The organism is Pseudarthrobacter sp. B4EP4b, assembly GCF_006680095.1.
Taxonomy (GTDB): Bacteria; Actinomycetota; Actinomycetes; order Actinomycetales; family Micrococcaceae; genus Arthrobacter.
In genome coordinates, this window is sequence record NZ_VHIJ01000041.1 from 115,344 (window position 1) to 196,206 (window position 80,863).

Annotated in this window: 62 protein-coding genes and 1 tRNA gene (1 of these 63 running past the window's edge); 31 read left to right on the plus strand and 32 right to left on the minus strand. The window is 66.4% G+C overall.

Going from position 1 to position 80,863, the window contains the following annotated elements; translation table 11 throughout:
* The 4 genes from FNL14_RS15970 to FNL14_RS15985 form a co-directional block, all read left to right on the plus strand.
* A protein-coding gene (locus FNL14_RS15970; protein WP_091418436.1) for a DUF3499 domain-containing protein crosses the window boundary here: on the plus strand, positions 1-60 show its end. 330 nt of this gene lie to the left of the window's left edge; 60 of the gene's 390 nt are visible here — the last part of the coding sequence; the start codon falls outside the window, past its left edge; its stop codon occupies positions 58-60.
* Between the two features lie 77 nt (positions 61-137).
* Positions 138-374, plus strand: coding sequence for a hypothetical protein (locus FNL14_RS15975; protein WP_091418435.1), 237 nt, complete (start codon positions 138-140; stop codon positions 372-374).
* A gap of 104 nt (positions 375-478) precedes the next feature.
* Positions 479-1,957: an adenosylhomocysteinase gene (ahcY, locus tag FNL14_RS15980; RefSeq protein WP_142061792.1), complete on the plus strand. Its 1,479-nt coding sequence runs from the start codon at positions 479-481 to the stop codon at positions 1,955-1,957.
* A 63-nt stretch (positions 1,958-2,020) separates the two neighbouring features.
* The gene (locus FNL14_RS15985) at positions 2,021-3,259 is read left to right on the plus strand and encodes an Ig-like domain-containing protein (RefSeq protein WP_142061795.1); all 1,239 of its coding nucleotides are present in this window, start codon (positions 2,021-2,023) and stop codon (positions 3,257-3,259) included.
* A 16-nt stretch (positions 3,260-3,275) separates the two neighbouring features.
* Here the strand turns inward: FNL14_RS15985 and FNL14_RS15990 are convergent, their stop codons facing one another.
* A complete protein-coding gene (locus tag FNL14_RS15990) occupies positions 3,276-4,076 on the minus strand; it encodes an RDD family protein (protein ID WP_142061798.1) in 801 nt (266 codons plus the stop codon).
* Between the two features lie 67 nt (positions 4,077-4,143).
* Here FNL14_RS15990 and FNL14_RS15995 point away from each other — a divergent pair, with 67 nt between their 5' ends.
* Together FNL14_RS15995 and FNL14_RS16000 are read left to right on the plus strand one after the other, a co-directional pair.
* Positions 4,144-5,136 (plus strand): stage II sporulation protein M, encoded by a 993-nt coding sequence (locus FNL14_RS15995; RefSeq protein WP_181762676.1) that lies wholly within the window; start codon positions 4,144-4,146, stop codon positions 5,134-5,136.
* A 126-nt stretch (positions 5,137-5,262) separates the two neighbouring features.
* The gene (locus FNL14_RS16000) at positions 5,263-6,468 is read left to right on the plus strand and encodes a TIGR01906 family membrane protein (protein WP_142061800.1); all 1,206 of its coding nucleotides are present in this window, start codon (positions 5,263-5,265) and stop codon (positions 6,466-6,468) included.
* Here FNL14_RS16000 and FNL14_RS16005 read toward each other — a convergent pair.
* Together FNL14_RS16005 and FNL14_RS16010 are read right to left on the minus strand one after the other, a co-directional pair.
* Positions 6,459-8,288 carry a long-chain fatty acid--CoA ligase gene (locus FNL14_RS16005; protein WP_142061803.1) on the minus strand — a complete coding sequence of 610 codons (1,830 nt, stop codon included), beginning with the start codon at positions 8,286-8,288 and terminating at the stop codon, positions 6,459-6,461. The two genes, FNL14_RS16000 and FNL14_RS16005, sit on opposite strands and share 10 nt — an antisense overlap.
* Positions 8,289-8,353: 65 nt before the next feature.
* On the minus strand, positions 8,354-10,081 hold the full coding sequence (locus tag FNL14_RS16010) for a dolichyl-phosphate-mannose--protein mannosyltransferase (RefSeq protein ID WP_142061806.1): 1,728 nt from the start codon (positions 10,079-10,081) through the stop codon (positions 8,354-8,356).
* Positions 10,082-10,126: 45 nt separating this feature from the next.
* Between FNL14_RS16010 and rsmI the strand changes: the two genes are divergently transcribed.
* Positions 10,127-11,062, plus strand: coding sequence for a 16S rRNA (cytidine(1402)-2'-O)-methyltransferase (gene rsmI, locus FNL14_RS16015; protein ID WP_142061809.1), 936 nt, complete (start codon positions 10,127-10,129; stop codon positions 11,060-11,062).
* Between the two features lie 185 nt (positions 11,063-11,247).
* On the plus strand, positions 11,248-12,747 hold the full coding sequence (locus FNL14_RS16020; protein ID WP_142061812.1) for an NAD-dependent succinate-semialdehyde dehydrogenase: 1,500 nt from the start codon (positions 11,248-11,250) through the stop codon (positions 12,745-12,747).
* 66 nt (positions 12,748-12,813) lie between these two features.
* Here FNL14_RS16020 and FNL14_RS16025 read toward each other — a convergent pair whose 3' ends face one another.
* Genes FNL14_RS16025 through FNL14_RS16035 form a run of 3 tightly spaced genes read right to left on the minus strand, consistent with a single transcriptional unit; the run spans position 12,814 to position 17,867 of the window.
* The gene (locus FNL14_RS16025; protein WP_142061815.1) at positions 12,814-15,297 is read right to left on the minus strand and encodes a DUF3488 and transglutaminase-like domain-containing protein; all 2,484 of its coding nucleotides are present in this window, start codon (positions 15,295-15,297) and stop codon (positions 12,814-12,816) included.
* Positions 15,294-16,733 carry a DUF58 domain-containing protein gene (locus FNL14_RS16030; protein WP_142061818.1) on the minus strand — a complete coding sequence of 480 codons (1,440 nt, stop codon included), beginning with the start codon at positions 16,731-16,733 and terminating at the stop codon, positions 15,294-15,296. Before FNL14_RS16030 ends, FNL14_RS16025 begins: the two co-directional genes overlap by 4 nt.
* 9 nt (positions 16,734-16,742) lie before the next feature.
* Complete coding sequence (locus tag FNL14_RS16035; protein WP_142061821.1) at positions 16,743-17,867, minus strand: MoxR family ATPase; 1,125 nt, start codon at positions 17,865-17,867, stop codon at positions 16,743-16,745.
* A gap of 164 nt (positions 17,868-18,031) precedes the next feature.
* Between FNL14_RS16035 and FNL14_RS16040 the strand changes: the two genes are divergently transcribed.
* From FNL14_RS16040 to sufU, 14 genes are all read left to right on the plus strand, one after another.
* Positions 18,032-18,937: a TatD family hydrolase gene (locus FNL14_RS16040; protein WP_142061824.1), complete on the plus strand. Its 906-nt coding sequence runs from the start codon at positions 18,032-18,034 to the stop codon at positions 18,935-18,937.
* Positions 18,938-19,218: 281 nt separating this feature from the next.
* Positions 19,219-20,400, plus strand: a complete 1,182-nt coding sequence (locus FNL14_RS16045) for a resuscitation-promoting factor (protein ID WP_142061825.1) — start codon at positions 19,219-19,221, stop codon at positions 20,398-20,400.
* 121 nt (positions 20,401-20,521) lie between these two features.
* Positions 20,522-21,394, plus strand: a complete 873-nt coding sequence (rsmA, locus tag FNL14_RS16050) for a 16S rRNA (adenine(1518)-N(6)/adenine(1519)-N(6))-dimethyltransferase RsmA (protein WP_142061828.1) — start codon at positions 20,522-20,524, stop codon at positions 21,392-21,394.
* Positions 21,391-22,353: a 4-(cytidine 5'-diphospho)-2-C-methyl-D-erythritol kinase gene (locus tag FNL14_RS16055; RefSeq protein WP_142061831.1), complete on the plus strand. Its 963-nt coding sequence runs from the start codon at positions 21,391-21,393 to the stop codon at positions 22,351-22,353. The genes rsmA and FNL14_RS16055 overlap by 4 nt, the downstream gene beginning before the upstream one ends.
* 34 nt (positions 22,354-22,387) lie before the next feature.
* Positions 22,388-24,217, plus strand: a complete 1,830-nt coding sequence (locus FNL14_RS16060; protein WP_142061834.1) for an ABC-F family ATP-binding cassette domain-containing protein — start codon at positions 22,388-22,390, stop codon at positions 24,215-24,217.
* A gap of 164 nt (positions 24,218-24,381) precedes the next feature.
* Positions 24,382-24,453, plus strand: a tRNA-Gln gene (locus FNL14_RS16065).
* 108 nt (positions 24,454-24,561) lie between these two features.
* Positions 24,562-26,040 carry a bifunctional UDP-N-acetylglucosamine diphosphorylase/glucosamine-1-phosphate N-acetyltransferase GlmU gene (gene glmU / locus FNL14_RS16070; protein ID WP_091418408.1) on the plus strand — a complete coding sequence of 493 codons (1,479 nt, stop codon included), beginning with the start codon at positions 24,562-24,564 and terminating at the stop codon, positions 26,038-26,040.
* Between the two features lie 2 nt (positions 26,041-26,042).
* Positions 26,043-27,023 (plus strand): ribose-phosphate diphosphokinase, encoded by a 981-nt coding sequence (locus FNL14_RS16075; RefSeq protein WP_091418407.1) that lies wholly within the window; start codon positions 26,043-26,045, stop codon positions 27,021-27,023.
* Positions 27,024-27,313: 290 nt separating this feature from the next.
* Positions 27,314-27,910, plus strand: a complete 597-nt coding sequence (locus tag FNL14_RS16080) for a 50S ribosomal protein L25/general stress protein Ctc (protein WP_091418405.1) — start codon at positions 27,314-27,316, stop codon at positions 27,908-27,910.
* 96 nt (positions 27,911-28,006) lie between these two features.
* Positions 28,007-28,597 (plus strand): aminoacyl-tRNA hydrolase, encoded by a 591-nt coding sequence (pth, locus tag FNL14_RS16085; RefSeq protein WP_091418404.1) that lies wholly within the window; start codon positions 28,007-28,009, stop codon positions 28,595-28,597.
* 122 nt (positions 28,598-28,719) lie between these two features.
* Positions 28,720-31,455, plus strand: a complete 2,736-nt coding sequence (locus tag FNL14_RS16090) for a LuxR family transcriptional regulator (RefSeq protein WP_142061837.1) — start codon at positions 28,720-28,722, stop codon at positions 31,453-31,455.
* A gap of 52 nt (positions 31,456-31,507) precedes the next feature.
* Positions 31,508-34,111 carry a LuxR C-terminal-related transcriptional regulator gene (locus tag FNL14_RS16095; RefSeq protein WP_370455871.1) on the plus strand — a complete coding sequence of 868 codons (2,604 nt, stop codon included), beginning with the start codon at positions 31,508-31,510 and terminating at the stop codon, positions 34,109-34,111.
* Between the two features lie 470 nt (positions 34,112-34,581).
* On the plus strand, positions 34,582-35,907 hold the full coding sequence (locus FNL14_RS16100; protein WP_142061843.1) for a cysteine desulfurase: 1,326 nt from the start codon (positions 34,582-34,584) through the stop codon (positions 35,905-35,907).
* Between the two features lie 27 nt (positions 35,908-35,934).
* Positions 35,935-36,384 (plus strand): Fe-S cluster assembly sulfur transfer protein SufU, encoded by a 450-nt coding sequence (gene sufU / locus FNL14_RS16105; protein WP_142061846.1) that lies wholly within the window; start codon positions 35,935-35,937, stop codon positions 36,382-36,384.
* A 122-nt stretch (positions 36,385-36,506) separates the two neighbouring features.
* Here sufU and FNL14_RS16110 read toward each other — a convergent pair whose 3' ends face one another.
* The 3 genes from FNL14_RS16110 to FNL14_RS16120 are packed head-to-tail and all read right to left on the minus strand — an operon-like array spanning position 36,507 to position 38,776.
* The gene (locus FNL14_RS16110; protein WP_091418395.1) at positions 36,507-36,728 is read right to left on the minus strand and encodes an SCO4848 family membrane protein; all 222 of its coding nucleotides are present in this window, start codon (positions 36,726-36,728) and stop codon (positions 36,507-36,509) included.
* A gap of 4 nt (positions 36,729-36,732) precedes the next feature.
* Entirely contained in the window at positions 36,733-37,230 is a 498-nt protein-coding gene (locus FNL14_RS16115; RefSeq protein WP_091418393.1) for a DUF2505 domain-containing protein, read from the minus strand.
* 43 nt (positions 37,231-37,273) lie between these two features.
* Positions 37,274-38,776, minus strand: a complete 1,503-nt coding sequence (locus tag FNL14_RS16120; protein ID WP_142061849.1) for an SDR family oxidoreductase — start codon at positions 38,774-38,776, stop codon at positions 37,274-37,276.
* Between the two features lie 176 nt (positions 38,777-38,952).
* Here FNL14_RS16120 and mfd point away from each other — a divergent pair, with 176 nt between their 5' ends.
* The 3 genes from mfd to FNL14_RS16135 all read left to right on the plus strand — a co-directional run bounded on the left by mfd (position 38,953) and on the right by FNL14_RS16135 (position 45,087).
* A complete protein-coding gene (gene mfd / locus FNL14_RS16125) occupies positions 38,953-42,672 on the plus strand; it encodes a transcription-repair coupling factor (protein ID WP_255470880.1) in 3,720 nt (1,239 codons plus the stop codon).
* Between the two features lie 6 nt (positions 42,673-42,678).
* Positions 42,679-43,491 (plus strand): metal-dependent hydrolase, encoded by an 813-nt coding sequence (locus tag FNL14_RS16130; protein ID WP_091418390.1) that lies wholly within the window; start codon positions 42,679-42,681, stop codon positions 43,489-43,491.
* 747 nt (positions 43,492-44,238) lie between these two features.
* A complete protein-coding gene (locus FNL14_RS16135) occupies positions 44,239-45,087 on the plus strand; it encodes a LysM peptidoglycan-binding domain-containing protein (RefSeq protein WP_181762677.1) in 849 nt (282 codons plus the stop codon).
* A 1,477-nt stretch (positions 45,088-46,564) separates the two neighbouring features.
* Here the strand turns inward: FNL14_RS16135 and FNL14_RS16140 are convergent.
* From FNL14_RS16140 to nirB, 8 genes are all read right to left on the minus strand, one after another.
* The gene (locus FNL14_RS16140; protein ID WP_091418386.1) at positions 46,565-46,738 is read right to left on the minus strand and encodes a CsbD family protein; all 174 of its coding nucleotides are present in this window, start codon (positions 46,736-46,738) and stop codon (positions 46,565-46,567) included.
* Positions 46,739-46,876: 138 nt separating this feature from the next.
* Positions 46,877-47,812: a hypothetical protein gene (locus tag FNL14_RS16145; RefSeq protein ID WP_142061855.1), complete on the minus strand. Its 936-nt coding sequence runs from the start codon at positions 47,810-47,812 to the stop codon at positions 46,877-46,879.
* Positions 47,813-48,176: 364 nt separating this feature from the next.
* Entirely contained in the window at positions 48,177-48,440 is a 264-nt protein-coding gene (locus FNL14_RS16150; RefSeq protein WP_142061858.1) for a hypothetical protein, read from the minus strand.
* 51 nt (positions 48,441-48,491) lie between these two features.
* Complete coding sequence (gene deoC, locus FNL14_RS16155; RefSeq protein ID WP_142061861.1) at positions 48,492-49,217, minus strand: deoxyribose-phosphate aldolase; 726 nt, start codon at positions 49,215-49,217, stop codon at positions 48,492-48,494.
* Between the two features lie 144 nt (positions 49,218-49,361).
* Complete coding sequence (locus FNL14_RS16160) at positions 49,362-50,237, minus strand: FAD-dependent oxidoreductase (protein ID WP_142061864.1); 876 nt, start codon at positions 50,235-50,237, stop codon at positions 49,362-49,364.
* 255 nt (positions 50,238-50,492) lie between these two features.
* Positions 50,493-51,641, minus strand: coding sequence for a uroporphyrinogen-III synthase (locus FNL14_RS16165; protein ID WP_142061867.1), 1,149 nt, complete (start codon positions 51,639-51,641; stop codon positions 50,493-50,495).
* Positions 51,642-51,655: 14 nt separating this feature from the next.
* A complete protein-coding gene (gene cobA, locus FNL14_RS16170) occupies positions 51,656-52,690 on the minus strand; it encodes a uroporphyrinogen-III C-methyltransferase (protein WP_142061870.1) in 1,035 nt (344 codons plus the stop codon).
* A gap of 2 nt (positions 52,691-52,692) precedes the next feature.
* Positions 52,693-55,335, minus strand: coding sequence for a nitrite reductase large subunit NirB (gene nirB / locus FNL14_RS16175; protein WP_142061873.1), 2,643 nt, complete (start codon positions 55,333-55,335; stop codon positions 52,693-52,695).
* A 268-nt stretch (positions 55,336-55,603) separates the two neighbouring features.
* Between nirB and nirD the strand changes: the two genes are divergently transcribed.
* Complete coding sequence (nirD, locus tag FNL14_RS16180; RefSeq protein WP_142061876.1) at positions 55,604-55,990, plus strand: nitrite reductase small subunit NirD; 387 nt, start codon at positions 55,604-55,606, stop codon at positions 55,988-55,990.
* A 73-nt stretch (positions 55,991-56,063) separates the two neighbouring features.
* Here nirD and FNL14_RS16185 read toward each other — a convergent pair whose 3' ends face one another.
* Both FNL14_RS16185 and FNL14_RS16190 read right to left on the minus strand, forming a co-directional pair.
* The gene (locus tag FNL14_RS16185) at positions 56,064-57,824 is read right to left on the minus strand and encodes a phospho-sugar mutase (protein ID WP_181762678.1); all 1,761 of its coding nucleotides are present in this window, start codon (positions 57,822-57,824) and stop codon (positions 56,064-56,066) included.
* A gap of 102 nt (positions 57,825-57,926) precedes the next feature.
* Positions 57,927-58,745, minus strand: a complete 819-nt coding sequence (locus tag FNL14_RS16190; protein WP_142061882.1) for a purine-nucleoside phosphorylase — start codon at positions 58,743-58,745, stop codon at positions 57,927-57,929.
* Between the two features lie 106 nt (positions 58,746-58,851).
* On the opposite strand from FNL14_RS16190, the gene FNL14_RS16195 reads away from it, so the two are divergent.
* Both FNL14_RS16195 and FNL14_RS16200 read left to right on the plus strand, forming a co-directional pair.
* Positions 58,852-60,267, plus strand: a complete 1,416-nt coding sequence (locus FNL14_RS16195) for an NAD(P)H-quinone dehydrogenase (RefSeq protein ID WP_091418528.1) — start codon at positions 58,852-58,854, stop codon at positions 60,265-60,267.
* 148 nt (positions 60,268-60,415) lie between these two features.
* Positions 60,416-60,601, plus strand: a complete 186-nt coding sequence (locus tag FNL14_RS16200; RefSeq protein WP_142061885.1) for a PspC domain-containing protein — start codon at positions 60,416-60,418, stop codon at positions 60,599-60,601.
* A gap of 150 nt (positions 60,602-60,751) precedes the next feature.
* Here FNL14_RS16200 and FNL14_RS16205 read toward each other — a convergent pair whose 3' ends face one another.
* Genes FNL14_RS16205 through FNL14_RS16215 form a run of 3 tightly spaced genes read right to left on the minus strand, consistent with a single transcriptional unit; the run spans position 60,752 to position 65,989 of the window.
* Positions 60,752-62,308 (minus strand): FAD-dependent oxidoreductase, encoded by a 1,557-nt coding sequence (locus tag FNL14_RS16205; RefSeq protein ID WP_142061888.1) that lies wholly within the window; start codon positions 62,306-62,308, stop codon positions 60,752-60,754.
* Positions 62,305-64,518, minus strand: coding sequence for a molybdopterin oxidoreductase family protein (locus FNL14_RS16210; RefSeq protein ID WP_142061891.1), 2,214 nt, complete (start codon positions 64,516-64,518; stop codon positions 62,305-62,307). Before FNL14_RS16210 ends, FNL14_RS16205 begins: the two co-directional genes overlap by 4 nt.
* Before the next feature lies 1 nt (position 64,519).
* The gene (locus FNL14_RS16215; RefSeq protein ID WP_142061893.1) at positions 64,520-65,989 is read right to left on the minus strand and encodes an MFS transporter; all 1,470 of its coding nucleotides are present in this window, start codon (positions 65,987-65,989) and stop codon (positions 64,520-64,522) included.
* Between the two features lie 277 nt (positions 65,990-66,266).
* Between FNL14_RS16215 and FNL14_RS16220 the strand changes: the two genes are divergently transcribed.
* Positions 66,267-67,676, plus strand: a complete 1,410-nt coding sequence (locus tag FNL14_RS16220) for an MFS transporter (RefSeq protein WP_091418352.1) — start codon at positions 66,267-66,269, stop codon at positions 67,674-67,676.
* A 139-nt stretch (positions 67,677-67,815) separates the two neighbouring features.
* On the opposite strand, the gene FNL14_RS16225 is transcribed toward FNL14_RS16220, so the two are convergent.
* The 6 genes from FNL14_RS16225 to FNL14_RS16250 form a co-directional block, all read right to left on the minus strand.
* A complete protein-coding gene (locus FNL14_RS16225; RefSeq protein ID WP_142061896.1) occupies positions 67,816-68,547 on the minus strand; it encodes a glutamine amidotransferase in 732 nt (243 codons plus the stop codon).
* A gap of 99 nt (positions 68,548-68,646) precedes the next feature.
* Positions 68,647-69,087, minus strand: a complete 441-nt coding sequence (locus FNL14_RS16230; protein ID WP_142061899.1) for a nuclear transport factor 2 family protein — start codon at positions 69,085-69,087, stop codon at positions 68,647-68,649.
* 15 nt (positions 69,088-69,102) lie between these two features.
* Positions 69,103-70,914, minus strand: a complete 1,812-nt coding sequence (locus tag FNL14_RS16235) for a biotin carboxylase N-terminal domain-containing protein (RefSeq protein WP_142061902.1) — start codon at positions 70,912-70,914, stop codon at positions 69,103-69,105.
* A gap of 129 nt (positions 70,915-71,043) precedes the next feature.
* The gene (locus FNL14_RS16240) at positions 71,044-71,691 is read right to left on the minus strand and encodes a nucleoside triphosphate pyrophosphatase (protein WP_142061905.1); all 648 of its coding nucleotides are present in this window, start codon (positions 71,689-71,691) and stop codon (positions 71,044-71,046) included.
* Positions 71,692-71,700: 9 nt separating this feature from the next.
* Positions 71,701-74,223: an MMPL family transporter gene (locus tag FNL14_RS16245; protein ID WP_142061908.1), complete on the minus strand. Its 2,523-nt coding sequence runs from the start codon at positions 74,221-74,223 to the stop codon at positions 71,701-71,703.
* A gap of 18 nt (positions 74,224-74,241) precedes the next feature.
* Complete coding sequence (locus FNL14_RS16250) at positions 74,242-74,937, minus strand: TetR/AcrR family transcriptional regulator (RefSeq protein WP_142061911.1); 696 nt, start codon at positions 74,935-74,937, stop codon at positions 74,242-74,244.
* Positions 74,938-75,111: 174 nt separating this feature from the next.
* Between FNL14_RS16250 and FNL14_RS16255 the strand changes: the two genes are divergently transcribed.
* Positions 75,112-75,669, plus strand: a complete 558-nt coding sequence (locus FNL14_RS16255; RefSeq protein ID WP_142061914.1) for a hypothetical protein — start codon at positions 75,112-75,114, stop codon at positions 75,667-75,669.
* A gap of 97 nt (positions 75,670-75,766) precedes the next feature.
* On the opposite strand, the gene FNL14_RS16260 is transcribed toward FNL14_RS16255, so the two are convergent.
* Both FNL14_RS16260 and FNL14_RS16265 read right to left on the minus strand, forming a co-directional pair.
* On the minus strand, positions 75,767-77,203 hold the full coding sequence (locus tag FNL14_RS16260) for a dicarboxylate/amino acid:cation symporter (RefSeq protein ID WP_181762679.1): 1,437 nt from the start codon (positions 77,201-77,203) through the stop codon (positions 75,767-75,769).
* A gap of 258 nt (positions 77,204-77,461) precedes the next feature.
* Positions 77,462-77,899 (minus strand): helix-turn-helix domain-containing protein, encoded by a 438-nt coding sequence (locus tag FNL14_RS16265; protein ID WP_142061920.1) that lies wholly within the window; start codon positions 77,897-77,899, stop codon positions 77,462-77,464.
* A 162-nt stretch (positions 77,900-78,061) separates the two neighbouring features.
* On the opposite strand from FNL14_RS16265, the gene FNL14_RS16270 reads away from it, so the two are divergent.
* On the plus strand, positions 78,062-78,739 hold the full coding sequence (locus tag FNL14_RS16270; protein WP_142061923.1) for an FMN-dependent NADH-azoreductase: 678 nt from the start codon (positions 78,062-78,064) through the stop codon (positions 78,737-78,739).
* Positions 78,740-78,830: 91 nt separating this feature from the next.
* Here FNL14_RS16270 and FNL14_RS16275 read toward each other — a convergent pair whose 3' ends face one another.
* Together FNL14_RS16275 and FNL14_RS16280 are read right to left on the minus strand one after the other, a co-directional pair.
* Complete coding sequence (locus FNL14_RS16275; RefSeq protein ID WP_142061926.1) at positions 78,831-80,513, minus strand: DUF885 domain-containing protein; 1,683 nt, start codon at positions 80,511-80,513, stop codon at positions 78,831-78,833.
* Between the two features lie 61 nt (positions 80,514-80,574).
* Positions 80,575-80,796, minus strand: a complete 222-nt coding sequence (locus tag FNL14_RS16280) for an acyl-CoA carboxylase subunit epsilon (protein WP_142061971.1) — start codon at positions 80,794-80,796, stop codon at positions 80,575-80,577.
* Positions 80,797-80,863: the final 67 nt, after the last annotated feature.

The window sequence follows — 80,863 nt, forward strand, 5'->3', positions numbered from 1 at the left end:
CCGGCTGGAGCAGAAGGTACCCGGCGCGGCCACCTGCGCGTCCTCCGGGAACCGTCCTGAACGCATCTGGCGGTACGCTGGAAGCTGCAATTCCGTCCGCTACCGGCGCCAGCGCGCCCGTCAGGGAGCATGTATCAATGCCAAAGATCAGTCCTGAACTGCTGTCCGTCCTGCGTTGCCCCGTGACAGGTTCGCTGTTGGTGCAGGAGGGCGAGGAGCTTGTTGCAACCGCCGGGGACGAGTCCGGCGTCAGGCCCCGGTACGCCATCGAGGACGGGATTCCGCTCCTGCTTCCGCCCGAACTGCTGGCAGCCGCCGCCTCTGCCGGTTCAGACCAGCACGACGCAACCACTGCTGCACCGCCGGCAGGGTAGCGCCCCCTCTTTCGAACCACAGGCCCACCAGGCCACCGGCACTCCGCTGCCGCAGTTCCCGGACCCAGCACCGGCCATCGCCGGACAAAGTAAAGGATTCACCCATGGCTTTTGATTACAAGGTTGCCGACATTTCACTGGCTGAAGCCGGCCGGCACCAGATCCGCCTCGCCGAGCACGAGATGCCCGGCCTGATGTCCCTGCGCGAGGAGTTCGGCCCCAGCCAGCCGCTCAAGGGCGCCCGGATCGCCGGATCCCTGCACATGACCGTGCAGACCGCCGTGCTGATCGAAACCCTGACGGCCCTCGGCGCCGAGGTGCGCTGGGCTTCGTGCAACATCTTCTCCACCCAGGATGAAGCCGCTGCCGCCGTTGTGGTGGGCAAGGGCACCGTGGAGGACCCGCAGGGCGTGCCCGTGTTTGCCTGGAAGGGCGAAACCCTCGAGGAATACTGGTGGACCGCCGAGCAGATCCTCACCTGGCCCGGCGCCGGGTCTGATCCGGAGCTCGGCCCCAACATGATCCTGGATGACGGCGGCGACGCCACCATGCTGGTGCACAAGGGTGTGGAGTTCGAGGCGGTGGGCAACGTTCCCTCCGCCGATCCCACCGATTCCGAGGAATACGGAATCTTCCTGGAAGTCCTCCGCCGCTCCCTCGCGGCTGACCCCAAAAAGTGGACCCGTACGGCCGCCACCATCAAGGGCGTCAGCGAGGAAACCACCACCGGCGTACACCGCCTCTACCAGCTGGCCGAACAGGGCAAGCTGCTGTTCCCCGCCATCAACGTCAACGACTCCGTCACGAAGAGCAAGTTCGACAACAAGTACGGGATCCGCCACTCCCTCCCGGACGGCATCAACCGGGCCACCGATGTGCTGATGGGCGGCAAGGTCGCCGTCGTCTGCGGCTACGGCGACGTCGGCAAGGGCGCCGCCGAGGCCCTGCGCGGCCAGGGCTCCCGGGTCATCGTCACCGAAATCGACCCCATCTGCGCCCTGCAGGCCGCGATGGACGGCTACCAGGTGGCCAAGCTCGAGTCCGTCCTGGCCCAGGGTGACATCTTCATCACCACCACGGGCAACAAGGACGTCATCATGGCCGAGCACATGGCGGGCATGAAAAACAAAGCAATCGTGGGCAACATCGGCCACTTCGATAATGAAATCGACATGGCCGGGCTCGCGAAGGTCCCGGGGATCAGGAAAGTGGAGATCAAGCCGCAGGTCCACGAGTGGGTGTTCGACGCCGGAACGGCAGCCGAGCGTTCCATCATCGTCCTGTCCGAAGGCCGGCTGCTGAACCTGGGCAATGCCACCGGGCACCCGTCCTTCGTCATGAGCAACTCGTTCGCCAACCAGACCATCGCCCAGATCGAGCTGTGGACCAAGAAGGACCAGCCGGAAGGCCAGCGCGAGTACGAAAACCAGGTCTACGTCCTGCCCAAGGTCCTGGACGAAAAAGTTGCACGCCTGCACCTGGACGCCCTGGGTGTGGAGCTCACCGAGCTGACCAAGGACCAGGCCGAGTACCTGGACCTCGACGTCGCCGGCCCCTACAAGCCCGAGCATTATCGTTACTAAGAAGTAAAGCGCCCGGGGGCCAACGGCACCCGGGCCGTTACTTTTTGCACCTAGGATCAAAATATGGAGCCTGAAGTCAAGCCCCGCCGTCCGGGCAGAACCAAGAAAATTCTTGTGGTGGTAGCGGTGTGCCTCCTCGCCGCTGTCGGCGGCGTGTTCTCCGCGGTGGCGCCGGGAATCGCCCGCGGTGCCATTGAATCCGAGGCAGGCTCCGCCGTCAGGACATCCCCCGGCGTCGCTCTGCCGGTCATCGCTCCCGTTAAACTGGACGCCGCGCCGGCCAACGGTGCCAAGCAGGTCAACCCTGCCGCCCCGGTGTCACTGAAGGTGGCCAACGGCACCATCGAGCGCGTCACCCTCACCAGCACTTCAGGGGAGACCGTCGAAGGCAGCATCGACGCCGAGGGCACCGGCTGGACCGCAGCCGGAGCATTGAAGTTCAACACGGACTACAGCTACACCTTCGTGGTCAAGGACAGCGCCGGACGCGAGGCAAGCACCACCCAGACCTTCAGCACCGTCTCCAGTACCCATGAAGCCGACGCCGCCATCTACCCGCTGGATGGCATGAAGGTGGGTGTGGGGCAGCCCCTGCAGATCATCTTCAGTGAACCTGTCACCAACCGTGACGCCGTGGAGAAGGCCATCACCATCTCCAGCAGTGCAGGCCAGGTGGGCGCCTTCCACTGGTACAGCGACACCATGGTCCGGTACAGGGCCGAAAACTTCTGGGCCGCAAACTCCACAGTCACCATGGACATGAAGCTCTTCGGCGTGGATCTGGGCAACGGCCAGATCGCCAACTTCAACAAGAAAGTGAACGTTGCCATTGGTGACAAGAAGGTGGCTGTGGCGGACGCTGCCGCCCATACCTTCACGCTGAGCGTCAACGACCAGGTGGTCAAGACGCTGCCGGTCAGCATGGGCGACAAGCGCTTCCCGTCTGCCCGGGGGTATGGCGTGCTGATGGAGAAGAAGCGCTATGACCACTTCCGGGCCTCGAGCATCGGATTGAAGCCGGACGACCCCGCCTATTACGGTGACGTGGACGTCGAATACACCATCCGGCTTACGCTCAGCGGGGCCTACATCCACCAGGCCCTGCCGTCCGCGTTCCCCTTCATCGGCAACACCAACGTCTCGCATGGCTGCATCGGGTTCGCTCCCGACGGCGCCGCCTGGGTCTTCGACAACATGGGCACCGGCGACGTGGTCCAGATCATCAACACCGAGGGTGACTACGCGGCCCACACGGACGGCTTCGGCGACTGGAACATCCCCTGGGGCGAATACAACAACTAGCGCCCGGCTGCAGCGGCTAACTGCTGAAGGGCAGCCGCTGCAGCCTCTCGCCCGTCTCGGCGCTCCGCCGTCGTGCCTTGCCCAGCCTTGCGAGGTCCCTGGTGCGCCGTTCGGCAACGACAGCGGCAAGGTAGTCTTCAGGGGTGGTTCCCGCGGGCGGGGGAGGGGCCACGTGGGCCGCGAGTTCGGTGGCAATTGACTCGGCCATTCCGGCCCTGGAGAACGGCGCCATGCGCCCTGCCTGCCGGATGAATTGGGATGCCCGCCGCGCGGTGGCATCCGGGAGCCTGCCGATATCCGCGGTGGCCGCCCAGGGTGTCAACCGTGGCGGAACGAACACCGGCGCGGACCGTTCCACCGGTACCCGGCTCCGGATGGCGTAGGTCCCGGCCATCAGGTCGCCCAGCCGGCGTGACCTCTCGTTAAAGAGGGCCACGGCAATGGCCAGGCCGCCGAAGGTCAAATAGATTTCGAGGAATCCGGTCAGGCCGCGGATGAGGGCGTGGCGGAAGCGGATGGCGCCGCCATCCTCCCGGACCACCCGCAGGCCCGCTGCAAGTTTGCCCAGCGAGAGCCCGCGGCTCAAGGTCTCGATGGCCACGGGAACGATCACCAGGCAAAAAACCACACCGGCAAGGACCAATGCCCGCTGGGCGGCCTCGTCCAGGTCTTCACCGGCGGCCGATATCCCCACCAGGATCAGCACGAGCAACACGATGCTCAACGCCATGTCCAGGAGCAGGCCCAGGGCACGGGCCGCGAAGGAGGCGGGACGCAATTCCAGTACCACTGCTTCGCCCGTGACGATCGAACTCATGCTGGTCCCCGTTCCCCGCATTTGATGTTGCAGACGCAAGTCTAGTGCCGGGCGCTAGGCTGATGCCGTGGATATGGACGCGTTCTCCGCCATCAATGCGGACAGGTGGTCCCGGCTGCACGAGCTCGCCTACAAGGCCAGGCTCACCGGGTCCGAGGCAGACGAACTGCTGGCCCTCTACCAGTCAACGTCCGCACATCTGTCCCTTATCCGGTCCCTGGCTCCGGAAAGCGGCCTGTCCGCGTCCCTTTCGGCGACGCTGGCGCAGGCCCGCACCCGTTTCACCGGAGCACGCTCGAACGTGATGGCGGACCTGGCGCGGTTCTTTGTGGTGGCCCTTCCTGCCGCCTTGTACCGCCTCACCTGGCTTACCCTGGCGTGCGGTGCCGTGTTCGTCCTGGTCGGTGCCGTATATGCCTTGTGGATCAGCGGGAATCCCGAGGCGCTGCGGGCAGTGGCATCCGAAGCGGCGGCGCGGCAGTACATCGAGGAAGACTTCATCAACTATTACTCGGAGAACCCTGCCGCATCCTTCGCCGGAGCAGTCTGGACCAACAACGCCTGGATCAGCGCGCAGGCCGTAGCCTTGGGGATCACCGGCGTGTGGGTGCCCATGATCCTGTTCGCCAATGCCCAAGGGGTGGGCATTGCCGCCGGCATCTTCGCCGCGGCCGGCAAGTCCGACGTTTTCTTCAGCTACATCCTGCCGCACGGGCTGATGGAGCTCACTGCCGTGTTTATCGCCTCCGCCGCCGGCCTCCGGATTTTTTGGGCCATGGTGTCCCCGGGCCCGCGCCCCCGGGGAAGGGCCGTGGCCGAGGAAGGCCGGTCATTGGTCACCGTTGCCCTGGGACTGGTTCTGGTGCTCTTCGTCTCCGGCCTGGTGGAAGGGTTCGTGACGCCCAGTGCGCTGCCGGTATGGGCAAAGATCGGCATCGGAGCCACGGTCCTGGGCGGGTACTGGCTTTACGTGGTGGTGTGTGGCCGCCCTGCGTACTTGGCGGGGGAGCGCGGTGACCTTCGCCGTGAGGATGCGGGCTATTCCGACATCACTGCCTGAATCGTTGTAATCCTGCCGGGGTGGTTCCTCGCCCAGCCCGAATTCCGGACGGTAGGCTCGTCAACAGAGAAAACGCGCCGGTGGACCCGGAACCAGGTGCGAAGACCAACGGAAGTGGACGCTGCTGTGAAAGACGAAACTCCTGCCCGCGCCCGGCGAGCCGAGCCGCAGCCGGACCCGATCCTGGACACGTCCGGGGATTCTGCCGAGCCGGCGTTTTCCTGGATGACCGGGGCCACAGACGCTGAACGCCCGGCCAGCGATGAGGCCCGTGAACCCGTCAGCGCAGAATCCGCAAGCGCTCATTCCGGCAGCACCGTTGAACCTGACGGTGTCGCTGAGGCCCACCGCGGCACCCCGCCCCGGGGCGCGGTGGATGCCCACGGTTCCACAGCTGCGGCCGGCGCGGCTGCCCCAGGTACAGGCAAGGTGGAGCAGCCGGAAAGCCGGGCAGACCGCAAAGCCGCTGAGGCCGCCGGCGAAGACCCGGAGGCCTCGTCCAGCCAGGAAAGCTCACCCGTATTCCGTGAGCAGCTGCCCACCTCGGCCCTCCAGGTCCGCCCGCCCCAGGAAGAAGTGGAGCGCCGCAATGCCCAGCGGGAGAGCGCCGCAAACGCCAAACCGGTGGCTCCCCGCGTGATGCAGGTCCTGCTCGCCATCTTCTTCCCGCTGGTTTTGCTGATCCTCGCCGTCCGCGCCGTCACCAGCCCCCTGTTCCTGTGGGTGGAATACAACCGCCCCGGATTTCCCGGCGACGGCTACGGGTTCAGCACCGACGACAGGATGACCTACGGCTCCTACGCCGTGGACTACCTCAGCAACTGGTCCGGCCCGCGCTACCTGGGGGACCTGGTGCACCGCAGCGGGGACAAGTTGTTCAAGGACGGCGAAGTCAGCCACATGGCGGACGTCAAGCTGGTGATCCTGTCCACGTTCGGTGCCGGTGTGCTGCTGGTCCTGTTCTGCCTCATCGCCATCCTGTACCTGCGCAGGCGCAGTTCCGGCGGCGTCCGGAGGGGGCTGTTCGCCGGCTCCCTCATCACGCTGGTGCTGATCCTGGGCCTGGGAACGCTGGCAGTGCTGGGATGGCAGCAGTTCTTCACCGAGTTCCACAGGATCTTCTTCGCCGAGGGCTCCTGGACGTTCAGTATGGATGACACCCTGATCCGGTTGTTCCCCGGCCAGTTCTGGATTGACGCCGGAATGGTGATCGGGGGCCTGGTAGTAGTGACAGCGCTGGTGACCCTGATCCTTAGCTGGCCCACCCGCCGGCGGCGCGGCCTGGTACCGGAGAAAACCGGGGCGGCCGGGCAGCCAGCGGATCAGTCGTAAAGCTTGCCGATTTCGGCTTCGAAATCGCGCACCACGGTGTTGCGCTTCACCTTCAGCGACGGCGTGAGGTGACCGGATTCGACCGTGAACTCCGCGTCCAGCACGGCGATTTTGCGGATGGATTCCGCTTTGGACACCAGCAGGTTCGCCTGGTCCACCGCTTCCTGCACGGCGGCCGCCACCTGTCGATCGCCGGCGGCCTCCCTGATGGACCGGGCCGGCAGGCCGCGCTCCGAGCACCAGTTCTCCAGGCCCTCGGGATCGAGGGTCACCAGGGCTGAGATAAACGGCTTCCCGTCACCCACCACCACGGCATGGCCCACCAGCTGATGTGCCCTGATTTTTTCCTCGAGGGGTCCGGGCGCCACGTTTTTTCCGCCGGCGGTGACCAGCAGGTCCTTCTTCCGCCCCGTAATGGTGAGGAATCCCTGCGGGTCCAGTTCCCCAAGATCGCCGGTACGGAAGAAACCGTCCACAAAAGCCTCAGCGTTCGCTGCCTGGTTTGCGTGGTATCCCCGGAAGACACCAATGCCCTTAACCAGGATCTCCCCGTCCTCGGCTACCCGGATGGTGGTGCCTGGAATGGGGATGCCCACTGATCCCACCCTGGTACGCGCCGGGGTGTTGGCTGTGCACGGAGCAGTGGTCTCGGTCAGCCCGTAGCCTTCCAGGACCGGGATCCCGGCGCCGCGGAAGAAATGGGCGTCCTCCGGGCTCAGCGGGCTGGCGCCGGAAACGGTGTACCCCACCTGGCCGCCCATGGCCTGGCGGAGCCGCGGGTAGAGCAGCCTGTCGAAAATTCCGTGGCGGATCCGGCACAGCAGGCCGGGCCCAATTCCCTCGCCCCGGCTCTTCAAATCCTCGGCACGGGAGTATTCAATGGCCGTGGCGGACGCCGCACCGAACAGCCGGGCTTTGCCCCCTACTGCCGCCTTGTGGGCCGCGGCAGCACGGACCTTTTCAAAGATCCGCGGAACCACCAGGAGGAAGGTGGGCCTGAAGGAGCCCAGGTCTTCCAGGAGCTGCGTTGCGCCCGGCGAGTGCGCCAACGTGGCACCTGCCGTCAGGCAGACCACCTGCACCGCCCGGGCCAGCACATGGGCCAGAGGCAGGAACATCAACGTCCGCGCCTGCTCCTGGAGCAGCAGCTCTGGAAGGAAGGCAACAATGTTCTTGGCCACGAGGGCGAAGTTGCCGTGCGTGATTTCGCAGCCCTTGGGCTTGCCCGTGGTCCCGGAGGTGTAGACCAGGGAGGCGACGTCGTCCAGCACAGCCTTGCTCCGGTGCCGTTCCAGCTCGGCGTCCGTGACGCCCGTTCCTGCAGCGGCGAGGCTTGCGAGGTTGGGGGCATCGCCGTCGAAATCCATCCGGACCACGTTGACCAGCCGGTCCCTTAGCAGGGACGAGCCGGCCAGGACACCCGCGACGAGCTCCACCTTGGCCCGGTTTTCCGCGAACACGCGCCGGACTCCGGCGTCGTGGAGGATCCATTCCACCTGGCTGGCGGAGGACGTCTCGTAAATGGGCACCGTTACTCCGCCGGCGAACCAGATGGCAAAATCCACCAGCGTCCATTCATAGGAGGTGGCCGACATCACCGCCACGGTGTCACCGGGCTCGAGTCCGCCGGCGATGAGCCCCTTGGCAAGGGCGCTGACATCCTGCAGGAACTTCTGCGCCGGAACGTCCACCCAGCCGTTAGGTCCCTTGCGCCGGTACAGGGCACGCGCAGGATTGGCGGCCTCCTGTTCCAGCAACAGGTCAGTGATGTTGCTGGCAGCGTCAAGCTCAACCAGCAGCTCCGTGCTCGCTTCTCTCACAGCAGGTCTCCGTTCCGCTGCCACGCCGCGGCAGCGGCTCCTTCGGGGTCTCCTGACATCCTGCCCTAGATCCAGGACGGCATCCACATCCGGAGCCTCCACTGCTGGTACGGGATGATCTCGGCAGCCCAGACCGGGTAGAAGAAGGCCGACAACAGGATGGCCGCCGCCACAAACACGACCACCAGGTACAGCCCGGACCGGCGGCGCCATGGCGGATCCGTGGTTTTCCCCAGGACCAGGCCCAGGCAGTAGACCAGGGCAAGCACCAGGAACGGTTCGAAGGAGACGGCGTAAAAGTAGAACATGGTCCGTTCGGGGTACATGAACCATGGCAGGTATCCGGCGGCCATGCCGGCAAGCACGGCCCCTGCCCGCCAGTCACGGCGTCCTGCCCACCAGAACAGGAGCACCACCAGAGAAATGGCGGCCGTCCACCAGATCAACGGGTTCCCCACGGACAGGATGGCGGAGGTGCACCGGTCAAAGTCGCAGCCCGGGGTGCCGCGCTCGGGCGACTCATAGAAGAACGACGTCGGCCGGCCCATCACCAGCCAGCTCCAGGCACTTGCCTCGTAGGGATGCTCCGAGCCCAGGCCCTGATGGAACTTGTACGCTTCCAGGTGGTAGTGCGCGAGGGACCGGACCGAGTCCGGCAGCCAGCCCCACTCCGCGGAAGGATTGCTTTGCGCCCAACGGCGGAAGTAGGCGTCCTCGGACCGGAACCAGCCCGTCCAGCTCAGGGCGTAGGCCACGGCAGCAACCGGAACCATGCCCAGGAATGCTGGTACACCGTCTTTGATGATGCCGCCGCTGATCCAGCCGCGGATACCCGCCACCCGGCGCGCATTGAGGTCCCAGAGCACCGTGAGGATACCGAACGCGGCCAGGAAGAACAGCCCGGACCACTTGGTCCCCACGGCGAGGCCCAGGCAGAGGCCCGCCGCAATCCGCCACCAGCGGACCCCCAGCCAGGGCCCGGCCAGGAGCTGGACTGGAGTGGGACGTCCGCCGCTGGCCTCCGTCGCCCGGGCAAGCCTGGCGGCCAGCCGCCGTCGTCCGTCATCCCGGTCCAGCAGCAGTGCGCCGAACGCCGCGAGGACCCAGAACATCAGGAAGATGTCCAGCAGCGAGGTCCGGGACATCACCAGGTGGTGACCGTCCACGGCAAGCAGGAGGCCCGCGGCGCCGGCGAGCGGAAGCGACCCGAAGAGCTTCAGCGCGATGAATGACAGGAGCAGGATGGACAGGGTTCCGGTCAAGGCTGCGGAGAAGCGCCAGCCGAAGGAACTGTCCGGGCCGAAGAGCCACATGCCGGCGGCGATCATCCATTTTCCCACCGGGGGATGGACCACGTATTCGGGCGAGTTCAGGAGCACGCCGGGGTTTCCGGCGTTGAAGGAATCGTTGGCTTTGTCCGGCCAGGCCCGTTCGTAACCGCTCATCAGGAGCGAGTAGGCGTCCTTGACGTAGTAGGTCTCGTCGAAGACGAGCTTGTGCGGTGTTTCCAGCCGGACGAACCGCAGGACCCCGCCCGTCACGGCCGTCAGGACGGGAACCAGCAGGAACCACAGGCGCAGCGACGGCGGGTAGTCGCGCCACTGCTGTCGGTGTCCCAGCAGCCGGGTCAGGAGGGATTCGGCGGTAAATGCCTCGGCCGGGCGGCTGATCCATGGCCGGGCCGGGGCGTTTCCGGGCTGGCCGCCGGCAGCTGGAGAGCTTGTGCTGGACGCCGCGGGTGTGGCGTGTCCGGCCCCGGCTGGCCGCGTCGAGGTCTGCGTCACGAGCCCCATGCTACCTTTTGCGGCTGGCAGCGCTCGCAGCAGTAGGCTGGTGGCGTGGACCCTAACCCCAGCCCCTTCCCTGATTCCGGCATTGCACCCTCCAGCCAGGCCGGTGGAGAACCCGCAGGGGATGCAGCGGTTGCGGCACCGGGCCAAGGGGCCGGGCGCATCGTGCTCGCCGCCACGCCGATCGGGAACGCCGGTGACGCCTCCGCCCGGCTGGTGGAACTGCTGGCGACGGCGGACATCGTTGCCGCTGAGGATACCCGCCGGCTGCACCGGCTCGTACAGAACCTGGGGGTCACGGTGGCAGGGCGGGTGATCAGTTACCACGAGCACAACGAGGCCGCCAAGACCGCCGAACTGCTCGACCAGGTCAGGGCTGGAAAGACGCTCGTTATGGTCACCGACGCGGGAATGCCGTCGGTATCCGATCCTGGCTTCCGGCTCGTGGAAGGTGCTGTGGCGGCCGGACTCACCGTCACCGCTGTTCCCGGGCCATCGGCAGTCCTGACGGCCCTGGCGTTGTCCGGCCTGCCTACCGACCGCTTCTGCTTCGAAGGGTTCCTGCCGCGGAAGGCCGGTGAAAGGGCCTCACGCCTGGCCGACCTGGCCGGGGAGCGGCGGACCATGGTGTTCTTCGAAGCGCCGCACCGCCTCGAAGCCATGCTGCGGGCCCTGCGGGAACGGTTCGGCCCTGAGCGGCGGGTCGCCGTCTGCCGCGAACTGACCAAAACCTATGAGGAAGTCATCCGCGGCTCCCTGGCCGAACTCCTGCAGTGGGCCGAAAGCTCTGAGGTGCGTGGCGAGATTGCGGTGGTGCTGGCAGGGGCACCCGAGCAGGCCGCCGGAACACCGGAGGACCACGTGGCTGCGGTCAACGAGCTGGTGGCGCAGGGCATCCGGCTCAAGGAAGCCGTTGCCGCTGTCGCGGAGGATGTCCGGGTGAGCAAGCGGGAGCTCTATTCAGCGGTTCTGGCTGCCCGCTAAGGCACCCCCGCTTGCCCGCGCTGAGGGCTGTGCAGGTGCACAGCCTTTCCCTCTTGAGGTAGTGCGTAAAGGCGTAGACCGGCCCGCTGCCCGGCAGTAGTCTGGCACTAATCAGCCCGTATCACAGCGGCCGTTCCGGCCACCTGCCCGCGGGCTGCAATAACCCTACTGACGAGGGAGTCATCGTGACTGTCACTGCACAGCCGGCCGTTTCCGCAGAACGCGAAAGCGCCCTTTTGGCCTCTGTTCCCACCGGCCTGCTTATCAATGGTGAGTGGCGGGCCGCCGCTTCCGGCAAGACGTTCGACGTCGAAGATCCGGCCACGGGCAAGGTGCTGCTGAGCATTGCCGACGCCGGTCCCGAAGATGGTGCCGCCGCCCTGGATGCCGCCGCTGCCGCACAGGAGTCCTGGGCGAAGGTCCCGCCCAGGGAGCGCGGCGAAATCCTGCGCCGCGCCTTTGACCTGGTCACCGAACGCGCCGAGGATTTTGCGCTGCTGATGACCATGGAAATGGGCAAGCCCCTGGCCGAAGCCAGGGGAGAAGTGACCTACGGTGCCGAGTTCCTGCGCTGGTTCTCTGAAGAAGCCGTCCGTGCCTTCGGCCGCTACTCCGTCTCCCCGGACGGCAAGTCCCGGCTGCTGGTGACCAAGAAGCCGGTGGGCCCGTGCCTGCTGATCACGCCGTGGAACTTCCCGCTGGCCATGGCCACCCGTAAGATCGCCCCGGCCGTCGCCGCCGGCTGCACCATGGTGCTGAAGTCCGCGAACCTCACGCCGCTGACCTCCCAGCTGTTCGCCGCCGTGATGATGGAAGCCGGCCTGCCCGCCGGCGTCCTGAACGTCATCCCCACCTCCACAGCCGGCGCCACCACCGGACCGCTGATCAAGGACTCCCGGCTGCGCAAGCTCTCCTTCACCGGCTCCACAGAAGTGGGCCGCCGCCTGCTCTCCGACGCCTCCGAAACCGTGCTGCGCACCTCCATGGAACTCGGCGGCAACGCCCCATTCGTCGTTTTCGAGGACGCCGACCTGGACGCCGCCGTCGCCGGCGCCATGCTCGCCAAGCTGCGGAACATGGGCGAGGCCTGCACCGCGGCCAACCGCTTCATCGTCCACGAATCCGTCGCTGCCGAATTCGCGGAGAAGTTCGCCGCGAAAATGCGCGAAATGACCACCGCCCGCGGCACCGAACCGGAGTCCAAGGTGGGCCCGCTGATCGATGCCAAAAGCCGGGACAAGGTCCACGAACTGGTGTCCGACGCCGTTGCCTCCGGCGCCACAGCGGTTGTGGGCGGCGGACCGGTGGAGGGCCCGGGCTACTTCTACCAGCCCACCATCCTCTCCGGCGTCACCGAAGGCACCCGCATCCTGTCCGAGGAGATCTTCGGCCCCGTCGCCCCGATCACCACCTTCAGCAGCGAAGACGACGCGGTACGGCTGGCCAACAACACCGAATACGGCCTGGTGGCGTACGTCTTCACAAAGGACCTGAACCGCGGCATCCGGATGGGTGAAAAACTCGAAACCGGCATGCTCGGCCTGAACGCCGGCGTCATCTCCAACGCCGCCGCGCCGTTCGGCGGCGTCAAGCAGTCCGGCCTGGGCCGCGAAGGCGGCCTCGAAGGCATCGAGGAATACCTCTACACCCAGTACATCGGCATCGCCGACCCCTACGCCGGGTAGGCTACCCGGCGGGCGAAAGCCGCTGCCTGCCCTGGCGCGCGAACCGCTGGATCCCGAGCGCCTGTATCAGGAATCTCCGGACCAGCGCGCAGACCAGGTGCGGGCGGTGGCTTTCGCCGCCTTGCCGACGGCAACCCCGGCAGCCCGGAATGGCACAGCCAGCAGCCGCCCAAACCGTCCAACAACCGACGCCGGCAGCCAGGCTGCCTGCAGCCGGCGCAGCGTGGGGGAGTTGGCCCGGAATGCTGATTCAAGAGCCGCGATGCGGGCAGCGGTGATTTCGCTGCTCCGGGACGCCTTCCGCGCAGTTTCTGGCTGGTCTGCTTCAGGCTCCCCGCCCGACGGCGGCCCGTATTTCTGGCGTTCGAATTCGGCGGTCAACGCGGCCGCTGCCTGGTGGGCGGCCTCGTCCATTCCGCCCGGTTCGCCCAGCAATTGGGAGCCGCACAGCCTGGCCGAGTACGCCCGGGGAGTCTCGCTCGGCTGGGGCGGCAGGCCGTAGTCGGTCCCCAGGTCCACCATTTCGCTCCACGCCAACGGCACGGCAGCGGCGGGATCGGCTGTCCTGAGCCGCCGTGCCCGGATGCCTGCCCGGATCAGCCGGGGGCTTGCGGCAAGCAGCGCAGCCCCCAACAGCGCTCCGATACCTGTCAGCCACGGAAGGAGTTGGCTTCCGGTGTTCGTGATGACACCCGACTCCGGGCCGGGCAGCGGAGCGGCGCTCGGCGCTGGTGCCGGAGCAGGTGTGGCTCCCGGGACTAAATCGTCACCATTGTCCAACGCGTTGGGGGCCGAAGAGGCGGAGGTCTCGGTGGCGTAGTCCGGCACCACGCCGCGGGACGGTGTGGGCTCGAACGGGACCCAGCCCAGCCCCTGGAAGTAGAGCTCCGGCCACGCGTGGGCATCCCTGGCGTCCACCTCGTATTCAGGCAGTGCACCCTGGCCGGCCACGGATACGGTTGCGCCCGTCAGCCTGCCCGGGGCGTAGCCCACTGCGATCCGGCTGGGGATCCCCTCGAGCCTGGCCATCACCGCCATGGCGGACGCGTAGTGGATGCAGTAGCCGCTCTTCTGGTTCAGGAAGTCTGCAAGGACGGAGAGCCCGTTTCCGTCATAGCCGCCCTGCACCGGGGACTGCAGCGAGTAGGTGAACTCCGCGGACCGCAGGTACTTCTGGATGGCCATCGCTTTGTCATAAGGCGTGGAACCGGAACCGGCGACCGTGTCCGCCGTGCTACGGACGATGTCCGGAATGTTTCCCGGAATCCGGGTGAAGTCATCCGCTATGCCCTGCACAGGTGCCGAAGACCTGGCCAGCAGCCCCGCTGTCACCTTCGGAACGGTGGACGTGACCAGGTACTCCTGCCGGCGTGAGGTGGTGTCGGTCCCCCTGATGCTCAAGGTGGCAGGATCCCAGGTCCACCGTCCTTCCAGGCCCCGCACGGATTCCGGTGCGTAGGGGACGGGCAGATAGGGGCTGGTGAATGTCCCGGCATCGATGGCCGTGACCAGCTGCTGCATGTCGGGCACCGCATACCCGGGGTCGATCTGGTTGCCCAGCGGGCGCCGGGAAGCGTTGCGGTCATCGGGGCCCCAGGAGTCGCCGTCGAAATTGTCCACGGTGACAGAACGCAGGTACAGCGGGGCAGGGGAGTTGGTGGCATAGGTGATGCGGCCGCTCCCGGCAGGTGTCCGCAGGCTGTTGCCCAGCGTGATCATAGGATTCAGGCCGGTGGACTGGCCCCATGGATTAATCCGCGAGCCTTGGGGGAAGGTGCCCTGGTCGAATCCCGGAATGGCCAGCGGCAGCACCAGGGTGGCGGCCACCGCCACCGCCCCGGTCAGGACTGCCCGCCGGGCCTGGCCGGGACTGCGCGCGGAATCGGCCGGTGTCCGCGCGTCCGGCACGTACCACTGGCTGCAGGCCAGGATCATCAGGTACCCGGCCACAACGGCTGCAAATGCCCAGAAGCCCACGCTTTGAGGCTTGATCATTGCCGGCACCACCAGGATGGCCAGCAGCCCCACTCCGGTGGCGGCGGGCATGCCGAGTGGTACGGCCAGTGCATCCACCAGGATGACGGCCAGGCCCAGGACCACGCAGATGACCATCACGATGCCCACGTTGGGTGCCACGGGGGCCGTTTCGGAGAGAACGGTTTCGCTGGCGCGGCGGATCAGCCGGTCAAGCTCGGACAGGCTGGCTCCGGTGGGAAGGATGCCCGCGAAACTGGAGCTGCGGAAGAACGTCAGCGTCAAGATGGCGGCCAGGGAAAGGAATCCGCCGGCGGTCACCAGCAGCGGTTGCGCCCTGACCGAACGCAAGACCGCGAGCGTGAGGCTGACCACCAGTACCGTGGTGAGAACCGGCCAGTACCAGGCCCAGCCCCGCAGCACTCCGTTCAGCGACACAGCCGCGCCTGCCACCGCGAACGCAATGGACCCTGCCATCACCCACGGATAGGCCCCTACCCGTGGGCGTCCCGGCGTTCCTGCCGGTGCCGGCTGTTGCCGGTCAGTCCCGGGCTTCCTTGCAGGTGCAATGGTCATCGGGCCACCCCGGCTCCGCGCCGGACCTCCGCCGCCGGTGGTTCCGGCACGGCAGGATCCTGGTCGAACTGGTTCCAGGCCGCCGCCACGGATACGCTGGGCGCCACGGCCGCAGCCCGCCAGCCTCCCTGCCGGAGCTTTTCAAGGGCATCCTCGAACTCCGCCGGCCGCTCCGCCACCAGGATGGCAAAGGCGTTGGTACCGTAGCCTGCGGCGGGCGCAAGGGACAGCGCCTCCAGTGCCGAGATCCTGCCCAGGACGGCAATCACCGGGCCCCGCATGCGGTGGGCGGAGAGCTTGTCCATGAGGTTGTCATCAAAAGGCGGGGGTCCTGCCCCCTCCTGGCCATGGGATTCCCTGGCGCCAAAGAAGTCCCCGCGGCCCGCCCCGCCGTGCAGGTGGTGGGGTCCGGTGAGCTGGATTGCGGCGAGGCTCTCGGCGATGGACTGGAGCCCGGAGGCTCCGGTGTACTCTTCCAGCTCGGGTTCCGGAGCGGAGGGCGAACGCAGGAAAGCAGGTTCCCCGCGCGCATCAAGGAGCCGCAGTGCGTAATTGCGTTCGGAAAGGTGGGCACTGATGGACATCGCGGCTACCACCGCCCACTCGAAGGTATCGCTGCTGATCATGGTGTGGCCGTCCTGGGCCGCGTTTCCTGCCGGGGCGGCGCCGGAGCTGCCGGAGAACGCCCCGAACCGGTGATCCAGGATGATGGTGGCCTCAGGCGTGGTGACGGATTCCTCCTGCCGCACCATCAGCTCGCCGTGGCGCGCGGTGGCAGCCCAGTGGACACGGCGCATCGGATCCCCGTGCCGGTATTCGCGGGTCATCACGTCGTCATCGCTGGGGTTGGCCCGGATCCTCGTGGCAGTAACGCCGTCGTTGCCCCGTGCCCCGGCCAACCCGGTCAACGGAAGGACGACGGCCGCAGGCGTCACGGTGAGGGTGTCGCCGTCGTCAATGGCCTGCCGGTGCAGCGACAGGCCGAACGGATCGGTGAACTCCGCTGTGACTGGCCCGATCAGGAACTGGCCGCGCTGGGCGGAGCGCAGGTGGTACTCATACCTGCTGGTGCCGCCGGTGGCGGAACGCGAAGGGAAGCGGAAGGCCGGTGACTCGCCGAACCGGGGCGGCAGCCGTTCCTCCATGGTGGCGCGGCCGGTAGCGGACCCCGTCCGGGCCACCGCAAGCCTGACCGTGGTGGGCGCGGACGTCTCTACAGGTGAGGGGTTGAATTCGCGGTACACCTGGAACCGTGGTTTCACCAGCCGGATCCCGGCGAGGGAAACCAGCGGGAGGACAAAGAGGAGCACGGCAAGGCTCAACAGGTCCCTGCGGCCCATGACCTGGGCCGCGGCAAGCGCTGCTGCCCCCGCGGCCAGCATTCCCCAGCCGCGTTGCGTGAAGAGGTGTCGGGGCAGTCGGTCCAGCAGCGCCATGAAGTCCGCCTAGTGGTTCCTGCTTAAACCTGCCACCGGAGCGTTCCGTCCGGCGGGCGCGGAAGCCCTTGCCCCGGTATCCGCCGGCTTCTGCGCCACCGGCAGCCGGGACAGGATGCCGCGCAGGACGCTGTGTGCGGTTTCCCCGGCACCTGCCGCTTTCCGGTCCAGGATGATCCGGTGTGCCAGGACAGCCTCGGAGACGTCCACAACGTCATCCGGCAGGACAAAGTCGCGGCCGTCCAGAGCCGCAGTGGCCTTCGCGGCGCGCAGCAGCTGCAGCATGGACCGGGGGCTGGCCCCGAGGCGAAGCAGCGGGCTTTCCCGGGTTGCGCGGCCCACGGACACCGTATATTCCTTGACAGCCTGCGAGACGTAGACCTGCTGGACCGTGGCGATCATGGCGGCCACCTCGGCGGTGGTCACCACCGGGGACACCTTGGCCAGCGGTGACGCCGACTGGTGGGTCTCCAGCATCTCGATCTCGGATTCCTTGTCCGGGTATCCCATGGAGATCCGGGCCATGAAGCGGTCCCGCTGTGCCTCCGGCAAGGGATAGGTGCCCTCCATTTCGATGGGATTCTGCGTTGCCACCACCATGAACGGCTCATCCAGGCGGTAGGACTTGCCGTCCACCGTCACCTGGTGCTCCTCCATGCACTCCAGCAGGGCGGACTGGGTCTTCGCTGACGCCCGGTTGATCTCGTCGCCGATGACAATGTTGGCGAAGACCGCGCCGGGCCGGAATTCGAAAAGCCGGGAGGACTGGTTGTAGATGGACACACCCGTAACGTCGGAGGGAAGCAGGTCCGGGGTGAACTGGATCCGGTTCACCGTGCAGTCGATGGTCCGGGCGAGCGTTTTTGCCAGGAGCGTCTTGCCCACCCCCGGTACATCCTCCAGCAGCAGGTGGCCCTGGGCGAGCAGCACCGTCAATGCGAGCTTCGCGGCATCCGATTTCCCGTCGATGACCGTATTGACGGTGGTCAGGATCCGGTGGCTTGCCTCGTGGAAGGACGTGGCATCCATGGCAGCTGACCGGTGGCCGTTCAGGTGGCTTACGGGCTCTGCGATTCCTGCGAGATTGCGGTTCGCAGCGCTCACATCGTTGGCAGTGCGTCGGTGGGATTCCATCGGCAACCTTTCAGCCCGGGGTTCACCTGGACGGGACAGCTGGCCCTGCCTTCGCCCGTCGGTGGGCGTCCGCATGTGTTCGTACCAGACTACTAACACAACTGCCACCACAGACAGAGAGTTCCAACAAATATGGGGCTGCACTGTCGGTTTAGGCTTGATGGATGTGCAATCCGCTGATCCCCGCCGCGTACCGTGCTCCAGCTGCCGGTGATGCGCCGGAATCCGAACGCCCCAGGCAGCGGGAGTTTCCCCCGGCTCCTGAACCCTTGCCGGTGCCCGTTATGGACAACCACACCCACCTCGACTTCCCGGACGGAGAGGCGCCGGTGGGGATCAAGGAAGCCCTTGACGCTGCTGCGGCGGTAGGCGTCCAGGGTGCCGTGCAGGTGGGCTGCGACCTGGAATCATCCCGGTTCACGGTGCAGGCGGTTGACCTGGATGAACGGCTGCTGGGGGCAGTGGCCCTCCACCCCAACGATGCGCCGCGTTATGCCGCGCGGGGCCAGCTGGAAGAGGCGCTGGCAGAGATCGAGCAACTGGCTGCCCACCCCCGGATCCGTGCCATCGGCGAAACCGGCCTTGATTTCTTCCGGACCGAGGGAGAGGGCCTGGCCCACCAGCGCTACTCCTTCCGCCGCCACATCGACATCGCCAAGCGGCTGGACCTGACATTGCAGATCCATGACCGCGACGCCCACAGCGATGTGGTGCAGGTGCTCAAGGAAGAAGGCGCCCCCGAACGGGTGGTTTTCCATTGCTTCTCAGGCGACGAGGAACTGGCGGCGATCTGCAACCGTGAAGGCTGGTGGATGTCCTTCGCCGGGACGCTGACGTTCAAGAACGCGGCGAACCTGCGGGCCGCGCTCGCCGCAGCGGACCCGGCACTCCTGCTGGTGGAAACGGACGCTCCTTTCCTGACCCCGCATCCCCACCGGGGGAGGCCCAATGCCAGCTACATGGTCCCCTATACGGTGCGGGCCATGGCGGAATTGACAAGCCGGGACCTCGCCGGGCTATGTGCCGGCATCAGCGAAAATACCGTGCGCGCTTACGGAAAGTGGGATTAAGAACACGTTGCGTGGTCGTGTTCAGGCAAATACCTGGTATGCAAATTTCTTGGCGGCTTTATAACGCTACGGTTACAGTGGAAAACTATTAGCCGGGGTCGGGGAAGGCCACCGGATAAATTCACTTCTTCCGCAGCGTGATATGCCGGGCTTGTCCCGGCTTGCCCGCAGGCAGGAGTGTGGCGGCGCGATGGTGCCCGGACTACCCCTCTTCGAGGTGGTGCCCGGGCATTTTACTGCGCTCTCCCCGTGCCCGGACGGAGCTAAAGTTACGGGCAATCGTGGTCAAGTTCTTCACAACGGCCGGCAAGTTCAGCTTTTTCAAGGTTGGAACCCAGCTGCTGGTGCTGTGCGCACTGGTGGTGGGACTCGTAGCCTTCGTGGGCAATAACAAAACCATCACGCTCAACGTTGATGGCAAGGTAACTTCCGTTCAAACCTTCGGTGGAACAGTGGGGCAGGTCGTTAAGAGCGCCAACCTCGAACTGAAGCCGGCGGACCGGGTTTCCCCCGCCATCGACGCCACCGTCCAGAACGGCACGGTCATCAACGTGAACCAGGCCAAGGAAGTCAAAGTCAGCCTCGACGGCTCCGAAAAAACGGTGAACACCACCGCCCAGGACGTTGAAGGACTGGTCACCGAACTTGGAGTCGCAAGCGCGTCGTCCGTCTCGGTTCCCAAAGACGCACAGCTTTCAGTCGCTGGATCCTTCGTTTCCATCTCCACCCCCAAGTCCGTGAGCATCGTCGCCGACGGCAAGGTCCAGGCGGCCACCACCACTGCCGCCACCGTGGGCAAGGTCCTGGAGGATGCCGGCCTGACCCTTGGAGCCAACGACCGCTCCTCCCAGCCCGCCAACGCCCACGTGGTCAACAACATGGTGATCAAGGTCTCCCGCGTGGATACCGGCCAGACCGCAGTGACCACCGAGGACGTGCCCTTCAAGACCGAAACGGTTGAAAGTGCCGAGCTGTTGAAGGGTGAAAAGGAAGTCACCCAGGCCGGTGCCGCCGGCAAGCTGGAGAAGACCTTTAAGCTGGTACTCGTTGACGGCCGCGAGGCATCCCGCACCCTCGTTACCGAATCGGTCACCGCGCAGCCCGTCACCGAGAAGATCACGGTGGGCACCAAGGCCAAGCCTGTGGCCCAGGCCGCCCCGGCCCCCGCGGCCAGTGCCAGTGCCGGTGCCAACACCGGCGCGGCGGCCCCGGCCATGATGAACGAAGCCATGTGGGACAAGATCGCCCAGTGCGAGTCCACCGGAAACTGGAGCATCAACAGCGGCAACGGCTACTACGGCGGCCTCCAGTTCGATATCCGCACCTGGATCGGCGCTGGCGGCGGCGCCTACGCTCCCAACGCCAGCCTGGCCACCAAGGCCCAGCAGATCGACATCGCCAACCGCGTCTACGCGCAGCGCGGCCTCCAGCCCTGGGGCTGCGGCTGGGCTGCCAGCAGCTGACGCACGGCACAACTGCAGCCTGCTCCACGTGGCCGGGCCCGGATCTTCCGGGCCCGGCCGCGGCACTTAACCGCGGCTTTGCCCGGCAGGCCGGGACCGGCACGCGGGATAGGATACCTAGGTGACTGAACCCATCCCCGCCGCGCCCGCACCGCTGTTTGGTGCCTCTGACATACGCCGGCTGGCGGAAGAGATCGGCATCCGCCCCACCAAGACCCTGGGCCAGAACTTTGTCATTGACGGCAACACCATCCGCAGGATCGTGGCCGCGGCCGGCGTTGGACCGGAAGAAACGGTGCTCGAAGTAGGGCCCGGCCTCGGGTCGCTGACCCTCGGCCTGCTGGACGCAGCCGCCGCCGTGGTGGCCGTGGAAATCGACCCTGTACTGGCTGCAAGGCTCCCCGAAACCGTCAAGGAATGGCGCCCTGCCGCCGTCGGAAACTTCCATCTGGTCCAGGCTGACGCCATGAAGGTCACAGAACTCCCCGTCCAGCCCACCGCGCTGGTGGCCAACCTCCCTTACAACGTGGCCGTGCCCGTTGTGCTGCACTTGCTGCAGCATTTCCCCAGCCTCCAGCACGGCCTGGTGATGGTGCAGGACGAAGTGGCTGACCGGCTGGCTGCCGTGCCGGGATCCAAAATCTACGGCGTGCCGTCCGTGAAGGCTGCCTGGTACAGCCACATGCGCAAGGCCGGAGTGATTGGAATGAACGTGTTCTGGCCGGCCCCCAAGATCCATTCCGGACTGGTGTCCTTCAACCGGCACGAACCTCCGGCCACCACCGCCACCCGGGAACAGGTCTTCGCGGTGATTGATGCCGCCTTCGCCCAGCGCCGCAAGACCCTGCGCGCCGCCCTTGCCGGTTGGGCCGGCAGCGCCCCGGAGGCTGAGCGCTGCCTGGTTGCCGCCGGCGTCGATCCCACGGCCCGTGGTGAAGTCATTGACATTTCCGCCTTCGCAAGGATCGCCGAAGCCCGTGAGGCCCGCGCGTGAACGCCCTTCCGGGACGCTTCGCGGCCAGGACCGTCAGGGCCAAGGCGCCGGGGAAGGTGAACGTCTCCCTGGGCGTCGGCCCGCTGCGGCCGGACGGCTACCATTCGGTGGCCAGCGTTTACCTCGCCGTGTCCCTGTATGAGGAAGTCGCGGCCACCAGTACCGAAACACCGGGGATCACCGTCAGCCTGAGCCCGGACAGCACACTGGACCTGGACGCCGTGGACATCCCCCTGGACGGGAACAACCTGGCCTTCAAGGCGGCGGCCATCATGGCGGACGTTTCCGAACGCCCAACGGGTGTCCACCTCGAGATCACCAAGCGCGTGCCCGTGGCAGGCGGCATGGGCGGCGGCTCAGCCGACGCCGCCGCAACCCTGCTGGCCTGCGACGCACTGTGGAACAGCGGCCTCTCGCGGGAGGAACTCGCCCATCTGGCCGCCGAGCTCGGCGCAGACGTCCCGTTCTCGCTGCTGGGCGGAACCGCCGTCGGCCTCGGGGTGGGCGACGAACTTTCCCCGGCGCTGGCCAAGGCGCAGACGGACTGGGTCCTGGTCACGGCGGACTACGGGCTCCCCACTCCGGAGGTCTACAGGACGCTGGACCGGCTGCGGGCGGCAGAGGGCATCGAAGGCGCCGAGCCCACCGGCGTTGACCCGCAGATCCTCACCGCGCTCCGCAGCGGGGACGCAGAAGCCCTCAGCCGCGTCCTGGTCAACGACCTCCAGCGGGCCGCTATCGAGTTGGCGCCCTCATTGCGCGATACGCTGGGAATCGGCGAATCACATGGTGCCGTTGCCGGGATCGTCTCCGGCTCGGGCCCCACCGTGGCGCTGTTGGCCGATGACCCCGTTGCCGCAGAGGGCCTGGCGGAGAACCTGCGGCGCTACGGCCTGACGGCCCTCGCCGTCCACGGCCCCGTTCCCGGCGCGCGAATCATCTCCGACACCGTCCTGTAAGACCTACAGTTCCAGCAGCAGAAAGCAGTTCCCTTTGGCACACCTTCTTGGCGGCGAGAACCTCACCGTCTCCTACGCCACCCGCACCGTCCTGGACGGCATCACCCTCGGGCTTGAAGAGGGTGACCGCATTGGCATGGTGGGACGGAACGGCGACGGAAAGTCCACCCTGATGCGCCTGCTGGCGCTGCGGTCCAACCCTGATTCCGGCCGCGTCACCAAACGCGGGGACGTTAACGTGGGGTACCTGGACCAAAGCGACGTGCTCGACGGCGACCTGACAGTCGGTGCCGCGATCGTGGGGGACCAGGCGGATTACGAATGGGCGCGGAACCCGCAGATCCGCGAGATCATGGGCGGGCTGGTGTCCGACGTCGACTGGCACGCCAACGTCCACGCCCTGTCCGGCGGCCAGAAGCGCCGTGTTGCACTGGCCAAGCTCCTGATTGAGGACCACGACGTCATCATGCTGGACGAGCCCACCAACCACCTGGACGTGGAAGGCGTTGCCTGGCTGTCCCGGCACCTGAAGACGCGCTGGCGGGCGAACCAAGGGGCTTTCCTGGTGGTCACCCACGACCGCTGGTTCCTGGACGAGGTCTGTAACAAAACCTGGGAAGTACACGACGGCATCGTGGATCCCTTCGAGGGCGGCTACGCGGCGTACGTCCTGGCCCGCGCCGAGCGGGACCGCGCCGCTTCGGTGATGGAAAGCAAGCGCCAGCAGCTGGTCAAGAAGGAACTCGCGTGGCTGCGCCGGGGTGCCCCGGCACGGACCGCCAAGCCGAAGTTCCGGATTGAAGCGGCGAATGCCCTGATCGCCGATGTCCCGGAGCCCAGGGACTCCACCGCACTGAGCAAGATGGCCACCGCCCGCCTCGGCAAGGACGTGCTGGACCTGGAGAACGTCTCGCTGGACTTCCTCGGCGGCAGCGAAGGGCAAAAACTCTTTGACAACATCACCCTGCGCCTCGCGCCCGGCGAGCGGCTGGGGCTGGTGGGTGTCAATGGTGCCGGCAAGACCACACTGCTGAAACTGCTCAACGGCCAGATCGAGCCGACGTCCGGCAAACTCAAGCGCGGCAAGACCGTGGTCACGGCCGTGCTGACCCAGGAGGTCAAGGAGCTCGACGACGTCTCCGACCTGCGGGTGATCGAAGTGATCGAGCGGGAGAAGCGATCCTTCAACGTGGGCGGCAAGGAGTTTTCGGCAGGCCAGCTCGTGGAGCAGCTTGGCTTCACCAACGAGAAGCAGTGGACCCCGGTCAAGGACCTCTCCGGCGGCGAGCGGCGCCGCCTCCAGCTGCTGCGGCTGCTGGTGGGGGAGCCCAACGTGCTGATGCTCGACGAGCCCACCAACGACCTTGACACGGACACCCTCGCAGCAGTGGAGGACGTCCTTGACGGCTGGCCGGGAACACTTGTTGTGGTGAGCCACGACCGGTACCTCCTGGAGCGCGTCACCGACCACCAGATGGCCCTCCTGGGCGACGGCAAGATCCGCGCCCTGCCGCGCGGCGTGGACCAGTACCTGGAACTCCGGGAAGCCACCCTGGCTGGTTCCACCATTACCGGCGGCGGCAACCCCGTCACGGGCGGGACCTCCGGTGCGGCGGCTGCAGCCCCCGCCGGGCCTTCCGAAGCACAAAAACGCGACGCCCGGAAAGCGCTGAACAGGATCGAGCGCCAGCTCAAGAAGCTGGAACAGCAGGAAAAGAAGCTCCACGACCAGATGGTGAAGAGCACGGAGCAGTCCGATTTCGACGCCCTCGCCGAACAAAACAAGGAGCTCAAGGACCTCGCCGACGAAAAGGACGCGCTCGAGCTCGAATGGCTTGAAGCCTCCGAAGTCCTGGGCCAATAGGCTGCTCAGCCCGGCATCACGGTCCACTCCGGAAGCCGCCAGTCGCCGCCGCCTGGCGACCGTTGTGGCCCCTATGGTCCGTGCCGGGCGGCCCCGTGTCGCGCGGCGGCCCGAACCCGTGGCAAAATAGGGACTTGTGCCCGGGGCTTGCGCCTTCGGCACGGTCCGCTCTGGTGTAACGGCAGCACCCCGGCCTTTGGAGCCGTGGAGTATAGGTTCGAATCCTATGGGCGGAACTGCTGTGCCAGAAGCGTTCAGTCAGCACGACAAATCGGTTGCCCCGCCGGCTGGAAGCCGGGCGGGCGCCGCAAGCGCCAGCATAACCAAGCAAGGAGAGCCCGTACGTGATCCCCGAGAACACCGGCCCGGCCGCAGTCATCGTCCTGGCGGCAGGCGCCGGTACCCGGATGAAATCGCGTACCCCCAAGATCCTGCATGAAATCGGCGGCAGGTCCATGGTGGGGCATGCGCTCCTGGCAGCACGGAGCATCAACCCCCGCCAGCTGGCCGTGGTGGTCCGCCACGAGCGCGACCTCGTGGCACGCCACCTCTCCGACCTTGATCCGGCCGCGCTGATCGTGGACCAGGACGACGTCCCCGGAACCGGCCGCGCTGTGGAGGTCGCCCTGCAGGCCCTCGACGCCGAGCAGATCCTCACGGGAACGGTCGTGGTGACCTACGGCGATGTGCCGCTTCTTTCCGGGGACCTGCTGGCCGAACTGGTGGCCACGCACGAACGCGAGGCCAACGCGGTCACGGTCCTCACCGCTGTCCTGGACGACGCCACCGGATATGGCCGGATCCTGCGCGCCGAAGACGGCACCGTCACCGGCATCCGCGAACACAAGGATGCCTCCGATGCCGAGCGCCTCATCCGCGAAGTCAACTCCGGCATCTACGCCTTCGACGCCGCCGTCCTCCGCAACGCGCTGGCCCACGTCACCACCGACAACTCGCAGGGCGAAAAGTACCTCACCGACGTGCTCGCACTGGCCCGTCAGGCAGGTGGCCGCGTGGCCGCCGTCGTCACCGCAGACCGGTGGCAGGTGGAAGGCGCGAACGACCGCGTCCAGCTCGCTGCCCTCGGCGCTGAACTGAACCGCCGCGTCGTGGAAGCCTGGATGCGGGCGGGCGTCACCGTGGTGGACCCGTCCACCACCTGGATCGATTCCTCCGTGACCCTCGAAGAGGACGTCCGGCTCCTGCCCAACACCCAGCTGCACGGTGCTACCAGCGTGGCACGGGACGCCGTCGTTGGCCCTGACACCACCCTGACCGACGTCACCGTCGGCGAAGGCGCGAAAGTGGTCCGCACCCATGGTTCCGGCGCGGTCATCGGCCCGGACGCCGCCGTCGGCCCCTTTACCTACCTGCGTCCCGGCACTGTCCTGGGCGAAAGCGGCAAGATCGGCGCGTTCTATGAGACCAAGAACGTCACCATCGGCCGCGGCTCCAAGCTGTCTCACCTTGGCTACGCCGGCGACGCCGAGATCGGCGAGGACACCAACATCGGCTGCGGCAATATCACTGCCAATTACGACGGCGAGAAGAAGCACCGCACGGTCATCGGCTCAGGCGTCCGGACCGGCTCCAATACTGTCTTTGTTGCCCCGGTCACCGTGGGGGACGGTGCCTACAGCGGCGCCGGCGCGGTGATCCGCAAGGACGTTCCGGCGGGCGCGCTGGCCCTGACGGTTGCTGCTCAGCGCAACACCGAGGGCTGGGTGCAGGCCAACCGGCCCGGCACCCGCTCCGCCGAACTGGCCCAGGCAGCCACCTCACATTCCTCAAGTACCCCGGCATCTACAGAAGAGGGCAAGTAATAATGAGCGAAATCACGGCGCGCGGCGAAAAGAAGCTGGTGCTGGCCACCGGCCGTGCCCACCCCGAGCTGGCCCGGGAGATCGCCAAGGAACTGGGCACTGAACTGCTGCCGGTGGATGCCTACGACTTCGCCAACGGTGAGATCTACGTGCGAGCAGGCGAAAGCGTCCGCGGAACTGACGCCTTCGTCATCCAGGCGCACCCCGCCCCGCTGAACAACTGGCTGATGGAACAGCTGATCATGATCGACTCGCTGAAACGGGCCTCCGCGAAGCGCATCACTGTTGTTTCACCCTTCTACCCGTACGCGCGGCAGGACAAAAAGGGCCGCGGCCGCGAACCCATCTCGGCCCGCCTGGTGGCAGACCTATACAAGACCGCGGGTGCGGACCGCATCATGAGCGTAGACCTGCACACCTCGCAGATCCAGGGATTCTTCGACGGCCCGGTGGACCACCTGATGGCCATCCCGCTGCTTGCCGATTACATCCGGACCCGGGTGAACGCGGAAAACATCACCGTGGTTTCGCCGGACACCGGGCGTGTGCGCGTCGCGGAGCAGTGGGCTGAGCGCCTGGGCGGCGCCCCGCTGGCCTTCGTGCACAAGAGCCGGGACCTGACCGTTCCCAACCAGGCCGTTTCCAAGACCGTGGTGGGCCAGATCGAAGGCCGCACCTGCGTGCTGATCGACGACATGATCGACACCGGCGGAACCATCTCCGGCGCAGTCAATGTGCTGAAGAACGCCGGAGCCAAGGACGTCATCATCGCGGCCACGCACGCAGTCTTCTCCGAGCCGGCCGCGCAGCGCCTCTCGGAGTCCGGTGCCCGTGAGGTAGTGGTCACCAACACCCTGCCGCTTTCCGCATCTCAGCGCTTCCCGCAGCTGACGGTGCTCTCGATCGCGCCGCTGATCGCCCGCGCCGTCCGTGAAGTGTTCGACGACGGCTCCGTCACCAGCCTCTTCGACGGCAAAGCCTGACCACACTGCCGGTGGTTGAGCTTGGTCGAAACCCTGGTTTCACAAGCTCAACCACCGGCGCCGGCCCGGACCCGATTCGGCCATCCGGTCCGGCGCTGGTAGACTCTTCAGCGATACCTTGGCGAGGGAGAACGCCGGTTGCCGCAGCTGCGGGAACCGGACTGCAGTCTCCGTTATCGACTGGGTCTGAATCTCCCTTCGAAGTGGGCCGCCTCCGGGCCGCCTGGCGTTGAAGGTCGCAACAGACCTCCGCCCTTGCTGAACACCGTTTAGTTTTCAAGGAGATCTCCATGTCTGAGCAGAAGCTCGCAGCAGAAGTACGCACCGAATTCGGCAAGGGCTATGCCCGCCGCGCCCGGATGAACAACCAGATCCCCGCCGTCATCTACGGCCACGGCGCAGAGCCCATCCACATCACCCTCCCGGCCAAGGCCACCACCCTGGCTGTCCGCACGGCCAACGCCCTGCTGTCCCTGGACATCAACGGTGAAGGCCACCTGGCCCTCGTGAAGGATGTCCAGCGCGACCCGATCAAGCAGATCATCGAGCACATCGACCTGCTGACCGTCCGCCAGGGCGAAAAGGTCACCGTTGACATCCCCGTCCACGTTGTTGGCGAAGTTGCCCCCGGCAACGCCTACAACCAGGAACTGACCGTCATCTCGCTCGAGGCTGAGGCAACCCACCTGCCCACCGCCGTCGAGGTTAACATCGAAGGCCGCACCGCCGGACAGCACATCCACGCTTCCGACCTGGTCCTGCCCAAGGGCGCCGTCCTGCTGGCCGACGCCGATGCACTCGTTGTGAACATCTCCGAGGCCACCGAGTCCGCCGAGGAAGGCGCCGAGGAATCTGCTGAAGGCGCTTCCGCGGCAGCGGCCGAGTAATTCCGCTGATGTGCAGTGGCCGGACCCCAAGGGTCCGGCCACTGTCGTCTCTGCCCACTTGCCGCGCGTCCCAATACTCCACTTTAGGATTGACCCATGACTGACACCTGGCTGATCGTCGGCCTCGGAAACCCCGGAGCCCAGTATCAAGGCAACAGGCATAACGTGGGCCAGATGGTGCTGGACGAACTCGCAGGCCGGGTGGGGGCAGGTTTCAAGACCCACAAGGCGCGGGCACAGGTGGTGGAGGGGCGGCTTGGAATCGGCGGCCCCCGCGTGGTGCTGGCCAAACCCATGAGCTACATGAACGTTTCAGGCGGCCCTGTCTCGGCCCTGGCCAATTTCTACGGCATCGACCCGGATCATGTGGTGGCAGTGCACGATGAAATCGACATCCCCTTCAATACGGTCAAGCTCAAGATTGGCGGGGGAGAAGGCGGCCACAACGGGCTGCGCGACATCTCCAAAGCGCTCGGCACCAAGGACTACTACCGCGTCCGTGTAGGAGTGGGCCGGCCGCCCGGCCGGATGGACACCGCCGACTTCGTGCTGCGGGATTTCGGCACAGCCGAGCTCAAAGAGCTGCCCTTCCTGCTGGATGAGGCGGCCGATGCAGCGGAGTTGCTGGCGCGTGACGGACTGCTGGCGGCGCAGCAGAAGTTCCATTCTGCAAAGTCTGAGCGATAGCGACATAAAAACTTAAAGTCGCATGAACCTGTTTCCTTGTCTGCACGACGATGTACTCTAACTCCAAGGCGGGGGAGCAATGGGGCTACATCCCGCCACCAGGGGACGTAGGGGATAAGTTCATGTCAATCGAGCCACTCAGCTGGGGACGTGGGTCAACACCTCAGGGCGCTGGGCTGCAGACCGAAACCTCCGGAACACCAGGGGGGCAACAGTGGTCTGCCCCTGCCCGCAGCGCAAACCTTGAATCCATCCGGGCAGCGCTGACCACTGACGATTCCCTCGGCGTCGTTATCACCGGCGGCAGAGGCGTGGGAAAGTCATCACTTGCCCGGGCCGCAGTGGCCGACCTTGGCCCTGATACCTGGTCGCTTCAACTCCGCAGCGGCCCTTCCGGCGCCAACACCCCCTATGGCTGCCTTTCCTTCCTCCTCGCCCGCCTGCCCCAGGCGTACATGGGCTCGCCCACCGCCATCCTGCGCGGCATCACCTCCTTGATCCGGAGCGATGCCGCCGGGCGGCCCTGCGTCATCACCCTTGATACGTCCCGAAGCATTGACGACATGAGCGCCGGGGTGCTCCTGAACGTACTCCTGACCGGCACCGCAAAGATCATCGCCGTCGCACCGAAGATCAGCGACCTTCCCCCGGACTTCCACTGGCTGCTCACGGACCGGCGCCTGACCGAGGTCCGGCTCAGCAACCTGAATGAACTGCAAACGCGCCAGGTGCTGCTGTCCCTGCTGGGCCACCGGGTCTCCGCTTCTCTGGTTGCCACTTACCACCACACGGTGGGCGGCAACCCGCTGCTGCTGAAGGCCCTGGTCACCGAACAAAAACTTTCCGGGAACCTGGTCCTTTCCGACTCCGTCTGGACGCTTCGCGACAAAGTGGTGCTCGACGGCGCCGCCAGCCTTGATGACATCGTCCGCTCCCGCTGGTCCAGGGAGACGCCGGAAACCCGCGAAGTCATCGAAATGCTTTCCTGCGCCCGGCGTGTGGAACTCGGAAGGCTCACTGCCCTCTACAGTGCCGACGTCGTGGCAGACATGGAGGACGCGGGCCTGCTGGAGATCGACGACTCCGACCACCGCTGGGTCTCGTTGCGTGAGAAATACATCGGCGAAGTAGTGCGCTCCTGGTTGAGCATTGCCCGGCGGCGGGAGCTACGGAGCGGGCTCCTGGGCGGGACGGAACCCGAGCCGGCGGAGATGGCAGTCGATGAGCTGATGGCCTTCGCCGCCTGGACCCATGAATGCGAAGCCGAACTCAGCCCGGCACTGGCCCTCGCCGCCGCTGAAGCCGCCGTTCAACTCTTTGATCCCCATTTCGCCCTGTCCTACGCGGACATGCTCAAGAGGACGGACCGGGAGTGGGTGCCGGCCCAGCGGCACAAGGCCGCCGCCTACCTTCAGCTGAACCTGCCCGTTCAGGCCCTTTCAGCCTTGGATGACATCTCGCAGCCCGAACTGGACAGCGTGGGAGTGGAAGAGTACGCCCACGTTGTGGCGGCGAAGGCCCAGGTGATGCTGTGGCTTCCGGAGCAGGCAGGCAAGATTCCGGCTCTCCTTGCCGCGGCAAAGGAAAGGCTGGATGCCGCCACAGGCCACGCCACGTGGCCGCACCGGGCCGTTGCCGCCGCACACCGGGTGGCATTAAGCGGGTTCGAGTACCGCGCGTTCGCCGGTGATTACGCTGACATGATTCCGGAGCTTGAGGCAGCAGCGGATCCGGCCCTCAACCCGGACACGTCCTACCGGATGCAGGCTTCCGTCATCCTGATGAGCGCACTGTCCATGACGGGGCGGGAAATGGACGCGTTGAGCCTGATGCGGAGGATTGGCGGGCAAATCTCGGATGCGTCCCACGTGGTGGGCCTGCGCGAGCAGTTCACCAGGGAGGCCTTCGTGGTGCTGCTGACCGCCGGGCAATGGCGCCGCTGCATCGACCTTGTCGGACAGCGGCCCGACGGCGAACCGGACCGTATGCCTTACCGGAGCGCCGCGTCCGAACTTGCGGCCGGCCTGGCCTATGTTTTTTCGGGGCGTGGCGGCGCGGCCCTGGACCCGTTGATTTCGGCGGTGGCCCAGCTGGAGCTCCAGCCGGCCCAAAGCGCCCTCCGCTCGGCCTACGCCGCAACGGCCCTCGCATATGCCCAGACCGGCAACGGCACCCAGGCGCGGAAGTATCTGGGCAAACTCCAAAGGACTCCCGGCAAAGCCAGTTTTTCCGCCGAGAAAATCATTGAGTTCTGCGCCCTGGTTGCCGGCCGCTGGCTGGGCGACGCCGAAGCCGTGGCCGGACTGAAGCAGTCGGCCGAGCGGCACATGAGGGCAGGGATCTACACCATGGCAGGAATCAGCCTGCTGGCTGCCACGGTCAACGGCAGCGACGCCGACTTCCGCCTCCTGGAGGACATCGCCGGGCACCGGCAGGGTCCTTTGGCAGAGGTCTCCCGGCTCATTGCGCTGGGCAGCCGGACCAAGGACGCCAAAACCCTCCTCGCAGCCGGTGAACTGGCGGCCACGCTGGAACTGGACGCGGTGGAAGCCCGCTGCATGGCGCTGGCCGTGGACTTCGCCCGGCAGGACGGGGACGCCGTCTCCGCCCGCACCGCCCAGGCCAGGCTGGACATCCTGGCGGCCACGGTGGCAAATCTTCCCATCATGCCCAGCAGCGGCAGCCCGCTGCTCACCGCGCGGGAGCGCCAGATCGCGCGGCTCGCCGGCCGGGGAGCCTCAAACCGTGACATCGCCCTGGAAATGGGTGTGTCAGTCCGAACCGTTGAAGGCCATTTGTACCAGGTCTTCACTAAGCTCGGCGTAACTTCCAGGGGTGATCTGACTGGACTCGTCTAACGGCCACAAACCGCAAACAGCCCACCGCGCCCTCACCGGGAGGCGGGAGCCGCTGGAACGGATCTGCAATATTGTCCGGAACGGCAGCAGCCATGCGGTTTTCCTCATGGCAGGACCAGGCATCGGCAAAACGTCCGTAACCGAGGCGATTGCCGAACGTCTCGCCGGGCAGCTGAACATCCTGCAGATCCACGGCAGCTCCGCCCTCGCGGCCGTGCCCTTCGGCGTCCTCACCCCCTATACGGGCGACCTGAGCGCTGAAGAGTCCGTCTCGCCGGTAGCGGTCCTGCGGTCAATGTGGACCTACTTCGAAAAACTCAAGGCAGGCCGCGGCGCCCCCGTCCTGCTGGTGGTGGATGATGCCCACCACCTGGACGATGCCTCCGCCGGCGTACTCGCAGACCTCATCTCTGCCGGCTGGGCTACGGTGGTGGCTGCTGCCAGGCCCCGGCCCGGCCTCCCGCAGCCGTTGGACCAGCTCTGGTACGACGGCCTTGCCGAACGGGTGGACCTGCGGCCCCTGAACCGGGAACAGATCGAAGAGGTACTGGCCCACGTCCTCGACGGAACCGTTCCGCCGGCCACGGTTGATGCTGTCTGGCATGGCTCCGGCGGCAACCCGCGCATCCTGGACGCACTGCTGCACGATGCCGCGGAAACGGGCGTCCTGGCCAAACGGAACGGCATCTGGATACTGTTGGGAGCCCTGCCTTCTGACGGCCCCCAGCTCACGGCTGTAGTGACGAAGGACCACCTCCGGCGGGCGCCGGAGGAACAGGAGGCCCTGAAGCTCATAGCCCTCGCCGGACCGGTAGGCCGGAAAGTGATCGAGGACATCAGCGGGGCCGCCGTGGTCCGGTCCCTCATTGACCAGCAGATGGTTTCCGAGAGTTCCGGGATTCCCTCCGAACTCTCCATGTGGAACGCCCTGTTCGCCAAAGCCATCAGGAACACCTTGTCAGTGTCCCGGAGCCTGCAACTGCTGGAACGGATCCGGGCCCATCAGGACGGGGCAGCCCTGCGCGGCGAGGGCATGCTCCGCTCCGTCGAGTGGGCATTCGAGGTTGGCCTGCGGATTCCTGATCCCGAAATGCTGCAGGCCGCCCGCGAAGCCTTGAGGCGGTTCCGCAACGACAGTGCCCGCACCATAGCCGCCAAAATCAGGGATCCTGCACTGGTGCCCCTGGCCAAGGCCATCCAGGCCCGGGCGCTCTATAACGAGGGCATGTACGGGCCGGCTGCCGACCTCCTGGACGCCTGCTGGCGGCAGTTGTCCGGCACGGCGGAAGGTCCCGCCGTCGTACTGCTCCGCGCAGCCGCCCACCAGGCGAATGGCGCCCCGCTCAACGCCCTCGCAGAGGACATGCGCGGACACGTCCAACAGCGGGAGGACGGCGACAGCCCGGCACCGGATCAGCTCCTGCGCGTTGTGCGGCTCCTGGAGCTGGGCGGGGACGTGGACGCCGAAGCGCTGGCCGCGGAGGTCAGGGACATCAGGAACAGCACCTCCGCGGATGCCGGAGGCGAACCGCTCAGGGCGTTGGGAGAGGCACTCCTGGCGCACGCCCTGGCTGCCACCGGCCGCGCCTCCGAGGGCCTGGATTCGGCGCTGCTGGCCGCTTCCGAGCTGCCTCCGCTGGAAGACAGCCTGTTCTTCTACACCGAGTTTGTGCTGGGCCGGCTGGTGACCGACTACCTTGCCATGGGGGAGTGGGAATCGGCCGAGCGGGAGCTCGACAATTACGCCGCAAGCCACGGGCCTGGGTCCGCCACCTTCAGCGGCAGCCTCCAGGTGCTGCGGGGCTACTCCCTGCTGCGGCAGGGCCGGATGGAGCGTGCATACCAGGTGCTGCTGCCGGCCGTGGAGGCACTCCGGCTGAACGATCCCCTGCAGCTGTTCCGCTTCGCTTCAGCCCTGGGCTTTTATGTTGCCGCGAGACTGGGCGATTCGGCCCAGGCGCAGCGACTGGAACAGGACTACAGCGATGCGGCCGCAGGCGGGCCTGCCCACGAGCTCCTTGCCGCTGCCTACAGCGCCGCAGCCGCCGAGTACCTGTCCCGGGACGGCAAAGGCCTTGCCGCGCTGCACACGCTGGCAACCACGCCGGATGCCACCGCGAGGGCCGGAACCCTGCTTGAGCTCCTTGCCGTCTGCTGGGATCTGGGCGACCCCTCGGTCATCCCGATGGTGCAGGCGGTTGCCCAGGGCGTGGAGGGCCGGTGGGCCCAGGCAATGCTTGCCCTGGCCGCCCGGTGGGAAGAAGCGGACGGGGATGCGTTAATGGAGACGGCCTCCGCGCTGGAGGAAGCGGGCTTCGTGAACCTGGCACGGGAGGCCTACGCCCGTGCCAGCACCCTCCTGGAACAGGCGGGGGAACGCCGGCGGTCCAGGCAGGCCGTGGCGCTGCGGGAGAAATGCGACCACGAACTCGGCGAAAGATTCCGGGAAGGCCGCTTTATCGCCGCGGCACCGGCCGTCCACCTTACCCGGCGTGAACAGGACATTGTGGGCCTGGCCGTCCAAGGCCTCACGGACCGTGAAATCGCCCAGCGGCTGATGGTGTCGGTGCGCACCGTGGAGGGCCATCTGTACCGCACGTACGTCAAGCTTGGCGTGCGGAGCCGGGATGAGCTGGAGTCAGCACTGCCCAAGTAGCTCTCCCGCCAGAGCCCCCGGTTGTGCTTCCCTGGAGGCACCGGCCGGGCACTTCCATGCCCTCTGTCCACCATCCCCGCGGCACTCCCGGGCGCTTTCCGGGGGCCTGCGGGTATCCGCCGACCCTAGGTAGTCCCAGGTGGCGGAATTCGAGTACACCCTACTCGTGTGCCGGGTGGCCCCGGAGTATTTACTTATGGAACCAAAGCAAGCGGCACGAAAGAAGCCGCAGCGGCGGGAACATAACCAGGCCTTGTATCCAACAAACTTCCGGTCCACTGGGACCGGGCTGGACGGGGCCGGCGACGTCAGAGTCTTCTGAGACCGAGACTCTCCCCCCAGCCGTCGCCGGCCCTCCATTCCGCGGGCTGAAGCCCGGAGCGACTGTGGCGGCTGCCCCCACCGGGCGGCCGCCACAGCCGTGTGTGGGACAATTGAGTGTCATCCGTTGGCATTTCAAGGAGTTTGTTTTGGCCGTAGTTTCAACGCCAGCCACACTGGAACGTGCCGTACCGGTGATGGACAACGCCGAAGTGCAGCGCATCCGCAACGATTTTCCGGTCCTGGACCAACTGGTCAACGGCCGCCCGCTGATCTACCTGGACTCCGGCGCCACGTCACAGAATCCGCTCAGCGTCATCGAGGCCGAGCAGGAGTTCTACGAGCAACGCAACGCAGCCGTGCACCGCGGCGCCCACCATCTCGCGGTCGAGGCCACCGAGGCGTTCGAGGACGCACGGCAGACGGTGGCCGACTTTGTGGGCGCCGACTACTCGGAGGTCATCTGGACGTCCAACGCCACCGAGGGCCTGAACCTCCTCAGCTACGCCCTGTCCAACGCGGGCTTGTGGGCGGCCCAGGGCCGGGGCGACGCCCGGCTCAAGGAGCTTGCCCTGAACCCCGGTGACGAAATCGTGGTCACCGAGATGGAGCACCACGCCAACCTCATTCCCTGGCAGGAACTCGCCTTCCGCACCGGGGCCACCCTGCGGTACATCCCCGTGGACGACGCCGGCAGCCTCCGTATGGACGCGGCCAGGGAGATCGTGAACGGCCGGACAAAGCTCCTGGCCTTCACCCACGCCTCCAACGTCCTGGGCACCATCAACCCCGTCACTGAACTCGCAGCCCTGGGCCGGCAGGCCGGAGCCCTGGTGGTGCTGGACGCCTGCCAGTCCGCCCCGCACATGCCGCTGGACGTCAAAGAGCTGGATGTGGACTTTGCGGTGTTCTCCGGCCACAAAATGCTCGCACCCACGGGAATCGGTGTGTTCTACGGGAAGCAGGACATCCTGGACGTGCTGCCGCCGTTCCTGACTGGCGGCTCCATGATCACCACAGTCACCATGGAGCGGGCCGAGTACCTTCCGGCGCCCCAGCGCTTCGAAGCCGGCACCCAGCGCATCTCCCAGGCGGTGGCGTTGGCCGCGGCCGTGAACTACCTGACCGAAACAGGGCTGGACCGGATCCACCGGTGGGAGGCCGAGCTCGGCCAGCGGATGGTCACCGGCCTCGAATCCATCCCGGGCATCCGCGTCCTCGGGCCTGCAGCCGGGCAGGACCGCATCGGGCTCGCCGCCTTCGACGTCGACGGTGTCCACGCCCATGACGTGGGCCAGTTCCTGGACTCGCGGGGCATCGCGGTGCGGGTGGGCCACCACTGTGCCCAGCCGCTGCACCGACGGCTGGGTCTGACCGCCACCACCAGGGCGAGCGCCTACCTTTACAACACCACGGACGACGTCGACCAGTTCCTTGATGCCGTCGCGGGCGTGCGTGCCTACTTCCGCGCCTAAGACCCCACACACCCTGAAGGTAAACCCATGAGCCTCGACCAGCTGTACCAGCAGATCATCCTGGACCATTCCAAAGCCCGCCATGGCAGCGGACTGGCCGGCACCGACGCGCCCAACGGCGCCACCACGGGCCAGTCCCACCAGCTCAACCCGGTCTGCGGCGACGAAGTAACACTGCGCCTGGCCGTCAGCGAAGGGAAAGTGGCACAGGTAGCCTGGGACGGCGCGGGCTGCTCCATCTCCATGGCCTCGGCTTCTGTGCTGACCGACCTGGCAGAGGGCATGACCGTGGCGGAACTTCACGAGGTGATCGACAGCTTCCGCGAGGTCCTGCGATCCCGGGGAAAGCTCCATGCAGACCCGGACTTGCTGGGAGACGCAGCAGCGTTTGAGGGCGTGGCCCGGTACGCGGCACGGGTCAAGTGCGCCATGATTTCCTGGGTTGCCGCCGAGGACGCGCTCAACCAGGCCGCCTGAGACGCAAAAACCAGGACAGCAAAACGTCCGGCCCTCCTCCCCAACGGGATGAGGGCCGGACGGTTTTAATGCCTGGCGGTCTGGTCTGATGCGTGGCGGGCCTTGTTGATGCCGGACGGGGCCTAGCTGAACAGCCCCAGAATTCCAATCAGGGCCGTGGCCGCACCCAGCACCATCGAGATGGCTACCAGCACCACGTGGACGGTGAGGAACTTGGTGGCCTTGCCGGCGGCGTCTCGGGCGCGCGGATCCTTCATGACCCGGCGCAGGAACTGCGGCCAGACCACCAGCGACCAGATGCCGGCAACGATCAGGACGAGCGCGGCAAAGACGGGCAGTTCCACGCGCCTAGTGGCTTTCCAGCCAGGCCTGTGCCTGCTGGGCCTGCAGGTTCAGTGCCTTGGCAACCATCGGTTCGGCAGCGTCGGCAATCTTGCCGCCCAGGAACGGCACCGAGGACTTAACGGCGCCTTCGAGCTCCACGCGGGTGCCGCCGTCGGCCGCTACCAGCCGCTGGACGGCGGTGACGTCCACGGGGGCGCCGGCGATCTTCAGGGAAATGTTGCTCTGCCGGGAACCGTCCGCGGCGGGAGCATCCCAGTTCTCCACCTGGGTCACCTTAAGGTGCTCACCCACGAACTTACGGGCGATCTCCGGCAGCCGCGTGGTGGGCAGGGTCCGGACGGACGTGGCGCTGAATGCGCCGGCAAGATCGCCGTCAACAGTGAAGGATTCCAGGGTGCCGCCCACCAGCTGGCTGACGTGGCGCTGGAAATCCTCGTTCACCAGGACAGCTGCAACGCTGGGGACGGAGTGCGGAAGGGTGGTGGTTGCGCTCAAGGCCATTGGTCCTCCTGGGACGTGGGGGTCGGATTAGGCTCCAAACATCCTACGGGGTCCGGACGCCTGCCTCCGCATCCGCCAGTTTCCGCGCCGCGCCGGTGATATTCCTTGCCATCGCGGGGAAGATCAGGCTGTGGAACGGCAGGACAGCGAGCCAGTACAGCCTCCCGCTCAGCCCCTTGGGGAAGAAAATGGCCCGCTGCCGGTAGCGGCTGCCGTTCCCGTCCGGTTCCACGGACAGCTCCAGCCAGGCACGCCCCGGCGCCCGCATTTCGGCCCGGAGCCGGAGCAGTTTCCCGCGCTCGATCCGTTCCACCCGCCACCAGTCCACCACTTCACCCGTGGCCAGGGTGCGCGGGTGCCGGCGTCCGCGCAGCAGCCCGGCGCCGCCGGTCAGTTTGTCCAGCCAGCCGCGCACCTGCCAGGCGAGCGGCAGGGAGTACCAGCCGTTCCGTCCGCCGATGCCTTCGATGACCGTCCACACGTGGGCGGGATCGACGTCGCCATGGAAGGTCCGTTCGTCGGTGTACACCTTGTGCCCGGCCCAGTCGGGGTCGCTCGGCAGGGGATCTGCATCGACGCCGGCGTTGGCCCACGTGGTCTCCACCTGTCCGTCGCGTTCCTTGCCCAAGGCCAGGGCGACGGCGGTGCGGTAGGCGGTCAGGCCGCCGTCGGGCTGCGGAATGTACTGGTCGATGCCGTGCTCATTGGCGACGGCGTCGTGCTGCAGCGACTGGACCAGGGGCACGGCCATGGACAGCGGGATGGGGGTGGTCAGGGCCACCCACATGCCGGCCAGCTTGGGCGCCGGAACCGGCAGGGCCAGCACCGGCCGGTAGGGCAGGCCGGCTTCCGCAGCGTACTCCTGCATCATGCCGGCGTACGTGAGCACCTGGCGGCAGCCGACGTCGAACGTGCGGTTGAGCGGGCCCTCCAGCGACGCCGCGGAGACGAGGTAGTAGAGGATATCGCGCACGGCGATCGCCTCGATCCGGTTCCGGACCCAGCTGGGCGCCGGCATCAGCGGCAGGGTTTCGGCCAGGTGCCGGATCATCTCGAACGACGCCGACCCCGAGCCGATCACCACGCCGGCCTGGAAAACAATGGCGTCCACCGGGCTGTCCAGGAACATCTGGCCCACAGCCTCCCGGGAGCGCATATGGGTGGACAGCTCAACTCCCGTGGGGTGGAGTCCGCCCAGGTAGACAATCCTCTCCACGCCGGCGTCGGCTGCGGCACCGGCAGCAGTCCGTGCCATCGCCTGTTCCTTTGCCTCAAAGCCGGCACCGGCCGCCATGGAGTGCACCAGGTAGTAGAAGACGTCGACGCCGGCCAGCGCCGCCTGCAACGCCCCGCCGTCGTCCAGGCTGCTTTCCACCACCTCCACCTGGTCGCGCCACGGGACGCCGGCGATCTTGCCGGGGGAGCGCACCAGGACCTTGACCGTGTGCCCCTCGTCCAGGAGCCTGGGCACCAGGCGGCCGCCGATGTAGCCGGTGGCGCCGGTGACCAGGACAGTTTTGGCTGGATGCTTGCCGGTTCCGCTCATGCTGTGCCCTCTCGTCCTGTTTCCTTGCCTGTCCCTGTTCAGGGGTTCGGAGCCGCGGCGGCTGTGGACGGCTGCCATGTCATCGGCTGGGGGTAGGCTGGAACTGCCCGGGATTCGCAGCGAATTTCGGGTTTTCGCGCTGCCTGCTTTTTCGCAACACCACAGGAGCTTCTGCCATGAGCCTTCCCGGCCCGTCCACCGCCGGCACATCCATCGCTGGAAAGTCCGGCACCGGTAAATCCAGCACCGGCAAGTCCAGCGTAGGCCCTTCGCTGGAGGGGCTGCGCCGCGCCCTCGCCGCGGACCAGACCTTCGCCCGGGTCCGTGCGGAGGCTGCCCGCGGCTTCGCCGTCCGCGGCCAGGATTACCAGATCAGTGCCCCGGCCGGGCTGCGGCCTGTGCTGCTCGCCGAGATGGCCGACGGCGTGGCTGCAGCTGCCGGGGGAGCGGACGGTGCGGGGCCGGGCGTGGTCCTGGCGGTCACCGCCACGGGGCGGGAGGCGGAGGACCTTACCGCCGCCCTGCGCGCATACCTGCCTGCCGATGCCGTGGCCGAATTCCCCAGCTGGGAGACGCTCCCGCACGAGCGGCTTTCACCGCGCTCGGACACTGTGGGGCGGCGGCTGTCCGTGCTGCGCCGCCTCGCGCACCCGGAAACGTCGACGGCGGGGCCGCTCCGGGTGGTGGTGGCACCTGTCCGCGCGGTGGTCCAGCCCGTTGTGGCCGGCCTGGGCGAGCTGGTCCCCGTCACCCTGAAGGTGGGCCAGGAGAAGCCGTTCACCGACGTGGTGCGGAGCCTGGCCGACGCCGCGTATGCCCGGGTGGACATGGTGACCCACCGCGGCGAGTTTGCCGTCCGTGGCGGCATCATCGACGTGTTTCCGCCAACCGAGGACCATCCCATCCGGGTGGAATTCTTTGGCGACGAAGTGGACCAGATGCGCTGGTTCGCTGTGGCCGACCAGCGCTCGCTGTCTTCGCCCGGGTTGCACCACCCCACTGAACTGCATGCCCCGCCGTGCCGCGAAATCCTCATTACGCCGTCGGTGATGTCCCGCGCCGCCACGCTCAAGGCCCAGCTTCCGGCCGCAGCTGACATGCTGGAAAAGATCGCCGGCGGCATTGCCGTGGAGGGCATGGAGTCCCTGGCGCCGGTGCTGGTGGATGCGATGGTCCCGTTCGTTGACCAGTTGCCCGCCGAATCCATCGCCGTGGTGATCGAACCGGAGAAGGTGCGCACGCGCGCCCACGACCTCGCCGCCACCAATGAGGAATTCCTGGAAGCGGCCTGGTCCACCGCGTCCGACGGCGGGACCGCGCCGCTGGACCTCAGCTCGCAGGCAAGCGCTGCCCTCCATTCCGCCAGCTTCCGGTCACTGACGGACACCCGCACCTCCTCCCTGGAGCACGGGGTTTCGTGGTGGTCCATTACATCGCTGGCCCAGGACGAGGAACTGCTGCCCGAGATCGACGTCCTGAACCTGCACGCCCGCGAACCCCGCGGCTACCAGGGTGATGTGGCCGAAATGATGGAGTTCATCGGATCTCACGTGCGCGACCAGTGGCGGATCGTGGTGGCCACCGAGGGCCCCGGCCCCGCCCAGCGCCTTGCCGAACTGTTCCACGACGCGGACATCCCCTGCGCCCGGGTGGACAGCCTGGACCACGAACCCCAGGCGGGCATCATCGAGGTGACTACTGCCGCCGTCGGACGCGGCTTTGTCCTGGACGGCCTCAAACTCGGCCTGCTCACCGAAGCGGACCTCCTGGGCCGGACCTCCGCCGGCTCCACCAAGGACATGCGCCGCATGCCCTCGAAGCGCCGAAACGCGGTGGACCCGCTGCAGCTTGTTGCGGGCGACCACGTGGTGCACGAACAGCACGGCATCGGCAGGTTCGTGGAGCTGATCCAGCGCAAGGTTGCCGGCGGCGGTGACGGCGTGCGCGAGTACCTGGTCCTGGAGTACGCGCCGTCCAAGCGCGGCGCCCCGGGGGACCGGCTGTTTGTCCCCACGGACCAGCTGGACCAGGTGACGCGCTACGTCGGCGGCGACACCCCGGTCCTGAGCAAGATGGGCGGCGCGGACTGGGCCAGCACCAAGTCCAAGGCCCGGAAGGCCGTCAAGGAGATCGCGGGCGAGCTGATCCGGCTGTATTCGGCCCGCATGGCCTCCCGCGGCCACGCCTTCGCCCCGGACACTCCCTGGCAACGCGAGCTCGAGGAAGCCTTCCCCTACGTGGAGACCCCCGATCAGCTGACCACCATCAACGAGGTCAAGGCGGACATGGAACGCGAGATCCCCATGGACCGGCTGGTCTCCGGCGATGTGGGCTACGGCAAGACGGAAATCGCCGTGCGTGCCGCGTTCAAAGCCGTGCAGGACGGCAAGCAGGTGGCCGTGCTGGTGCCCACCACCCTGCTGGCCCAGCAGCACTACGAAACGTTCACCGAGCGGTTCTCCGGGTTCCCGCTCCGGGTCAAGGCCCTGTCCCGCTTCCAGGGGACCAAGGAAACCAAGGAAACGGTGGAAGGCGTCAAGAGCGGATCTGTTGACGTGGTGATCGGCACCCACCGGCTGCTGTCCAAGGACTTCGAGTTCAAGGACTTGGGGCTGGTGATCGTGGACGAGGAGCAGCGCTTCGGTGTGGAGCACAAGGAAGCGTTGAAGAAGATGCGCACCAACGTGGACGTGCTGGCCATGAGTGCCACCCCGATTCCGCGCACGCTGGAAATGTCCCTGACCGGGATCCGGGAAACGTCCACCCTGGCCACCCCGCCGGAGGAACGCCACCCTGTCCTGACGTACGTGGGGCCCTACACGGACAAGCAGACCTCCGCCGCCATCCGGCGTGAGCTGATGCGCGAGGGCCAGGTGTTCCTGGTCCACAACCGGGTGTCCACCATTGAGCGGACCGCCGCCAAGATCCGCGAGCTCGTCCCGGAAGCCCGAGTGGAGGTGGCCCACGGGCAGATGTCCGAAAGCCGCCTGGAGCAGATCATCGTCGACTTCTGGGAAAAACGGTTCGACGTGCTGGTGTGCACCACCATCATCGAAACCGGCCTGGACATCTCCAACGCCAACACCCTGATTGTGGACGGCGCGGACAAGTACGGCCTGTCCCAGCTTCATCAGCTCCGCGGGCGCGTGGGCCGTGGCCGCGAGCGTGCGTACGCCTACTTCCTCTACCCGTCGGAGAAGCCGCTGGGTGAAGTGGCACTGGAACGGCTCAAAGCGGTGGCCACGCACAACGAACTGGGCGCAGGCATGCAGCTGGCCATGAAGGACCTCGAAATCCGCGGCGCCGGCAACCTGCTGGGCGGCGAACAGTCCGGCCACATCCAGGGCGTGGGCTTCGACCTCTACATCCGCCTGGTGGGGGAGGCCGTGGCAGACTTCCGCGGCGAGGCCGAGGAGAAGGCCGCCGAGATGAAGATCGAACTGCCGGTCAACGCCCACCTCCCGCACGACTACGTGCCGGGGGAGCGGCTCCGGCTGGAGGCGTACCGCAAGCTCGCGGCAGCCCTCACCAACGAGGCCATCGACGAAGTCCTGGCTGAGCTGGTGGACCGGTACGGCGAGCCGCCGCTGCCCGCCCAGAACCTGGTGGCCGTGGCCCGCTTCCGGGTGGGAGCCCGGGAAGCCGGCCTGTCCGACGTCGCACTCCAGGGCAACTTCATCAAGTTCTCGCCGGCCACCCTGCCGGAGTCCAAGGTGATGCGGCTGAACCGGATGTATCCGGGGTCCCAGTCAAAGCCGGCCCTCGACGCCGTGCTGATCCCCAAGCCGAAAACGGCCAAGATCGGCGGCCGGGACCTGCAGGATGCGGAAATCCTGGAATGGGCCAACGGGGTCATCCGGAACATCTTCTCGGACGCACCGCTGGCGGTGGGATAGGACTTGATGGGAGGACATCACGCCGCGTCGGGAGCCGCGGCGTGGGTAGCTATTGCCTCAACGGGGCCGTACACCCTTGGCTGGTATCCGCTGGACGCCACCGGGATCCTGATCGGCGGGATGGCGACGGCGGGCACCGCCCTGGTGTGCGACTGGGACCACCGGCACAGCACGGTAGCGAATGCCCTGCCGCCCCTGTCGAATCTGATCGCCGTTGGAATTGAAAATGCCAGCGGCGGGCACCGTCAGGGGACGCACTCGGTCCTCGGAGCCGCCTTCTTTGTGCTGCTGGCCACCTTGGCCGGTCAGTTCCAGCTGCAGACCCAGTGGGGCCTGCTGTCCGTGGGCGCCGGACTGCTGTGCATGTTTATGATCAATATCGCGGCCAAGGCGCTGAAGCTGTTCCCGAAGGCCGGTTTCATCAGCAACTGGATCTTCGCGCTGACCATGGCCGGGCTTGTCACTTGGTTCGCACCGGACCAGTGGACCTGGCTGCCCGTCTCGATGCTCACGGGCGTGCTTGTGCATATTGTGGGGGACCTCATCACCACCAACGGGGTGCCCCTTCTGTGGCCGCTGGTGATCCGGCCGCCCAAGGTGCTGCGCCGGCTGCCGCTGCTGCGCCAGGTGTGGCGGCCCAACGGCGCACTGTCCCTGCCATTGCTCGGCCGGGCGGGGTCCAAGCGCGAATGGCTGCTGCTCATTCCCGTGAGCGCGTACGCAATGGTGGGGTTGTGCGTGGCCGGCTGGGCGATAGCCCGGACCCACTGGACCAGCGTGGCGGCGGCAGCCGAAGCCTGGACCCGCATCTGGTTCTAATGTCGTTTTCAGAAGCCGACTGCACATGATCGCGCTTAATTCCGGGGTTTGCACAGACGGGTTCTGATCAGTGGCTGGCTGGGACCGCGATGCCTCTCGAAACCTTGGGGATTCGGGGCTGAGGTTATGAGACATCCAGATGGGGAACGGATTACTGCCGTTTTCCTCAGCCGGAACCCCTCCAACGACCACGACGGATTGCCCTGAAATGCACATCCGAAATGCTCCAAGTCGCCTGCCCCGACGCTCTAAATCTGTCCGCCGCACGGGCGGGCGTGGCGAAATCCCCCGTGTAAGGCAGAGGGTCCCATGCGCCATGTTAAGGAATGGCGACGCCATTGTCAGTTTCCGAAGTCGACTGCACAGAATGTCCGAAGTGATCTGCACAGCCCGTCAAAGGAATGAAAGGTCTATTGGGTATATAAGAAACAGTCCCGCATACGGCTGGCAGCAGGACGGCCGCTACTGCGGCTCACCGTTTATCCACTAGGCTCGCTTTTGGTCCATTGTGGGCCTTGACTCGGCTACGCCGGACTTATGGGGGGCATATCCATGGTGGGAACTGGCAGTACATCAAAGACGGCGACTGGCCTGCCCGCGGTTCGGCCAGCGCTGCTTGTTGTGCTGTCGCTGGGACTGGCAGGGTGCACTTACGCGGATGCTCCAACCCAGGCGGAACCGGCCGCCCAGACCACCCCCGCTGCAGTTGCGTCGTCCGCCCCGAAGCCTGCCCTGAGTGGAGAAACCGTGCGGGACTCGTTTGGCAACGCGGACTTCTACACCACCGTTCCAGGAGACACCCTCCCGGCCGTGGCGGCGGCGTACAAGCTATCCGAGGCGAAAGTCGCCGCGTTCAACGGACTCCAGCCAGGAACTCCCCTCACTCCGAACACACGGCTCCGACTGATTCCGACCGGTCCCATGCCGGGTGCCAAGGGGGCTGCAACGGTTGACGCAAACGGCATTCCAACGGGTTACACAATAGAGCCCGAAGACAGCCTGGCCGGCATCACTTACCGGTTCAACCTGACCTCTGAGCAGTTGGCGGAAGCGAACAAGGTCCCGTTCACCTACGAAAAGGGAAACGTCTTCTTCATCCAGGCCGGCAAGGTCATCCAGCTGCAGAAGAAGCCGGTAGACAGCAGGTCCGGCTCGGGTGCCTCGGTCAACAACTCATTCGGCCAGACGGTCTTCTACACCACGGTGGACGGTGACTCGTTCGACAGCCTTGGCTACAAGTTCCGCTCAACCACGCCACAGATCCTGATGTACAACCCCTCGCTGTCGGCGGATCAGCCCATCCATGCCGGCACGAAGGTTCGACTGATACCCGGCGAACTGAAAATCGAGGGCGCCCATGGAACGTTCACCACCGATGCCCAAGGTATTCCCCTGACCTATACCACCGCCCCAGGGGACACCGAGCGGCAAGTCTCGTTTCGATTCGGCGTGACTGACCTGCGCTCGGCCAACCGTCCGAGCACGGGCACGGCCGGGTCTTGGTATGAATACACAGACCTGCCCATCGGCGAACTTGCGCCGGGGCAGACCATCAGCGTGGCGCTGGACAAGCCCATCAATAAACCCGGGAGCTGACATCCGCCCCCGCGGACTCCAGCAGGCATACGAATTGTCGTCATGGCGTAATCCTGTCACTACTCCAGGGCCGTCCGACTAACGTGCACCAACAGTGCGGTGATCGACCGGCTAGCGGACGCTGGCGGAGCCACCTAATAGCGCCTGCCAGTCCGGTGGTTCTAGGTGCACAGATTGAGACCTGGCAAGCCTGATATTTTGTTGCCCCGTGTGTAGGGTCGGTTCATGGACGCAAGTGCAGCGTATCGATCCCCGCGGTTGTGGCCTTGGGCGATGGCGATCCTGGGCGTAATCGTCTTAAACGCCTTCTTCATCGGATCAGGGGGAGGTGAGTGCTTTGACTACGTTGTTGAGTCGGGCGCCACCGGTACCTGCACTAGTGGTCCGATGCTCGGGATCGAAGGGACGTGGATCTTGGGCGTCGTAAGCGCGGCGGCCGTCGTTTATTTCGCTCGTCGCGTCATGCGCATAATTAGCGCCCTAGGAACTACGGAAGAACATCTCTAGCAATCACAGGTGGGACGTCGTTCAGCGAGGCGGCTGTTGGCGGCACAAACGGACCCCATGCGCATCTGTCCTCGTATTCCCGGTAAGGATCCTCTACCGGCACAAACCGCCTATCCAGCGAAAACGGAAGCCAGTTATTGAAGGTCTTAGCCCCAGATGCGCCAAGGGCTTTGACGCGGGCTAATTGGCGAGTGCCCGGACTGCGGCGAGATCCCACGGCGCGCTAAACAGTGGCTGGTGGACCCAGCGCCCCCAGCCCCTTACATTCCAGGCAATACGTATACGGGGGAGGACTTCCGCGATCCTTGTAGCGAAATGGGGCCGCGATTAGTACCAGTACCGTCTTCCGGCAAGAGGTCGTCCGATTGCACCGAGCAAGAAAAGCACGAGGCCGACAACAACCAGAATCCACCCAATCGTTATCAGTATTCCAATGTTGAAAATATAACCGAGGATTAGTAGAACAACTCCGAGTGAAAGCACCTTAGTCCTTACCTTCCCAAATATTCGGACCAACCCTGGGCTGCAAGACGGTTGCTTGCGGTCGTCCCATTCGTACCACACCGGGTTGTCCAGGGGAACAGGAACCTTTTACAGGTGTGCCACGCCCTTTGAGTGCAGGAAATGCCGGCTACATCGACAGAGCTGCGATGCCTACGGCAGAAGCCGTCCCCCCGCCCGTAAGCCGGCTCCCAGTCGCCCGCCACAGATTTCCGGCAGCACTCATCCGGCCCCACCACCCTGATGCTGGCCATAGTCCCTGCCATTCCTATATGCGGATATGCGAGCTCCAGCGTTCTCGCAAACGACTGGCGCTGGGGCAAGCTCGGCGAGAACACCAGGCCGATTGCCGCTAGGGGGTGCATACCGAAAGTCTAGGACCGTGCCGCACTGGGTTTCAGGCGCAGCAAAATGAGGGCACGAAAAAGGTGCGCCCCGTTCGCTGAGCGCACCCTTTTGGTAAAATCATTCAGTCTTTGAAGGCGTCTTTGACCTTTTCGCCAGCCTGCTTCACGTCGCCTTTGGCCTGGTCCGTCTGGCCTTCAGCCTTCAGGCTGTCATCGCCTGTGGCGTTACCGGCCGCTTCCTTGCCCTTGCCGCCAGCCTTCTCGGCAGCGTTCTCAATCTTGTCGCCTAGTCCCATGGTGTTTCCTCCTCTGGTTGGCAGCCGTTCGCATTCGGCTGCACCTATACTAAGCATGCTTAGGGTTCACCGCGCAAGTCGGACGAGCCGACTTGCATCCGTCAGTTGATGTGCACAGCCGCAGCGCGAGACGCTCGGTCAGGTGTCGCTGGGCCGTCGACGGGTCGTTATCGGAGACCAGGCAGATGCCTTTTCCAAGTTAATCGCTTGAGATCCTTCAGGCAGCGGCAGGACATCCCTGGGGGCGAACTCTGTCCATGCCGGGTTTGCCGTGCTGGGATCAACGGTGGCAAGGAGTGCTCGGACTTCTTCTCCGCCGGTTGAGTCGGGGCAATGGCCGGCTTCCAGGGAGCTGATTTCCGCGATCTTCTCACCGGCTTCCCGGAAGAGCGTACCGCGGACGAATCGTCCATTTTCAGATTCAAGGATCAGATAGGTGGCGTCCTCATAGGCAGCCAGAACAAGACGGGCGAGCAGCGAGACCTTGGACATCCCCAGTGGCGCGGACCCTTGGTCACGCATCTGTCCGGTAGCAGTGATGGCCTGCCTGACTTCGGCATTGTTGAGCCGGCCAGGAATCATCTGCAACTCGGGGAAGCCGTGATCGCGCGTCCATTCCCACGCCGCGTCTTCGATACCCGCCCAGTCGTACCCGCGGGAGTTCTTCAGCTTCATGATCGGCCATCCGCGCCCGTAGAGATTTGTCTCTGCCCAGAATTGAATTGCCTTCACGGTTGCCCAAGGAAGGCTGTAGGCCCATTCCGGGTGATCCTCGCCGGTCTGGTAGTTGTAGCATCTCGCCGCTAAATAGATCTGCACCAAATGCCTGGGCTCGGGCGCCCCGGTCAGGATCTCATCCACTGGGGTGAACGTGTACTCCGGCTCGGCACGTTCTTCCTGATAGTGGTCGGAGACCGCCACGATGTTGAAGTGGGCCAGTGCTTCCCCGATCGATTGTGCTGTGGCAGTGTCCTCGTAGTCGAAGAAAAGGTCCGGCATTCTGCCGTTTCGGATCCTTCGCGCGGCGGTCGCCAAGAGGTCAATCAGATCGGTGCCGACAACAAATGAGCTCAAAGCGGTCCCCCTGTCTTGCGAGCCGCGGCCGGCCCGGTTTCCGCCGCATATCCACGGCACATTAGTCCTGCATAGGTTGGGGCGGCTTGGAGAATTATCGTTCACTGGCCGCCGGTAGGCCGATCCCTTGCGGGCCAGGAAAAATTGTGCCGACGACTTCTGACATTCCGTGCGGACGACTTCGGAAAACGACACTTCTCCCACGCCTAATGACACCTTTGCAGAGGACTCCTGACATTCTGTGCGGTCAGCTTCTGAAAATGACGTCTAATCCGCAAACATTCGGTGCCAGCCTGCCAGCGCGTGCGCCAAATGCAAGAGACCCCCTGGACATCGTCCAGGGGGTCTCTTGTCTGCTGTGGGATTAGTGCTCGCCGGCGGAGTCCGAGCGGCCCAGGATGGTCTGCGGGATCCAGTACGCCAGGGCGAACAGCGCCAGACAAACAGCCATGGGCCACGGGTTGCCGAGCGTCAGGAAGGACAGGGAATAGATGGCGCCGAGGAACAGGGCCATGCAGACCACAAAGAGGATGATGCTGCTGCCGAGCTTGTTCTCGTTCTGAGGGGTCCGGAGTTCCCCTTCGTGAGACGCCGTGCCCTGGCTGGAAGCCGTGATCTTGCTGGACATTCATTCCTCCTTGGCCGCGGGGGCCTCAATCTGTGGCGGCTCCGGTTGCCGTCAGTAGGAGGATGAACCCTGTTCACCCTTGACGATGGCGATGCCGGAGCTGGCACCAATACGTGTTGCACCTGCTGCAATCATAGCCTGCGCGTCCTCGAGGGAACGCACGCCGCCGGAGGCCTTGACGCCGAGGCCGGGACCTACCGTGCGGCGCATCAGGGCGATGTCCTCGGCGGTGGCGCCTCCGCCGTTGAAGCCGGTGGAGGTTTTGACGAAATCGGCGCCGGCTTCCACGGCGGCCTCACACGCGAGAACCTTCTGGCTGTCTGTGAGCAGCGCCGTTTCGATGATGACCTTCAGGATGGCACCGCTGGCGTGGACAGCCTCCGCCACCGAGGTGATGTCCTCAACCAGCGCGCCCTTGTCCCCGGCCCGGGCGGCTGCGATGTTGATGACCATATCCACTTCGTCGGCACCGTCCAGCACCGCCCCGCGGGCCTCGAACGTCTTGACGTCCGTGGGCGTGGCGCCCAGCGGGAAACCCACCACGGAGCAAGTGAGGACGCCGGAACCCTTCAGGGCCTTCTTCACGGTCTTGACCCAGATGGGGTTCACACACACGGACTTGAAGTGGTATTCAGCGGCTTCGGCACACACTTTGAGGACGTCGGCCTCACCAGCTTCCGGCTTCAGCAGGGTGTGGTCGATGAATGACGCCATGCTGCCGGAGTCCGGGGCGCCGGATGCGGCTGTTTGAACGGAAGGGGTGGCTTCGTTGCTCATGATGGTCCTCTCCAAGGGGCCGATGGGCCAGGGCGTTGTGACGCCCTGCCTCGTTTCGGAACCATCTTGCCACAGAGCAACGCGGGGTCACTTCCGGCCCAATGCGGACGGATTATCGGGCCGTAAGTGACCGCGCGTTGCTGCTCAGGCGGCGGCCGGCAGTGCGGAGGGTGCGGACGGCACGGACGGCGCGGACGCGGCAGTAAGCAGCTGCGTGGCGCAGGCGCCCGCTGCGGAAGCCGCGGCGACCAGCAGGCCCAGCCGGACGCCGTCGAACGCTGCCGCGTCACCGAGAGCCCAGATTCCCGGGACGGACGTCCGGAAGTCCTTGCTGATGACAATCCCGCCGGTGGCCGCTATCTGCAGCCCCGCGCTGGCGGCCAGCCCGTCCCGGGACACCCGTTCCTCCGCCAGGACCACCAGGTCGCCGTTCATGCTGCTGCCATCTTCGAAAATAACCCCCGAGGCCGCGAGTCCGGCTGAGGTGCCCGGAACGACGGCGGCCGGCCGGGCGGTGGTGCGGATGGGCCGCACACCCCTGGCGCGGAGGACCGCTTCAGCCTGGCCGGCCGCCGCACCCGTGCCCACCAGGATCCCCAGCGGACGGCGGCCCAGCTCCCGGCTGACCGCGCTGACAGCCTCGCCGATGCGGGCGGCGTCGTCGATGGTGGAGTAGCTCAGGCAACGGTTGGCGCCCTCCACAGGGCTGGCCACCGGTGCTGACCCGGTGGCGATGACCAGCTGGTCGTAGCTGAATTCCATGCCGTCCGCCGTTGCCACCGTCCGGTTCTCCGGGTCAATGTGGCTGGCCGGCTGGCCGAACCGCACCGAGACCTGGGGGAGCAGCGCCAGCTCCAGCAGCTCCTCCGGATTGTCGTCCCGGTTGCTCAGCACCGTGATGGTTCCCGTGAACCGTGCACGGTTGAGCTGGCTGACCAGAGCCTGGGCAGCAGGTCCTGCCCCCGCAATGACGATGCGGGTGGCGGGAACAGTGGAGGTGGAGGGTGCCGGAGCGGACATGTGCTGGCCCTTTCGCTGGCGGCCGGTGAACGGCCGGAACTTCGTGATGGACCCAGCGTAGGACCCTGCTTTTTCCGGGGTGTTTCCCCTCAGTTGCCGTTTAGCGGGTCCGTGTTCGCCAGTTTTTACCGGCCGGTAACAGAACCCGTGACGTGCCTCTCATCCAGGCAGAAACGGACACATTGCACGTGCGCCCCGCCATATGCAAAGTGCCCGGGGCCAATGCCCGGGCACTTTGAGGGTGCACCGCAGGCACTAGACGCGGATGCGATAGCCGCGCTTCACCACAGTTTCCACGAGGCGGCCGTCGGGCAGCGAAGAACGGAGCCGGCTCACGGTCATGTCCAGCGCGTGGACCGAACCTCGGAGTTCCAGAAGGTCGGACAGGGATTCGCGGGACAGGACCGCGCCGCTGGCACCCAGCAGCGCCCGGAGGAGCAGCAGCGGAGCGGGCGCCAGTTCCACCGGCTGGCCATCGATGCGCAGGCTCCTGCCGCGCAGCTCGATCTTGCCGGACCTGGTGTCCAGCCGCCGGACATGGTTCAGTGCGAGGTGCTCGCACACCAGCCTGATCAAGGCGCCCATCCGGAAGCGTTCCGGGATCAGGGGTGTGATGCCGGCGTCCAGCAGCGGCTGCGCGGTCACCGGACCCACCACGGCCGTGGTCACGTTCGTCTTCAGGCTCTCGATCAGCTGCTTGTAGACGCCCATCTCATGGGCAGTGCTCCACAGGGCGTCGACAGCAGGCGCGCTGGTGAAGGTCAGGACGTCCAGGTTTCCACTGCACACCGCCTCGATGAGGCGGGGAAGCTTGTCCTCGCCGTCGGGCTTCACCCAACGGTATGGGGTGACCGTCAGGACGGTGGCGCCGGACATGCGCAGGCGCTCCAGCTGCCGGACATCCGTGTACCCGTGCAGCTGCACGGCCACGGTCTTGCCGCGGACCCCCTCGGTGAGCAGCATGTCCACCAGTGTTGCGGTGGTTTCGTCGCTGCTGATTCCGACGTCGGCAAGGCCGGCCGCACGCACGGCACCGCGGGCTTTGGGTCCGCGGACGAACATCCGGCAGGCACCGAGGGTTTCCAGCAGCTCGTCCCCGATGCCGAAGGAATCAGCGGCTTCGCACCAGCGGCGCATGCCGTAGGCGGTGGTGGCGATGCACAGGTCCGGCTTGGCAGCGATGATGGCCCGGGTGTCGTCGATGAGGCGCATGTCCTCCTGGACCGGGGCGATCTTCAGGGCGGGGGCGTGCAATACCTCAGCGCCGCGGCGTTCGAGGGCCTCGATCAGGTCCTGGGACCGCCGGTCCGAGGTGACACCGATGCGGAAACCCTCCAGCGGCGCTTCGGCTGCCTCTGGCGTTTCCTCGACCTGGGGTGCTTCGGCCGGTGCAAGTGCATTCATGGAGGTCAATCCTTTCACGAGCCCAGCAGCGAGGCCGCCAGCCTGTCCAGGTCGGCGGCGGCCTCAGCATGCCCGCGGTTGGCTTCCGCCACCCGCACCACCTCGCCGATTACCAGCACAGCCGGGTTGCTGCAGCCGGCGGCCGCAGTGGTGATGGTGCCGAGGTCCGCGATGGTGGTTCGCTGTCCGGGCCGGTAGCCACGTTCAACAACGGCCATGGGCATGTCCGTGCGCATTCCTGCCCGGCGGAGGCCTGCGGCAAGCTGGTGCAGGGTGCCGATGCCCATCAGCACAACGATGGTTCCACCCAGGCCGGCCAGGTGCTGGTGCTCCTTTTCGGTCAGCGGGGCGTGCCCGGAGACCACGGTGAACATGTGGCTCACTTCGCGGTGGGTGACCGGGATTCCGGCCGCCGCGGGGACGGAGATGGCGCTGGTGACACCCGAAATGACGCGGACCGGGACGCCGGCTGCCACGCAGGAGGCGACCTCCTCGCCGCCGCGGCCAAAGACGTACGGATCGCCGCCTTTGAGCCGCACCACGTTGTTGCCCGCGAGGGCGCTTTCCACCATGAGCTTTTCGATGTCGGCCTGGCTGACCTTGTGGTGCCCGGGCTTCTTGCCCACATCCACGAGTTCGGCCGAGGTCAGCTGCGGCAGGTCCTGGCAGGGGGCCAGCCGGTCATAAAAGACGACGTCGGCATCGCGCAGCGCCTTGATGGCGCCCACAGTGAGCAGTTCGGTGGTTCCGGGCCCGCCGCCCACAAGGGTGACGTGGCCGACCGGTCCGGCAGCAGGTTCCACGGCCACGGGGATGCTGGCTGCACGGCACCGGTCCAGCAGCGGCTCCCAGCCCGGCTGGCCGTCGTCGACCGCTGCCACCAGGAAGGGGCGCTCGGGCAGGGGGCCGTCATGGCCTGCGCCCTGCGGGGTGCTGAGGCGGTAGACCACGGCGCCGGCGGCCTCGTAGCGGCGCACCGCCTGCCGGGCTGCGTGATCCGAGCCGGCCACCAGGACGTCGCGGCCGGTGAGGTCGATGGTGAGCTGCATGGTTATGCCTCGTTCCTGATGGGTTCCGGCGAGCCGGGACGGACCGGGATGGATGCCCCGATCAGGACTTTGCCCTTCTCCTCCGGGGTGGCGGGGCGCATCTGGCCGCGCTCGTCCGGAACGAAGGTGATGGAGTCATCCTTCTGGTCGGGGGCGTTGACGAAGGAGCGGAACCGGCGCAGGCGCTCGGGGTCCTTGAGGGTGTCTGCCCATTCGTCGATGTAGGTGTCAACGTGCTTGGCCATGGCCGCCTCGAGGTCCGCGGCGATGCCCAGGGTGTCCTTGACCACCACGTCCTCGACGTGCTTGATGCCGCCGTCGAGCTCCTCCTGCCAGCGCGCCGTGCGCTGGAGGCGGTCCGCAGTGCGGATGTAGTACATGAAGTAGCGGTCGATGTACTTGATCAGCGTTTCGTCGTCGAGGTCCTTGGCCAGGAGCTGGGCGTGGGCCGGGGTGGCGCCGCCGTTGCCGCCGACGTACAGGTTCCAGCCGTCGGCGGTGGCGATCACGCCCACGTCCTTGCCGCGGGCCTCGGCGCATTCACGGGCACAGCCGGAGACACCCATTTTGAGCTTGTGCGGGCTGCGCAGGCCGCGGTACCGCAGTTCGAGCTGGATGGCCATGGCCACCGAATCCTGCACGCCGAACCGGCACCAGGTGGAACCGACGCAGGACTTCACCGTGCGCAGGCTCTTGCCGTAGGCCTGGCCGGACTCGAAACCGGCGTCCACCAGTTCCTTCCAGATCTCCGGGAGCTGTTCCAGGCGCGCACCGAACATGTCGATCCGCTGGCCGCCGGTGATCTTGGTATACAGGTTGTACTTTTCGGCCACGGCCGCGATGACGCCCAGCTTCTTGGGGGTGATCTCGCCGCCGGCGATGCGGGGGACCACCGAGTAGGTGCCGTCCTTCTGCATGTTGGCCAGGGCGCGGTCGTTGGTGTCCTGCAGGGTGCCGCGGCCGGCGTCCAGGACGTAGGCGCTGTTCTGGCTGGCCAGGATGTTGGCGATGGTGGGCTTGCAGATATCGCAGCCGGCGCCCGTGCCGTACTTGGCCATGATCTCTTCGAAGGAGGTCAGTTCCAGGACACGGATGGCGTCGAACAGTTCCTGGCGGGACAGTTCGATGTGCTCGCAGAGGGCCTTGGACACCTCGACACCGGACTTGGTCAGTTCAGTTTCGAGCAGCTTCTTCAGCATGGGAACACAGGAACCGCACTGGGTGCCGGCGCGGGTGCAGCCCTTCAGCTCACCCAGCTCCTGGACCGGGGCGTTGCCTTCGCAGGCGCCGCAGCCGTTGATGGCGTCGCGGATGGTCCCGGCGGTGACGTTGTTGCAGGAGCAGAGGGTGGCGTCGTCCGGCAGTTCGGTCTCGGGGGCCTCACCGCCGCCGGCCGCGCTGAGGAACGCGCCGGGCTCGGCGGGAAGTTCGCGGCCCAGGAGCGGGCGCAGGCTCATGTACGGCGAGGCGTCGCCCACGAAGATGCCGCCCAGGAGTGTCTTGGCGTCGTCCGTCGTCACGATTTTCTGGTAGACGCCGCGTGCCGGGTCGGCGTAGACGATTTCGAGGGCGTGTTCGGTCTTGGCGAAAGCGTCGCCGAAGCTGGCGACGTCGACGCCGGACAGCTTGAGCTTGGTGGCGGTGTCAAAGCCGGGGAAGGTGGCATCTCCGCCGTGGAGGCGGTCGGCAACGATTTCCGCCATCGTGTTGGCGGGGGCCACCAGGCCAAGGCACATGCCGCCATAGTTGGCCACTTCGCCGATGGCCCAGATGCCGTCCACCTCGGTGGCGCAGTAGTCGTTGATGACCACACCGCCGCGCTGGCCCAGGCTGAACACCTGCTCCTCGCCGTCGGCGGCGCGGAACAGTTCATCGCGGGGCCGCACGCCAATGGCGACAATCACGATGTCCGCATCGATGACCCGGCCGTCGGCCATCAGGACGCCGGTGACCTGGCCGTCGTCATCGGACAATACTTCCGACGGGAAGACGCCGCCGTGGACCTCAAAGCCCTTGGACTTGATGAGCCGGCCCATGGCCTGGCCCGCGCCCTCGTCCAGCTGCGTGGCCATCAGCCACTGGGAACCGTCAATAACAATGGGGTTGGCGCCAAGCTGCTCTGTGCCGGCGGCGGACTCGAGCCCGAGGAGGCCACCACCGATGGTCACCGCGTTGACCTTGCGGCCCAGCTTCTCCCTGAGGCCGGTGATTGCCTCGTTGATGGCCCACACGTCCTCGAGGGTGCGGTAGACGTGGGTGTGCTCGGCACCGGGGATGGGCAGGCGCGCCGCGTTTGAGCCGGTGGCCACCACCAGCTCGTCGTATTCGACAACGTTGCCGGCAGCGGTTTCCACCGTCTTGGCTTCGGCGTTGATCTTGACTACCCGCTCACCGGTCTTCAGCTCCAGGGAAGGGTGGTCCCACATTGAGGCGGTGCCCAAGGTGAGGTCCACGTCCTTTTCGGTGAGGGCCTTGGACAGCGCCACCCGGTCGTAGGGGAGGTGGGCTTCTTCGGTGAGGACCGTGACATGCCAGCCATCGAGGCCGCGGGCATGCATGGCGTCCGCAAAACGGTGGGCCGCTGGGCCGCCGCCGGCGACGACGATGCGGCGCGGAGTCTCTGTGCTTGAAGTCTGTTCGGTCACTGTGGGCCTTTCGCATGGGCCGCAGTGTTTCCTGCAGCCTTCTGGTGACGAGTGTCCATTCAGACTAGGGAGACGCAGTTTCGCTTCAGTTTCCCAATTGTTTCGTCAACTTAACTTCTGCATCACGAACGCATTTCCGGCCGCGTGAGGTGTCTTTTACGCACTGGACACATTCACTGCACCCCTCTGAAACACCCGCGGCCTAGCGTGGAACACGGCCGCAGAGGCAGCCAAAGGCAAGGAAAAACGCACAGGAAGAGGAGCCGACATGACGGCAACACTGGAACTTGGGGCACTCGCAGCAGCCACCGGCGAGGCCGCACCGGGCATCACCGCCGGTTGGCACCGCGTCTGCCTGGTGGACGACCTGGAGCCCGCCTGGGGTGAAGCCGCCCTCGTGGCCGGACGCCAGATTGCCCTTTTCCGCACCGGGCCGGCCGAGGTTTTCGCGGTGGCCCATGAGGACCCGGCCACCGGAGCACACGTGATGGCCCGGGGAATCCTGGGGTCACGCGGGGCGCGTCCCACCATCGCTTCGCCGCTGCACAAAGAGGTTTACGACCTGGAAACCGGCGAATGCTTCAGCACCCCGGGCCTGAGCATCGCAGCGTTCAGCACCCGCGTGGTGGACGGCTTCGTCGAAGTCGAGCTGTAGAAACACTGCCGGAAACTACATTCAGGAAAAAGGGCGCCCGGCAGGGCGCCCTTTTCGCGGTTCGGGGATCCTGCTACAGACCCAGCGCCTCGCTGACGTCCCGGAGTACTTCATCCAGTTTGGCGCGGACGGCCTGCCGGGCCTCCGGCAGTTCCGCCGCGGACCCAACGTGGTGGATCACCTCGAGGTAGCACTTGAGCTTGGGCTCGGTGCCGCTGGGCCTGATGATCACGCGGGTGAGGTCTCGGGTGAGGTAGAGGAGGCCGTCCGTGGCCGGAAGCTGCCCGCTGCCTTCGGCCAGGTCCGTGAAGACCTCGACGGCGGATGACCCGAACGATTCCGGCGGGCTGACCCGGAGCCGGTTCATCATCGCGTCCAGCAGGCCCAGGTCCGCCACCCTGATGCTGAGCTGGTCGCTGGCGTGCAGGCCATGCTGGAGGTAAAGCTCGTCCAGGGTGTCAAAGACGGTCTTCCCGTCTGCCTTCGCGGCGGCAGCGAGTTCGGCGATCAGCACTGCTGCCGAAATCCCGTCCTTGTCCTTCACCAGGTCCGGGGCAACGCAGTAGCCCAGCGCCTCCTCGTAGCCGTACAGCAGCCCCGGCACGCGGGAAATCCATTTGAACCCGGTCAGCGTTTCCTCGTGCGCGTAACCGGCGGCCGCCGCGATCCGGGCCAGAAGCCGCGAGGACACGATCGAGTTCGCGAACACGCCCTCGCTGCCGGCGGCACTTCCGCTGCCTGCACTTTCGCCGGCCGCGGCCAGCCGCGCCGCCACATGCGCGCCCAGCAGCGCGCCCACTTCGTCCCCGCGGAGCATGCGCCAGGCGCCGGTGTCCGGGTCCTTGGCGGCAACTGCTGCCCGGTCGGCGTCGGGATCATTGGCGATAACAATGTCCGCGTCCAGCCGCCCGGCCGTCTCCAGAGCCAGGTCCAGCGCCCCTGGCTCTTCCGGGTTCGGGAAACTGACGGTGGGAAAGTCCGGGTCCGGCTGGGCCTGTTCGGCCACCAGAGTGACGTCATTGAAACCGGCGGCGTTCAGCACGGCCAGCGCAGTCTCCCCGCCGACGCCATGCATCGGGGTGAGGACGATGCGCAGGTCCCGGGCCGGGAAATATTCGGGCAGGGCCAGCGCGGCCGCAGCCTGCTGGTAACCGGCGGCCACGGACCCGTCCAGGACTGTCCAGCCCTCGGGGGCAAGGGCAATCGTGTCGAGCGGGCCAACGGCGTTGATCCTCGCCGCGATTTCACTGTCGTAAGGCGCCACGATCTGGGCACCGTTACCGCTGTCCGCCACGGCATGGCGGCCCAGGTAGACCTTGTAGCCGTTGTCCTGCGGAGGGTTGTGGCTGGCGGTGACCATCACGCCGCCGTCGCATTGCAGCGCCCGGACGGCGTATGCCAGCAGGGGAGTGGGCAGCGCGGCCGGCATCAGGAACGTCTCGATGCCGGCGGCCGTAAAGATAGCCGCGGTTTCCGCCGCGAAGATGTCCGAGTTGTACCGGGCGTCATAGCCGACGACGGCGCGCGGCCGGGTCCCCGGGGATGCCTCGCCTGCCGCGCGGACCAGGAAGTCCGCCAGTCCGGCAGCAGCGCGCCTCACCACCACGCGGTTCATCCGGTTCGGCCCGGGCCCCAGGGCAGCGCGGAGTCCCGCCGTGCCGAACTGCAGCGTTCCACGGAAGCTGTCCTCGAGTTCCTGGCGGGCTGCCGGGGAACCGTCTTCCACCAGCCGGACCAGCTCAAGGAGGGACGCCGATGTCTCAGGATCGGGGTCTTGGGCAGCCCATTCACGGGCCTCGGTGAGCAGGCGGAAATCGGCATCGGAAGACGTCATGGGCACAAACCTATCGTCATTGCTCCCTTACTTCCCGCAACGCGGGGTCAGATGCGGCCCAAAGAACGCGACGGATGGGGCCTGAAGTGACCCCGCATTGCCTTAGAGCCGGGCGATGATTTCTGCAAGCAGTTTGGAGATCCGCGGCCCTGCTGCCTGCCCTGACTCAATGACTTCCTGATGGCTGAGCGGCTGCGGGCTGATGCCTGCGGCAAGGTTGGTGACCAGGGAGATGCCAAACACCTCCATGCCTCCGTGCCGCCCCGCAATGGCCTCAAGGGCAGTGGACATTCCCACCAGGTCGGCGCCGATGCGTTTGGCGTACTGCACCTCGGCCGGGGTTTCGTAGTGCGGGCCGGGGAACTGGGCGTAGACACCTTCGTCCAGGGTTGCGTCCACGTCGCGGGCGATTTTGCGGATCCGGGCGGAGTAGAGATCTGTCAGGTCAACGAAGGTGGCGCCCTCCAGCGGCGAGGCCGCGGTGAGGTTTATGTGATCGCTGATCAGCACCGGAGTGCCCGGCGCCCAATTTTCGTTCAGGCCGCCGCAGCCGTTGGTAAGGACCAGTGTGTTGCAGCCGGCCGCCGCCGCGGCCCGGATTCCGTGGACTACGGCGCGGACGCCCTTGCCTTCGTAATAGTGGGTGCGGGCGCCCAGCACCAGGGCCCGTTTGCCCTCTTTGGTCAGCACAGAGCGGATGGTGCCCACATGCCCTTCCACTGCCGGAGCGTGGAAACCGGGGACTTCCTCGGCGGACAGGGTGGCTGTGGTCTCGCCGATGAGGCTGGCGGCGTCTGCCCAGCCGGAGCCGAGCACCAGGGCCACGTCGTGGCGGTCCACGCCGGTTTCCTCGGCAATGTAGTCGGCGGCGGCGCGGGCGGCAGCGAAGGGATCCGTGTTCAGGAAGTCTGTTGTACTCACTGGTACAAGTTATCCTGCCGCTCCTGCAGGGCCCAGCCTTTGGCGGTTTTCCCCAGAGAACGGTTTCTTTGGCGGTCCGGCAGGGGATGCAGGAGAATGATTGTTTGTGACTACGCATCCAGATTTCAGTTCACCCCGGATCGCAATCCTGGGAGGTGGTCCGGGCGGATACGAGGCCGCCATGGTGGCCGCCTCGCTTGGAGCGCAGGTCACCATCATCGAGCGTGCCGGGCTCGGCGGATCCGCCGTGCTGACCGACGTCGTCCCGTCCAAGACCCTGATCGCCACTGCGGACCTGATGACCCGCGTCGCCGAGGCGGGGGAGCTGGGAGTTAAGTTCGACGTCGACGGCGGAGACTTTGTGCCGGTGATGCGCGCGGACCTCAAGCACATCAACGACCGCCTCCTGAACCTCGCGCGCAGCCAGTCCAAGGACATCTCAGACGGTTTGGCGCAGCAGGGCGTGCGCATTCTGGCCGGATCCGGGCGGCTCCTGGATGACCACACCATCGAGGTCCTCACGGCGGAGGGCACCGAGACCGTGGAGGCGGACACCATCCTGCTGGCGCTCGGCGCCCATCCCCGCGAGCTGCCCACGGCCCGCCCTGACGGTGAGCGGATCCTGAACTGGACCCAGATCTACAACCTGGACGAACTTCCCGAAGACCTGATCGTGGTGGGCTCCGGCGTGACCGGGGCCGAGTTCGCGTCCGCCTACAACGGCCTCGGCTCGAAGGTCACCTTGATTTCCAGCCGTGACCGGGTGCTGCCGGGTTCTGACGTTGACGCGGCCGTGGTTCTCGAGGAAGTGTTTGAACGCCGCGGCGTGCGGGTCCTGTCGCGGTCCCGCGCGGAGCAGGTGGAGCGCACGGACGACGGCGTGGTGGTCACCTTGAGCGACGGGTCCAAAGTGACCGGCAGCCACTGCCTGCTCTGCCTGGGCTCCATCCCGAACACCGCCGGCATCGGGCTGGAAGAAGCGGGCGTTGCGGTCAGCGAAAGTGGCCACATCAAAGTGGACGGCGTCTCCCGCACCACCGCCCCCAATATTTACGCCGCCGGTGACTGCACCGGAGTCCTGCCGCTGGCCTCCGTCGCGGCGATGCAGGGCCGGATTGCCGTTGCCCACTTCATGGGTGACGCCGTTACCCCGCTCAAGCTGCACCAGGTGGCATCCAACATTTTCACCTCACCCGAAATTGCCAATGTGGGCGTGTCCGAGGCCGATATCGACTCCGGCAAGTACCAGGGCGACGTGGTGAAGCTCTCGCTCCGCAGCAATGCGCGGGCGAAGATGCGCAACACCAAGGACGGTTTTGTAAAGATTTTCGCCCGGAAGGGCTCGGGAACGGTCATCGGCGGCGTGGTGGTGGGACCCAACGCCTCCGAGCTGATCTTCCCCATCTCCATCGCCGTCAAGCAGAAGCTGCACGTGGATGACGTCGCCAGCACCTTTACGGTGTACCCGTCACTCACGGGCTCGATCTCAGAGGCTGCGCGCCGCCTGCACGTGCATATGTAGGACCTGCGCTTGCAGGGAAGCGGCGCCGCCGGGAGTCTGGACCCCCGGTGCGCCCTGCATAGACGCCTCTGAGGACCGGCCGGGAATTTCATCAGGATTTTCCCGGCCGTCCCTGCATCAGCCATCGACTCAAGGAGGAGTGGCAGCCATGGCAACAGACCTTGTTCGACCGCGCCGCGGCAAAATCATCGGCGGCGTCTGCGCGGCCCTGGCGGCCCGGTTCGGGCTTCCGAAGGTCCTGGTCCGGCTGGGCTTCGTCATTTTCGGATTGGTGGGGATCGGCGAGCTGGTCTACATCGCTCTCCGGATCCTGATCCCCAAGGCACCGGTGTAAACAGCCCGGGTTTCGACAGGCTCAACCACCGAGGGCTTGCCCCTGGGGCCACGGCCGCCGGGTTTCGACAGGCTCAACCACCGGGCCTACTTAGGCGGCGGAGACCGCCTGGGGCCACGGCCGCCGGGTTCCCTGACCGAGCTTGCGAGGTTAGGGGGCGACTGGGGAGAAGTGTTTTTCGATGAGCCCCTTGATGTCCTCGTGGCAGCCGCCGCAGCCGGTACCCGCCCGGGTGGCTTTGGAAACCTCCGCCACAGTGGAGCAGCCTTCTTCCACGGCCCCCTGGATGGTTGCCCCACTGACTCCAGCGCATCGGCACACGGTGCCCTGCGGATCGGCCGCCGCACCGGGCAGCTGGTCCGGCCCGTCAAGGCGCAGCAGCAGCGACCTGTCCGCGGGCAGCTCGGCACCTCGCTCGAAAAGCCCCACCAGTTCGGCCGCCGTGCGCGGCATGCCCACGGCCACCAGCCCCTCCAGGACGCCGCCCCGGGTGGTCATTTTGACGTAGCGGCCATGCTCCGGGTCCGCCCACTGCGCAATCTGCAGCCGGGCGCGGCCGTTGCCGGCGCCGGCCGTGAGGACCTCCTCGTCCCACGGCTCGGCGGCGTTGTCCCCGGCCACAGCCATGTTCATGCCCCGGGCCTTGAGGACAACAACGCCTGCCTGCTCGGCGGGCAGTTCCGGAAGCAGCCCGGCTTCTTCGGCAGCCCCTGATGCCAGGAGGGTCAGGTATTCGGCCAGCCATTCGGCCTGCCGCCAGCCCGGCCCCACCAGGCCGGACGGGCCCTTGGCATTCCGGCAGCGGGCGCAGTCCGGTTCAGGGCAACGCACCTCCGCGCAGTCGCCGATGGCAAAGATGTGCGGTTCGTGGTGCGCCCGCAGCCGGTGGTCCACCAGGATCCCGCTGGCGGTGGAAAGCCCGCAGCCCTCGGCCAGTTCGGTGCGGGGGCGGACACCGCACGAAATGACCAGGAGGTCGCCGTCGATCGCCGACCCGTCGTCAAGCAGCAAAGCCGAGAACCCGCCGCCGGCCGCGTTGTGCTCCACGCCGGTGGAGCGCGCGTTGCCGGCCATCCGGACTCCGCAGCGGCGCAGGCTGGCGGCAAGGACGGCGCCGCCGCCGCGGTCGATGTTGCGGCCCAGCGGGTGCGGTCCGTTGTGGACCACGGTGACGGTGGCGCCTTCTTCAGCCGCGGCCAGCGCTGTCTCCAGGCCCAGGACGCCCCCGCCCAGGACCACCACGCGCTTGCCGCCGTCCACCGCCTGCCGCAGCACTTCAGCGTCGCGCAGGTCGCGAAGGGCTGTCACGCCGGCCGGCAGGACCGGCGAGGTGGGATCCGGGTTGATGCCGGTCAGATTGGGGATCACCGGGCGGGATCCGGTGGCGAAGACCAGCCGGTCGTAGTGCGCCACCGAGCCGTCGGTCAGCAGGACCTGCTGCCGGGCGCGGTCCACGCGGCGGACGCGGATGCCCAGCCGGACATCCACGCCGTCGGTGGCCAGGGCATCGGCGTCGGAAAGCGCCAACGCTTCAGCAGTGGTCCGGCCCACGCCCAGATCGGCCACCAGCACCCGGTTGTAGGCTGCTTCCGCTTCGGCGCCCACCACCGTGAGATGCACGTGCCCATCACGGACGGCGGGCAGGAGCTCATCAACCAGCCGGGCGGCCACCGGGCCGAATCCCACAATGACAATCTGCTCGCTCATGAGGCCTCCGTCGTTTGCAGCACGTTGGTTGACAGGGGGGTGGCGGCAGGCCGCACCCACACCTTGTTGAACTTGAACTCGGGCATTCCGGACGTGGGATCCGTCGCAGCCTCCGTGAGGCGGTTGGCGCTCTCGAGTTCAGGAAAATGGAAGGGCAGGAACACGGTGTCCGTGCGGATCGCCGTGCTCAGCTCGGCCCGGCACAGCACCTCGCCGCGCTCATTCGCCACAGAGACGAGTGCACCTTCGGTAATGCCCATCGATGCCGCGGCCGCCGGGTGGACCTGCAGCTTCGCCTCCGGCCGGGTTTCCAGCAGCTCTGCCACCCGGCGGGTCTGGGCTCCGGACTGATAGTGCTCCAGGAGGCGGCCGGTGATGAGGGTCATGGTCGTCGCAGCCGGATCAGGGTTAGCAGCAGGCGTACGACGGCGGCGGGGCGCCACCGGGACCATCACGGCTTTGCCGTCGGCGTGGGCGAAGGAGTCCCGGAACAGCCGGGGAGTTCCGGTGCTGCCCTGCGGGTACGGCCAGTAGGCGGCCTCGCCGCGGTCCAGCATGGCGTAGTCGATGCCGGAGTAGTCGGCCAGTCCGCCGGCGGATGCCAACCGGAGTTCCTCGAACACCGTTTCCGGGTCCTCGCTGTAGGTGGACGGCGCATCGAGGGCCTCGGCCAGCCGTGCCATGATCCACAGTTCACTGCGCGCGCCAGCGGGCGGAGTCAGGGCCCGGCGGCGGCGCAGGACCCGGCCTTCAAGGTTGGTCAGTGTGCCCTCTTCCTCGGCCCACTGAAGCACGGGAAGGATGAGGTCTGCCTCTGCCGCGGTTTCGGACATAAAGAAGTCGCAGACCACCAGGAAATCCAGGCTGCGCAGTCCTTGAATCACCGCGTTGGCGTCGGGGGAGGCCACGGCAATGTTGGAGGCGTGGACGAAAAGGCAACGGACGCCGTCGGGCTGTCCCAACGACTTGAGCAGCTGGACGGCCGGCAGCCCCGGCCCGGGGATCAGCTGCTCCGGGACACCCCACACCCTGGCCACGTGCTCACGGGCGGCAGGGTCGGTGATTTTGCGGTAGCCCGGGAGCTGATCGGCTTTCTGGCCGTGCTCGCGGCCACCCTGGCCGTTGCCCTGGCCGGTGAGGGTGCCGTAGCCGCTGCGGGCCGAACCGGGCAGGCCCAGCAGGAGGCTGAGGTTGATGGCAGCGGTGGCGGTATCGGTGCCGTCCACATGCTGTTCCACGCCGCGGCCGGTGAGGATGTAGCTGCCGCCGGCCCGTGCGCCGGAGGCGAGCCGGCGTGCGGTCTCGCGGATGAGCTCGGCAGGCACGCCGGTGATCGACTGGACGCGTTCGGGCCAGAAGGAGTTCACGCTGCGGGCCACGGCGCTGTAGCCCGAGGTGCGTTCCTCGATGTAGGCGGTGTCCACCAGGTCCTCGTGGATGACCACGTGCGAAATTCCGAGCAGCAGGGCGAGGTCGGTGCCGGGCAGGGGCTGGAGGTGCAGGCCGCCGCCGTCGGCCGTAAAAGCCGCCGTGGCGGAACGGCGCGGATCCACCACAATCAGGCCGCCGGCGTCGCGCGTGCCTTTCAGGTGCTGGACGAAGGGAGGCATGGTTTCGGCAACATTGGAGCCCAGCATCAGGATGGTGCTGGCGGTGTCCAGGGCTTCGAGCGGGAACGGCAGGCCGCGGTCCACCCCGAAGGCGCGCATTCCGGCCGCCGCGGCGGAGGACATGCAGAAGCGTCCGTTGTAGTCGATGCGGGAGGTTCCCAGGGCGAGCCGGGCAAACTTGCCCAGCATGTAGGCCTTTTCGTTGGTGAGGCCGCCGCCGCCGAAAACGCCCACGGCGTCGCGTCCGTAGCGGGCCTGCGCGTCTTTCACTGCGCCGGCCGCGAGGTCCAGGGCCTGGTCCCAGCCGATGGGGCGGTGGACGCCGTCGGGGCCCTTCAGCAGGGGCTCGGTGATCCGGCCCGGGTGGTTCAACAGGGTGGCCGAAGTCCAGCCCTTGCGGCACAGGCCGCCGCGGTTGGTGGGGAAGTCGCGTCCGCTGACCTCAAGGGGTGCCGTGAGGGAAGGCCGTTCCCCGGCGGCCGGTGCGGACACGGGGACTGACCCCGGCTGGACGGCCGGGTTCGTTTCCGCTGGAGACGTGAGCGTCATGGCGCACTGCAAAGCGCAGTAAGGGCAGTGCGTGTCGGCGCTTTTGGTCATGTTAGACGTGTCCCATCGCATTTCGGTTGGCGTTGCGGATATAGCAGAACCAGCAGACGGCCAGCATCAGGACGTACGCTCCGACGAAGCCGTAGAAGGCCGGGGTGTAGGAGCCGCTGGCGGTGTTGGAGGCGTTCAGTACCTGCGGGATCACGAACCCGCCGTAGGCGCCGATGGCGGAGATCAGGCCGAGGGCCGAGGACGCGAGGCGCTGGGTGGCCACCGAGCTTGCCCCCTTGCGGGCGGCACGGCTGGAGGTGGCGAAGATGACCGGGATCATCCGGTAGGTGGCGCCGTTTCCGAAGCCGCTCGCGGTGAAGAGCATCAGGAAGAGGACCAGGAACAGCCAGAAGTTCTTCAGCGGCAGGGTCCAGATCATGGTGAGGGTGATGACTGCCATGGAAGCGAACGCGGTCACCGTCATCCGGGCGCCGCCCATGCGGTCCGCCATCCGTCCGCCGTACGGCCGGGCCAGCGAGCCCACCAGCGGGCCGAGGAAGGCCAGTGACAGGGCCACGGTACCCACTCCGATGGAGGAGAAAGCGGGGAAGTAGTCCTTGATCAGCTTCGGGAACACACCGGCGAAGCCGATGAACGAACCGAAGGTGCCGATGTACAGCAGCGCCATGACCCACAGGTGCGGTTCCTTGAGCGCTGCCACGGATCCGGCGATGTCACCCTTGGCGCTGGTGAGGTTGTCCATGTACTTGAAGGCGCCAAAGGCTGCCACCAGGATCAACGGCACCCACATCCAGCCGGCCAGCGGCAGGTTGACAGTGCCCGCGGCGAGCAGGGTGATGGCAATCGGCACGGCGAGCTGCGCGACGGCGGCCCCCATGTTTCCGCCGGCGGCGTTAAGGCCCAGGGCCCAGCCCTTTTCACGGGCGGGGTAGAAGAAGGTGATGTTGGCCATGGAGCTGGCGAAGTTGCCTCCGCCGAAGCCGGCGAGGGCTGCCACCAGGAGCATCACGCCGAACGGCGTTTCCGGGTTGGAGACACACAGCGCCAAGCCGGTGGTGGGGATCAGGAGCAGCAGCGCGGACACGATGGTCCAGTTCCGGCCGCCGAAGCGGGGGACCATAAAGGTGTAGGGGATGCGCAGGGTGGCACCCACCAGGCTGGGTATGGAGATCAGCCAGAAGATTTCCGAGGTGGAGAGCGTAAAGCCTGCGGCGGGCAGTTGGACCACCACGATGGACCAGAGCTGCCACACAACGAAACCGAGGAATTCGGCGAAGATTGACCAATTGAGGTTGCGGCGGGCGATGGTGCGGCCGCCGGATTCCCACTGTTCCTTATTCTCTGCATCCCAGTTGGCGATCCAGCGGCCGGGGCGGAAATCAAGGGCGGGGGCAACGGTAGTGCGGGTAGAGCCGGGCTGTGCGCTGGCGGATGCGTCTTTCGACCTTGCGGTCTCGTCAAGATCAAGGGAATTGCCGGGGCCGGCATCAGCGGTGCGGTCAACAGTCACGGGGTACCTCCTTCGGGGGGATGTTGTTCCTCCAAGGTAGGTAAGGCGCGTTTCACACACCGACGCCGTGTGTTAACGGGCTGTGACATTTGCCTATCGGAGCCTTTGGGGGACCGTTAGGCTTGGTGGAGCGCGCAAAAATGAGACACACAGCACAGGTCCGAATAGTGGACCTTTCGTCCATTGACTGGACGACCGGAACTAATATTGAACTCTAACTATTTCGAGCCGGAGGCAATGCCAGCGTCCGGCCGGTTCAAGCGAAAGCGTTTACCCTATGTCATCCACCGATACGTCCACGGTGCCCGGTTCGCAGCCGGTGAACTCACGCGGCCGAGTCATCGTTGCCAGCCTGATCGGCACCACGGTCGAGTTTTACGACTTTTACGTCTACGCCACGGCTGCGGTACTGGTGTTCCCGCAGCTGTTCTTCCCCAGCCAGAATGAAACAACCCAGCTGCTGAGCTCCTTCGCAGTCTTCGGTGTGGCCTTCGTGGCCCGCCCGCTGGGATCCATCATCTTCGGCCACTTCGGCGACAAGTTCGGCCGCAAGGGCACCCTGGTGGCCTCGCTGCTGACCATGGGCATCGCCACCTTCCTGATCGGCTGCCTGCCCACGGCGCTGGTGCCCGGCTGGGAATTCCTGGCTCCGGCCCTGCTCGTGGTGATGCGCTTCGCCCAGGGCCTCGCCCTCGGTGGCGAATGGAGCGGCGCCGCGCTGCTGGCCACCGAAAACGCACCGGCCAACAAGCGCGCAATCTACGGCACCTTCCCGCAACTGGGCGCACCCATCGGCTTCATCATCGCCAACGTCATCTTCCTGGTCTTCAACTACGCCCTGAGCCCGGCTGACTTCCAGGCCTGGGGCTGGCGTGTGCCGTTCCTGCTCAGCGCAGTCATGGTGATCATCGGCCTCTACGTCCGCCTCAAGCTGATCGAGACCCCTGCCTTCACCAAGGTCCTCGAGTCCAACGAGGTGGCCAAGCTGCCCCTGGGCCGGGTGTTCAAGACCAGCTGGCGCCAGCTGATCCTGGGCACGTTCATCATGCTGGCCACGTACGTGCTCTTCTACCTGATGACCACGTTCACCCTGACGTTCGGCACCCGTCCCTCAAGCCTCGAGGCCGCCAGGGCCGCGGCGGAAAAGGCCGGCAAGCCGATGTCCGACGCGGCAGCTGCTGCATTCGTCCCCGGCCTGGGCTACACCCGCAACGACTTCCTCTGGATGCTGATTGCCGGCGTCGTCTTCTTCGGCATCTTCACACTGGTGTCCGGACCACTGGCCGAGAAGTACGGCCGCCGGAAGATGCTCATCGCCGTCACCGCCGGCATCTTCGTTTTCGGCCTGCTGTTCGTCCCGCTGTTCAGCGGCGGGTTCATCGGCACCATGGCCCTGCTCATCATCGGCTTCTCCCTCATGGGCCTTACCTTCGGTCCGATGGGCGCCCTGCTGCCTGAGCTGTTCCCCACGAACGTCCGCTACACCGGCTCTGCCGTGAGCTACAACTTCTCCAGCATCCTCGGTGCCGCGGTGGCGCCGTTCATCGCCGTGGCGCTGTGGGAACTCGCAGACGGCAGCCCGGTGCTGGTGGGTGTGTACCTGACCGCCATGGCCGTGCTGACACTTATCGCGCTGTTCGTCAGCAAGGAAACCCGCGACCTGGACTACGAGAACAACGTGGCCTAAGTCCGCGGGCCGTTCCTTCCAGCCCGGTTGGTAACAGAGGTGCCCGGCACAATTCCCGTCACTGCGGGGATTGTGCCGGGCACTTTTCTGCCTCTGGGCGAGTAACCGGGCGGGAACGCACGACGGCGGGCGGCCGCGGCTAGTGTGCGTAGCGGGCCACGAAGTTCTTGAGGATGTTCATGGGTTCGGTGACCGTGAACTGCCGTGCGCTTTCCATCAGGTCTTCGGCGGATTCCGGCGGGAAGTAGCCCGCGTGCCGGTAGATGTCGATGCGGGTGCAAAGGCCTTCGGCATCTAGCTCGGGGTGGAACTGGGTGGCGTACAGGTTCTGCCGGATGCGGAACATCTGCACGGGGCAGGCCGCCGATCCCGCCAGGAGCACGGCGTGCCGGGGCAGGACGGTGCAGGCTTCCTTGTGGCCGGTGAAGGCTGTGAACCGGCGCGGCATCCCGCTGAGTACGGGATCCTCCAGTCCGGCGTCCGTGAGTTCGATCTCCGCCGCGCCGAGCGGCTCGCCATAGGTCCGGTCGATCACCGCCCCCTGGTGCGTGCCCAGCGTCCCCACCCCATAGCAGGCGCCCAGGAACGGGAAGTCCCGCGCCACCAGCTCGTCCAGGAGCCCGGCCAGTTCACCTTCCACGCGCCCCTGCGTGGGCGTCTTGTGCTCCGGCGGGTCGCTCGAAGTGAACGGACTGCCGCCTACGATCACCCCCGAATAGGCGGACAGATCCAACTCGGGCAGGGGAGCAGCTTCCAGCCTGATGCGCCGCAGCTCCGAGGGCTCCAGGCCGCCGTACCGCAGATAGGCGGCATACTCGTCCTCGGCGGCGGCGTCCTCGGCGCGTGATGCCAGGAGCAGGAAAGGCAACATGTGCTAAGTGTGCCTTCTTCGCTCCGGCCTGTCAGCCTCCCGGCCAAGCCGAGGAGACCAGACTCCCGGCACAACCTCACGGCCCGGTGCTGCGGCCTGTCAGCTGGCGGCGGGCTGGCTCAGCGACCGGCGGGACTGGGGACGGGCAGCCGGGTCGGCGTGCCGGTGCACCAGTTTCCAGTACCCTTCCTCGCGCCGGAAGACGCTGGTGACCCGGAGTGCGAATTCCTCGGCGACGGCGGCGCCGTCCAGGCGGGCGCGGAAATGTTCCGTTTCCACCAGGAAGGCGGTGTCACGGGCGGTGTAGGAAGTGACAGTGTCAAACCCCAGCATCTCGCCGTCCCGGAACTGCCTTGCGGCCTGGTCCAGCCGGGCTTCCACCTGCGCCCACCCGCGGGCGATGCCGCCGAACGGGTTGGCGAGGGTCACGTCGTCGAGCCGCGAATACAGCTCCTTGACGGGCTCCGGGTTTCCCTGGGTGATTTCCGGGACGGCGAGGTGGTAGCGGTCCACTTCTTCTTCAAAACTGGGTGCGAGCACGAGGGGCCTCCGGCGCTAGTCTTCGATGGTGGCGATGACGGCGCCTGCTGACACCGTTTCGCCGGCGGCTGCGGTGAGCCCGGTGACGGTTCCGGAGCGGTGCGCGGTCAGCGGCTGTTCCATCTTCATTGCTTCCAGGACCACCACCAGGTCACCCTCGGCCACCACGTCACCGTTGGCAACGGCAACCTTGACGATGGTGCCCTGCATGGGAGAGGTCAGGGCATTGCCCGTGGCCGCAGCAGTGCCGCCGGAACGGGAGCGCTTCTTCGACTTGCCCGGCTTGGCCGTGGCGCCGGCAGCGCCAACAGCCACGGAACCGAGCGATGCCGGCAGGACCACTTCAAGCCGCTTGCCGCCCACCTCAACCACCACGCGCTGCCGGTCTTCGGCCGGGGCCTCAGTGCCTGCGCCGTCGGGGGTCCAAGCTGGGAGGTTGTTGACGAACTCGGTCTCGATCCAGCGGGTGTGGACCCGGAACGGGCCTTCGGCCGGTGCGAAGGCGGGGTCGGAAACCACTGCGAGGTCGAACGGGATCACCGTGGGAATGCCTTCGATCACCATTTCCTCGAGGGCGCGGCGGGCTCGCTGCAGCGCCTGCGGGCGGCTGGCGCCTGTGACGATGAGCTTGGAGAGCATGGAATCGAAGTTGCCGCTGATGACATCGCCCTGCTCCACGCCGGAGTCGATGCGGACGCCGGGGCCGGTGGGGTTTTTCAGGACCCGGAGGGTGCCGGGGGCTGGCAGGAAGTTCCGGCCCGGGTCTTCGCCGGTGATCCGGAATTCGAAGGAGTGCCCGCGTACTTCCGGGTCGCCGTAGCCGAGCTCCTCGCCGCGGGCCAGCCGGAACTGTTCGCGCACCAGGTCGATGCCGGTGACTTCCTCGGAAACGCAGTGCTCCACTTGGAGGCGGGTATTGACCTCAAGGAAGGAGATGGTGCCGTCCTGCCCCACGAGGAATTCGCAGGTGCCGGCGCCAAGGTAGCCGGCCTCTTTCAGGATGGCCTTCGAGGATTCGTAGAGGCGGCGGTTCTGGTCTGCCGTGAGGAAGGGGGCCGGGGCTTCTTCCACCAGTTTCTGGTTGCGGCGCTGCAGGGAGCAGTCGCGGGTGGAGACCACCACAACGTTCCCGTACGCGTCCGCCAGGCACTGGGTCTCCACGTGGCGGGGCGCGTCCAGGAACCGTTCAATGAAGCATTCGCCGCGGCCAAAGGCTGCGGTGGCTTCGCGGACGGCGGACTCGTACAGTTCGGGAATTTCGTCCCGGGTGCGGGCAACCTTGATGCCGCGGCCGCCGCCGCCAAACGCTGCCTTGATGGCAACGGGCAGCCCGTGCCGGTCCACGAAGTCCAGGATTTCCTCGGCTGATTCCACGGGATCGGCCGTGCCGGGAACGAGGGGCGCGCCGACTTTTTCGGCGATATGCCGGGCCTGGACCTTGTCTCCAAGGGCCGAGATGGCTTCGGGCGAGGGGCCGATCCAGGTAATGCCGGCCTCAATCACACGGGCCGCGAACTGCGCGTTCTCGGCCAGGAAGCCATAACCGGGGTGGATGGCGTCGGCCCCGGACTGGCGGGCGGCGTCGATGATCTTGTCCATTACCAGGTAGGACTCCGCGGCGGTGTTCCCGCCCAGCGCGTAGGCTTCGTCAGCAAGGCGGACATGCAGGGCATCCCGGTCCGCGTCGGCATAGACAGCAACCGAGGCGATGCCTTCATCACGGGCGGCGCGGATGATGCGCACCGCGATTTCGCCGCGGTTTGCGATCAGCACCTTTGTGAGGGTCGACTGCGTGGGATGTGCGGACTGCTCCAAATTTGCTGACAAGGCGTCTCCTTCTTTCCTTCAGGGAGCCTAGCGCGGTTTTGAGGGTTCCGCCGATATTACTTGCGGATTCCGCGTGTAAAGCGCCAAGCCTTTGTAGGGAAGCTACAAGAGTCGCCGAAATGGCTTCCTTTAGGACTCCGGCCAGAGTTCCGTGATCCGGACCTGCGCACTGGCCAGCAGGGCGCGGAGCGTGGAGACGGAAAGTCCGACGACGGTGTGCGGGTCGCCGTCGACCTTCCGGATGAAGGCCCCGCCCAGGCCGTCGATAGTGAAGGAGCCCGCGCAGTGCAGCGGTTCGCCCGTGGCGATGTAGGCGTCGATCTCCATCGCGTCCATCTCCAGGAAGGAAACCTCTGCCGAGGCCACTGTCCCCAGGGTGGCGCCGGTACCCGGTGACGCCCCGCCGTCGTCGGGCTCTGTGTCCCGGCAGTCCACCAGCCAGTGCCCGGTATGCAGCACGCCGGTGTTGCCGCTCATGCGCAGCATGCGTTCCCGCGCGACGGCGGCGGTGTACGGCTTGCCGTGCGCCTCGCCGTCGAACTCAAAGACGGAGTCGCACCCAAGCACCAGCGCCCCGTCCGCCTCGGGAAGGGCTGCGACGGCCTCGGCCTTGGCACGCGCCAGCAGCAGGGCCGTGTCATGCGGATCGGTGACGCCGTACCGGGCCTGGACGGCGTCCTCGTCAACGTCCGATACCAGCACCGTATGCCGGATGCCGGCCTCGGTGAGGAGCTTGGTGCGGGCGGGGGACTGGGAGGCAAGAATCAGGCGGACCACGGATCCAGCCTAGTGGACCAGTTCTTCGGACGCCTTGGTGGCGGCGGGCCGGCTCAGCTGGGCGCCTTCCACATCCACGTCCGGGAGGATCCGGTCCAGCCAGCGCGGCAGCCACCAGGACTTCTCGCCCAGCAGGTACATCACGGCAGGGACGATGGTCATGCGGACCACGAACGCATCAAGCAGCACACCGAATGCCATTGCGAAGCCCAGCGGCCGCACCATGGTGAGGTGGCTGAAGATGAAGCCGGCGAAGACGCTGACCATAATGATCGCTGCGGCTGTCACCACGGCGGCCGCGTGGCGGAAGCCCACCCGGACGGCCTGCTTCGCGGTGGAGCCGTGCATGTAGGCTTCGCGCATTCCGGAGGCGATGAACACCTGGTAGTCCATGGCCAGCCCGAACAGCACGCCGATCAGGATGATCGGCAGGAAGCTCAGGACCGCGCCTGGGTTGGCGACGTCGAACACGCTCCCCAGCCAGCCCCACTGGTACACGGCCACCACGGCGCCGAAGGCCGCCGCGAGGGAGAGCAGGAAGCCGCCCGTGGCGAGCAGGGGAACCACGATGGAGCGGAAGACCAGCAGCAGCAGGACCAGGGAAAGGCCGACGACGATGGCCAGGTAGGGCGGCAGGGCGGCGCCGAGCTTCGTGGAGACGTCCACGTTGCCGGCGGTCTGGCCGGTAAGGCCCATGGCCACTCCGTATTCGGACTGGATGTCCTCGTTCAGGCCGCGGAGTTCGGCCACCACCCGGACGGTGCTGGCGCTGGCCGGACCCTCCTTGGGGATGACCTGGAAGACGGCGGTGCGCCGGTCCTCGCTGAGGGCGACGGGCACGGCAGCCACCACGTTGTCTACCGCCCGGAGCTTGTCCGCGACGTCATACTGCAGGGCCTGCGCCTGCGCTTCGTCCAGGTTTGCCGGAAACTCGCCCACGGCAACAATCGGGCCGGTGACGCCCTCGCCGAAGCTCCGGGCGGTCAGGTCGTATGCCTGGTAAGCCTCTGACTCCACCGGTTCGGATCCGCCGTCGGGAAGTGCCAGCTGCAGCTGGGTGGCGGGGAGCGCGAGCGTGCCCAGCAGGAGTACACCGGCCAGGAGTGCCAGCACTGGGTGGCGCGTGACCAGGCCGCCCCAGCCGTGCGTGCTGCGCTCGCGGTCCTGGGCTTCATCGGCTGCTGCATGGCCGGGTTCGGCGTTGTGTGCCTCGGCCTTGGCCCAGGCGCGCTTCGAGATAATGCGGCGGCCGATCAGCGACAGCATGGCCGGGGTCAGGGTGATGGCCACCAGCACGGCTACCGCCACGGTCCCGGCCGCTGCCAGGCCCATCACGGCAAGGAAGGGCAGGCCCGGCACCACCAGGGCGGCGAGGGCGATGATGACGGTGAGGCCGGCGAAAACCACGGCGTTGCCGGAGGTGCCGGTGGCACGGGCTACTGATTCCTCCTGGGCCATTCCGGCCAGGAGCTGCGTGCGGTGCCGGTTGACGATGAACAGGGAGTAATCGATCCCGACGGCGAGGCCCAGCATCAGGGCCAGCATGGGGGAGATGGAGCTCATGTCGAACAGGCCGGAGAGCGCGAAGGTGATGCCGACGCCGATGCCGACACCCATGATGGCCATCAGCAGCGGCAGCCCGGCGGCAATCAGCGTGCCCAGCATGATGATCAGGACCAGGGCAGCAACCGCGATGCCGATGATCTCGGCGGCGCCGAAGAGTTCGGAGATGTCCTCGGTGATCTCCTTGCTGGCATAGGCGGTGACTCCGGCAGCGGATGTTTCATGGGCGATGTCCTGGACCTGCTGGCGGACCTCCGGGCTCAGGCCGTTGATGGAGGTGTTGAACTGCACCTGTGCCACGGCGGCACGTCCGTCTTCGGACACAAAGCGGATGGCCGACGACGCTTCTGCCTGGCGCTTGCCCGCCTCCAGCTTGGCCTTGCCGGCTTCGAGTTCCCGGGTACCGGCGTCGAGCTTTGCCTGCCCCTCTGCCAGAGCCGCCTTCTGCTGGCCAAGCTGCGCCTCAAAGAGGGCCGCGGGTGCGCCGGCTGCTGCCAGCTGCTGCTCGGCTGCCGCCAGCTGGGCTTTGCCGGCATCCAGCTGCGCGCGGGAGGCGTCCAGTTGTGCCTGGCCGGAGATCAGCTGTTGCTCACCGTCGGCGATGGCCTGGCCGGCCTGGTCCACCTGCGCCTGCGTGGCGAAAGGATCCACGGTGCCGCGGACGTTTGGCACGGACTCAAGCTTCTTCAGCGCGTCGGTAACCGCGGCCCGGCTCTCGGCGGTAAAACCGCCGTCGGGAGCTTCGAAAACGATGGTGGCCGTGCCTCCGGAAGCGGCCGGAAGCTCTTGCTTCAGCTTGTCCGCGATCCGTTGCGTTTCGGTGCCGGGGATCTGGAAGTTGTTGGACAGAGTGCCATGGAAGGCGGCAGCTGACCCGCCAACAGCAACCAGAACGGCCAGCCACAGTGAGATGACCAGCCAGCGCCGGCGGTAGGAGAACTTGCCCAGGCGGTAAAGGAACAGTGCCATAACAGGAAGCCGATCTGATCAGGAAGAAGCGGATGCGGAAGAGGTGGAACGGGGTGCAGGACTGGTGCCTGCGGTGAAACCGGACCCCAGCAGCGCCATGGAGTCAATGAGCAGCTGCCGGAGCTCTGCCAGGGAAGCGGGGGAAAGGTCCGCGCCGCGGCGCGTAAACCAGACCTCCAGGGCGGCCTTGCCGCAGGAGATCACCGCACCGGCCAGCGCACGGACATAAAGTTCGTCAACGCCTTCTGCCGCCCCCGCCACCCGTTCGCGGGCAACGGCGATGATTTGTTCGGTGCAGTGCTCCCAGGCCTGAAGCTCCGAGTGCGACATCAGCGTGCTTTGCTGCGTGAGGGTAAACAGTTCCGCCAGCGGCGCCACGGTCATGGGGTCGGCCAGTGCCATCAGTGCCGCTTGTGCCGACTGCAGGATCGGTTCGTCAGCCGGCCGCAGCCGGAACTGCTGGATGGCATTGTCCAGGAACCCGTGGGTGACGGCCGCGAGGGCGGCGTCGGTGCTGCTGAAGTAGTTGAAGAAGGTGCGCCGTGAAATGCCGGCGGTGTCCGCAATGTCCTCCACCGTGAAGCTTCCCGGCCCGTGGCTGCGCAGCAGTGACAAAGCAGCGTCCGTGATGGCCTGGCGGGTGGCGGCCTTGTTCAGCTCGCGCCGTGACGGGGTGGCTGCTGCCGCTGGGATGCTGCCTGTGCTGGTTGCCATGCTGATTACACTACGTGCAACTTTGCACAGTGGGCAAGTTTTTCCGCTCCGGATTCACAGGAAGATGAAAGGTTCCGAACAGCTGTTCCAGAACTGGCCTGGCGATGCTTGGAATGTCCCGGGAGGGATGAACCATCAGCAGCCGTTACTGACGGCAGATCCAGGAGACAAAGAATGTCACGCACAAAGAAAATGACCCTTGGCTTGTCAGCCGCGGCGCTGGCCCTCGGTGCCGGAATCGGTGTTGCCGGCATGGCCTCCGCCACCACCACACCAACCCCCGCTCCCAGCGTCAGCTCCAGTGCATCAGCCGACGGAAGCACCAGCACCGCGCCCGGCAGCATGGGCAAGCACGGCGGACGCGGCGGCGAGCGGGGCGTAGCCCAGGCATCCGCGCTCGCGGCGAAGCTCGGCGTGGAGGAGGCGAAGGTAACGGAGGCGCTCCAGGCCTTCCGTGAGGCCAACAAGCCCTCTTCCCCGCCCGCCGATGGCGAGAGGCCTGACCAGGCCACCCGCGATGCTGCCTTGGCCAAGGCCTTGTCGGAGTCCCTCGGCATCGAGGAATCCAAGGTGACCGCTGCGCTGGACGAACTCCGCACCGAGAAGCAGGCGGAGAAGGCGGCCGCACTCAAGACGCGGCTTGACCAGGCCGTGACGGACGGAAAGCTGACCCAGGCCGAAGCCGACGCCGTCACCAAAGCTGTGCAGAATGGTGTCATCGGTGGCCACTGAGCCGGTGGCTTAAATACAGAAAAGAAGTCCCCGGGAGATTTCCCGGGGACTTCTTCTTACTGCCAGTTGTTTACTGCCAGTGGTGAGCAGAGGCCCCTTAGGCCTTCGCGTCCGCCAGCTCACGCGACGTGGTGTCGGTGGAGGTTCCGTCGGACGGGGCGGCGGCGGTGTCAACAGAGTCGTCAACAAACGGCGTGCCGTTGCGGGGTGCGTTGTACAGCTGCTCGTCCAGGATGCCCTGGCGCTTGGCCACGATGGTGGGCACCAGCGCCTGGCCGGCCACGTTTACGGCGGTGCGGCCCATGTCCAGGATGGGATCGATGGCCAGCAGGAGGCCGACGCCGGCCAGCGGCAGTCCCAGCGTGGAGAGGGTCAGCGTCAGCATCACCACAGCGCCGGTGGTTCCGGCGGTTGCGGCCGAGCCCAGGACGGACACGAGTGCGATCAGCAGGTACTGGCTGAAGTCCAGCTGGATGCCGAAGAACTGGGCCACGAAGATCGCCGAGATGGCGGGGTAGATGGCTGCGCAGCCGTCCATCTTGGTGGTGGCGCCCAGCGGTACGGCGAAGGAGGCGTAGCCGCGGGGGACACCCAGGCTGCGCTCGGTGACACGCTGGGTCAGCGGCAGGGTTCCCACCGAGGAGCGGGACACAAAGGCCAGCTGGACGGCCGGCCATACGCCGGAGAAGTACTGCTTGACGGACAAGCCGTGGCTGCGGACCAGGATGGGGTAGACCGCGAAGATGACCAGGGCCAGGCCCACGTAGATGGCGAAGGTGAACTTGCCCAGGGAGCCGATGGTGTCCCAGCCGTAGACTGCGACGGCGTTGCCGATCAGGCCGACGGTACCAAGCGGTGCGATGCGGATAATCCACCACAGGACCTTCTGGATGACAGCCAGCGCGGAGGCGTTCAGGTTCAGGAACGGTTCGGCAGCCTTGCCCACCTTGAGCGCGGCAACGCCGACGGCGATGGCGATCACAAGGATCTGGAGCACGTTGAAGCTCACGGAGGTGGTCACAGCGCCTGACTCGGCAACGGTGGAGCTGGCGCCCAGGCCGAGGAAGTTCTTGGGGAACAGGCCGATCAGGAAGGACCACCAGTCACCGGACTTGCCGGAGTACTTGGCTTCCTCGGTGATGCCGGTGTTGGCGCCGGGCTGCAGCAGCACGCCCAGGCCGATGCCGATCAGCACGGCGATCAGGGAGGTGATGGCGAACCACAGCAGGGTGTTCCAGGCGAGCTTGGCCGCATTGGAGACCTGGCGGAGATTGGAGATGGAGCTGACGACGGCGGTGAAAATCAGGGGAACCACTGCGGTCTGCAGCAGTGACACATAGCTGGAGCCGATAGTCTGCAGCGTGGCGCCGAGGCCGTTGGGGTTGGTCTTGGTGCTGCCGGTGTACTTGGCCAGCAGGCCAAGGCCGAGGCCGACGATCAGGGCGGCAATGATCTGGAAGCCGAACGAGCCAGCCCACTTGGGGAGCTGGAAGCCGGTCTTGGCGGATTCTGAGGGGCGGGTTTGAGTGCTCACCCGAATACGTTAGGGCCAGGTCCCATATCATGACGAACGAACATTGAGAAATATTACGTGGTCAAAACGTGGGCCCGGAAAGGGAAACCCGTCATATCAAGGGGTTTGGGGGCGTTATGTTACTTATTCCCGCCCCGGATGTGCTTAATGTCTCGCGCCCCCAGGGCAGTAGGCCCGACGTGACTGCCTTCCCGCAGCTTGCTCCCCGTCGCAGCGCCAGCGTCTGAAGCTGGCCGGGGTTCCACCGGCGCGGTGCAGTCAGGACAGGTGCAGGCTGCTGTCCTTGCGCTGGTTGAAAGCGGGCCTGGGGCTATCGTGCTCCAGGCGCGACGCCGCGACATCGTCCATGTTTTCCTCGGCCCATTCCTTCATGTCGAAAATGATCTTCAGCAGCGAGCGGCCGCGGGGAGTGAGCTCGTAGTCTGTGCGGACTGGAACGGAGACGGTGACGTGGCGCAGAACCAGGCCATCGCGTTCGAGCGAGCGCAGTGTGGACGTCAGCATTTTCTGGCTGGCTCCGGGAATGCGCTTGCGAAGATCGCTGTGGCGCTGCTGCCCGTCCTCAAGCGCCAGCATCACCAGGGTGACCCACTTGCTGCTGATGGCTTCCAGCAGCTGCCGGGCCGGGCACAGGTCAAGGGAAGCGTTGTAGTGGTCCTGGGCATTCTGGCGTTCTTGTTCGGCCGTGAGAGTCATATCCCCAATACTTTCCTCAACAAGTGGACTGGCGGCCCAGTTTACCGGGCACTTTGAGGTGCCTTAGGCACAAAAAAGTGCGTTCTTACGCGGCGCGGTGGTGTCGGCGAGGATCGATGACGGGGCACAAGCGCCCCGCAGCAAAGCCTCGAAAGGATGCCAATGCCTACCCTCCTCCACGTCAACGCCTCTCCACGCTACGCCAACAGCGACTCCCTGCGGTTGGCCCGGCACTTCATCGATGCCGTCCAGACTGCCGGCCCGGAGAGCTTTGAGGTGGAGACGCTGAACCTGTTCGACGACCATGTGCTGCCCGCGTTCGGGCGTGTGGCCGCCGCCGCGAAGATGGCTGTTTTCACAGGCCAGGACCAGACGCCCGAGCAGGTTGCCGCCTGGGAAGCCGCCCGCGCAGTCTTCGACCAGTTCGCTTCGGCTGACGCCTACGTCTTCAACATCCCGATGTGGAACGCCGGCGTCCCCTATGTCCTGAAGCAGTGGATCGATGTCATCACCCAGCCCGGCTGGAGCTTTGGTTTCGACCCCGGGCAGGGCTACCGCGGCTTGCTGGAGGGCAAACACGCCCTCGCGGTCCACACCAGCGGCGTCTACGCTCCGGGTGTCCCGGCAGCCTTCGGCTCGGACTTCAGCAGCACCTTCTTCGCCGACTGGCTGAACTTTGTGGGCATCGAAGACGCCGTGCACGTCCGTTTCGCTCCAACCGTGCTGAACGGGGATGTGGACGGCACCCGCGAGGTTGCCGAGGCTGAACTCCTCGACGCCGCCATCGAGTTTGCCGGCAAGCTCAGCACCGCGGGAACCCTCCAGCTCGTCAACGACTAAGGCGTTCACGGTGCGCATCGGCATGTCGGGTACCGATTCCTGGACCAAGGCGTTTACGTTGAACAGGAAGCCGTGGTCCAGGTGTGTTCGGTCAGAGCAGGGCGCGCCTTAGGATGTCCAGCCCCACGGAGCCGATGTTCAAAGCCCGGGTGTGGAATTCCTTCAGGTCGAAACCCGGCCGTGCTTCGAGCTCGGCGCGGATCTGTTCCCAGAGGCGCTGGCCCACCTTGTAGGACGGTGCCTGTCCCGGCCAACCAAGGTAACGGGTGAACTCGAAATTGAGCTGGCCTTCGCTGATGGGCAGGTTCTGCTTCAGGAAGTCGTAGCCCTTCTCGGGCGTCCACGTGCCGGAGCCCCACCGTTCGGGGACCTGCAGTTCGAGATGGACGCCGATGTCGAACACCACGCGGGCGGCCCGCATCCGCTGCATGTCCAGCATGCCCATGTGGTCGCCGGGATCATTAAGGTAGCCGAGTTCCTGCATCAGCTTTTCGGCGTAGAGCGCCCAGCCTTCGCCATGGCCGGAGGTCCAGCAGACGTTCCGTCGCCATTTGTTCAGCAGTTCGCGGCGGTACGTTGCAGTGGCCACCTGGAGGTGGTGGCCGGGGACGCCTTCGTGGAAAACGGTGGTGGTTTCGGCCCAGGTGGTGAAGGTGTCCTCGCCCGCTGGGACGGACCACCACATGCGGCCGGGGCGGCTGAAGTCGTCCGACGGGCCTGTGTAATAGATGCCGCCCTCGTCGGTGGGGGCGATAAGGCACTCGAGTTTCTTCATCACGTCCGGGATGTCGAAGTGAACGCCGGCGAGCTCCGCCACGGCCTTGTCCGAGAGCTCCTGCATCCACTCCCGCAGGGCCTCCTTGCCCTTGAGCTGGCGGGCGGGATCGTTGTTGAGGATTTCCTTGGCTTCATCGATGGTGGCGCCGGCCTTGATGCTGTGGGCCACCCGTTCCTGCTCGGCGATCAGGCGGTCCAGCTCTTCCACGCCCCAGGCGTACGTTTCCTCCAGGTCCACAGTTGCCCCGAGGAAGGAACGTGAGGCCAGCGCGTAGCGGGACCTTCCCACGGCGTCCTTCTCCGGCGCGGCGGGCAGCAGTTCCCGGCGGAGGAAATCCGCCAACCCTGCGTAGGCGCTCCGGGCGGCGGCAGCACCGGCGTCGAGGTCTTCCTGGATGGCGGCAGGCAGGGGGCCGCCGGCAGTGGATGCTCCCGCGGCAAGCTTGGCGAAGAACCCGTCCTCCGCCGCATATTTGGTGACCTGCTCGATGACGATCCTGACCTGGCGCGCGGCGGACACCCGGCCGGCGTCCCGGGCCTGTCGGAGCGACTCCATGTACCCTGCGATGGCTGCTGGAACGTTGGCTGCCCGGCCGGCGATGTGCTGCCAGTGCTGCTCCGTCTCCGTGGGCATCAGGTCGAAGATGGCGCGGATGTCCTGGGCGGGGGAGGCGATGTTGTTCAGGTCCGCGTACTCCCAGCCGGAGGCATGGATCAGCAGCTGCAGGCCCAGCCGCTCCCGCATGGCGTCAAGGGTGACGGCGTCCACGTCGTCCTCGGGCTCCAGCCCCTCAAGTTCTTCCAGGGTATGGCGGGCAGCCTCGGCAAATTCCGCGATGCCGGCGGGGGAGTAGTCCTGGTATTCGGTCTCGTGTCCGGGCACGCCAAGGGTGGTGGCGAACGACGGATTGAGCCTGATGAGGGTGTCCGTGTAGTTGTCCGCGACGGCGTCGATGCGGGTTGTCGGGCGGGCGGCAGGTGCGGTGTCTATAGTCACCCCACGACACTAACCGGGCACCCAAGGTTCCGGAAGGAGGCTGGGGTGGGGCGGAGAAGTTTCAGCCGCGGCTGCGCTTCCAGGCCCCGGGGCCTGGCGTGGGGGCGAGCCGAAGCTGCTGCCGGCGCACCCAGTGCCGGACGGACGGCTTGTTGTCGGGCTCCGGTTCGCCGCCACCCAGGGAAAGGACGACGGCGGTCAGTGCCGCCAGTTCCTCGGCCGTGGGCTGGCCCTTGGCAACAGACAGCAGCGGTGCGGCGGGTGCCTCGGCCGCCTCAACCATTGGATCAGGGCCCACGCCCGCAGGGTTCCCTGGCTGAGCTTGCGAAGTTAGGGGGCGGGTGGGGATC

What these genes read in the sequence shown, in the direction of transcription:
- FNL14_RS15975 (WP_091418435.1), top strand. Translation starts at nt 138, where the DNA reads ATGCCAAAGATCAGTCCTGAACTGCTGTCCGTCCTGCGTTGCCCCGTG.
- ahcY (WP_142061792.1), top strand. Translation starts at nt 479, where the DNA reads ATGGCTTTTGATTACAAGGTTGCCGACATTTCACTGGCTGAAGCCGGC.
- FNL14_RS15985 (WP_142061795.1), top strand. Translation starts at nt 2,021, where the DNA reads ATGGAGCCTGAAGTCAAGCCCCGCCGTCCGGGCAGAACCAAGAAAATT.
- FNL14_RS15990 (WP_142061798.1), bottom strand. Translation starts at nt 4,076, where the DNA reads ATGAGTTCGATCGTCACGGGCGAAGCAGTGGTACTGGAATTGCGTCCC.
- FNL14_RS16010 (WP_142061806.1), bottom strand. Translation starts at nt 10,081, where the DNA reads ATGGGGCTCGTGACGCAGACCTCGACGCGGCCAGCCGGGGCCGGACAC.
- FNL14_RS16025 (WP_142061815.1), bottom strand. Translation starts at nt 15,297, where the DNA reads ATGACCATTGCACCTGCAAGGAAGCCCGGGACTGACCGGCAACAGCCG.
- FNL14_RS16030 (WP_142061818.1), bottom strand. Translation starts at nt 16,733, where the DNA reads ATGGCGCTGCTGGACCGACTGCCCCGACACCTCTTCACGCAACGCGGC.
- FNL14_RS16035 (WP_142061821.1), bottom strand. Translation starts at nt 17,867, where the DNA reads ATGGAATCCCACCGACGCACTGCCAACGATGTGAGCGCTGCGAACCGC.
- FNL14_RS16040 (WP_142061824.1), top strand. Translation starts at nt 18,032, where the DNA reads ATGTGCAATCCGCTGATCCCCGCCGCGTACCGTGCTCCAGCTGCCGGT.
- FNL14_RS16075 (WP_091418407.1), top strand. Translation starts at nt 26,043, where the DNA reads ATGAGCGAAATCACGGCGCGCGGCGAAAAGAAGCTGGTGCTGGCCACC.
- FNL14_RS16080 (WP_091418405.1), top strand. Translation starts at nt 27,314, where the DNA reads ATGTCTGAGCAGAAGCTCGCAGCAGAAGTACGCACCGAATTCGGCAAG.
- pth (WP_091418404.1), top strand. Translation starts at nt 28,007, where the DNA reads ATGACTGACACCTGGCTGATCGTCGGCCTCGGAAACCCCGGAGCCCAG.
- FNL14_RS16090 (WP_142061837.1), top strand. Translation starts at nt 28,720, where the DNA reads ATGTCAATCGAGCCACTCAGCTGGGGACGTGGGTCAACACCTCAGGGC.
- sufU (WP_142061846.1), top strand. Translation starts at nt 35,935, where the DNA reads ATGAGCCTCGACCAGCTGTACCAGCAGATCATCCTGGACCATTCCAAA.
- FNL14_RS16115 (WP_091418393.1), bottom strand. Translation starts at nt 37,230, where the DNA reads ATGGCCTTGAGCGCAACCACCACCCTTCCGCACTCCGTCCCCAGCGTT.
- FNL14_RS16120 (WP_142061849.1), bottom strand. Translation starts at nt 38,776, where the DNA reads ATGAGCGGAACCGGCAAGCATCCAGCCAAAACTGTCCTGGTCACCGGC.
- mfd (WP_255470880.1), top strand. Translation starts at nt 38,953, where the DNA reads ATGAGCCTTCCCGGCCCGTCCACCGCCGGCACATCCATCGCTGGAAAG.
- FNL14_RS16130 (WP_091418390.1), top strand. Translation starts at nt 42,679, where the DNA reads ATGGGAGGACATCACGCCGCGTCGGGAGCCGCGGCGTGGGTAGCTATT.
- FNL14_RS16140 (WP_091418386.1), bottom strand. Translation starts at nt 46,738, where the DNA reads ATGGGACTAGGCGACAAGATTGAGAACGCTGCCGAGAAGGCTGGCGGC.
- FNL14_RS16150 (WP_142061858.1), bottom strand. Translation starts at nt 48,440, where the DNA reads ATGTCCAGCAAGATCACGGCTTCCAGCCAGGGCACGGCGTCTCACGAA.
- deoC (WP_142061861.1), bottom strand. Translation starts at nt 49,217, where the DNA reads ATGAGCAACGAAGCCACCCCTTCCGTTCAAACAGCCGCATCCGGCGCC.
- FNL14_RS16160 (WP_142061864.1), bottom strand. Translation starts at nt 50,237, where the DNA reads ATGTCCGCTCCGGCACCCTCCACCTCCACTGTTCCCGCCACCCGCATC.
- FNL14_RS16165 (WP_142061867.1), bottom strand. Translation starts at nt 51,641, where the DNA reads ATGAATGCACTTGCACCGGCCGAAGCACCCCAGGTCGAGGAAACGCCA.
- cobA (WP_142061870.1), bottom strand. Translation starts at nt 52,690, where the DNA reads ATGCAGCTCACCATCGACCTCACCGGCCGCGACGTCCTGGTGGCCGGC.
- nirD (WP_142061876.1), top strand. Translation starts at nt 55,604, where the DNA reads ATGACGGCAACACTGGAACTTGGGGCACTCGCAGCAGCCACCGGCGAG.
- FNL14_RS16185 (WP_181762678.1), bottom strand. Translation starts at nt 57,824, where the DNA reads ATGACGTCTTCCGATGCCGATTTCCGCCTGCTCACCGAGGCCCGTGAA.
- FNL14_RS16200 (WP_142061885.1), top strand. Translation starts at nt 60,416, where the DNA reads ATGGCAACAGACCTTGTTCGACCGCGCCGCGGCAAAATCATCGGCGGC.
- FNL14_RS16205 (WP_142061888.1), bottom strand. Translation starts at nt 62,308, where the DNA reads ATGAGCGAGCAGATTGTCATTGTGGGATTCGGCCCGGTGGCCGCCCGG.
- FNL14_RS16210 (WP_142061891.1), bottom strand. Translation starts at nt 64,518, where the DNA reads ATGACCAAAAGCGCCGACACGCACTGCCCTTACTGCGCTTTGCAGTGC.
- FNL14_RS16220 (WP_091418352.1), top strand. Translation starts at nt 66,267, where the DNA reads ATGTCATCCACCGATACGTCCACGGTGCCCGGTTCGCAGCCGGTGAAC.
- FNL14_RS16225 (WP_142061896.1), bottom strand. Translation starts at nt 68,547, where the DNA reads ATGTTGCCTTTCCTGCTCCTGGCATCACGCGCCGAGGACGCCGCCGCC.
- FNL14_RS16245 (WP_142061908.1), bottom strand. Translation starts at nt 74,223, where the DNA reads ATGGCACTGTTCCTTTACCGCCTGGGCAAGTTCTCCTACCGCCGGCGC.
- FNL14_RS16250 (WP_142061911.1), bottom strand. Translation starts at nt 74,937, where the DNA reads ATGGCAACCAGCACAGGCAGCATCCCAGCGGCAGCAGCCACCCCGTCA.
- FNL14_RS16255 (WP_142061914.1), top strand. Translation starts at nt 75,112, where the DNA reads ATGTCACGCACAAAGAAAATGACCCTTGGCTTGTCAGCCGCGGCGCTG.
- FNL14_RS16265 (WP_142061920.1), bottom strand. Translation starts at nt 77,899, where the DNA reads ATGACTCTCACGGCCGAACAAGAACGCCAGAATGCCCAGGACCACTAC.
- FNL14_RS16270 (WP_142061923.1), top strand. Translation starts at nt 78,062, where the DNA reads ATGCCTACCCTCCTCCACGTCAACGCCTCTCCACGCTACGCCAACAGC.
- FNL14_RS16280 (WP_142061971.1), bottom strand. Translation starts at nt 80,796, where the DNA reads ATGGTTGAGGCGGCCGAGGCACCCGCCGCACCGCTGCTGTCTGTTGCC.